The 106476-nt window shown below is 71.1% G+C and carries 90 protein-coding genes and 3 pseudogenes (1 of these 93 only partly in view); 44 read left to right on the top strand and 49 right to left on the bottom strand.

Annotation, left to right across the window (positions count from 1 at the left end; all coding sequences use genetic code 11):
• Positions 1-229 precede the first annotated feature (229 nt).
• A pseudogene (locus AZE13_RS05805) lies at positions 230-1806 on the bottom strand (AMP-binding protein).
• A 414-nt stretch (positions 1807-2220) separates the two neighbouring features.
• Between AZE13_RS05805 and AZE13_RS05800 the strand changes: the two are divergent.
• Positions 2221-3720, top strand: a complete 1500-nt coding sequence (locus AZE13_RS05800; protein ID WP_220127561.1) for a peptide MFS transporter — start codon at positions 2221-2223, stop codon at positions 3718-3720.
• Between the two features lie 170 nt (positions 3721-3890).
• Here the strand turns inward: AZE13_RS05800 and AZE13_RS05795 are convergent, their stop codons facing one another.
• A complete protein-coding gene (locus AZE13_RS05795) occupies positions 3891-5420 on the bottom strand; it encodes a sensor histidine kinase (RefSeq protein WP_079123737.1) in 1530 nt (509 codons plus the stop codon).
• Positions 5410-6087, bottom strand: coding sequence for a response regulator transcription factor (locus tag AZE13_RS05790; protein ID WP_066927640.1), 678 nt, complete (start codon positions 6085-6087; stop codon positions 5410-5412). Before AZE13_RS05790 ends, AZE13_RS05795 begins: the two co-directional genes overlap by 11 nt.
• A 118-nt stretch (positions 6088-6205) precedes the next feature.
• On the opposite strand from AZE13_RS05790, the gene AZE13_RS05785 reads away from it, so the two are divergent.
• The 3 genes from AZE13_RS05785 to denD all read left to right on the top strand — a co-directional run bounded on the left by AZE13_RS05785 (position 6206) and on the right by denD (position 9664).
• Entirely contained in the window at positions 6206-7630 is a 1425-nt protein-coding gene (locus AZE13_RS05785; RefSeq protein ID WP_066927638.1) for a DUF2079 domain-containing protein, read from the top strand.
• Between the two features lie 144 nt (positions 7631-7774).
• On the top strand, positions 7775-8419 hold the full coding sequence (locus AZE13_RS05780; RefSeq protein ID WP_066927636.1) for a LysE family translocator: 645 nt from the start codon (positions 7775-7777) through the stop codon (positions 8417-8419).
• Positions 8420-8614: 195 nt separating this feature from the next.
• Positions 8615-9664 (top strand): D-erythronate dehydrogenase, encoded by a 1050-nt coding sequence (denD, locus tag AZE13_RS05775; RefSeq protein ID WP_066927634.1) that lies wholly within the window; start codon positions 8615-8617, stop codon positions 9662-9664.
• Between the two features lie 91 nt (positions 9665-9755).
• On the opposite strand, the gene AZE13_RS05770 is transcribed toward denD, so the two are convergent.
• Positions 9756-10223, bottom strand: a complete 468-nt coding sequence (locus tag AZE13_RS05770; protein ID WP_258527607.1) for a hypothetical protein — start codon at positions 10221-10223, stop codon at positions 9756-9758.
• Positions 10224-10333: 110 nt separating this feature from the next.
• On the opposite strand from AZE13_RS05770, the gene AZE13_RS05765 reads away from it, so the two are divergent.
• Positions 10334-11167, top strand: a complete 834-nt coding sequence (locus tag AZE13_RS05765; protein WP_066927632.1) for a helix-turn-helix domain-containing protein — start codon at positions 10334-10336, stop codon at positions 11165-11167.
• A 99-nt stretch (positions 11168-11266) separates the two neighbouring features.
• Here AZE13_RS05765 and AZE13_RS05760 read toward each other — a convergent pair whose 3' ends face one another.
• The gene (locus AZE13_RS05760) at positions 11267-12022 is read right to left on the bottom strand and encodes a helix-turn-helix transcriptional regulator (protein WP_066927631.1); all 756 of its coding nucleotides are present in this window, start codon (positions 12020-12022) and stop codon (positions 11267-11269) included.
• Positions 12023-12076: 54 nt separating this feature from the next.
• Here AZE13_RS05760 and AZE13_RS05755 point away from each other — a divergent pair, with 54 nt between their 5' ends.
• Positions 12077-13294 carry an MFS transporter gene (locus AZE13_RS05755; protein WP_066927629.1) on the top strand — a complete coding sequence of 406 codons (1218 nt, stop codon included), beginning with the start codon at positions 12077-12079 and terminating at the stop codon, positions 13292-13294.
• A 76-nt stretch (positions 13295-13370) separates the two neighbouring features.
• On the opposite strand, the gene gap is transcribed toward AZE13_RS05755, so the two are convergent.
• Positions 13371-14369 carry a type I glyceraldehyde-3-phosphate dehydrogenase gene (gene gap, locus AZE13_RS05750; protein ID WP_066927627.1) on the bottom strand — a complete coding sequence of 333 codons (999 nt, stop codon included), beginning with the start codon at positions 14367-14369 and terminating at the stop codon, positions 13371-13373.
• A 115-nt stretch (positions 14370-14484) separates the two neighbouring features.
• Complete coding sequence (locus AZE13_RS05745; RefSeq protein ID WP_066927625.1) at positions 14485-15441, bottom strand: GlxA family transcriptional regulator; 957 nt, start codon at positions 15439-15441, stop codon at positions 14485-14487.
• A gap of 203 nt (positions 15442-15644) precedes the next feature.
• Here AZE13_RS05745 and AZE13_RS05740 point away from each other — a divergent pair, with 203 nt between their 5' ends.
• Both AZE13_RS05740 and AZE13_RS05735 read left to right on the top strand, forming a co-directional pair.
• Positions 15645-15998 carry a beta/gamma crystallin domain-containing protein gene (locus AZE13_RS05740; protein ID WP_066927623.1) on the top strand — a complete coding sequence of 118 codons (354 nt, stop codon included), beginning with the start codon at positions 15645-15647 and terminating at the stop codon, positions 15996-15998.
• A gap of 137 nt (positions 15999-16135) precedes the next feature.
• A complete protein-coding gene (locus tag AZE13_RS05735; RefSeq protein WP_258527606.1) occupies positions 16136-17302 on the top strand; it encodes a hypothetical protein in 1167 nt (388 codons plus the stop codon).
• Here the strand turns inward: AZE13_RS05735 and AZE13_RS37835 are convergent.
• A complete protein-coding gene (locus AZE13_RS37835) occupies positions 17209-18255 on the bottom strand; it encodes a hypothetical protein (protein WP_258527605.1) in 1047 nt (348 codons plus the stop codon). The two genes, AZE13_RS05735 and AZE13_RS37835, sit on opposite strands and share 94 nt — an antisense overlap.
• On the opposite strand from AZE13_RS37835, the gene AZE13_RS37830 reads away from it, so the two are divergent.
• From AZE13_RS37830 to AZE13_RS05720, 3 genes are read left to right on the top strand one after another with little or no spacing between them, the layout of a single operon-like run.
• Positions 18248-18988, top strand: a complete 741-nt coding sequence (locus tag AZE13_RS37830) for a tetratricopeptide repeat protein (protein WP_258527604.1) — start codon at positions 18248-18250, stop codon at positions 18986-18988. The genes AZE13_RS37835 and AZE13_RS37830 overlap by 8 nt on opposite strands.
• A gap of 6 nt (positions 18989-18994) precedes the next feature.
• Positions 18995-19360 carry an effector-associated constant component EACC1 gene (locus AZE13_RS05725; protein ID WP_258527603.1) on the top strand — a complete coding sequence of 122 codons (366 nt, stop codon included), beginning with the start codon at positions 18995-18997 and terminating at the stop codon, positions 19358-19360.
• Positions 19361-20470: a caspase, EACC1-associated type gene (locus tag AZE13_RS05720; RefSeq protein ID WP_066927617.1), complete on the top strand. Its 1110-nt coding sequence runs from the start codon at positions 19361-19363 to the stop codon at positions 20468-20470.
• Between the two features lie 30 nt (positions 20471-20500).
• Here AZE13_RS05720 and AZE13_RS05715 read toward each other — a convergent pair whose 3' ends face one another.
• The 3 genes from AZE13_RS05715 to AZE13_RS05705 form a co-directional block, all read right to left on the bottom strand.
• The gene (locus AZE13_RS05715; protein WP_147264608.1) at positions 20501-21715 is read right to left on the bottom strand and encodes a hypothetical protein; all 1215 of its coding nucleotides are present in this window, start codon (positions 21713-21715) and stop codon (positions 20501-20503) included.
• Between the two features lie 68 nt (positions 21716-21783).
• Positions 21784-22569, bottom strand: coding sequence for a hypothetical protein (locus AZE13_RS05710; RefSeq protein WP_066927613.1), 786 nt, complete (start codon positions 22567-22569; stop codon positions 21784-21786).
• Between the two features lie 92 nt (positions 22570-22661).
• On the bottom strand, positions 22662-23105 hold the full coding sequence (locus tag AZE13_RS05705) for a hypothetical protein (protein WP_066927611.1): 444 nt from the start codon (positions 23103-23105) through the stop codon (positions 22662-22664).
• Between AZE13_RS05705 and AZE13_RS05700 the strand changes: the two genes are divergently transcribed.
• From AZE13_RS05700 to AZE13_RS38970, 4 genes and pseudogenes are all read left to right on the top strand, one after another.
• On the top strand, positions 23088-23798 hold the full coding sequence (locus tag AZE13_RS05700; RefSeq protein WP_066927609.1) for a hypothetical protein: 711 nt from the start codon (positions 23088-23090) through the stop codon (positions 23796-23798). The two genes, AZE13_RS05705 and AZE13_RS05700, sit on opposite strands and share 18 nt — an antisense overlap.
• Before the next feature lie 358 nt (positions 23799-24156).
• Complete coding sequence (locus AZE13_RS05695) at positions 24157-24864, top strand: hypothetical protein (RefSeq protein WP_066927607.1); 708 nt, start codon at positions 24157-24159, stop codon at positions 24862-24864.
• A gap of 147 nt (positions 24865-25011) precedes the next feature.
• Positions 25012-26478 (top strand): MFS transporter, encoded by a 1467-nt coding sequence (locus AZE13_RS05690; protein WP_079123734.1) that lies wholly within the window; start codon positions 25012-25014, stop codon positions 26476-26478.
• Positions 26479-26649: 171 nt separating this feature from the next.
• Positions 26650-27804, top strand: a pseudogene (locus AZE13_RS38970) (PP2C family protein-serine/threonine phosphatase).
• Positions 27805-27883: 79 nt separating this feature from the next.
• Here the strand turns inward: AZE13_RS38970 and AZE13_RS05680 are convergent.
• On the bottom strand, positions 27884-28531 hold the full coding sequence (locus AZE13_RS05680; RefSeq protein WP_066927605.1) for an MFS transporter: 648 nt from the start codon (positions 28529-28531) through the stop codon (positions 27884-27886).
• 244 nt (positions 28532-28775) lie between these two features.
• On the opposite strand from AZE13_RS05680, the gene AZE13_RS05675 reads away from it, so the two are divergent.
• Positions 28776-29129, top strand: coding sequence for a TfoX/Sxy family protein (locus tag AZE13_RS05675; RefSeq protein WP_066927603.1), 354 nt, complete (start codon positions 28776-28778; stop codon positions 29127-29129).
• A gap of 46 nt (positions 29130-29175) precedes the next feature.
• Here the strand turns inward: AZE13_RS05675 and AZE13_RS05670 are convergent, their stop codons facing one another.
• A complete protein-coding gene (locus tag AZE13_RS05670) occupies positions 29176-30225 on the bottom strand; it encodes a helix-turn-helix transcriptional regulator (protein ID WP_066927601.1) in 1050 nt (349 codons plus the stop codon).
• 182 nt (positions 30226-30407) lie between these two features.
• Between AZE13_RS05670 and AZE13_RS05665 the strand changes: the two genes are divergently transcribed.
• The 4 genes from AZE13_RS05665 to AZE13_RS05650 all read left to right on the top strand — a co-directional run bounded on the left by AZE13_RS05665 (position 30408) and on the right by AZE13_RS05650 (position 33859).
• Positions 30408-31208 (top strand): VOC family protein, encoded by an 801-nt coding sequence (locus tag AZE13_RS05665; RefSeq protein ID WP_066927599.1) that lies wholly within the window; start codon positions 30408-30410, stop codon positions 31206-31208.
• Between the two features lie 272 nt (positions 31209-31480).
• Positions 31481-32194 (top strand): NADPH-dependent F420 reductase, encoded by a 714-nt coding sequence (locus AZE13_RS05660; protein WP_066927597.1) that lies wholly within the window; start codon positions 31481-31483, stop codon positions 32192-32194.
• 51 nt (positions 32195-32245) lie between these two features.
• Positions 32246-32641 carry a VOC family protein gene (locus AZE13_RS05655; RefSeq protein WP_066927595.1) on the top strand — a complete coding sequence of 132 codons (396 nt, stop codon included), beginning with the start codon at positions 32246-32248 and terminating at the stop codon, positions 32639-32641.
• Positions 32642-32656: 15 nt separating this feature from the next.
• Positions 32657-33859 (top strand): winged helix DNA-binding domain-containing protein, encoded by a 1203-nt coding sequence (locus AZE13_RS05650; RefSeq protein WP_066927593.1) that lies wholly within the window; start codon positions 32657-32659, stop codon positions 33857-33859.
• A gap of 113 nt (positions 33860-33972) precedes the next feature.
• Here the strand turns inward: AZE13_RS05650 and AZE13_RS05645 are convergent, their stop codons facing one another.
• A complete protein-coding gene (locus tag AZE13_RS05645) occupies positions 33973-35340 on the bottom strand; it encodes an FAD-dependent monooxygenase (RefSeq protein ID WP_066927591.1) in 1368 nt (455 codons plus the stop codon).
• Positions 35341-35651: 311 nt separating this feature from the next.
• Positions 35652-36347 (bottom strand): hypothetical protein, encoded by a 696-nt coding sequence (locus AZE13_RS05640; protein WP_066927589.1) that lies wholly within the window; start codon positions 36345-36347, stop codon positions 35652-35654.
• Positions 36348-36700: 353 nt separating this feature from the next.
• Here AZE13_RS05640 and AZE13_RS05635 point away from each other — a divergent pair, with 353 nt between their 5' ends.
• A complete protein-coding gene (locus tag AZE13_RS05635) occupies positions 36701-38305 on the top strand; it encodes an ABC-F family ATP-binding cassette domain-containing protein (RefSeq protein WP_181690259.1) in 1605 nt (534 codons plus the stop codon).
• Between the two features lie 225 nt (positions 38306-38530).
• On the top strand, positions 38531-38818 hold the full coding sequence (locus AZE13_RS05630; protein ID WP_258527602.1) for a hypothetical protein: 288 nt from the start codon (positions 38531-38533) through the stop codon (positions 38816-38818).
• Between the two features lie 65 nt (positions 38819-38883).
• Here the strand turns inward: AZE13_RS05630 and AZE13_RS05625 are convergent, their stop codons facing one another.
• From AZE13_RS05625 to AZE13_RS05615, 3 genes are read right to left on the bottom strand one after another with little or no spacing between them, the layout of a single operon-like run.
• Complete coding sequence (locus tag AZE13_RS05625) at positions 38884-40068, bottom strand: HBL/NHE enterotoxin family protein (protein ID WP_066927586.1); 1185 nt, start codon at positions 40066-40068, stop codon at positions 38884-38886.
• Positions 40065-40973, bottom strand: a complete 909-nt coding sequence (locus AZE13_RS05620; protein ID WP_066927584.1) for an HBL/NHE enterotoxin family protein — start codon at positions 40971-40973, stop codon at positions 40065-40067. The genes AZE13_RS05625 and AZE13_RS05620 overlap by 4 nt, the downstream gene beginning before the upstream one ends.
• Before the next feature lie 3 nt (positions 40974-40976).
• Positions 40977-42065 (bottom strand): HBL/NHE enterotoxin family protein, encoded by a 1089-nt coding sequence (locus AZE13_RS05615; protein WP_066927582.1) that lies wholly within the window; start codon positions 42063-42065, stop codon positions 40977-40979.
• Between the two features lie 329 nt (positions 42066-42394).
• Between AZE13_RS05615 and AZE13_RS05610 the strand changes: the two genes are divergently transcribed.
• From AZE13_RS05610 to AZE13_RS05600, 3 genes are all read left to right on the top strand, one after another.
• Positions 42395-43294: a DUF4436 family protein gene (locus tag AZE13_RS05610; RefSeq protein ID WP_079123730.1), complete on the top strand. Its 900-nt coding sequence runs from the start codon at positions 42395-42397 to the stop codon at positions 43292-43294.
• A gap of 100 nt (positions 43295-43394) precedes the next feature.
• Positions 43395-43952: a DUF4232 domain-containing protein gene (locus AZE13_RS05605; RefSeq protein WP_066927578.1), complete on the top strand. Its 558-nt coding sequence runs from the start codon at positions 43395-43397 to the stop codon at positions 43950-43952.
• A gap of 175 nt (positions 43953-44127) precedes the next feature.
• Complete coding sequence (locus tag AZE13_RS05600; protein ID WP_066927576.1) at positions 44128-44628, top strand: SRPBCC family protein; 501 nt, start codon at positions 44128-44130, stop codon at positions 44626-44628.
• A gap of 59 nt (positions 44629-44687) precedes the next feature.
• Here the strand turns inward: AZE13_RS05600 and AZE13_RS05595 are convergent, their stop codons facing one another.
• Both AZE13_RS05595 and AZE13_RS05590 read right to left on the bottom strand, forming a co-directional pair.
• Entirely contained in the window at positions 44688-46568 is a 1881-nt protein-coding gene (locus AZE13_RS05595) for an SMI1/KNR4 family protein (protein ID WP_066927574.1), read from the bottom strand.
• A gap of 46 nt (positions 46569-46614) precedes the next feature.
• Positions 46615-47520: a class I SAM-dependent methyltransferase gene (locus AZE13_RS05590; protein ID WP_258527601.1), complete on the bottom strand. Its 906-nt coding sequence runs from the start codon at positions 47518-47520 to the stop codon at positions 46615-46617.
• A 259-nt stretch (positions 47521-47779) separates the two neighbouring features.
• Between AZE13_RS05590 and AZE13_RS05585 the strand changes: the two genes are divergently transcribed.
• On the top strand, positions 47780-48454 hold the full coding sequence (locus tag AZE13_RS05585) for an HdeD family acid-resistance protein (protein WP_066928474.1): 675 nt from the start codon (positions 47780-47782) through the stop codon (positions 48452-48454).
• A 24-nt stretch (positions 48455-48478) separates the two neighbouring features.
• Here AZE13_RS05585 and AZE13_RS05580 read toward each other — a convergent pair whose 3' ends face one another.
• The 6 genes from AZE13_RS05580 to AZE13_RS05555 form a co-directional block, all read right to left on the bottom strand.
• Positions 48479-51478: a M48 family metalloprotease gene (locus tag AZE13_RS05580; protein ID WP_066927572.1), complete on the bottom strand. Its 3000-nt coding sequence runs from the start codon at positions 51476-51478 to the stop codon at positions 48479-48481.
• Positions 51475-52038, bottom strand: a complete 564-nt coding sequence (locus AZE13_RS05575; protein ID WP_258527600.1) for a hypothetical protein — start codon at positions 52036-52038, stop codon at positions 51475-51477. The genes AZE13_RS05580 and AZE13_RS05575 overlap by 4 nt, the downstream gene beginning before the upstream one ends.
• 184 nt (positions 52039-52222) lie before the next feature.
• Positions 52223-54352, bottom strand: coding sequence for an MMPL family transporter (locus AZE13_RS38965; RefSeq protein WP_066927570.1), 2130 nt, complete (start codon positions 54350-54352; stop codon positions 52223-52225).
• On the bottom strand, positions 54343-55311 hold the full coding sequence (locus AZE13_RS05565; protein WP_066927568.1) for a phytoene/squalene synthase family protein: 969 nt from the start codon (positions 55309-55311) through the stop codon (positions 54343-54345). Before AZE13_RS05565 ends, AZE13_RS38965 begins: the two co-directional genes overlap by 10 nt.
• Entirely contained in the window at positions 55287-56087 is an 801-nt protein-coding gene (uppS, locus tag AZE13_RS05560; protein ID WP_258527599.1) for a polyprenyl diphosphate synthase, read from the bottom strand. Before uppS ends, AZE13_RS05565 begins: the two co-directional genes overlap by 25 nt.
• 212 nt (positions 56088-56299) lie before the next feature.
• Entirely contained in the window at positions 56300-57019 is a 720-nt protein-coding gene (locus AZE13_RS05555; protein ID WP_147264606.1) for a hypothetical protein, read from the bottom strand.
• A 359-nt stretch (positions 57020-57378) separates the two neighbouring features.
• Between AZE13_RS05555 and AZE13_RS05550 the strand changes: the two are divergent.
• Positions 57379-58590, top strand: a pseudogene (locus AZE13_RS05550) (GNAT family N-acetyltransferase); the annotation flags it as partial.
• Between the two features lie 57 nt (positions 58591-58647).
• On the opposite strand, the gene AZE13_RS05545 reads toward AZE13_RS05550, so the two are convergent.
• A complete protein-coding gene (locus AZE13_RS05545) occupies positions 58648-61449 on the bottom strand; it encodes a discoidin domain-containing protein (RefSeq protein WP_066927562.1) in 2802 nt (933 codons plus the stop codon).
• Positions 61450-61681: 232 nt separating this feature from the next.
• Positions 61682-64438, bottom strand: coding sequence for an AAA family ATPase (locus tag AZE13_RS05540; protein ID WP_066927560.1), 2757 nt, complete (start codon positions 64436-64438; stop codon positions 61682-61684).
• 234 nt (positions 64439-64672) lie between these two features.
• Between AZE13_RS05540 and AZE13_RS05535 the strand changes: the two genes are divergently transcribed.
• Entirely contained in the window at positions 64673-65398 is a 726-nt protein-coding gene (locus AZE13_RS05535; protein WP_079123727.1) for a response regulator transcription factor, read from the top strand.
• Positions 65399-65575: 177 nt separating this feature from the next.
• Here AZE13_RS05535 and AZE13_RS05530 read toward each other — a convergent pair whose 3' ends face one another.
• From AZE13_RS05530 to AZE13_RS05515, 4 genes are all read right to left on the bottom strand, one after another.
• Positions 65576-66559 (bottom strand): LPXTG cell wall anchor domain-containing protein, encoded by a 984-nt coding sequence (locus tag AZE13_RS05530; RefSeq protein ID WP_147264605.1) that lies wholly within the window; start codon positions 66557-66559, stop codon positions 65576-65578.
• A gap of 27 nt (positions 66560-66586) precedes the next feature.
• Positions 66587-67432: a papain-like cysteine protease family protein gene (locus AZE13_RS05525; protein ID WP_258527598.1), complete on the bottom strand. Its 846-nt coding sequence runs from the start codon at positions 67430-67432 to the stop codon at positions 66587-66589.
• Between the two features lie 500 nt (positions 67433-67932).
• Positions 67933-68700, bottom strand: coding sequence for an SDR family oxidoreductase (locus tag AZE13_RS05520; RefSeq protein WP_066927554.1), 768 nt, complete (start codon positions 68698-68700; stop codon positions 67933-67935).
• 88 nt (positions 68701-68788) lie between these two features.
• Positions 68789-69571 (bottom strand): SDR family NAD(P)-dependent oxidoreductase, encoded by a 783-nt coding sequence (locus AZE13_RS05515; RefSeq protein WP_066927552.1) that lies wholly within the window; start codon positions 69569-69571, stop codon positions 68789-68791.
• A 196-nt stretch (positions 69572-69767) separates the two neighbouring features.
• On the opposite strand from AZE13_RS05515, the gene AZE13_RS05510 reads away from it, so the two are divergent.
• On the top strand, positions 69768-70202 hold the full coding sequence (locus AZE13_RS05510) for a nuclear transport factor 2 family protein (protein WP_066927550.1): 435 nt from the start codon (positions 69768-69770) through the stop codon (positions 70200-70202).
• A gap of 58 nt (positions 70203-70260) precedes the next feature.
• On the opposite strand, the gene AZE13_RS05505 is transcribed toward AZE13_RS05510, so the two are convergent.
• Together AZE13_RS05505 and AZE13_RS05500 are read right to left on the bottom strand one after the other, a co-directional pair.
• Positions 70261-71220, bottom strand: a complete 960-nt coding sequence (locus AZE13_RS05505) for an aromatase/cyclase (RefSeq protein WP_066927548.1) — start codon at positions 71218-71220, stop codon at positions 70261-70263.
• 171 nt (positions 71221-71391) lie between these two features.
• Positions 71392-72894, bottom strand: coding sequence for an FAD-dependent oxidoreductase (locus AZE13_RS05500; RefSeq protein ID WP_066927546.1), 1503 nt, complete (start codon positions 72892-72894; stop codon positions 71392-71394).
• Between the two features lie 348 nt (positions 72895-73242).
• On the opposite strand from AZE13_RS05500, the gene AZE13_RS05495 reads away from it, so the two are divergent.
• A complete protein-coding gene (locus AZE13_RS05495) occupies positions 73243-73989 on the top strand; it encodes a cyclase family protein (RefSeq protein WP_066927545.1) in 747 nt (248 codons plus the stop codon).
• 27 nt (positions 73990-74016) lie between these two features.
• On the opposite strand, the gene AZE13_RS05490 is transcribed toward AZE13_RS05495, so the two are convergent.
• The gene (locus AZE13_RS05490; RefSeq protein WP_258527597.1) at positions 74017-74709 is read right to left on the bottom strand and encodes an AfsR/SARP family transcriptional regulator; all 693 of its coding nucleotides are present in this window, start codon (positions 74707-74709) and stop codon (positions 74017-74019) included.
• 561 nt (positions 74710-75270) lie between these two features.
• On the opposite strand from AZE13_RS05490, the gene AZE13_RS05485 reads away from it, so the two are divergent.
• Positions 75271-75849, top strand: a complete 579-nt coding sequence (locus tag AZE13_RS05485) for a flavodoxin family protein (protein ID WP_066927540.1) — start codon at positions 75271-75273, stop codon at positions 75847-75849.
• Positions 75850-75992: 143 nt separating this feature from the next.
• On the opposite strand, the gene AZE13_RS05480 is transcribed toward AZE13_RS05485, so the two are convergent.
• The 4 genes from AZE13_RS05480 to AZE13_RS05465 all read right to left on the bottom strand — a co-directional run bounded on the left by AZE13_RS05480 (position 75993) and on the right by AZE13_RS05465 (position 79618).
• Positions 75993-76919, bottom strand: coding sequence for an alpha/beta hydrolase (locus tag AZE13_RS05480; protein ID WP_066927538.1), 927 nt, complete (start codon positions 76917-76919; stop codon positions 75993-75995).
• Positions 76916-77359 (bottom strand): lipocalin-like domain-containing protein, encoded by a 444-nt coding sequence (locus tag AZE13_RS05475; protein WP_066927536.1) that lies wholly within the window; start codon positions 77357-77359, stop codon positions 76916-76918. Before AZE13_RS05475 ends, AZE13_RS05480 begins: the two co-directional genes overlap by 4 nt.
• A 4-nt stretch (positions 77360-77363) precedes the next feature.
• Positions 77364-78383 carry a DUF6081 family protein gene (locus AZE13_RS05470; protein ID WP_066927533.1) on the bottom strand — a complete coding sequence of 340 codons (1020 nt, stop codon included), beginning with the start codon at positions 78381-78383 and terminating at the stop codon, positions 77364-77366.
• Positions 78384-78469: 86 nt separating this feature from the next.
• A complete protein-coding gene (locus AZE13_RS05465) occupies positions 78470-79618 on the bottom strand; it encodes an acyl-CoA dehydrogenase family protein (RefSeq protein ID WP_066927531.1) in 1149 nt (382 codons plus the stop codon).
• A 349-nt stretch (positions 79619-79967) separates the two neighbouring features.
• On the opposite strand from AZE13_RS05465, the gene AZE13_RS05460 reads away from it, so the two are divergent.
• The 9 genes from AZE13_RS05460 to AZE13_RS05420 all read left to right on the top strand — a co-directional run bounded on the left by AZE13_RS05460 (position 79968) and on the right by AZE13_RS05420 (position 88930).
• The gene (locus AZE13_RS05460) at positions 79968-81236 is read left to right on the top strand and encodes a beta-ketoacyl-[acyl-carrier-protein] synthase family protein (protein WP_066927529.1); all 1269 of its coding nucleotides are present in this window, start codon (positions 79968-79970) and stop codon (positions 81234-81236) included.
• Positions 81233-82468 carry a ketosynthase chain-length factor gene (locus AZE13_RS05455; RefSeq protein ID WP_066927527.1) on the top strand — a complete coding sequence of 412 codons (1236 nt, stop codon included), beginning with the start codon at positions 81233-81235 and terminating at the stop codon, positions 82466-82468. Before AZE13_RS05460 ends, AZE13_RS05455 begins: the two co-directional genes overlap by 4 nt.
• A 102-nt stretch (positions 82469-82570) precedes the next feature.
• Positions 82571-82828, top strand: a complete 258-nt coding sequence (locus AZE13_RS05450) for an acyl carrier protein (protein ID WP_066927525.1) — start codon at positions 82571-82573, stop codon at positions 82826-82828.
• Between the two features lie 8 nt (positions 82829-82836).
• Positions 82837-83313: a flavin reductase family protein gene (locus AZE13_RS05445; RefSeq protein ID WP_066928473.1), complete on the top strand. Its 477-nt coding sequence runs from the start codon at positions 82837-82839 to the stop codon at positions 83311-83313.
• A gap of 25 nt (positions 83314-83338) precedes the next feature.
• The gene (locus AZE13_RS05440; protein WP_066927523.1) at positions 83339-85309 is read left to right on the top strand and encodes a flavin-containing monooxygenase; all 1971 of its coding nucleotides are present in this window, start codon (positions 83339-83341) and stop codon (positions 85307-85309) included.
• A gap of 18 nt (positions 85310-85327) precedes the next feature.
• Positions 85328-86491 carry an acyl-CoA dehydrogenase family protein gene (locus AZE13_RS05435; protein ID WP_079123726.1) on the top strand — a complete coding sequence of 388 codons (1164 nt, stop codon included), beginning with the start codon at positions 85328-85330 and terminating at the stop codon, positions 86489-86491.
• Entirely contained in the window at positions 86488-87513 is a 1026-nt protein-coding gene (locus AZE13_RS05430; RefSeq protein ID WP_066927521.1) for a methyltransferase, read from the top strand. The genes AZE13_RS05435 and AZE13_RS05430 overlap by 4 nt, the downstream gene beginning before the upstream one ends.
• Before the next feature lie 74 nt (positions 87514-87587).
• Positions 87588-87986 carry a nuclear transport factor 2 family protein gene (locus tag AZE13_RS05425; protein WP_066927518.1) on the top strand — a complete coding sequence of 133 codons (399 nt, stop codon included), beginning with the start codon at positions 87588-87590 and terminating at the stop codon, positions 87984-87986.
• Between the two features lie 11 nt (positions 87987-87997).
• Positions 87998-88930, top strand: coding sequence for an NADP-dependent oxidoreductase (locus tag AZE13_RS05420; RefSeq protein ID WP_066927516.1), 933 nt, complete (start codon positions 87998-88000; stop codon positions 88928-88930).
• 17 nt (positions 88931-88947) lie between these two features.
• Here AZE13_RS05420 and AZE13_RS05415 read toward each other — a convergent pair whose 3' ends face one another.
• Positions 88948-90246 carry a helix-turn-helix transcriptional regulator gene (locus tag AZE13_RS05415; protein ID WP_066927514.1) on the bottom strand — a complete coding sequence of 433 codons (1299 nt, stop codon included), beginning with the start codon at positions 90244-90246 and terminating at the stop codon, positions 88948-88950.
• A 39-nt stretch (positions 90247-90285) separates the two neighbouring features.
• Entirely contained in the window at positions 90286-91170 is an 885-nt protein-coding gene (locus AZE13_RS05410) for a helix-turn-helix transcriptional regulator (protein ID WP_066927512.1), read from the bottom strand.
• A 103-nt stretch (positions 91171-91273) separates the two neighbouring features.
• Here AZE13_RS05410 and AZE13_RS05405 point away from each other — a divergent pair, with 103 nt between their 5' ends.
• On the top strand, positions 91274-92788 hold the full coding sequence (locus AZE13_RS05405) for an MFS transporter (protein WP_258527596.1): 1515 nt from the start codon (positions 91274-91276) through the stop codon (positions 92786-92788).
• Here AZE13_RS05405 and AZE13_RS05400 read toward each other — a convergent pair.
• From AZE13_RS05400 to mdlC, 6 genes are all read right to left on the bottom strand, one after another.
• Positions 92754-93011, bottom strand: coding sequence for a hypothetical protein (locus AZE13_RS05400; protein WP_066927509.1), 258 nt, complete (start codon positions 93009-93011; stop codon positions 92754-92756). The two genes, AZE13_RS05405 and AZE13_RS05400, sit on opposite strands and share 35 nt — an antisense overlap.
• A complete protein-coding gene (locus AZE13_RS05395; protein WP_258527595.1) occupies positions 93008-94933 on the bottom strand; it encodes a peroxidase family protein in 1926 nt (641 codons plus the stop codon). The genes AZE13_RS05400 and AZE13_RS05395 overlap by 4 nt, the downstream gene beginning before the upstream one ends.
• 134 nt (positions 94934-95067) lie before the next feature.
• Entirely contained in the window at positions 95068-96429 is a 1362-nt protein-coding gene (locus AZE13_RS05390) for a hypothetical protein (RefSeq protein ID WP_066927507.1), read from the bottom strand.
• 38 nt (positions 96430-96467) lie between these two features.
• Positions 96468-97895: a cytochrome P450 gene (locus AZE13_RS05385; RefSeq protein ID WP_066927505.1), complete on the bottom strand. Its 1428-nt coding sequence runs from the start codon at positions 97893-97895 to the stop codon at positions 96468-96470.
• Positions 97892-99295 carry an FAD-binding oxidoreductase gene (locus AZE13_RS05380; RefSeq protein WP_066927502.1) on the bottom strand — a complete coding sequence of 468 codons (1404 nt, stop codon included), beginning with the start codon at positions 99293-99295 and terminating at the stop codon, positions 97892-97894. The genes AZE13_RS05385 and AZE13_RS05380 overlap by 4 nt, the downstream gene beginning before the upstream one ends.
• A 140-nt stretch (positions 99296-99435) precedes the next feature.
• Positions 99436-101040, bottom strand: coding sequence for a benzoylformate decarboxylase (gene mdlC / locus AZE13_RS05375; RefSeq protein ID WP_066927500.1), 1605 nt, complete (start codon positions 101038-101040; stop codon positions 99436-99438).
• Between the two features lie 533 nt (positions 101041-101573).
• Between mdlC and AZE13_RS05370 the strand changes: the two genes are divergently transcribed.
• The gene (locus AZE13_RS05370; RefSeq protein WP_066927498.1) at positions 101574-102185 is read left to right on the top strand and encodes a lytic polysaccharide monooxygenase auxiliary activity family 9 protein; all 612 of its coding nucleotides are present in this window, start codon (positions 101574-101576) and stop codon (positions 102183-102185) included.
• Positions 102186-102508: 323 nt separating this feature from the next.
• The gene (locus tag AZE13_RS05365) at positions 102509-103396 is read left to right on the top strand and encodes an alpha/beta fold hydrolase (protein ID WP_066927495.1); all 888 of its coding nucleotides are present in this window, start codon (positions 102509-102511) and stop codon (positions 103394-103396) included.
• A gap of 18 nt (positions 103397-103414) precedes the next feature.
• Here AZE13_RS05365 and AZE13_RS05360 read toward each other — a convergent pair whose 3' ends face one another.
• Together AZE13_RS05360 and AZE13_RS05355 are read right to left on the bottom strand one after the other, a co-directional pair.
• Entirely contained in the window at positions 103415-104218 is an 804-nt protein-coding gene (locus AZE13_RS05360) for an ABC transporter permease (protein WP_066927493.1), read from the bottom strand.
• A complete protein-coding gene (locus AZE13_RS05355; protein ID WP_066927491.1) occupies positions 104215-105282 on the bottom strand; it encodes an ATP-binding cassette domain-containing protein in 1068 nt (355 codons plus the stop codon). The genes AZE13_RS05360 and AZE13_RS05355 overlap by 4 nt, the downstream gene beginning before the upstream one ends.
• Before the next feature lie 342 nt (positions 105283-105624).
• Between AZE13_RS05355 and cynR the strand changes: the two genes are divergently transcribed.
• On the top strand, positions 105625-106476 hold the 5' portion of the coding sequence (gene cynR / locus AZE13_RS05350) for a transcriptional regulator CynR (protein WP_066927489.1). It continues 54 nt past the right edge of the window; the window shows 852 of its 906 coding nt (coding positions 1-852); its start codon is at positions 105625-105627; its stop codon lies beyond the right edge, outside the window.

The raw sequence follows: 106476 nt of genomic DNA, 5'->3' as shown, positions 1-106476 counted from the left end.
GAAGAAGACCGTCACCGAGCTGCTGAACTCTTACGGCTGGACCGACATCCTCGACCTCGGCGACCTCGTCGCCGCCCGCGGCATGGAGATGTACGCCCACATGCACGCCGCCATCGGCCTCACCCTCGGCCTCGGCAACCACTTCGGCGTGAAGGTCGTCCGCTGACCCCACTGGCCCGTGCCCGGTACCAGGCATGAGCCAGTGGAGTCAGCGGACGGGATTCTGGCCCTAGCGGCCGAGCACGGCCCGCAGCCGCTTCTTGTCGGGCTTGCCGACGGGGTGAGCGGGATGTCCGGGACGATGTGCACAGCGGCCGGGGCGCTCAGCGCACCCTTCCGCTCGGTGACGAAGTTCCCGAGTGTGCCGGGCTCGGGGTGGTGCCCGGCTGCCGGGACGACCGCGATGTGCACTTCCTCGGTGGCGTCCGCGCCCCGTACGCCGAAGACCGCGCAGTGGGCGATCGCCGGGTGGGTGAGCAGCAGGTCCTCCAGCTCGTGGGTGTAGACGTGTCCGCCGACCACGACGATCATGTCCTTGAGGCGGTCGACGATGTAGAGGTAGCCGTCCTCGTCGAGGTAGCCCAGGTCACCGGTGTGAACCCAGCCGTCGCGCAGGACCTGCGCCGTGAGGTCGGGGCGCCGCCAGTATCCGGTCATGGCTTGTCCGGAGCGTACTCGTACCTCTCCGACCTGGCCGGTGGGCAGGGGGCTGCCGTCCTGGGCGTCGTGGATGGCGATGTCGACGCCGGGGATCGCCCGTCCGACCGTGGCCTGCCCGTCCTCGGGCAGGTCCTGGTGTTCCTCCGGCTCTATGACGGTGACGGCGCCCGCTTCGGACTGCCCATATCCGCCGTACAGGACCGCCCCGAACACCTCATGGGCCCGGCGCAGTCGGGACGCGGAGGCGGCGCAGCCGCCGTAGCTGATGCGGCTGATGCTGCTCAGGTCGGTGGCGGCCAGGGCGGGGTGGTCGAGGAGCCGGTAGATCAGCGGTGGCAGCAGCCACAGGTGAGTGATCCGCTCCCGCTCCACGGCCGTGAGGACGTCGCGCGGGTCGAATTCGCTGTGCAGCACGACCGTTCCGCCTGCCAGCAGGGTGGCGTCAGCGATGTTGCCCGCGACGTGGGCGAGCGGAGTGCAGGCCAGGAAGCGGGGCGGCGCGCCGGCGCCGACGGAGCCGAAGGCGAGCATGTCCTGGTACGGACCGTGCGGCATCCGTACGCCCTTGGGGACGCCGGTGGTCCCTCCGGTATGGCGGATGCACCAGTCGTCCTCGGGGCGGGCGGCGGCGGGCACGGGGTCGGCCGGGTGCCGCGCGGCGCGCGCGAGCAGGTCCTCGCCCAGCGGGCTCGGCCCGAAGGCGTACACCCGCGGCGGGCGGGCCAGGTGCACAAGCCGCTCGGCGGCCTCCTGCCGGCCCGGCTCGACGACCAGCAGATCGGTGTCGACGCTGCGGGCGATCTTGGCCAGGGCGTCGGGAGCCATGCCCTGGTAGAGGGAGACCACCCTGGCACCCAGGAGGTTGGCGGCGTAGCGGGTGGCCAGCACCTCGGGGCGGTTACCGGAGAACAGCGCGACGGTGCTGCCGCGCCCGATGCCCCGGGTGGCCAGCTCCCGGGCGAAGCGGTATACGGCGTCGCGGAGTTCGGCCGAGGTCACCTTCCGGCCGTCGGCGGCGGTGATCACTGGTTGGGAGGGGTGGCTGGACAGGGCGTCGGCAATGGCCTCGACGTAGCAGCGGAAGGTGGTGCCTGAAGTGGTCCCTGAAGGGGAAGTCGCCGGAGACGCAGGGAAATTGGGGTGCATGGAGTATCTCTCCCTACTGTGTAGGCGATTACTACTGAACGGGAACGCTACCTTCCGGTAGGTCCGGGCAGGCGAAGCGTTGATGAACAGCGGGTGAGGACTGGGGGCGGCGGCGTGCTGCCGCAGTTCGGGCGTGCTATCGCGGTTCACTTGGTGCACCCGTCCGCTGTGTATGGATGTGAATGCGAAGCGTAATGGGTGCGGCGTGGACGGGCCGCCGGGGAGCCGGGCCGGCGTGCGACGTCCGACACCGGCCAGTCGAGGGGGAGTTGAGGGGGAGTCGAGGGGAGTTGAGGGTGGCAAACCCCACTTCCGAGTGGGTGTACAGGACCAGCCTCGGTGCGCGAAGCTGGCCCCTTTCACGCAGCCTGAAAGGTAGGCCTCATGTCGTTGAGACCCCCCGTAGAGTCCACCGTGACCGCTACACCCACCGGAAAGTCATTCTTCGGGCACCCGTGGGGACTGTCCACCCTCTTCCTCACAGAGATGTGGGAACGCTTTTCCTACTACGGAATGAAAGCGATCCTGCTGTACTACATGTACTACCAGGTATCCCGCGGCGGGCTGGGTATCGATAAAGGGACAGCTACCAGCCTGGTGTCGATATATGGCGCCGCACTCTACATGTCCGGAATCGCCGGCGGCTGGGTGGCGGACCGGCTCATCGGTGCCCGCCGGTCCATCACCTGGGGATGCGTGCTCATTATGTGTGCGCATGTGGCACTTGCCATCCCCAATGGCGGGCAATCCTCCCTGTACATCTCCATGATTCTGCTCGTACTGGGTACAGGATTACTCAAGCCGAACATTACCAAGAACGTCGGCGACCTGTATAAGGAAGGTGACGACCGCCGCGATGCGGGCTTCACTCTTTTCGTCATGGGTGTGCAAATCGGTTCGTTCCTCGCCCCGGTCATCATCGGCGACCTCCTCACGAGCCCCGATCAGTCGAACCCGCAGGGTAATCACTTCCACTGGGGATTCGGTGCCGCGGCAGTCGGCATGGCTATCGGTCTCGCGCAATATCTGGTGCGCGGCCGCCACACCCTGGGTGCTTCCGGAAAGCGGGTTCCCAACCCCCTCGAACCGCATCACCGTAAGCGGGTTTTCTCATCGCTCCTCGGAGGCGCCGTAGCGCTGGCCGCCCTGATCGGTGTGCTCATCGCGACCGGCCACTTCAGTGCCGATGGAGTGGTGAACTGCGTGAGTGTGCTCGCGATAGCCGTACCCGTCGTGTACTTCATCATCATGCTGCGGAGCCGGAAGGTCACCGTGAAGGAACGCAGTCGCGTGCTGGCCTTCATACCCCTCTTCATCGCCATGGTGATCTTCTGGTTCGTCGAGGAACAGCAGTTCAGCGTCATGGCCCGCTATGCGGATCAGCAGACCGATCTGGGCGCCTGGGGATTCCACATCGACCCCACCCTCATCCAGACGGTCAACCCCGTGGTCATGCTGGCACTGGCGCCTGTGCTGGCGGCGCTGTGGACGAAAGCGCGTCGACAGCCGACCACCCCCCAGAAATTCGCCATCGGTCTTGTTCTCACCGGCATAGGATTTGCCGTGCTCTTCCTCCCGTGGATGATGGGCGGGGCGAGCCAACTGGTCAATCCGGCCTGGCCGCTGGTCAGTCTGGCCCTCATCGCGATCGGTGAACTGTTCGTCAACCCGGTCAGCCTGTCCGTCACGACACAACTCGCCCCCGCGGCCTATGCATCCCAGGTAGTCGGCCTGAACTACGCCTCCGACTCGGCCGCGCAGGGTCTCATCGCCCAGGTATCGAAGTTCTACAGCTCGGACAGCTCCGGTCTGTACTTCGGGGTCACCGGCGCCCTGGTGGCGCTCGTCGGCGTGGGTCTGTGGTTCTATGCACCCAGAGTTCAGCGCAACATGGGCCACGCCGCTCATGAGTGAGCTCCGTTTCCCGGCCGGAAGTCAGCGCCGGGGCCATCGATAAACGGCACATGGCGAAGGTCGCCCCTGGTAGAAGGGGGCGACCTTCGCCATGAGGGTACCGAGATGGCCGCGCCTCGCTCTGTGTCCTGCCGATGACGGAGATGAGGTGCATGGTCATGGCGGAGGTCTCACGCCATGTCACAGTCCGAGTCGGCGGTAGCGGATGAGGGCTGCGGTGATGCCGACGCCGACGAAGGCGAGGTGCTGCGTGGGAGGGGGAGGGGAAGTTCGGCGACGAAGTGGGCTCCGGTAGTGGGTGCGGGCGTGGCGTCGCCGAGGTTGAGGGTGCCGCGGTGGTAGTGGGCGATCTCCCGGGCGATGGCCAGGCCGAGGCCGGTACCGCCGCTGCTGCGGTTACGGGAGACATCGAGGCGGGTGAACCGCTCAAAGATCTTTTCGCGGTGCTCGGCCGGAATGCCGGTGCCGTCATCACACACTTCGATCAGGGCGGTGGCATCGTGCGCGGAGACGGTGACCACGACCCGGCTGCGAGCATGGCGCACGGCGTTGTCGAGAAGGTTGCGGAGAAGCCGTTCCAGCTGTCGGGCATCGCCATGGACAGTGATGTTGACGTTGAGGTTGTCGTCGGCGGGGCAGTCGATCCGGACCGCGGCGGGGGCGTGCCGACGTGCCTGTGCGGCGGCTTTCCGGGTCAGGGCGCCCAGTTCGACGGGGCGGGCGGCCGACGGTGTGCCGTTGTCGAGGTCGGCGAGCAGGAGCAGGTCTTCGGTGAGTCGCTCCAGGCGTTCGGCGTCGCCGAGGGTGCCGCGGATGACGTCCGGCCAGTTGGTGTGGTCGGGGTAGTGCAGGGCCACTTCCAGGTCTGCGCGCAGCGCGGCGAGAGGGGTGCGCAGTTCGTGGGAGGCATCGGCGGTGAAACGCCGCTGCTGCTCGGCGGCTTGTTCCAGCCGGTCGAGGGTGTCGTTGGTGGTGGCGGCCAGGCGGGCGATCTCGTCGTGGCGGGGTGGGACGGGGACGCGCTGACTCAGGTCCCGGCTGGTGATGGTGCGCAGGCGCTGTTGGATGTCCTCCACGGGGCGCAGGGCCCGTGAGGTGGTGGTCCACACGATCAGGGCGACCAGGAGGACTGCTGCGGGCAGGCCGGCGTACAGCACGTGGTCGACGGCGGCGACGGCCTCTTCGGCGTCCCGGGGGGTGACCAGGATGTGCAGGGTGAGGTTCTCGACGGGCGCGCTCGCCCTGCCGTCGAGCAGGCCCCGGCCTTGGAAGGCCGAGGACACCACCCTGATGTCGCGGCCCGCGAGGTGCTTGCTGCCGGGCTGAGCGTCGCCGGCGACGGTGCCCAGCCGGAGGTCCCGCTCGATGGAGACGGTCGGTCCTGGCAGATCAGGGTGCACGCCCAGTGGATCGGGTACAAAAGGCTCCAGGTCGGGATCGCCCTCGACGAACCGGCCCGCAGGATCGACGATCACCCATGTTTCGGGGCTCTGGATGAGTGAGTGGCTGCTCTCGGCGCCGCGGTTGTAGCGCTGCTCGATGACGCCCAGGCTGGCCCTGGCCCGGTTGAGCGTGTCGTCCATTGCCGAGGTATAGACCTCATGGCGGAGCCACCACGCACCGGCGGTGAAGGCCACGGCAGCGGCGAGGGCTGCGGCCAGGGCGGCGCGGAGGCGGATCGGCAAGCGCTTACCGGTCATCGTCGACCAGCCGGTAGCCGACGCCGCGCACGGTGTGAATGGTGGAGCGGCCGAAGGGAATGTCGATCTTCCGGCGCAGGGCCCTGATGTGGACGTCGATGATGTTGCTGGCGGCCTGGTGATGGGCGTCCCAGACCTGTTCCAGCAGGTCGGCGCGGCTCACTACGTCACCGGCCCGGAGCCCGAGGTAGGCGAGGACGGCGAATTCCTTGGCCGTGAGTTCGATCTCGGTCCCGCCGCGATGGCATCGGCGGGTGGCCGGGTCGAGGTGCAGGTCGCCGATCTGCACGGCCGGCCGGCGCAGCGGGCCGCCGCGGCGGATCAGGGCCCGTAGCCGGGCCAGGAGCACCACGTAGGAGAACGGTTTGGTCAGGTAGTCGTCGGCGCCGGTGTCCAGGGCTTCCGCCTCGTCGTACTCACCGTTCTTGGCGGTGAGCATCAGGATCGGGGTGCGGATGTCCTCGCGCCGCAGCTGGTCGCAGACCCGGTAGCCGTCCAGGCCGGGGAGCATGATGTCCAGGACGATCGCCTGGTAGGGCTGCCGGCGCGCCATCCAGAGGCCGTGCCGGCCGTCATGGCACACGTCGACCGCGTAGCCCTCGGACTCCAGGCCGCGACGGAGCACGGAAGCGAGCCGCTCCTCGTCCTCCACCACCAGTACACGCATCCGGCAATCCTGCCACGCGCCCGCACCGCCACATGAAGATCGCTTCATCTGGCTTCATCGCTGCTTCATACCGGCTGACCGACGGTGGACCCCCTGTCCGCGTCTGCCAGGAGTGCCGGTGTCCTCCCTCGCCCCGTCCCGCTCTCGCCCCCGCCCCCGCCCGTTCGCGGTGCTGATGCCGCCCCGCGGCGGTGACGTCCAGCAGCGACGCGCAAGCCGCCCACGCCTGCTGGCCGTACTGTTCTTCGCGGTCTACGCCGCCCTGTCGGTCACCAAGCACCTCCAGCTCCGTTCCACCGGCTACGACCTGGGCATCTTCGAGCAGGCCATACGCGCCTACGCACAGCTGCGCGCCCCCGTCTCCGAGCTCAAGGGCGCCGGCTACCACCTCCTCGGTGACCACTTCCACCCGATCCTGGCCACCCTCGCTCCGCTCTACCGGCTCTTCCCGACCCCGCTGACCCTGCTCACCGCCCAGGCCGCGTTGATCGCGCTGTCCGTGATCCCGGTCACCCGCCTGGCGATCCGCACCACCACCCCACGGCTCGGCACCGCGATCGGCATCGCCTACGGCCTGTCCTGGGGCCTGCAGAAAGCCATCGCCTTCGACTTCCACGAGATAGCCTTCGCGGTCCCGCTGCTCGCCTTCTGCCTGGAACGCCTGGCCGTGCGCCACAGGCGCGCCGCCGCACTCTGGGCACTGCCACTGGTCCTGGTCAAGGAAGACCTACCGCTGACAGTCACCGCGATCGGCCTGTACATCCTGCTGTGCGGCCGGCGCCGAGTGGGCACGGCCGTGGTGGCGTACGGCGTGCTGTCCGGCCTGCTGATCGTGCTGGTCGTCATCCCGGCCTTCAACCCCGACGGCCAGTACGCCTACCTCCACACCGCCACCGAGGCCGCCGGCAATCCGCTCACCCGGCTGCTCCTGCCACCGCAGAAACTCGGCACGCTGATCGTGCTGCTCGCCCCGACCGTGTTCCTGGCGCTGCGCTCACCGCTGGTCCTCCTCGCGCTGCCCACCGTCGCCTGGCGCTTCTGGTCGACGAATCCGGCGTACTGGGGGTTGGACTACCACTACAGCGCCGTCCTGATGCCCATCGTCTTCCTCGCCTTCGCCGACGCCCTGGGCAGGCTGAACCGCCGGCCCAGGCTGGTCACCCGGGCTGTGGCCGCCAGCGTCGCGGGGAGCGTGCTGGCGCTTCCGTTCCTGCCGCTGCGGGATCTGGCCGGCCCCGCGTGGCGGCCCAGCCCCTGGTCCGGCGCTGCCCGCGAGGTCATGGCTGCCGTACCCGACGGTGCCGAGATCGGAGCCGTCAACTACCTCGCCCCGCAGCTCACCTCCCGGGCCCGCGTCTACCGCTTCCCGCAGGTCCTGGACAGCGGTACCGCACCGGAGTGGCTGCTGATCAGCGACCCCGCCCGTGGCGGCATGCCCGGCTTCGCGGAGGAGCTGCCCCGACTGCCGGAGATCCCCTCACGTGGCTACCGACTGGTCATCGAGCGATCCGGCATCCAGCTCTACCGGCTCGCCGACCGCTGACGGCACATCACACGAGAAGCACGCACGAGGAGCACGCACGAGAAGCACACACGAGAATCGGTGACGACGCTCACACTAGAGCGGACGGTCCGCCGCCTGTTTGCATACCCCTTGGAAGGCAACTCAGGAGGTGACGGACGCATCATGGTGTCCACAGAGAGCATTCTCGCGTTCGCGGCGATGTCGCTACTGGTGATCGTGATTCCGGGACCGAGCGTGCTGTTCGTGATCGGCAGAGCGCTCGCACACGGACGTCGCACGGCGCTCTCGACGGTCCTGGGCAACCTGGTCGGTTCGTACCTCCTGGTGCTCGCTGTGGCGTGGGGCCTCGGCGGGCTGGTGGAGAGATCGGCGACGGTGTTCATGGCCGTGAAGCTGGCCGGGGCGGCGTACCTCGTCCACCTCGGCGTGCAGGCGTTCCGGCACCGCAAGGAGTTGCGCGCGGCGAGCATGGAGGCCCCGGCGGGTGAGCGGCGGGGCGATCTGCGCACGATCCTGGACGGCATTCTCGTGGGAGTCACCAACCCCAAGGGCATCGTCTTCTTCGCGGCGGTGCTACCGCAGTTCGTGGATCACTCGGCGGGCCATGTCCCCGTCCAGATGATGGTGTTGGGCCTGGTCCCGGTCGCCATCGGCATGATGACGGACACCCTCTGGGGCCTGGGAGCCTCGGCGGCCCGTTCCTGGTTCGCCCGGTCGGACCGCCGCCTGTCGATGGTCGGCGGTGCGGGCGGCTTCGCCATGATCGGCCTGGGCGTGACGGTGGCGGCGACGGGCCGTGCCGACTAGGGCCGGTCCGGCGGAAGCGCCCCCGAAGACTGAAGACTGAGGCGGGTTGGCCGGGAGTGGGTGTTTGGCGGGTGTGCGGGCGCGGGTAGTTCGTGGCCGCTGTCGGGCTGCGGGCCGCTGGTGGAGGGCGGGATCGTGTGCGGGTGACGGCGGACCGCGCCGGGCTTTGAGGAGCCGGGCTTTGAGGAGAAGACCATGAGGATCGCCATCACGGGTGCGTTCGGCTTCCTGGGGTGCCGGCTCACCGAGGCATTGCTTCGGCTGCGGACGTTCCGTGGCGCGCCGATCGAACGGTTGGTACTCGCCGATCGTGCCGTGCCGCCCGGGGCGACGGCGGCAACGGACCCGCTCGTGGATGTCGTGCACGGCGATCTGATCGACCGCGCCGACGAGGTGTTCGCGAAGCCGGTCGACGTACTGTTCCATCTCGCCGCCGCGGTGTCGGCCGAGTGCGAGGCCGACTTCGGCCTGGGCATGCGCGAGAACGTGGACACGACCCGCGCTCTGCTCGACGCCGCCCGAGCACAGCCGGCCACCGGAGGGCCGGTGCCGCGGGTGGTGTTCTCCAGCAGCCTGGCCGTCTACGGTTCCGACCCGGCGCTGCCCCTGCCGCCGGTGGTCAGCGAGTCGACTCCGCCCATGCCGCAGTCGAGTTACGGGATGCAGAAGCTCCTCTGCGAGCACCTGATCGCGGACTGCACGCGCCGCGGCTTCATCGACGGACGCGTCGCCCGGCTGATGACCGTGTCGGTGCGGCCGGGCAAGCCGAACGCGGCCGCTTCCGGTTTCCTCTCCGGCATCCTGCGCGAACCGCTCGCGGGACTCCCGGCGACCTGCCCGGTCCGTACCGACTTGCACGTGGCCCTGACATCGCCGCGACGTACGATCCAGGGAATCCTCCGCGTCGCGGAGGCCGAGCGTGGCGCCGGACCCGGGCGGCTCCAGGGCCAGTTGCCGGTCAACCTTCCCGCGCTCACGGTCTCGGTGGCCGAGATGCTCGCCACGCTACGACAGGTGGCCGGCGACAGCGCCGCCGACCTCGTGACCCTGGCACCCGATCCTGCCGTCGAGGCCATCGTCGGCTCGTGGCCCGCCGTCTTCGACAATACGCGTGCCGCCGCACTCGGGCTGGAACCCGACCCGGACTTCCTGTCAGTCGTACGGGAGTACCTCGCGGATCGGACCGCCGGGGAGACCGCCGGGGCCTCGACCGGCTCGCCGAGGACGCCACCCGGCGTCCGGTGAGCGGTCACGTGGCGGCGATCTCGCTGTCGCGGTGCCCGGCACCTCCGACGGCGCGTCAAGCCGCCGCGGTTCCAGCGCCTCCGACGGGGCGTCAAGCCGCCGCGGTGATCCGCCGCAGAGCGGCGTACTCGAGTGCCGCGTACACCGTCACGACCAACGCACCGATCAGCAGGAAGGCGACGCCGAATCCGGTCAGCGGCATCACGTCGCCGAAGGCCACCACGACACAGGCGACGGCGGAGGCCGCGTTCAGCGCGATCACGGCCCGGGCCAGAGCCGGCGGGATCACCGGATAGCCCGCGATCAGGGCGAGCGCGGCCGCCCCGCCGAGCTGGTAGATCCCGGATCCGACCGCGAACGCCACCGGCATCCCGGTGGCGGACCCGAGCGGTCCGGCGGCTGCGATCAGCACCACGGCCATCACGGCAGTACTCACACTGTCGACGCGCAGCACCAGGCGCAGCAGTCGGGCCGGGTCCCGCGGGGGAGCGGCCAGGTCGGTCGCGTCGGTCGTGCCGGTTGTGCCGGTCGTGCCGGTCGTGGGCAGGACGTCAGCCATCAAGGTCTCCTTCGCCTCGGTCGGTGATCCCACCGTGACACGCCCTGGTTCGCGGACTCCATGACCTCTCAGGTCATGGCCTGCGTACCGGTGAGGACTACGGTGGAGCCATGGAGACGGACGACCTGCCCGGCGTGGGCGTGCTACTGCGTGACTGGCGGCAGCGCAGAAAGCTCAGCCAGCTCGATCTCGCGCTGAAGGCGGACACCTCGACCCGGCATCTCTCCTGCGTGGAGACGGGCCGCGCCCGGCCCAGCCGGGCGATGGTACTCCGGCTCGCCGAACACCTCGACGTCCCGCTGCGTGACCGCAACGGCCTGCTGCTGGCGGCCGGTTACGCACCCGCCTACCGGGAGAGCCCCCTGGGCAGCGACCGGATGGCGATGGCCGGCGCGGCGCTGAAGTCCATGCTGGCCGGCCACGCCCCCTATCCCGCCGCTGTGATCGACCGGCTCTGGGACATCGTCGATTACAACAGCGCTATGTCCGTCCTGCTCAACACCGTGCCGCCGCATCTGACGGACCCGGGCGCGAACGTGATGCGGCTGATCCTCCATCCGGACGGCCTGGCGTCCCGGTGCCTGAACTTCGCCGAGGTCCGCTCGCATGCCCTCGGCCGCCTCCTCCACCAGGTGAACACCACGGGCCATCGCGAGCTTCGGGAGTTGTACGAGGAGGTATCCGCCTACCCGCCCCCGCCCGGCCTCGACCCTGAGCCGGGTCCCGTGGACCCCACGGGCATCGTCGTACCTTTGCGGATCCGCACCCCCTACGGGGACATGTCCCTCTTCAGCGTGATCGCAACCTTCGGTGCCCCGGCGGATGTGACCCTCTCCGAGCTCGCGGTGGAGATGTTCTTCCCGATGGACGAGCAGACGGAGGCTCTCTTGCGGAAGCAGCCCGAATCCGAGCAGCCCGAATCCGAGCACTCCGGATCCGAGTAGCCGGACCACGGTCCGACCGATGTCCCGCCGTCGAGGGCGGCGACTCAACCCGACGGCCCACCACCCCAGTTGGAGCCGCCCGGTCGATCCGCGCGTCGGTCACCCCGCCGGTCGGCCTGCGGGGTGGGAACCGGGTGTGTGGCCGAAGGTGCGCCGGAAGACGTCGATGAACGCGCTGGCCGACGACCACCCGCACCGGTGCGCCACCGCGGTCACCGATTCCTCCTCGGCCAGCAGGACCAGTGCGTACTGGAGCCGCAGTTGGGTGCGCCACTGGGGGAAGGTCATGCCGAGGTCGCTGCGGAACAGCCGGGACAGGGTGCGGTCGCTCGCACCGACCTGGCGGCCCAGCTCGGCGAGGGTGCGACCGTCGGCCGGATCGGCTTGCAGGATTTCGCACAGCGCGCGCAACGGGGACGAAGCCGGCATGGGCAGGTGCAGCGGCTGCTGGGGGGAGACCCGCAACTGGTCGAGCAGCACCGCGCGCAACCGTGAGCGTTCCGGGCTGTCGTCGCCGGGGGCGCGGGTGTAGGCGACGATCAGTTCGCGCAGCAGCGGGCCGACGGCGAGCACGGTCGGGGCCTCCAGGCCGAGCGGGTTGTCGGTCGCGGGCAGCCCCACCAGATGCAGGTCGAGTTCCCCGTGGGCCTGGTGGGCATGGACGGTGCCGGCCGGCACCCAGATGGCGCGGGCGCCCGGGGCGATCCAGGAACCCGCGCTGGTCGTGACGGTCAGTACGCCCCGGCCGGCGTAGACGATCTGGTGGTCGTCGTGCCGGTGGGCGTCGACCGCGCCGCCGGACGCCAGCCGCTGGGTGCGTGTCGGGGCGACCGCCGTATGGCGGATCTTCGTCATTGTTCGGCAGCTTATCGGAAGCACGACGCGGCGGCGGGCCCGGACCATGACGGGATGCGAAGGAAAACCTCGATCTCCCTCTTGTCCGTCGGGCACGCCTGCGTCGACGTCTACCAGGGCGCGGTGGCGTCCCTGATCCCGTTCTTCGTCGCCGAGCGCGCCTACAGCTACGCCACGGTCTCCGGCATGGTGCTGGCCGCCTCCTTGCTGTCGTCGGTGGTGCAGCCGGTGTTCGGTGCCCTGACCGACCGCTGGGCGATGCCGTGGCTGTTACCGGTCAGCACACTGCTCGGCGGTGCGGGCATCGCCCTGAGCGGGGTGAGCGGCTCCTATGGGCTCACCGTGCTGTTCGTCGCGGTCTCCGGGATCGGTGTGGCCGCCTATCACCCCGAGTCCGCACGGGTCGCCCGGATCGCCAGTGCGGGCAGCCACAGCGCCATGGGCTGGTTCTCCACAGGTGGCAGCCTCGGCTTCGCGCTGGCCCCGCTCATGGTCGGCGCGGTGGTGGCGACCGGCGGGCTGCGGCTGACGCCGCTGCTGGTGCTGCCGGCGCTCGCGGGCAGTGTGCTGTGCCTGCCGGTGCTGCACGCGCTGGGGCGGCGGCACGCCTCCGGGACCGCCGCGGCGGCGCCCGCCGGAAGGGACGACAAGGCGTCGTTCGTGAAGCTGTCGCTGGCCGTGGCGTGCCGGTCGATCGTCTTCGTGGGACTGAGTACGTTCCTCTCGCTCTACGCCCAGCAGAACATGGGCGGCGGCACCGCGGCGGGCACCGTGGCGCTCTTCGTGCTCTATCTCGGCGGCGCGGTGGGCTCCGTGCTGGGCGGCGCGCTGGCGGGCCGCTGGGGCCGGGTCACGGTCGCCCGCTGCTCGTACCTGTTCACGATCGGCGCGGTCGCGGGCGTGGTGTTCGTGCCGGGCCCGGCCCTGTACGTGTTCGTGGCACTGACCTCGGCCGGACTGTACGTCCCCTTCTCGTTGCAGGTCACGCTCGGCCAGGACTACCTGCCCTCGCGGGTCGGCACCGCCGGCGGGATCACCCTCGGCCTGGCCGTCAGCATCGGCGGCCTGGCCAGCCCCGCCATCGGTAGCCTCGCCGACGCCACCTCCCTGCGGACCGCCCTCGCGCCTCTCGTCCTGATGCCGGCCCTGTGCTGGCTGCTGTTCCGCACGCTCCCCGAACCCACCGCACCGCACCTCGCGGCCGAGCCGCATCCGAACGCAGACGACACGGACGCCACAGCCGCCCCCGCCCAGCAGCCCGGCCACCGCTGACCGAATTGCCGCTGTCGGTGAGACCGGCTGCCCCAGCACTCGGCCGCCGGAGGCGGGGTGCCGCCCCGGTGTCCGGTCAGTGGGCGGCGAGGAGTTCGAGGGTGTCGATCACGCGGTGCGAGAAGCCGCACTCGTTGTCGTACCACGCGACCACCTTGACGTGGCGGCCGTCGACGCGGGTGAGGGCCGAGTCGAAGACGGCAGAGGCGGGGTTGCCCGTGATGTCGGAGGACACGAGCGGGTCGTCCGAGTACTCGAGGACGCCGGCGAGCGGTCCCTCCGCTGCGGCGCGGTACGCCGCCAGCACGTCGTCGCGCGTTACGTCGCGGGCGACGGTGGTGTTGAGTTCGACGATCGAGCCCACCGGCACCGGTACCCGGATCGAGTCCCCCGACAGTTTGCCGTCGAGGTTCGGCAGCACCAGGCCGATTGCCTTGGCGGCGCCGGTCGTGGTCGGCACGATGTTGACGCCGGCGGCGCGGGCGCGACGGGCATCGCGATGCGGACCGTCCTGCAGGTTCTGCTCCTGTGTGTAGGCGTGCACCGTCGTCATGAACCCGTGGTCGATACCGGCGAGTTCGTCGAGGACCGCGGCCAGCGGCGCGAGCGCGTTGGTGGTGCAGGAGGCGTTCGAGACGATCGTGTGCACGGCCGGGTCGTAGGCGTCGGTGTTGACCCCGAACGCGAGCGTGACGTCGGCGCCGTCCGACGGCGCGCTGACGAGTACCTTCTTCGCGCCCGCGTCGAGGTGGGCGCGGGCGGCCTTCGCCGAGGTGAAGCGGCCGGTGGCCTCCAGGACGATGTCGACGCCGAGTGCGGCCCACGGCAGCCGCGCCGGTTCGCGCTCGGCCAGCACCGTGATCCGGCGGCCGTCGACGACGAGGGCGTCCCCGTCGACGGTCACCGGGCGCCCCAGCCGGCCGGCCGTGCTGTCGTAGGCGAGCAGCCGGGCGAGCGTGGCGGGCTCCGTCAGGTCGTTGACGGCGACGATCTCAAGGGCGCCGTCGCGCTCCAGCAGTGCGCGCAGCACATTGCGTCCGATGCGGCCGAATCCGTTGATGGCGATGCGAGTCATGAGTGTGTCCCTTCCCTTCGCCACCAGGTTCGCCCGCGGCCGGCGCCGCTGACAGTGGCGCTATCGCCACGGTTCACAAGGATCCCGCCACGCGGTGCCGGGCAGGGCTACCGGGTCACTCGCCCCGGGTGAAGGTGCGCCGGTAGTCGCTCGGTGTGGTGCCGAGGATGCGCTGGAAGTGCAGGCGCAGGTTCGCGCCGGTGCCGAGACCGACGTCGGCGGCGATCTGTTCGACGCTGCGCTGTGAGCGCTCGAGCAGTTCACGGGCCAGGTCGATGCGGGCGCGCATCACCCACTGCATCGGTGTGCAGCCGGTCTCCTCGACGAAGCGCCGGGAGAACGTGCGTGGCGAGACCCCCGCCTGCCCCGCCAGCAGGTCGAGGGTGAGCGGCTCGCCGAGCCGGTGCAGGGCCCATTCGCGGGTGGCGGCGAACCGCTCGCCGAGCGGCTCGGGGACACTGCGCGGCACGTACTGGGCCTGGCCGCCGCTGCGGTAGGGGGCCGCAACCAGACGCCGGGCCGCGTGGTTGGACGCGGCCACTCCGAGGTCGCCGCGCAGGATGTGGAGGCACAGGTCGATCCCGGAGGCGGCGCCGGCCGAGGTGAGTACGCTGCCCTCGTCGACGAACAGCACGTTCTCGTCGACCTGGACGAGCGGGTGCCTGGCGACGAGTGCCCGCGTGTAGTGCCAGTGCGTGGTGGCGCGTCGGCCGTCGAGCAGGCCCGTGGCGGCGAGCGCGAAGGCGCCCGTCGAGATGGCGGCGAGCCGCGCGCCCCGGTCGTGGGCTGCGATCAGTGCGTCGACGACGGCCTGCGGCGGGTCGTCGCGGTCCGGGAACCGGTAGCCGGGGACGAAGACGATGTCGGCCCACCCGAGCGCGTCGAGGCCGTGGCCGACGTAGTACGCGAGGCCGTCGCCGCCGCTGACGGGACCGGGTGTCGCCCCGCACACCCGCACCTCGTACGGCATGCTCGCGCGGGTCGTGAAAACCTGCGCGGGTATTCCGACATCGAGCGGCTTCGCACCCTCGAGTACGAGGACGGCGACGCGATGCGGGCGGGAGGCTGACACAGGAAGAGGGTACGCGCCGGCGTGACGTCGACAGGCTCACCGTGGGGATGCATGAGGAACGCGTAGGTCTCGTGTGATTCCAGGCAAGGTGGCCGAACTCGTTTGAATTCCCCGTTTATCAGACGTTTACCCGTTCAGGGTTAGCTACTCATGACCGCTTGGCCGCGAGTCGAGAGGTTCAACGTGCGAATCGAGGGGGACTTGTGATCTCGAAAACGAACAAAGCCGCGCGTTCCGTGGCTGTGGCGTTCGCCGCAGCCGCCACGCTCACCCTGACCGTGCCGACCGGCAACGCCTTCGCCATCGACCACGTCGAATGCCGCGGCGGGGAGAACTTCCTGAAGATCTGGTCGCACAGCGGCGGAACGCAGAGCGTGGACTGCTATGCGAACGCCGGGAGGACCGACTTCGGCGGATGGTGGGTCGACAAGATCTCCACCGGGAACAACGACCTCATCTACTACGACGCCAACGGCGATTCGGTGAAGATCGAGCGGTGGCACGAAATCACGTTCCCGAACCGCCCTCCGAAGGTCAACGCCATCGAAATCCTCTGACGAGGTAACGGGCCGGTGTCCGGGGTGGCCATGCCTTCCAGGTGTGGCCTCCAGCCGGCAGGTGCTCACCCCCTCGGGGGAGGTGGGTCGGTCTCTGGGGCGATGGCATCGCCCCGGGCAGCGAAGACGCTGAGTTCATGACAGCGCTCAACGGGCGACGCCCGGCCATGGCTTCTGCCCCGACAGCCCGGTGGACCCGGTGGACCCGGTGGTTCCGTCGGTGGCCGGAGTGGGCGCCTGCCGCCGCCATGGCCTGGTGCGCGGTGTATGCCGCCGTCGAGGCCTCCCGGGAAGGGAAGGGAACCTCCCTTCCCTTCCCCCTGCCCGCCCCGTATGCGGCCCCTGCCCAACTGATCCTGGCCTCTCTGGCCGTCGTCGCTGCGGCTGCCTGCTGGGCGACCCGCCGACGGCTCGGCCGGTCCGGCCGCATGGCAGTGGGGACCGCGCTCATCCTGACCACCCCGGTCTTCGCACTGGGGATGACCGTACTGCCCATCCACGTCGTCCCCTTGGCGTCCGGTTCGGGGCTGGAGAGCGCCACCGGCCTGGCGCATGCTCTGCTGAGCACGGTCCTCACCTCCTGTCTTGTCCTCGTCGGGCTGTCGTACCGCCGACGGCTGACCGGCGCCTGCCCCCGCTGCGGCTTCCGGCACACCGGTGGCCACGATGCCCCGCTCGTCCATCCCGGCGCCTCGACCGCCTCCCGCCGCACCAGGAGGATGGCCTACCTTCTGGTGTGCGGGGTACTCCCGTGGGCCGGCGTCAAGACCATCTGGACGCTCGGCGGTGACGCGCTCGGCATCACAGCCGAGAAATGGCAGAAGTCGAACTCCGGCGGCTCCGAGCTGTCCAAGGCGCTCGCCTCAGTGGGCATCGACGTGACCGTGCTGGCTGCGGGGCTCGGATTCTTCCTCCTGGCGGGGCTGATGTACCCGTGGGGGCAGGTGTTCCCCCGCTGGACCCTGTTCCTCTCGGGGCGCCGGGTGCCACGGTTGCTGCCCCTCGTCCCGGCCTGGCTGACCAGCATCGGCCTCTCGGCGTACGGAGTCTTCCTCCTGGTCTACGCCTCGCTCGCCGCCCTCGGCGTCGTGCCGGCCCCGGAACCCGACCCGGAACTGGGCGGTACTCGTTCGGGCACACTCTGGCTTGCCGCCTTCGGCGGAATGGCGTTCGGCGGCCTGGGCATCGGCCTCATCACCGCAGCCCGCTCCTACTCGGCGCGGACCCGCGCCATCTGCGCCACCGCGGGCGCGTGGCCGAAAGTCGTCGGGGGGCTTTCCGGCCTCTTGCGGTCGTACTCGTGACGTGCTGTCGTCAAGACCATTGCAGTCGCCTGGGCCGCAGGGGGAGCCGTGGCCGGACGCCGTACGGAACGGTCAGGACTCGTCGGTGCGCGGCGGGCCGAGCAGTGGGTAGCCGTCAATGCGGGTGAAGCCGGGCGCATCGGCATGGTTCTGCGAAGGAGCGCATGCTGCACGACCTCGACGAGGGACGTCTCCGCGGCGTCGTCACGAACCGGGGACGGATGAACGGGGGACGGATGGACGAGCACAGGGACGAGCAGTCGGAGCAGCAGGCGGAACGGCAGTACCGTGCAGCTGCCGAGGGCGGCGATCTGGACGCGATGATCCAGCTGGGGTGGCTGTTCCAGCAGCGGGAGGAGCGCTCCGAGGCCGAGCGGTGGTATCGGCGGGCTGCCGAGGCCGGGCATGCCGAGGGGATGTTCCGCTTCGGAGCGGTGCTGCAGGAGCGCGGGGAGTCCGCCGAGGCCGAGCGTTGGAGCCGGCAGGCCGCCGATGCGGGGTACGCGCACGCGATGGGCGTGGTGGGGTACGTCCTGGAGGAGCGTGGCGATCTCGCGGGCGCCCACGAGTGGTACCGCAAGGGGGCGGATCACGGTAACGCCTTCTCGATGCGGCGCGGCGGGCTCCTGCTGGAGCAGGGCGGACGCCTGGACGAAGCGCGGGAGTGGCTGCGCAGAGCGGCGGACTGTACGGTCGCGGGCCAGGTTCTGGTGCGGTGCGAGGCGATGAGGGATCTCGCGCGCCTCGCGGACCAGTACGGTGACTCGGCCGAGGCGGAGCGGCAGCTGCGGAAGGCCGCCAGGCTGCTGACGGAGACGGACGACAACGTGCCCGAGAAGCAGGGGTGCGCGCTGATGGTCGGTCTGCTGACCATGCTCGCCTCCCTGCTGCGGGAGCGTGGCGAGCCGGCCGAGGCCGAGGAGCTGTTCCGATGGGCTGCCGACAATGGGCACGTCCCCGCGATGCAGGAACTCGGGGGGGCTGTGCGAGGAGCAGGGACGGCTCGCCGAAGCCGAGGAGTGGCACCGGCGAGGGGCCGAGGCCGGCCATCTGCGCTCGGCACTGCTCCTGGCGCTGCTGCTCGCGGAGCAGCGGCGTCCGGCCGAGGCGGAGCCGTGGTTCCGGCAGGCGGCCGAGGCCGGGGTACCGACGGCGATGGACTTCCTGGGCTCCCTCCTGGAGCAGCGCGGGGAGTTGGCGGAGGCGGAGGAGTGGTACCGGGAGGCCGCCGAGGCGAGGATCGACAACTCGATGCTCCGGCTCGCGTACCTCCTGGAGAAGCGCGGTGCCCGGACCGATGCGCTGGACTGGTACCGCAAGGCCGCCGCTGCCGGAAGCGACGTGGCCATGTTCCGAGCAGGGGTGCTGTCGGAGCAGCAGGGCGATCTGGACGAAGCCGATCGGTGGTACGAGCAGGCGGCCCAGGCGGGGAACGAGTTCGCCATGTACCAGGTGGCTCACCTGCGGATGAACCGTGGCCGGGCGGAGGACGCCGAGATGTGGTTCCGCAGAGGTTCTGCGGCAGGCAACGGCAGCTGCATGGCGGTGCTCGGGATCATCCTGGCCATGCGGGGGGATGTGGCCGCTGGGGAACAGTGGTGCCGGCGGGCGGTCGACGCCGGAGTGCCCAACGCTCTGACCGACATGAAGGCGATACTGGAAGCGGAGTTTGGGCCGAGGTTCTGAACTCCCATGTCCGCAGCGGGGGGAACGATGCAGGCGTACATCCGGCTGACCGGCGAGACGGCCCCGGCGGAGCTGACGGGGCTGACCGAATGGCTCTCGCGTGAGGGCGAGTTCCGCGGGCGGACGGCCGTCGGCCGGCCAGAGGTGCGCCCGGACCAGATGGGCGGGATCACCGAGGTCGTGATCGTGGCCCTCGGCGCGCAGGGAGCCGGCACCATGCTGGCCGCCTCGCTGTCCGTGTGGATCAGGCATCGCCGTCCGTCGGCGGACATCGAGGTGACCGGCCCCGACGGCCGGAGCGTCAAGGTTTCCTTGCGCAATGCCCCGGAGGAGGACGTGGAAGCCGTACTCCGACGCGTCCTGGAGCGGTGAATGCGCCTGCCCGACCCGCTGCGGTCGCGGGCGGTGCTGCTGGGTTTCGACACGTTCACCGATCCCGGCCTGCCCGACCTGCCCGCCGTGACGCACAACGTCGACGACCTGGCCGAGGTGCTCACCAGCCCGTGGGGGACAGCCCTCCCGGACGCGCACTGCACAAGACGGCGCGCGGCGGCGCCCACCGCCGGCCTCGCCGACCTGACGTCCATCGGGGCCCGCCTGGTCGCCGCCGCCGAGGAGGCCGAGGACCTCTTGCTCGTCTACTTCGCCGGTCACGGCCTCATCGGCCCGGACGGTGAGCTGTATCTGTCCCTGCCCGGAACCTCCAGCGAACCGGAGCTGGTGGCGTGGACGGGAATACCGTTCGCTCTGGTGCGCCGTACGCTGGCGAACGCCCGGGCGGACAGCCGGGTTCTCATTCTGGACTGCTGCTTCTCCGGACTGGCCATCGGCGCGATGTCCACCACCGCCTCGGTGGTGGCCGGCCAACTGGACGTGGCCGGCACCTGCACGCTGGCGTCCTCGCCGGCGAATCGCCCGTCCAGTGCGCCAGTTGGCGCACGCCACACGGCCTACACCGGCGAACTGCTCGATCTCCTGCGGCACGGCAGCGGCGATGCCGCGACGTTCCTCACCCTGCAGACCATCCATGAACACCTCGCCAGGGTTCTGCCCAGCAAGGGGCATCCGCGCCCCGAACTGCGCAACACCCACACGGTCGGCCGTCTCGCACTGGCCAGGAACCGGGCGCACGAGGGCATCTCCGATCCGGCCGCGATGGTCAGGGAGGCCACGCGGCTGGAGCGGCTCGGTGACAGCGCGGGCGCGCTGCGCTGGTACCAGGAGGCGGCCGGCGCCGGGCGGTCCGACGCCATGAGGGAGCTGGGCCGCCTGCTGGAACGGGACGGAAAACATGTACCGGCAGGAATGTGGCGTCGTAGGGCCGCCCTGTCCGGGGACCCCGTCGCCATGCATGAGCTGGGGGTCGGCTCATGGCGCACCGCGGACCTTGCCGAGGCCGAGAACTGGCTCAGGAAGGCCGCAGCTGTCGGGGTGCCGGAGGCGGCGGAGGACCTGGAGAGGCTGCTGCGGAGGCGGAAGTGAGAGCCGGCCGGTGGTGCTTCCGCGCAGCCGTCAGGTGATGTGGACCGTCCAGTAGGACCGGCCGTTGTTCGTCCCGCCGTCATGCACTTCGGCTTCATCGCCCTTGCCGTTGTGTGCCCACAGGTATCCCCCGGTGAGGTAGCCGTTCTCCAGGTGGATCGACGTCCCGTCATACACGAAGTTCTTGCCGTTGACGGAGATGTCCGGTGTTCTGATGCCCGTCAGGCCGGACGTCGTGAACTTGGTCGTGCCACCGTAGGAGACGGTGATGTCGCGGTTCGCCTGGAGGAACCCCTCGACGGTGAGCCGCTGCTTCGCGTCGAGGTCCTTGTCCACGGTGAGCTCTTGGAGGCTGGTGGCGCCGGCCACCGTCAGCGCCCGCGTGACGGCGAGGCCGCCGCCCACCGTCAGCGCCTGCTCCGCCGTGAGGTCCCCACCCACCGTCAGCCCCTGGACTGCGGTGGTACCGGTGACCATGACCTCACCGTCCACCTCCAGCCCCGTCAGCTTCGGGTTCGTCACCGTGACCGTGGTCGTCAGGTAGTGCGTGGTCCCGCCGGTGACGTACGAGAGCTGGAAGGTCGTGTCGCGGTCGACTGTCGTGCGGTAGTCGTGCTGCTTGCCGACCGGGTGCGCGCTGCCGCCGTACGAGACCGTGTAGTCGAGCGTCGACGGGCCGTTCCACGTGAGGCGGACCGCGCTGCCGGCCGTCACCTCCATTTCGTCCGCCGTGAAGTCGGAGACAGCCATGGCCGGGATCTTCGGTGCCGGGAACTTCGTGAGCGCCAGTCCGGTGAAGGCGGGGCTGTCGGGCCACCGGTCCGGGTTCGTGGTGGCGACCTCGTGGATCTCGATGCGGGCCGTGCCGGGAAGGGGACTGATCTTCAGGTTCTCCAGGGTGATGACGATGCCGGAGACGTCGACGGGCGAGTCGGCCTGGTTCGGCTTGGCCAGGAAGTGGGCGTAGTCACCCGGCGGCAGGATGGTCTGGGTGCCCGGCTGGATGCGCGCCACCGTCCAGTCCGGGGCCTGACCGTCACCCGCGTCGGCCGCGACCAGGCTCTGGGCGAGATCGCCCTCGGGCAGGGAGAAGACGATCTCCCGGCAGTACACGGTCTCGCCGCCGCCGTTCGAGACCACGAGGTGCAGGGCCGTGGCAGGGTCGTCGGTACCGGTCGTCGCGTACAGCGGGAACGGTTCGCTGATGAGGGCGTAGTCCAGCAGAGGGGCGTCCGGCTCGCTCATGGAGTCGGCTTCTTTCAGGTTCGGGTGCGGGTGCTGCGCGGTCACTATCGGGTGCGGGTACTGCGCGGTCACTTGGTGGTGAAGCCGCCGGACAGGCGCAGGAAACCGGTGCGTACGGTCGGGCCGTTCTCGTCCAGCCGGGCCGTCTGGTCGATCTGCACGACCGCCTCGTGGTGCCACCGCGGTGCGGGGTCGGCGCCGGCGGGTGCGTCCGGGACGACCAGCTCGGCCCAGTCCCAGGTGCCCTGCGGGGACGTGGGGTGTGGCATGGCGAGGGCGTCGACGAAGCCGGACGGCGCGCCGCCCGGGCCCACGTCCTTGGCCGGGACCTTCCGTGTCGTGGTCAGCACCGGGCTGAGCCGCAGCGCCACCCGCATCGCGGCCATGGCGGTCCGGGTGAAGCGCGACGGGAGCTGAAGCTCCGTCACGGGAAGGATCTCCGTCGTCGCGTGGACGGTGGCCAGCGGGTCGAGCAGCAGTGTGAGGTGCGTCCGGCCCGTCGAGTCCGCCCGGAGCCTGGGCCAGTTGGCGTCGGAGATCTTGGCCACGTAGTCCGTGCGCAGGTGCTCGCGCGGCGTGTCCACTGCGTGGAACGTCCCGTAGTCGGCCTCGGAGAAGTAGCCGATCAGGCCGTCGCCCTGCTGCCCGGCGTTGCCGAGCCGGACGGGCCACCGGTAGTCGAGGTGGGCCATCTCGGCCGGCGCCGTCCCGCCCTGACGCGTGGCCCACGCCTGCTGCGTCTGCCAGTCCAGCGCGTACTGCCAGCCCCCGTCGGCGACCGGAAGGCCGTCCAGCTCGAAGCCGAGCCGGGCGCGGACCAGTGCGAGCGGGCGGCCGAGCAGTGCGCCGAGCACCTCGTCGCCGTACGGGTTGCCCCGGTCGATGCCGGCGAGCGTGGTGTCGACGGTGGCCAGGAGGTCGGCGAAGGCGTCCGGTCCCTTGGCGGTCAGCTCGCGGGCGAGACCACCAGCGAGCCGCCGCCCTTCTCCCTCGCGGCGAGCACGATGGACTTGCGGGCGGACGCGTACCCGACCGTGAGGCCGGAGACGGCCGGACCGGCCAGGAACGCCGGCGGATCCGTCACGCCCAGCAGCCCGGCGAGGTCCGCGAACGACACGCCCTTGGAGTCCTCGCAGACCGCGCTGAACTCGGCGTGCTGGACGTCCTTGATGTCGAACGTCAGGGTACGGACGGTGTCGTCCCCGCCCCCCTGCCGGGGAACACCGAGGACCAGACGTGCCTCGTACTCCTGGTCGTACGTCTGGCTCTCCCCGGACTTGGACAGGGACACCTTGACGTCGAGGCCGGCGTCGAGGCCGCCCAACGGGAAGTCGACGTCCGCCTCGACGCGGAATCCGGTGGCGCCCTGGCCGTGGTCGTAGGCGAGCACGAGGCGCTTGAGGGCGATGTCCTTCAGGACGGGCGGCGGGGCCACACCGAAGAGCCCGAAGAGCGCCTCGGCGACCTGCCATTCCGTTCCGTCCTCGGGCTCCAGGACGAACTCGTAGCCGGTCTGTCCGGCTTCGAAGTCGAGGGCGCAGGTGATGACGAGCGGATCTCCGCCGTCGATGGCGAGCTTCGCCTGCGCGGAGAGTTCGCGGACGGCGGCGCCGTCCAGGAGGTGAATCGCGTAGCCGAGGATGAGGTCCTGCAGCCGAGGGCGCTGAAGGCGGACATCACGGGGTGGCTCTTCAGCGACAGACCGAACTGGACGCCGGTGACGGTGGCGTCGTCCGGGTCGCCTTCTTCGTCGCTGAAGAAGCAGAGGGAGAGGTTCGGAGTTTCCGTGGCGATGATTCCGGTGACGCAGAGGTGGTCCGGGTCCGGAACCATTCCGGTGAGGGTGGTCCCCATGGTGAACCAGTCGGAAAGGGCGGCGGGGTTCACCGCGTTCTTGAGGGTGCCCTCGTCACCGAGGCTGTCGGGGAGACCGTCGGGTAACTGCAATTCCGGAGTCGGAGGTGAAAGGGTTTTCAACCAGTCCTTGAGTTCGCCGACGGTTATCGCGGTCACCGCCACCACGCATTCCCTCCTGGCCGATGGGCCGCGCCGGGCACGGGCCGGCGTGAGTATGTGGACGTGAGATTCCGGCGCACGCTAACAGCGGTGGGACGGGCGACGACGGTGATCAGGCCAGGTGGTGGGGGAGGGGACGCGGCGCTTTCGTTGGTTTCCGGGGCAGAATCCAGCTGTTGGCTGTTTTGTCAGCGCGTAGGGTGTTACACCGTGCTTGTTCCCGAAGAATCCCTCATGATTCGGGGGGAGTTCGGCTCGGGAGGGCCGAAAGCGGGCCGGATGACGGCTTCGGCGGGGGGACAGCCTCACGACGGGGTGTCACCGGACGGCGTCCAATTCTGGTTGCTGCGCCCTGGGGTGGACCGGCGGCAGCGCCACCACGTGCTAATTTCCCCGCTCCATGGAGCGTTGACGGAAGGCCGAGCATGCCGAAGAGCACACCCCGCAAGCCGGATACAGAGGTCAATCTTCGGCATGGCGGCCGCGCCACGGACACCTGCCCGAGGTGTGGCTACGTCAGGAACAAGAAGAACCAGGGGAAGCTGCTCCACGGCATTCCGGAAGTGACCGACAGCGCGAACCTGCGCGGTGTCGTGGGCCGGATCAAAGACAACCTGATGCAGGACCGGAGCCTGGTCGGTGATCCGGCGGCCGTCTTCATGATGGGCGTACTCGAAGCGAGGATCGGCGGGCACGAGTACTACCTCTACGCCTCCAGCGGACGCACCGCGGAGCCATGGATCAAGCCCAGGCACCTCGACGGGATCACCTATCACCCGGGGCGGTGGACGCAGGCGAACCCGACCGTTCCGGCGAACAACAGGGGATGGCTGACCGTCCGCGGCGAGAAGACGGACCTGAGGGAGGGCATAGCGGGCGTCCACCGGCCGTGCTCCGCCGTCAAACTCCTGCTCGGCCTCGGCGGAATGCACCTGGACTGGAAGTCCGTCGACTATGTGCGCATGAGCGAGATGGTCTACGTCGGCCCCGAGGCGGAGGACGCCGCACACATGCGGGTGTGGCACGGACGCGCCGCCACGAACTCCTGGACCGCCCACTCCTGCGACGCGTGCGAAGCCCGCATCCCGTACTTGATCTGTGACGTCCCTCCCCACTGGTTCGAGAGCCCCTGACCGGCACACCGGCCGGAGCCTCCTGCGTGTTTCCCGGGAACGGCAACAAACGTTGCCGCCGCTGGGTGGTGGTCGCAGTGTGTGGGCGCAGGTGATCGCCATGAGCGACCCGACGCACACCACAAGGAACCACGGAGACCACCCACCATGCCCACTCCCTCCGCAGACAGCGTCACCGAGCAGATATCCCGGCCCCACGACAGCAGCGCGGGCGCGCGGGCGGACCGCGGCGCGCGGCCCCGTGCCGGCCTGGCGTTCGCGGTGCTCGCCGTCGTCCAGGCGACGCTGATCTTCACCATCACCCTGATCTCGATCCCGCTGCCGGACATCGCCCACGAGCTCGGCCTCGGCCCGTCGGACCTGGTGCTCGTCCAGGCCGCGTACGGGCTGCCCTACAGCGGACTGCTGCTGTTCGGCGGACGGCTCGCGGACCGCTACGGCGGACGGCGGCTGCTCGCGGCCGGGCTCGCGCTCTTCGGGCTCGCCTCCGCGGCCGCCGCGTTCGCGCCCACCTTCGAGGCACTGGTGGCACTGCGTTTCACCCAGGGCATCGGAGCGGCACTGACCGCCCCGGCGGCCATGGCGGTGCTGCGCGTGCTCTTCCCCGCGCCGGCCGCCTACGGCCGGGCGATGGCCACCTGGGGCGGGGTATCCGTGCTCGGCTCGGCGGTGGGCACCCTCACCTCGGGCGTCGTGACCTGGGTCTCGTGGCGGTGGATGTTCGCCGTGCCCGTCCTCGTCTCGGTCCTGGCCCTGGCTGTGGCCCGGCGGCTGCTGCCGGCGGGAACCGCGGATGCGTCCCGGGCCCGTCCCGGTCTCGATCCGGCCGGCGCCGTACTCGCCACGCTCGGCATCTCCCTCGGCAGCTACGGCCTGATCGTCAGCGAGGACCACCCCTGGACCTCGCCCACCGTGCTCGTTCCGCTGGCCGCCGGTGCCGTGCTTCTCGCCGCGTTCCTCGTCGTCGAGCGCCGCGTCCGCCACCCCCTGCTGCCGCCCGGCTTCACCCGCATACCGCACCGCATCGTGGGACTGACGGGGGTCCTGCTCGCGGCGGCCGGTATCGCTGTGGTGAACCTGCTGCTCTCGCTCTACCTCCAGCGGATGCAGGACTGGTCACCGCTCGCGACAGCGGGCGCGTTCCTTCCGTTCACCCTCGTGCTGATCGTGACGAACCGCGCGGCGGCACCGCTGGTCGGCCGGTTCGGGGCGGGCCGGGTCACCGCCGTGGGCCTGGCCGCCGGCGCCGCCGGACTCGCCCTGCTCGCCGGCATCGGCCCCGATACGTCCTACGCGCTGGGCCTGCTGCCCGGTCTGATCCTGCTGCCGGCCGGCACCTCCCTGGTCTTCTCCGGATCGGCCGTCCTGACCACCACGCACGTGCCCGCGCACCAGGCCGGACTGGCAGGCGGCGTCATGAACACCGCGATGGAACTCGGCCCCACCGTCGGCCTCGCCGCGCTGATGGCCGTCGCGGCCACGAAGTCCGACGTACTGGCCGGGTACGGGTGGGCCTTCGGCACCGCCGGTGCCGTCTACCTCGCCGCCGCCCTCACCGCGGCCGCAATGGTCCGCCGTGCCCCCGCCGGCGCCGGCAACCCACCGCAGAACTGAGGATGTTGAGCCGGGGTGTCCGGTCTCCGCCGAGCGCCAGTCCGCCGACGGTGGCGTGGTAGTCGGTGCCGGCGCGGGCGTTGCGCAGCGGAATCTCGCCGGCGGGTGACGGGCGTCCGCCCGCCGCGAGACCGATGAGCGCACCGCGCGCCGCCGGTGTAAGAAGGAATCATGCTCCGCCAGTGGCACGCGAAGGGCTCCAACGGATCGCCGAGTCGTCCCAGACCCGCCCTGGTCACGGTGCCACTCCTGCTCATCGCGGCGATCGCGGTCGTCGACATACTGCTCGCCCCGGCCCTCCACGTGGCTCCGCTGCTGGTCGTCGCCCCGGCGGTCACGGTGGCCTTCGGCGGCCCCCTCCTCATCGCCGCCATCGGAGCACTCGCCGTCGTCGTGCTGATCCTCCACGCCCTCTACCAGGAGGGCACGCCCACGGCCAACGACGAAACGCAGGTCATCGGCCTCCTCGCGATCACCGTCTTCCTCGTCCTCTTCCGCCGCGTCCACGAGCGGCACCAGGAAGACCTCCGCAAGGCCCAGATGGTCACCGAAGCCACCCGGAACATCCTGGTCGCCCCCCTCCCGCCACGGCTCGGCCCGCTGCGCATCGCCACCTTGTACGTCGCCGCCGAGGCCGCCGCCCGCATCGGCGGCGACCTCTACGCGGTCGTCCGTACCCCGCACGGCACCCGCGTCATGATCGGCGACGTCCGTGGCAAGGGCCTCCCGGCCGTCCGGGCCGCCTCCCTCTGCCTCGGTGCCTTCCGCGCCGCCGCTCACCGCGGCCTCCCCCTGCCGACGCTGGTGGAGCAGCTGGACGAGGCGATGCGCTGGGAGGCGACGCAGCTGCTGCCCCCCGAAGAAGCCGGCGAGGGCTTCATCACGGCCGCGATCCTGGACGTCCTCGACGACGAGCCCCTCCTGCAACTGGTCACCTGCGGCCATCCGCCCCCGCTCCTGCTCCACCGGGGCAACGTCACCCCGTTGTCCGCCCGCGACCCCGCCCTCCCCCTGGGCATGGGCGAAGGCCTCCTCCGCAGCGAGTACGAGACCGAGACGTTCCCGTAGGAACCCGGTGCGCTGCTGCTCCTCTACACCGACGGTGTCATCGAGACCCGGGACGCCCACGGCACCTTCTACCCCCTCGCGGACCGTCTCGCCGCATGGAACGAGGCCGACCCGGAACGGCTCGTCGGGCGCATTCACGACGATCTGCTGACGCACGCGGGCGGCGCACTGGACGACGACGTGGCACTGGTGGCCATGGAGCGCTGCGGCGCCCCACCGGCCCACCGAACACAGCAGCACACGGACTGCCCTCCCTGAACCGCGGATGCCGGTCAACGAGGGGTGTCGGTGGCGGCCCGGGTCAGGCTGAGCACGAGGAAGGCAAGGACGGCGGAGTTCACTCCCAGGCCGGTACGCAGCAGCGCCTTGGGGTGAAACGGCCGACGAGCCGGGTGATGACCAGGCCGGATACGACACTGACGGCGCCCACGGAGGCGAAGGCGGCGGAGGTCTGGCCGACGCTCAGGCCGAGCAGGTTCTGGAAGAGGAAGGACGCGCCGCCCAGGTAGCAGAAGAGCACGGCCAGAGCCATCCCGAAGCAGAGCGTGTAGCCCAGGTAGGGGCGGTTGGCCAGGACGTCGCGCACCGACCGGATCGTCACCCCGGCGCCTCCCGTCGGGCGCCGGTCGCGCGGCAGGGTCTCGGGCACTGCGAAGAGCGCGCCGATGAGGGCGAGCAGTGTGGTGGCGACCAGGACCCAGAACACCGCGCGCCAGTCGGCGGCCTCGTTCACTGCGCCGCCCAGGACCGGCGCGACGGCCGGGGCGACGCCGAGCAACGACATCATCCCGCCCAGCAGCTTGGCCGCCTTCTCGCCCGTGGCGACGTCCGAGATCACGGCGCGGCCGATGACGACACCGGCGGCGCCGGTGAAGCCCTGGAGGAAGCGCAGGACGACCAGCAGGCCGAGTGAGGGGGCGAGCGCGCACAGGACCCACGACCTACCGCCCCGTCCCCTGGCCGTAGGGCCGGCGGACGGGGGCATTCCGGGCTCTGGACCGACGCGGGGCGGCATCTGCGCTTCATACGGTCGTCACCAGGCGATGCACGAGGATCGACCGCGCCAAGGACAGCGCAGCCCAGGCCGTTGACGTGCGTCGCTCCGACGCATCGGATCCGCACCGCCTCTCTCAGGTCTCGGGAGAAACGCCGCTGGAGCCAGTGGTGGCCGGTGCAGGGGAGGCAGTGACTGGTGCGCGGATGTCGGTGGGGGTGGTTAGCGTGGGGTCATGGCTTACGACGAGGTGCTGGCGGAGCGGATCGGGGAGCGGCTGGAGCCGGAGGGGGTGACCGCGAAGAAGATGTTCGGTGGGATCACCTTCCTCCTGCAGGGCAATGCGCTGGCCAATCTGTACGAGGAGGGCCTGATGGTGCGCGTCGGGCCGGACGGGATGGACGAGGCCCTGGCCCGCCCCGGCGCCAAGCCGCTCGTCTTCCGCGGCAAGGAGCAGCAGGGGTGGGTGGTTCTTGCGGAGGAGACCCTCGACGATGACGTGCTGGACGACTGGCTGACGTGGGCCATGGAGGTCACCGCGGAGCTTCCGCCCAAGGAACCCAAGAAGCCCAGGAAGCCCAAGAAGTAGTCCGGCCCCTGCCTGGCCGCTCGTGGCGCCGGGGGCCTGTGCTCACTCACTGGTCCCCGGCGCCGTTGTCATCGGTGGCGTCGTCTGGTGTGTCCTTGCCGCTTCCGTGCTCGTCGGGGCGGGTGAGGGCGCGGGCGGCGCGCAGCAGGCGCTGCCCCAACTCCTCCAGGTGCGGGGCGAGTTCGGGGGTGCCCGCGATCGTTTCGTCGGGGCCGAGGTCGATGCCGAGGAGTTGTTCGGCGATACGGCGGGGGTTGTCGCCGGCCAGGTCGAGGGTGCTGGTGCGGTCGTCGACCGGGTGGACGCGGCCGGGGAGGGAGTAGGTGCGGGCGCGTGCGGTCGCGGCGTCGGCGGGGACGGTGGCGTGGAGGGCGTAGCGGGCGGGGGCGGCGGCCAGGCGGGCTGCGACGTAGGCGGCCGCGTCCGGGGCGGGCAGTGCGCGTGGGGTGGTGCGGTGGCCGGTGGGGGCGGGGTCGGTGAGGCGGTCCACGCGGAACAGCCGCCATTGTTCCTGCTCGGTGTCGTAGGCGACGAGGTACCAGACCGGGTCGGCGGCGACCAGGGCGTGCGGTTCCACGCGGCGGTGTCCGGTCTCGCCGCTGCCGCGGCGGTAGGTGAAGGTGACGATCTCGTGGTCGCGGCAGGCCGCGGCCAGCATGGCCAGGGTGGAGGGGTCGGCCTCGGGCCCGGTACTCCAGGGCACCGGGAGCGGTGCGGCGGCGGCCTGGATCGTGGCGACCTGGTGGCGCAGCCGGACGGGCAGCACCTGTTCCAGCTTGGCCAGGGCGCGCAGAGCGGTCTCCTCGATGCCGGCGACGCCGGCGGCGGCAGTGCGGAGCGCGACGGCGATGGCGACCGCTTCGTCGTCGTCCAGCAGGAGCGGGGGAAGGGCCGCGCCGGGGGCCAGGCGGTAGCCGCCGGCCTGGCCGGTGGTGCCCTCGACCGGGTAGCCCAGGGAGCGCAGCCGGTCGATGTCGCGGCGGATGGTGCGCAGGGTGACGGAGAGGCGGTCGGCGAGCTCGGCGCCGGTCCAGGCCCGGCGGGTCTGGAGCAGGGAGAGCAGGCGCAGCATCCGGGCGGGCAGGTCCTGGGTCATGGCGTGTCCTCGGTGTCCTCACTCATGCCTTCCAGGCTGCCAGGGGATGGTGACGCGAGGTGTCCTAAAAGGGCCCTACGGTCGATGTCATGAGCGGTCACGGGCCGCATGGCGAGCCCGCTCCTCCAGCGGGCGGCCGACCCCAATCCCTTCCCTCTCAGCCTTCCTGAAAGGACAGTGTCATGGGCTACATGGATCCCGGCAGTGTCGTCTGGTTCGAGATCGACACCGCCGATGCGCAGGCCGTCAAGGACTTCTACGGTTCGCTGCTGGGCTGGACCTTCCAGCCCGTCCCCGCACCCGACGGCCGCACCTACACCCTGATCAGCGCCTCGGGGGCCGCCCTTCCCATGGGTGGCTTCCGGGAAGGCGCCCCCGACGGCCAGGAGGGCTTCGTCCTCGCCGTCCGATCCGCCGACGTGGACGCCGATGTGGCCCGCCTCAAGGACCTGGGCGCGACGGTGGTCCTCCCGCCCGGTCCGTCCGCCGACGGCGGCCGCAGTGCCCGCCTGAAGGACCCGCGCGGCAACGCCATCTCCGTCTGGAAGGCCCCCGAGCAGCCCGCCGGAGCCGACGCGCTCCTGGACGCGGGTGACGGTGCGCCGCTGCCCGGCTCCCTGGGCTGGTTCGAGATCGGCACTGCCGACCTTGAGGCGTCGAAGACGTTCTACGCGGACGCCTTCGGCTGGAACTACGTCCACGACACGGGTGTCACCAGCCGACCGTACTTCGCCGCCGTCGTCCCCGGCGACCAGCGAGGCAGCGGCGGACTGGCGGACAACAGCCAGGCCGAGGGAACCAAGGACTACGCCGCGCCGCAGTTCATGACTCCGGACGTGCCCGCCGCCGTCGCCAAGGCCACCGAGCTCGGTGCCACGGTCGAGACCGCGCCCGAGACCACCGCCTACGGCCTGACCTACGCCCGGCTGACGGATCCCCACGGCAACCGCTTCCTGCTCTTCTCCTTCCCTCCGCAGGGCTGAGCCCCCACGGTACGGGCCCGGCCGGCGCCACGGCTGGGCCCGTACGGCGTACACGGCGCGATCCGGTCCGGCCATCAAAGGACACAGGCTGTCCTGAAATCCCTCTATGGTGGAGCTGTTCGCACGGAGCAAATAGGGATATTTCCCCCGGAAATCCCTGGCCTCGGTACCGGCACACGGCGGCTACATCCTCGGCATCTTCGGCCCGAACCACATCGACCAGTTCTTCGCCCAGTTCGAAGGATGACCCCCACACAGCACGGAGTTACCTCATGAAGATCGCAGTCCTGGGTACCGGTGGCGGTGCCCGTGCCCATATCGCCAAGCTCGCCGAACTCGGCCACGAGGTCCACGTCGGCACCCGTGACCCGCAGGCCACCCTGGCCCGCACCGAGCCCGACATGATGGGCACCGGTCCGTTCAAGGAGTTCCTCGCCGCGCACCCCGGCGTCGCACTGCACACCTTCGGCGACGCCGCGGCCGCCTCCGACGGCCTGGTCATCAACGGCATCGACGGCCACAACGCGGTGGCCGCCCTGTCCGCCATCGCCGACCAGCTCGCCGGCAAGACGCTCATCGACTACGCCGTCCCGTACATCTACAACCCCGACATCGAGCGCCCCTGGCCCACCCCGTGGGGCGTCAACCCGATCCTCGACCCCTGTGACAGCGACAGCCTCGGCGAGCAGATCCAGCGCGCCCTGCCCCGCACCAAGGTCGTCAAAGCCTTCGTCACCCAGGAACAGGCCACCGTCGTCAACCCGCAGGCCATCGGGGGCGGCGAGCACACCATGTTCGTCGCCGGCGAGGACGCCGACGCCAAGCAGCAGACCACCGAACTGCTCAAGGCATACGGCTGGACGGACATCCTCGACCTCGGCCCCCTGGTCGCCGCCCGCGGTATGGAGATGTACGCCCATATGCACGGCGCCATCGGCTTCGCCCTCGGCTTCGGCACCCACTTCAGCATCAAGGTCATCCGCTGACCTGCACGTCCCACCACGGCCAACCCCTGCACGGCAAACCAAGGAACAATCATGAGCAACGAGAACGCCGGCCCCCTGTCCGGCAAGATCATGTGCCACGCCATGTGGGCCCAGGACGGCCGCAAGCTGGCCGACTTCTACGCCACCGCCCTGGGCACCAAGGTCTCCCAGACCTACCCCGACAAGGACGGCAACGACGTCGCCTGCGCCTTCTACGTCAACGGGGCGATGTACCTCTTCTACACCTCCGCCTCCTACCAGGCCCCCAACTGGCCCGAGGAAGAACTCCCCTTCCACATGGACTTCTCCTTCCCCGACGTCCAGGCGGCCGAGAAGCGACTGCTTGAGATGGGTGCCACCAAGCCCGACCACCAGCCCGGCGGCAAGCACTGGACGGTCCTGCTCGACCCCTCCGGCCAGCCCTTCTGCATCCACGGCACCTACTGACGACCCCGAGCGAGCATGACTGTTCTGCCCCGCATCACCGCAGCCCAGCGCCGCGCCCGCCTCGTCCGCCGTCACCTCCTCGCACCCTCCGTGCGGGAGAAGACGGCCGAGGCGGTCGCCGGGGCGCTGGTCGGCCTGCACGCCACCGACCCGGCGACCGTCTTCCTCGCCATGGCCGCCCGCATGCACCGGCCCACCATCCCCGCCATCGAACGACCGCTCTACGACACCACCGCCACCGCCGGCACCCCGGCACTGGAACGCATCCGGTGCATGCGCCGCACCATGTTCGTCCTCCCCGCCCGCCTGGCCCCGGCCGTCCGGTCCGCGACCGTCCGCGACACCCACCGCCACCGCACCGACGCCATGGCGAAACTCCGCGACAGCCTCGGCTGGGACGAGCGCCGCTACACGGCCGCCGAGCAGGCCACGCTCGCCGCCCTCACGGCCCGCGGCGAGGCCACCGCCGCCCAACTGGCCGCCGATATACCCGTCTTGCGCGAGCAGCTCGTCACCTTCCCCGGTAAGCCGTACGAGTCCCGGCAGCGCGTCAGCGCCTCCATCCTGGGCGTACTCGCCGCCGAGGGCCGTATTCGCCGGGCCCGGCCCGCCGGCTCATGGACCTCCGCACAGTTCCGCTGGACCCCGGCCCGCCCTCTGCCGCAGATACCCGTGGCCGAGGCGAAGACCACCCTGGCCCGCCACTACCTCACGGCATTCGGGCCGGTCACCGCCGACGACCTGAAGTGGTGGACCGGCTGGAACGGCACCGACACCCGCAAGGCGCTGGCGGCCACCGGCGCCCACGCCGTCGAACTCGACGAAGGCACCGGCTACCTCCTCCCCGAAGACCTCGAATCCGCCCCCGGCTTCCCCGAACCCGCAGCCGCCTTGCTGCCCGGCCTCGACCCCACGGCCATGGGCTGGCGCCACCGCGACTGGTACCTCGACCCCGACCACACCAAGGCCCTCTTCGACCGCAACGGCAACATCGGCCCCACCATCTGGTGGAACGGCCGCATCATCGGCGCCTGGGCCCAGCAACCCGACGGCCACCTCAACCACCACCTCCTCACCGACCCCGGCCGCGAAGCCCGCACCGCCATCCGCACGGAGATCACCCGCCTGACCACCTTCCTCGCCGGCACCCGCGTCACCCCCTGCTACCGCACCCCCCTCGAACGCCACCTCGCCACGACCGTTCGCGCCGAGCGGTGAAAGGCGCGCCGGCGGCTACCACCAGCAGCTCTACGCCTGTCCGGCGTCGCCGGAGCATCCGCACACCGCGCTGTTGCAGTAGCGGCGGCACAGCAGTGGCTGCGCCAACTGGCTTATCGCACCCAGTGGTTCAGTGTGCGGGTCCGTTCGATGTAGAGCGTGCGGGGGTCGGTGGTCTCCGTGGCCCAGGCGATGTGCCCGTCTGGGCGGATGAGGACCTCGGTGAGGGCGGTGAGGCCACTGTCCTGAGCGGGAGTGGTCCGGGCGTGCACCGTCGTGACCGGATCGGGGGCGATCGGACCGGGGGCGATGAGGTCGGGGGTGGAGGTGGGAGTGGGAGTGGGAGTGGCCAGATTGAGCAGGACGAAGTGGCCGTCGTGCAGCAGCTCGTAGGTGCGGGTCCGGTGTCCTCCTGGCAGGGTGAGCCGGAGGTCTGGTATGCGCCGGCCCGTCAGTGGGTGTGCGGCAGGTGTGGGGGGTGGATAGGCAGTGGTGAGTGCGGAGAGGTGTCCGGCGAGGTACCGGTTGGTTTCCGGCAGGCCGAGGACGGTGTCCAGCAGTTCGCACAGCAGTGTCGCGGCACGCCGGTAGCGCTTGACCAGGGGCAGTTCGACCAACAGGGTCTGGGCCTCGGTCCCCTCGGTGACGGCTCGGCCGACCGGGTGCCGTTCGGTGTGGTAGGTGTCGAGGAGGCCGGGTGCGGCCCATCCTCGGATGTGCGCGGCCAGCTTCCAGCCGAGGTTCATCGCGTCCTGGAGGCCGAGGTTGAGTCCTTGGGCGCCGACGGGAAAGTGGGTGTGCGCGGCGTCCCCGGCCAGGAGGAGGCGGCCGGAGCGGTAGTGCTCGGCGAGCCGGGTGGCGTTCCGGGCGGCGAGGATGCCGTGCTGCCTGGCCCGGTCGAGATGGGTGTGGTCGGCGGTGGCGAAGTCGCCGACCATGGCGGTGAACGACTCCTCGCTGCCGGGGAATGCGATGCCGGCGGCGCGTCGGACGATGCTGTGGGCGCCGTCGCAGCCGGCCACGTAGGCGGCTCGGACCGAGACCGGTCCGTTCGGTCCGCGTAGCTCGACCTCGACGCGGTCGTCGTTCTCTTCGAGGGTCGTGACCTCGTGGCCGCGGTGGATCCGGACGCCGAGCTCCCGCGCCCGGCCCTCCAGCAGCGCCTCGGTGCGGGACTGGGCCAGGAGCAGGGCATGGGGCTGTGAGGAGTCCAGCGCGGAGAAGTCGAGCGGTGTCCTCAGCGGGGCGGCGAACTGCCAGCCGGGCACGGTGCGGCCGGCGGCCAGGAACCTGGTGGCCAGGCCGCGTTGGTCCAGCAACTCCAGGCTGCGCGGGTGCAGGTTCAGCGCTCGTGAGTTCCGCTGCGGGTGGGTGCGGCGCTCGACGACCACTGTCCGTACGCCGGCGAGTGCGAGTTCGGCGGCGAGCAGCAGGCCGGTGGGTCCGGCGCCGACCACGAGCACCTCGGCTTCCGTCTCCATGCGCGTCCGTCTCCTCGTCTTGTGGTGTGACGTGCCGGGCGGTGGGGGAGCGTTGGTCTGGCGAGGTGCGGGGGGCGGGCGGCCGGCGGCCACCGCCCGGCAGGTGGGCTTCCCGGTGCTGGCGCAACAGGCCGTGCAGGGCGGGGAATTCGCCGTCCTGGCGGCGCTGGAGGTGCCGGTACCCAATGGCACGATGCTGCCGCCCGCTCATGCCCCGGCCGCCCGTGAGTGGCTGTGCGCGCCGGCCCCCGGCACGCTTTTGGTACCCGTGCACACCGCCATCGACCGGCTGGAACACGGACGGGCCAGGCTCAGTGCGGAGCATGCAGCGCACGCGAGTGTGGCTGTGGCGCCTCCGGCCGCGTCCCCGGTCCGGCGCACAGATCGGTGATCAGTTTGCGGGCCCGTCCCGCGATCACCGGGGTGACGCCGTGGATCAGCTGCGCCCCGTACACCAGCGTGGTCCCGGCCGGCGGCCGGCAGATCCAGCGGGTGGCGGCGATGGCGTCGAGGGCGACCGGGCCGGACCGGGCGGTGATCTCGTGCACGAACCGGGTGCCGGGTGCGAATACGCCGTCGGCCTCGGCCACCCGGCCGGTCCACAGCTCGTCGCAGGCACTGGTATCGAGGTAGAACTCGCCGCCACTCCCGGCGTCCTGAAGGTTGAACACCACACGGGCCAGGCGCACGGGACGCTCGTCCGGGTCCCCCATGCCGTGTACGTGCGAGCGGATCTCGTCGCCGGGCTTGAGGTCGTGGTACAGCCATGGGGCGACGAATGCGGCGGACGGGAAGGCCCGGCGGATGACGGGCATCGCGCGGCCGATCGCGCCGGACAGGATCTCCTGGGCGGCGTCGGGCGGAGTCAGCCCTTCGCTGGGGCGGGCGGGCACCCAGCCGGTGGCGGCGAGCTGGTCATCGACGATCTTGGTGACCTGCGCGGTCTCGTCGGCGGTGAGGAAGTTCTCGATCGTCTGCACGGCCAGGGTCTCGGACGTGTTGATCACTTCTCGGCTCCTCTCGCAGTGCCGTCGCCCGACCATTGCAGGGCCGCCGAACACCGAAGCCAAGGGCGCCACAACGGGCGCGTGGGCGCATGAACCATCCGCCGTCGTACACGGCGGATGGCGCCGAGCGCGCCCGTGCCCGCCTGCGCGCCCCGCGCGCCACCTACCCGGGCCCGCCTCGGCGCCGGGGCCGTGCTCCCGTCCGTGGCCACGGACGGGCACGGACGGGCACACAGCGGCTTGCCCGCAGGGCGTCGGTTATGGTGGGCGCATGTCTACGCCCCGAGTTTCCTAGCCGAGGACCCGCTTCCCCGCCAGAAGTGTGTCCTTTCGCTTTCTCGGAGCGTCATTCCATGATTACCGTTCGCGGTGTCGAGCTGCGCGCGGGCGCCCGCCTGCTGCTCTCCGACATCTCCTTCACCGTCTCCCCTCGCGACCGCATCGGCCTGGTCGGCCGCAACGGCGCGGGCAAGACCACCTTGATGACCGCCCTCGCGGGCCGGGCCACGCCCGCCGCCGGGACGATCACCCACACCGGCACGGTCGGCTTCCTCGCGCAGGACTCCCGCGCCGCCGACCCGACCGTCACGGTCACCGACCGCATCCTCTCCGCCCGCGGCCTGGACCGCTCCCTGCACCGACTGCGTGCGGCCGAGACCGCCCTGGCCGAGGCCGACGGATCCGCCGTGCTGGAGCGGGCGATGCATGCCTACGCCCGTGCGGAGGCCGCCTTCCAGGCCGGCGGCGGATACGCGGCCGAGGCCGAGGCCGCCCGGGTCGCGGCCGGGCTCGGCCTGCCCGAGCGCGTGCTGGGCGAGCCGGTGGGCGCGCTGTCCGGCGGGCAGCGCCGCCGGGTCGAGCTGGCGCGCATCCTGTTCGCCGGGCAGGGCGGCACCCTGCTGCTGGACGAGCCGACCAACCACCTGGACGCCGACTCCGTCACCTGGCTGCGCACCTTCCTCCAAGGCCACCAGGGCGGTCTGGTGGTGATCAGCCACGACACCGGTCTGCTCGCCGAGGTCGCCAACCGGGTCTTCCACCTCGATCCGCAGCGCGCGACCATCGATGTCCACAACACCGGCTGGGCCGCGTACCTGGCCCAGCGGGAGGCGGACGAGCGGCGCCGCGCCCGCGAGCGGGCGAACGCCGAGCGCAAGGCCGCGGCCCTGCACGCGCAGGCGGACAAGATGAAGGCCCGCTCGGCCACCGCCGTGATGGCCAAGAGCATGGCGCGGCGCGCCGACCGCAAGCTCGCCGGGCTGGAGCCGGCCCGGCGGGCGGAGAAGGTCGCCAGGATCCGGCTGCCCGAGCCCGCCCCGTGCGGCCGGATGCCGCTGGGCGCCGTCAGCCTGGCCAAGTCCTACGGCGGCCGCCAGGTCCTCGCCGGCGTGGACCTGGCCGTGGACCGGGGCAGCCGCCTGGTGATCCTCGGTCTCAACGGGGCGGGCAAGACCACGCTGCTGCGCCTCCTGGCCGGCCAGGAGCGGCCGGATGACGGGCGGGTGGTCCACGGGCACGGGCTGCGGCTGGGTTACTTCGCCCAGGAGCACGACACCCTGGACCCCGCCCGCACCGTCCGGCAGCACCTCGCCGACGCCGCCCCGCACCTCACCGACGGTGAAGTGCGGCGCGTCATGGGCGCGTTCCTCTTCTCCGGCGACGACGCCGACAAGCAGGCCGGGGTGCTCTCCGGCGGGGAGAAGACCCGCCTGGCCCTGGCCGGGCTGGTCCACTCCGGCGCGAACGTGCTGCTGCTGGACGAGCCGACCAACAACCTCGACCCCGCCTCCCGTACCGAGGTCCTGGCCGCGGTCGGCTCCTACCCCGGGGCGGTGGTGATGGTCACTCACGACGAGGGCGCCCTCGACGCCCTGCGCCCGGACCGCGTCCTGCTGCTGCCGGACGCGGACGAGGACCTGTGGAGCGAGGACTACCGCGACCTGGTCGCCCTCGCCTGACCCACCGCTCCCTTGGTCCGCCGGCCCCGGAAGGTGGTCCGCCGGCCCCGGAAGCGGAAGGGGCACCCACGACTTGTACCGGCACCCTGGTGCCCCTCGTGGGGACGGACTACTTTCGGAGCGAGGTGGCCCATACCGGGGCATCGAAACATAGGGGGAAAATTGCGCAAGTTTGCTGTATCCGCCGCAGGTCTGTCTCTCGCCCTGGGGGCTCTCGGGGTCACCATGGCCCCCAGCGCCGCTGCGGCGACGCCCTGTCCGTCCGGAGCGGTCTGCATCCGCGAGACGAACGGCAGCATCCTGAGCAAGAACATCTTCTACAGCTACGGCGCCCACAACCTGTCGAACGTCACCGGCGACCGGGTGATCGTCAACAACCAGACGGGCGGCGCCGGGTTCCGGTTCTGCTACGGGTACAACGGCGGTGGCGGCTGCTCCGTCGTGATGCGGGGGGTGGGCGAATCCGCGCCGTACAACATGACGCCGATCAACTCCGTCGTGCTCGTACCGTAGGCGCCCTCGGAAGCGCACAGGGGGCACCCCCTTCCCGGGGTGCCCCTCTTCGGTGCCCGGTTGCCCTACGAGCGCGGCAGGTCGGTCAGCGAACGCTGGTACCGGCGCACGGCCTCCGCGTCCAGGAGCCAGCGCGCCGCCGCGCCGCTCAGCTCGTCCGCCAGCTGCCCGGCCGACGAGCCCTGAACCAGGGCGTCCCAGTACGCGATGCGGTCGCCCTCCTGCCGCCACATCCGCGCCGTCGAGTCCAGGGCGGTGAGGGCCTGGTCGACGTGTCCGGCCAGCCGCTCGACATGGCCCTTGAGCGTCGCGAACACCCCCACCTGCAGACGGTCGGCGGTGAGTTTCGTCAGCTCGTTCCGGTACCGCGCGATGCCGGTGGCCGAACGGTCCATGGCCGCGTGGGCGTCGGCGACGGCCTGGGTGACGCTCTCGAAGAGGACCGGTGACTCGACGGACTTCTTCACGCCGTCGTAGATGCCGGGCACCTTCTTCGCCTCGCCGTAGAACTTCATGGCGCTGTCCGCGATGGCCTCGGTGTCCCAGGCCGCGGTGGAGCGGGCGAGGGTGATGCCCGTCTGGATGACGGCCTTGCCCGTGCCGACGATGTCCTCCGCGGCCAGCGCCAGCTGGATTCCCAGCACGAGGGCTCCGGGGATGGCCTTCGCCGCACCCAGGGCGATGGCCCGGTTCGTCTCGCGGAGCTCGCTGTCCAGTGCGGCGAGGTTCTTCTCGATCTCGGCGATTTCCCCGTCAGGGCCCGTATACCGCTTCTCCAGGGCCTTCCCGTCGCTGCCGAAACGGACGCGATCGTCGTCGACCAGCTGTTTGAACTGCTCGATCTCCCCCTTGGCCGCGGTCACACCGGCCTCGTTCTGCGACACCAGGCGGCGCAGGATCGTCAGACCCTGGCGGAATTCGGCCTGCGCGGTGGCATCACCGTCACCCGCCCGCCGCGCGAGGTCGTCCATGTGCGGGGTGAACGAGATGAACGTCCCGGTGTATCCCTGGACGTCGGTCAGCGGCTGGAGCAGCGCCGTCTGATAGGCGTGGCCCCACGTGACGGCGTGGCTTCTCGCCAGGTCCTGGGTCTGGGCCAGGGTCGGCACCAGCTCCAGGGCGAGGGAGGGCTGTTCGGTCACCGCGATCGCTGCCGCCGTGGTCAGCTGGTAGGCGGTGAAGAGCGCCTCGGTGGCAGCCGAACCCAGGCCGTCCGTGGGCGAAGGCGCGACAGGGGCTGAGGCCGTCATGCGGCGTTCCTCTCGTTCGAGGCACCCAGCAGCATGTCGAGCTGGCTGCCAAGGTCCCGGAAGTTGGCGGCGACCGTGTCGAGCAACGCGGTGACGAACCCCTTGTACGACGGGGAGGTTCCGTTCACGGACGTGATGACGCCGGCCAGGTGGCCGGAGGTCACGTTCAGGGAGTTGTCGAGCGTCGTCATCGCGTTCACCGCCAGGGAGACCGAGTGCGACAGCGCGGTCAGCCGGCCGGTCAGCGCGGATACGCCGGCCGCCTGGCGGTCCTTGTCTCCGCTCTCCCCCTCCAGTTCGGAGATGCGTCGCTCGAGGCCGTCGATGTCGGCGATGTTGTCGCCCCAGATGCGGGCGATGCCGTAGCCGAGGGGGCCGAGGATCCAGCCGACGTTCTCCCATCGACGGGCGTCGGCGATCTTGTCGCGCAGTGCCTGGGCCTGGTGGCGGAGTTCTTCGGCCATCCGCTGATCGGTGGCGATCACCGCCGAGATGGTGTTCAGGTCCTCGGCGAAGCGGGAGGCGTCGGTGGTGAAGGCCCGGTTGAGTTCGTTGACCTCGGCAGTGTTCGCCGTCACGCGCTGCTGGAAGGTGTCCAGGTCGCTCTTGACGCGCTGCAGACGGGTGACGAACTCGTCCCTGGCCGCCTGGTCGCCCGCTTCGGCCCGGGGAGTCAGTTCCGCCAGGCGTCTTGCGTCGGTGCCCAGGTAGGAGGAGACGAGCGACCGGGTCAGGGACAGTGGCTCGCCGACGCTGGTCCGCGTCTTGTTCAGCCACGACCCCGCGTGCGACTTGGCCGCGTCCACGTGCTCCTGGAGGCCCGGGACCGCCGAGGCGTCGCCCACCTGGCTGTCGCGTACGTTCCGGGCTGCCTGGTCGACAGCCGAGAGAACCGTCGCAGTCATGGGTCAGGCCGCCTTCGTGACGAGGCCGCTCTTGTCGACGGGGAGCGTGCTCAGCTGGTTGTTGACCAGCTGGGCGGTGTCGTGCACCGACTCCCAGTCCTTCTTCGCGGAGTCGAGCTCGTAGGCGAGGAAGGGCCCGTCGTCGGGGTTCACTTCGTCGTGCAGCTTCGTGATGACGCCGTTGAACTGGGTGTGGAGAAGAGTCCATGTGTCGGCCATCGACTTGAGGCTCTGTTCCGCCTTCTCATTGGCCACCGCGAGGTTGTTGAACTGCAGCTCGACACCGGACAGAAGGCCGATCTCCGACTTGATGTCGGCCAGATCGGTGATGTTCTTCGCCAGCTCGGACTTCTTCGAGGTGAAGTCCGCACCGGCCACACCCATCGCCACCGTGCCGCCGGCCACCGCGGCGAGACCGCCGACCACGATGGCGGTCGACGCGCCGCCACTCGGTATCTCCGCGAGCAGGCCCACGGCGATGGCGAGTCCGCCGACGACGGTCAGGGCCGCTCCGCCGGCGATGATCGTCAGGTCCGTGGACATGGCCTGCCGGATCGCGTCCTGGCGGTTCTCGAGCTGGCTGATGACCCCCTTGTCGCCCTCGTAGAGCGACTTGGCCTTGGCCGCGAGCTCCAGGAAGTGCCCGTGGTCGTCGGCCACATCGTTGCGGAAGGACTTGAGCGCATCGAGCGCGCCGTCCGCCTTCGTCCGCTTGTCCTCGATCTGCGAGACCAGGATCTGAAGGCCCTTGACGAACTGCGCCCGGTTGTCGCCGGCCGTGATGTTCTGGGCCATGCTCATCAGCGGGTTGTAGAAGCTGGTGAAGGAGTTGCTGAAGCTCATCAGGTCGGTGTTGGCGCCGATGAGCAGCCCCGACACCGAGTCACGCCAGGACGTGGCGTGTGCCTTGGCCGACGTTTGGTACTTCTCGACGTCCGTGAGCTTGTCGAGCTTCACCGCGGGCTGTTCCAGCACGTTGGTGGCGTAGGTGTCGACAAGTGCCCGGTGGGCCCCGGTGTGCTGAGCGTGCTGCTGCAGCAGCCCGTTGGTGCCGAATGCCTGCTGCTTGCTGTCGGCGAGGAAAAATAACATGACGGGTCTCTCCATTCCGCGCGGAATTTCCGCGAGAAAGTGACGTGAAGGCGTGAATGGGCAAGGCGGCATCCGGAAGCGGTACGGCCCTGCCGGAGAGGGGGGTGCCGGCTCATGGCGCGGACGCCCCCCAATACTGAGCGTGCCGGGTTGATCACCGGCGCGCGGCATCAATATCGCAGAAGAATCGGACCTTGATCCAATCGAGGTGATGTGACGTGCGCCACGGAGGTTCCGCTGATGCGGCTCTGCCGCGCAATTCCTGACGCGGGGTCATCTGTCGTGCGTGGCTTTTTGATCAGGCCTCGTGACGGCCCTAGGGTGCGGCTATGGTGCGTGGCCGTGGAGGTCGAGCCCTGCGGATGGCCGACGGGCGGATCCGGGTACTCGGGCGTCTTGTGGCGCTGCTGGTGGTCGGCGGGATGCTCGCCGGCGGTGTGCTGCTGGACATCTACGGCCGGGGAGAGACGGAGAAGAGCAGCACGGTGGGTGACACCCGGCTGCCCGACCGCGTCGACCTCGACGTCTCCTTGCGCAGAGTCGATCCCTCGTCCGGCGAACTCACCCTCACCGTGCTGCCGGCCCCGGTGGGAGCGCCGGCGGAGGATGAGGGGGAGCTGACGCCGAAAGACGATCTCGACATCTACACCTCGTCACGCCACACCGGCGTGCTGCATTACCAGGCGGGGGCGCCCATTTCCCTCCGGGAGATCTCATTCGACCTGACCGGTGGCACCGTCACCGATTACCCGCTCGATCACTACAGCCCCTACATCGAATTCAGCGCGGAGACCGGCGGTCACCAGGTACCGGTCACCATGGAGTTCACCAACCATGACCAGGACTTCCGGAGCACGCTGCGGCCCGCGAAGATCCAGAGCGGCATCACGGGAGCACTGGTGCGGCTGAGCCGCTCGCCGGGGACGCTGATTCTCGCCGCGCTGATGATGGCCAGTGCGTGGGGTCTCGCGCTGGCGGTTCTCGGTGCGGCGACGCTCGTGGTCGGCCAGCGCCGCGGGCTGGTGTGGGGAGCGCTGGGCTGGATGGCGGCCACCCTCTTCGCTCTGGTCGGCTTCCGTAACACCGCGCCGGGGGCGCCGCCGATCGGAGTGTTCATGGACTATGCCGCGTTCTTCTGGTCAGAGCTGATCATCGCGGTGTCGGTGGTGTACGTGGCCTGGTGCGGGGTCCGTGTGGAGCGCCGGGGCCCGGGGGCCGGCCGCACGTGACCGTGCGCCGGGGATGCGACATCGCGGGGATCGCGGGAGCCTGGTGGGAGGCCCCGTTCTCGCATATCCGTTGTCGCGCATCGGTCATCGGAGGTGAGCCATGCCAGGTCAACCCCGTTACGTCGGTCAACCCCGTCACCTCGGTGCCGTCACCCTCGCGGTGGCGCTCGCCCTGCCCGCGGTCGGCGCCGCCGGCACCGGAGCACCGGCCGCAGCACCACCCAAGTGCTCCGCTCAGCAACTCACCCTGTCCTGGGCCGGGACCGGCACTGCCAAGCGCGGCGGTACCGGCAATCAGGACACCGCCGTTGTCCGCGTGCACAACGACGACCGCATGTCGTGCACGCTCATGGGCTACCCGGGTGTCACCCTCAAGGCCAAGGCGGGACGCGACACCGAGACCCTGCGGGAAACCCCCCGGGCAAAGCCTCGGACGGTCACGCTCGGCCCGGGCAAGGACACCACGTTCACCATCGTCTTCCTCAGCGAGAAGGAAGAACCGCGGCAGGCCATCGAACCCAACAAGGTCGACATCACCCTGCCCGGTATCAGCAAGCCGGTCAGCCTTGAATGGACATGGGGACCGGTCACCCGACAAGAAGCCGCGACGCATCCCGGCAACTACGTCGGCGCCGTCGGCAGCCCCCTCGAACCGTGAAGCCGGCCACGCCCCTTCACGGCCCCTGACCTGTGAACGGGGGGACCCATCGCCCGCACCGGGCCGCATCGAACTGGTCAAGTCCCCTGCGTCCGCCCCCGGCTGACGCGGGAGTCTTGACGGGCGTCCGCTCCGCTGATGTCATCACCGATTACCTCAGCGGAGGAGAGACCCGATGCACATACCCCGATTTCCCGAGCCCGCCGCCACCGGCACCGTCGCGATCCGCGCCACCCCGGCCCAGGCGTACGCGGTCATCAGCGATCCGACCGCCATGGTGCGCTTCGCCGAGGAGGCGTACCGCGCCCGCTGGCTGGACGGTGCCACCCGCGCCGCGGTGGGCGCGCGCTTCCAGGGCTGGAACCGCAACGGCCGGCGCCGGTGGGCCACCCGCTGCCGCATCACCGACGCCGACCCCGCACGGCGCTTCGCCTACGAGGTGACGGCGACACCGCTCGCCGTCCCCATCTCGCGCTGGCAGTACGACATCACGCCCACCGAAGAGGGCTGCACCGTCACCGAGACCAACTGGATGCGGGTGCCGCTGTGGTTCATCCCCGTCGCCGTCCTCATCACCGGTGTGCGCGATCGCATGGGGGCCAACGGCACCTACATCAGCACCACGCTGGACCGCCTCAAGGCTCACCTGGAGGCGGCGCCGGCTTCCCGCCCGTGACCCGCCCGTCCACTGCTCGACGGCGGCTCCTGGCGGGCTGATGCGCTCCGGGCCCGGCGTCACCGGGGCGTGATCGTGATCGTCGCATACGTCTCCCCGGGACCCGGTGGCCTGATCCATGGTTGTGTCGGGAGTATCGGCAATCTGCCGTGGTCGAGGGCGAATTGTGGAAGTGAGACGCGGAACGCCGCCGCTATCGCGTCCAGGGCGCGGCCTGCTTCCGAGAGGTCGGCGGCGGGCCCGGCAGGGTCCGGAAACAGGTGGTCGGGGGAGAGCGCGGCGGGGAGTGGGCCCGTCTGGTGCCGCTCGGCCTCGTGGACGGTGAAGGCGTACCGCTGCGCACCGTCCTCGGCGCAGGCGAAGTGGAACAGGCCCGGCTCCCACCAGACCGTGACGGCACGGGTGCCGCGCGACAGCTGAGTGCCCGGGTGCGTCAGGCGGGCGGGGTCGAAGCCCAGCCATCGGGCCGACTCGAAGGCGAAGCTCCAGCCGTCCCGGGTGCCGATCCGGGCCATGGGGCCGCGGTGCTCGCGCTGCCATGCGTAGCGGAGGTCCCAGAAGTCGGTCTCGCTCGCCGCCGGCTCCAGCGGGCCGGTGCCGAACCGCTCCGCCAGCTCTTCGGGGTGTACGCCCTCCACCAGGACGAACCGGCATGCGTCCCTGCGCAGTTCACGCCTGGGGTCCCGATGGGCCAGCCACCCGAGTCCGTCGGGCACCGTCCCCACCCGCGCGGCAGGCAGGGGCCCGGCCTCCGGCTGCCCGGCCCGCGGCGTGGTCAGCAGCTGTCGGCCCCGCTCCGGTGTGATGACGGGCCCGAGCAGGGGGTCCCCGAGCAGGCCGAACGGTGCCACATGGTCCTCCCGGTACGGCACCCACTGCGGGACGGCCGCTATGAGCACCCGCCAGGCGCCGTCCGTATCGCCCCACCGCGCCAGCTCCCTGGCCTCCTCGACCGCGCGCCCGAAGGGGCCCGGCGAGGCGTACTCGTACGTGCGCTGCCTGATCTGCTCCAGGACGGCCCTGGCCCGCTCCCTGTCCGTCGCCCAGTCCTCGGTCGCAGGGCCGAGCAGGAGGGTGTCGTCCGTGCGGCGCTCGCGCAGATGGCCGCGCGCCTTCAGAGGCAGCACCTCGCCCGCGTACAGCGGATCGTCCATGCGCGGGTCGACCGGGACCCAGCCGCGGCCCTCGAGCAGCACCCGGAGCTGCGCGGCCAGCAGGCCGGCCCGCGGTCTGCCCAGCTCGCCCGCCTCGCCGAAGACGGCGAGCGCCGCATCCAGCTCTCCTCTCAGGCAGGCCAGCCGGGCCTCCTCCACCTTGGCATCGAGGTCCCGCGTCACGGCATTCCCGAAGCCGGCGCGATCACCGCCCAGTTGGTAGAACTCTTTGTACATGTCCGCCATGAACGCCCGGAACGAGTCGTAGCGGCCCGGCCGTTCACCGCTCCAGCCGTGGTACACGTACACCGCCCACTCCCCGTCGGCGCCCACATCGCCCGGGTCGAGCAGGACATCCGTCATATCCGAGTCGAGCGAGAGCTGCAGCGCCCGGCCCCACATGCCGGCCAGGAGCACCTCCTCGTCGTCCGGCTCCTCGTCCAGGTCCTCCTCGTACAGGGGCTGGAGGTCGTACGGATCCCCGTATGGCGCGATGCTCTCCGCCCCCGCCAGCAGATAGACGAACTCACCCGCATAGCGCCAGCCGTCCGTCGTCTCGAGAAAGGAGCGCAAGGACGGCGGCAGAGGCACTGCTATCCCGAGTCCTCGGACCCGCTCCTCCAGAGCCGCCATCCGCACCGGATCAGCCGGAGCGAAGCCCAGCCATCGGTTCCGTACGATGTCCTCGTCCGGCTCCTGGAACTCCTCCGGACCCTGCGCAGTCCGCGCTTCCAGCCACTCCGCGCTCCACCGCGTCAGCAGCGGACCCCACTCGTCGATCTCCATGCGGGCCATCGTGACACCCGCCACTGACAGTGGATCACGGCCGTTCTCACCGCAACGGTTCTCCCGACCCCGACCCCGACCCCGGAGCCGCGTCGGCTTTCCCGGCGTCGGCGTTCTGTCCGGGCCGGCCTGCCGTGACGAGGTAGTAGTCGAGGATCCGTTGCTCGTAGGCGCGCAGAAAGTTCCGCGGCCAGGTCCCCGGGGCCCACCACCGGCTGAGCCAGAGGTCCCACCCCGGCCAGACATGCGCCCCGATCGACTCGACGCGTACGCCCGTGAAACCGGCCTCCCCGAACGCATCGGCGAGTGCCTTCACCGGCCGTGCGATGTCCAGGCCGCTGGCGTACGTATCCAGCAGCCGCGCGAGTTCCTCGGGCCGACCGGGCGCGTCGTCCACGGTGAAGAAGCTGGCGACGGCCACCCGGCCACCCGGTCGCAGCACTCGCCACGTCTCCGCTGCGAAGGCGCCGAGATCCGGGAAGTGCTGAGCGGCCTCCACACTGATGACAGCGTCGAATTCACCGTCTTCCCCGGGCATGCTCTCCGCGGCCCCCTGGACGAACCGCAGCCGTGCCGGTTCCTCCCGCAGCAGGTCGGTATGCGCGCTGCGCGCCCGCCGCAACTGCTCCGGATGAATGTCCATGCCGGTGACCGCGGCGGAGCCGTATTCCCGCAGGGCCACCGCGCATCCCATGCCGAGCCCGCAGCCCACTTCCAGAACCTTCGGCTCTCGCGGTAGCTCAGCGGCATCCAGGACATGACGGTAGAGATCCTCCTGGCTGCGGATCCGCTCCACCTCGCTGAGCGGCAAGTCCAGGTCCACGGCTCGCCAGTACCCGAAGTTGATGAATCCCCCGGCGAAGATGCGATTGCCGCTCAGATCAGCCGCACCATATGTCTCCTGCACCACGGACCGCATGGCGGGGAAGACCCGCTGAGCACCGTCTGACACTGTGCCGCCCTCCTGAAAGCGCCCCAGCGCGGCGTACGCGTCTTCGCCGAACCGCGCTCACCGCCCACCGGCCCCGGGCTCGTCGCCGGCTGGCTACACCCCGGAACGGCAGGCCTCCGGAGGCCACATTAACCCCTTCCCCGAGCGGGACAGCGCCGCATGGGTGACCATGGAAGTCGGAAGTTCTTCAAGTGTCTTCAGCCAACCCTGCTGTTTCCATGAGACCGACCCTGCTGTTTCCATGAGAGAGGTGGGCGGCATGACATCCCCCTCCGCATCCCCGGGCGACAGCCCGCTGCATCCCCCGGGCACCTCCCCGGGAGCCGAAGCCCTGGGCGCCATGGTCAACCTCGGCTGGCAGGCTCTGATCACCATCGGTCTGGCATCGATCGCTCTGGGTGTGGTCGTTCTGTCGTGGCCGGGCGGGACACTGCGCGTCGTCGGAGTGGTCTTCGGCATCTACTTGCTGGTCACCGGTGTCTTCCAGCTGGCCGCGGCCTTTGGCGCGCATGTTCCCGGACATCTGAGAGCACTGCACTTCATCGCGGGAGCGCTCGGTCTACTCCTCGGGCTCATCTGCTTCCGGGGCACCCTGCAATCCATCCTGTTGCTCGCCCTCTGGATCGGGTTCGGATGGTTGCTGCGCGGCATCATGATGACCGCGACCGCGGGTTCGTCTCCGGACATCCCCGCACGTGGTTGGCAGCTTTTCCTGGGGATCCTCACGGTGTTCGCGGGCGTCGTGCTGATCGTCTCGCCGTTCGGCTCGATCGCCGCGCTCACTCTGGTGGTGGGCATCATGGCCATCGTCCTGGGGGCTGTGGAGGTGTTCCACGCCATCCGGCTGCGGGTGGCCGTCGGCCGCCTCACCCGGGGGACCGCCGACAAGCAGCGGTGGTCCCTGTTCCACAGGCACCCGCACCCGCAGCACTGACCGTGCGCAGCCTGCGCAGCCGCGCTACTTGGTCGGTGAGGTGGCGGCCTTCCTGATGTCCAGGACCGTGGTGCTGAAGGTGCGCATTCCGCTGACGATCTCGTTGAGGGAGGCGGTGAAGAGGCGCCCGCGCTCGGCGTCGGTCCGGTGCGGGGTGCCCTTGGGCGGCACGGTCGCCTCCTGGCAGTGCTGGGCCCCGTGGTGCACCTGGCCCAGCGCGGCGGACCAGTTCTTCTGGAGGTCCCGGTCCGGGACGGGGAAGTAGTCACGGGCCTCCTCGACCCGTCGGCCCAGCGCGCCGCAGAGGCGGTGGAACGCCTTCTCGTCCAGCGTGACCTTCCCGTCCGCGTTGCGCTTCCCCGCGGCGGCCTTGAGGAGTTCGGAGTTCAGGGCGATCGAGGCGGCGTTGATCTGCTGTGCCCGCCGGGTCCCGCCGTTGTTCAGCCAGGACGCCGCCTGCCAGGCGCGGGTCTGCGGTGCCTGCGCCGGCGGGGCGGGCCCGCGTTGCTTCCTGGCCGTATCGGCCGCGTCCTGCCAGAGGCGGGAGTCGTCGGGGGCGGATGCCCGGGGGAAGGTCACGGCGGCCAGCGCCACCGCCGGTACGGCGAGCGCGAGGAGCGTGCCCGACTTCAGGAGCGTCGAAGGCGGGCGGACGGCCGTGTTCGAGGCCGGTTCCGCGGCGTCGGCCGCGGTCGGCCGGCCGCGGAACCGGCGTACCGCCCACACCAGCCCCGCCCCCACCAACGCCGCGCAGGCCGACCCGAGGACGGCGTTGACGAGCGTGAGGGAGGTGACCGGGCCGTCGATGATCAGGCCGTTGCGGGGGCGCCACCGGCACACGTCGAAGGCGGTGTTCAGCGGCCCCAGGCAGCCGTCGGCGGAGAAGAGCAGGAACACCTCGGCGTAGGCGAGCAGTTGGACCACCTGCGCGGCGAGCAGCGCCCGCAGCAGCCAGTGCCGGTGTGCGCGGGCGGCCACCACGGCGGCCGTCAGCAGACAGGACGCCAGAACCGTCACGGTCACCCACCACACATGGACGACGACGGAGGGGCCGGCCGGTCCCTTAGTCGTCGCCGGCCGCGACTGGTCCATCATGAGCTGGGCCAGGACCAGACCGGCCCCGCACACCAGCGCCCCGGCGAGGCCGGCACCGAGCGTCCGGCGCAGCCGCAGCGCTGTGCCCGTCGCGCCCATAGTGCCCGCTGTGCCTGGAGTGTCCTTCACGTCCTCAGCGCCCGTCCTGCCCGTCCTGCCCGTCGTGCCCGTCCTGCCCGTCGTGCCCGTCGGGCCCGTCCTGCCCGTCAGGCCCGTGCGGCGGAACAGGGCGAGGGCCAGCGGCAGCAGCCACATCAGCAGCGCGGCGGCCCCGACCAGGATCTCGTCGCTCAGCGGGGTGAGGAGGACGAGGCCGGTGGCGAAGGCCGCGAGGTCGGGGCCGTAGCCGTGCCAGTCGCCCGGGATCGTCCGGGCGTAGTACGCGGCCAGCTCCGCGCCCTGGTCGCCGGCGCCCAGCGAGAGCGCCTCGCCCCCGGTCTGCCACCACCGCAGCCCGGCCCACAGCACCGTCGCGGTCACCAGCGCGCAGCACACCGCGGCCGCCCAGCGCTGCCCCTGCCGGGGCAGGGCGAGCACCAGGCGCAGGGACTGGGACCACCACACCGCGGGCACGGCCGCGATGAGCAGGAACGCGAGCAGGTACTGGGGGCGCGGCAGCATCCAGTCGATCCGGTACTGGCCGCTGGAGACGAACTGGCCCAGCAGCAGACCGAAGCCGAGCCACAGGCCCGCCACCGGGGCGGACCGCCCGTCTCCGTCGGCCGTGCCCGAGGCCCGTACGAGCGGCAGTCCCAAGGTGAAGCAGACCACCGGGGTCACCGCGCCGACTGTGATCCAGAAGGAGCCCGGGCCGTCGGACAGGACCGGAAGCGTCACCAGGGACTGGTACAGGAGCGCCGCCGAGATACCGGTGAGGTACATCGCCAGCGGGCTCACCCGGTCGAGGCGGCCGGCGTCGGCGAGCGCGCGCCGACGCTCCGCCCACCGCGGGTGGGTCCCGAGCAGCGCGGTCAGCCGGCGCAGCCACGGTGCCACGGAGCCGACGGGGTCGGGGCGCTGCCAACTGGCGGCATTCGCGCCCCAGGCGACCGCCCGGCGGTCGGCGAACAGTTCGCGCCGCCGCAGCAGGTCGGCCCGGGCGAGGTGTACCAGCCCGGCCAGCAGCAGTCCGACCAGCACGGGGGCCAGCAGCATGGCCGCGGCGCCGGGCCACCACGGGGACGTGGTGCCGGACAGCGCCAGGACGAGGATCCAGCCGGTCACGGCGAAGGTCGGGGCCAGGGCGAGCAGGACGTAGGCCCGCCACAGCGCGGTACTGGCGCAGGCGTAGTCCACGTCGCGATGGCGCACATGGGCGAGTTCGTGCAGCACGACGGCGCGGAAGCCCTCGGGGTCGGTGCCGAGCCGGGGGAGCAGACCGGAGTGCAGGGAGACGGTGTAGCTCCCGGCCCGGCCGTGGACGCTGGCGCCGGAGGTCGTCCGCGCCGGTTCGACGCGGAAGCGCAGCCGCGCGCGGACGCCGGTGCGGGCGCACAGCGCGGCGAGCTCGGCCCGCAGCGTGCCGTCGGCGTCGACGGTTTCCAGCGGCACCATCCGGTGCCACCGCTCGCGGGCCGCCGGCAGCCACCAGTACAGAGCGGCCGCGAGAGCGAGCAGCACCAGGGTGGCGAGGGCGCCGCGGTACGGGACGAGCGCATGGTCGCCGAGGCACTTCTGCAGGGTGCCCGGCCGGCTCAGGGCCGTCAGGAGGTTCTCCAGATCGCTGCTGCCGGGGTCGAATCCGGCGGCGTACAGGCACCCCGACGGGCCGTGCAGGCCCTCTCGGCCGTCGCGCAGGCCGAGGAGTACCGGGACGTCCTGGAGCAGTGTGTCGAGGGTGGGGATGCTCGACGTCACGACGAGGACCACCAGCAGCGCGAAGCGGGGGCCGGTCCCGGTCGCGCTCCGGAGCGCGGCGAGGGCCTTCACGAGGCGGCGCCAGGGGTTTCGCGGGCCTCGCGGGTCTCGGGGGCCTCGCGGGTCTCGGGGGGCTCGCGGGTCTCGTGGGTTTCGGGGGCCTCGGGGGGCGCGGGGCGTTCCTCGTCGGCCGCGGTCGACGTCGCGATCCGCGCCACGACGCTGTCGGCCAGCGCCTCCGCCTCCTGGCGGCCGATGCCCCGCTCGGTTGCCCGTGCCACGATGTGCGTTCTCACCAGCGCCAGTTCGCCGGGATCCAGCGCGGTCAGCGTGCGGTGCGCGGTGTCCGGCGCCCGGCGCAGCAGCCTGCGCACGCCGGCCCGGCCGCGCGCCAGCAGACCCTCCGTGGCGTGGTCGACCGTGCGCCGGGCCGCCTGATCGAGGACGAGCCAGACGACCGGAGCGATCAGCGCGGACACCTCGGCATAGCCGAACCCGAGCGGTTCCCGCTTCGGCCCGCCCCCGGTGAGGGTCCGGACGACCCGGTCGTCGTCCAACGCCCGCAGGCTGTCGACGAGCGGCAGCTCGTGCGCCGCGTGCTCCGCCACCACTTCGCGCACCAGATCGCGCACATACCGCACCACGGTGCAACCCCCGTACGTAGCCGTCCAGTTCAGTGCATGCCAGTTCAGTGCCCGGCAACCACCATAGGGGGAACGGAGGCTCCTCCGAGGGGACAACGGTCACAGCTCCGCGGCGAAGGCGTGCGCCGGAGCGGACGAGCCGTCACCCGCCGACGCCCGGCGCCGGAGCCGGTCAGGACAGGCTCTGCCCGCTCTTCGTACTGCGCCCGGGGAGCCACCAGTTGGCCCGGCCCAGCAGCCGCATGGCGGCCGGCACGAGCAGCGCCCGGACGAGGGTGGCATCCAGAGCGACAGCGATGAACATCCCCACACACAGCTCCTTGACCATGGCCACGCCGCTGCCGGCGAAGACCGCACACACCACCAGAACCACCGTCGCCGCGGCGGTGATGACCGGAGCCGACCGCTGCATGCCGGTCGCGACCGCGGCGGCGTTGTCTCCCGTGGCGTCGTACTGCTCGCGGATGCGCGACAGCAGGAAGAACTCGTAGTCCATCGAGAGGCCGATCAGGAGAATCAGCATGATCACGGGCTGGGCGACATCGATGTACCCGGTGCGGCTCGCGCCGACCAGCCAGGTCAGATGCCCGTCCTGGAAGATCCAGACGAGAGCGCCGAAGGAGGCGCCGAGGGACAGCGCGTTGACCAGCAACGCTTTCACCGGCAGGACGACCGACCGCAACGCCGCCAGCAGCAGCACATACGTGAAGCCCGCGATGGAAAGCAGGGCCCATGGCAGCCGGCGGCCCAGCAGTTCGAGGGTGTCCTGGGACATCGCCGAGAGTCCGCCCACCAGCACCTGGCCGCCATCCGGCGGCGGCAGCGCGCGGATGCGCCGCACCAGTGCCCGGGTGGCCGGATCCTCGGCGGCGCTGTCGTGGGTCAGGTGGACCACCGCGCTGTGCCGGGACGTCGCGGCGATGAGCCCGCCACCGGCACCGGGCAGGCGCACGAGTCCACCGGTCCAGGCCGTCAGCGTCTGCCGCCCGTCACGGGTGTCCAGCCGCTGCGGCACGGTGACCACCACCTGCACGGCGTCCAGTCCGCCGAGCGCGAAGTCGCGCCCCAGCGCGTCGGAGGCCTGGCGGGCCGGTGCGTCGACGGGCAGGGTCCGCTGGTCGGGGAACCCGAGGGTGACGTGGGCGAACGGTGCCGTCAGGGCCAGCAGGGCCAGTGACGTACAGATCAGGTAGTGCCCCGGCCGGGCCATCACCGCCCGGGCCAGCCGGGCCCAGGGCCCCTCTGCCGGGACCGCGCGCTCCCGTTCCCGCTCCCGCCATGGGCGGCGGAGCCGTCCCGCGTTCACCCGCGGGCCCAGGAGGGCCAGCGCGGCGGGCAGCGCGGTGACGCTGAGAACGGCGCTGACCAGGATGACGACAGCCGCCCCGACACCGAACGCCCGCAGGACGCCGACGGGGAAGAGCAGGAACCCCAGAGCGATGCCGCTCATGGCGGTCCCGGACAGGAAGACCGTACGGCCGGCGGTGGCGCAGGTGGCGGCGACCGCGTCCGGCACACTGTCACGACGGGCGAGCTCTTCGCGGAACCGGCCGACGACGAAGAGGGCGGCATCCACTCCCAGAGCCAGCCCCAGCGCGGTCACCAGGCTGACGGTGATGAACGAGGTCTCCACCGCGCCGTTCAGCAGCGCCAGGACGCCCAGCGTGATGCCGATACTGAGGCCGCCGATGACGACCGGCAGCAGGGCTGCCACCAGACTGCGGAAGATGAGCAGGAGCAGGGCCAGCACCAGCGGGAACGCGATCAGCTCGGCACGGCGCACATCGGCCAGGGTCCGCTCGGCGACACCGTCGACCACCGCGACCGGCCCCGCGTACTGGATGCGGAATCCCGCCGCCCGCAGCACCGGCCGCAGCCGGTGGTAACTGGCCACGCGCCCCGTGTCGTCCGCTCCGGCGAGCATGATCACGACGGCCGTCGCATGACGGTCCTTCGAAGCCAGCGGCGGCAGATCGCGCGACCAGTACGTCATGGCCGAGACGATGGTCCCGCTCGGCGCGGACGCCAGCGAATCCTCCACCGCACGGCGGAACATGGGCTCCTCCACCGTGTGGTGGGGATTGCGGTAGAGGGCGATCAGATCCGCGCCGCCGCGCCCGATGCGCTCCCGGACGGCCACGGCGGCCCGGTTGGACTCGGCGTCGCGCGCGATGAATCCCCCGTAGCTCAGCCGGTCGTGGAGGCCTGACGCCGCGACCATGGCCAGCGCGGCCAGCACCAGGGGCACAGCGAGAAAGGCCCATCTGCGGCGGGCGGCGGCCTGGCCGAGCCTCACGAACACGCGGCTTCCTCCCAGCGCCGCGCGGAGTCCGTGCCCCTACGGGAGCGGCGCGCACGGGACATCAGCAGGGGACCGCCCAGGCGCAGCGCCATCCGGGCCTTCCGCGCAGGACCGACGCGGGGCTTGATGGTCAGTACGTCGTAGTCGCGCCGCTCGATCTCGGTGAGGTACGACCGGTAGAACGTCAGTGAGGCCCGGAACGGTTCCCGGCATCGGGGGTGCACGAGGTCGGGCAGCCCGGCGCCGTCCTCGTAGAAGGCGTGGGCCCGGTCCACCTCGAACTTCACGAGTTCCCTGACGGCCGGGGTCATCCGTCCACGGGCCAGGTCCTGACGTGTGACGCCGAACCGGTCGAGGTCCTCCAGCGGCAGATAGGTCCGGCCGTGACGCTGGTCCTCCGCGAGATCGCGGATCAGGTTGGTCAGCTGGAGGGCCAGTGCCATCGCCTCCGCCTCTGCTCCGTAGGGGCCGCTCGTGGGCCCCATGACGGGCACGAGCATCCGACACGGCTCGACGGCCAGGAGCCGCAGATAGCGCAGCAGATCGCCGAAGGTGGGGTATGCCGTGACGCTCAGGTCCATCAGATAGGCGTCGAGGAGCCCCTGGGCCGGTGCGGGAGCGAGGTCGAAAGTGCGGAGTGTGTGGATCAGCGCGCGCAGGCTCGGTTCACACGAGTGCCCGGATTCCAAGTCCCTTTTGGCGGTGGCGCGCCAGTCGGCAAACCGTGCTCGCCCGGTCCCGCTGCCGGCGGCAGCTTCGGACAATTCGTCGTAGTGGCGAGCGAACCCGTACATCGCCCACACGTGCGGTCGTCGTTCCGGCGGCAGCAGCAGGCTGCCGCGCCAGATGTCCTTCCCGTCCCCGAGGGCGACCAGGAGCCGGCGGCAGTACTCGTAGGACTCACGCAGGACGGGGTCGTGGATGCCGGCGCGGGTCAGGGCTCGTTGGTCGGGGTACACGGCTTCCTCCTGGGTGCGGACCGCGGGGCGTCGCGGCTCGGATCCTCGACGGTTCCGAAGGTGCGGTTGCGGGTCGCGTAGATCTCGATCGCCTGCCGCAGATGACGGCCGTCGAAGTCGGGCCAGGGAGCGTCGACGAAGACGAGTTCGGCGTAGGCGGACTGCCAGAGCAGGAAGTTGCTGATGCGCTGCTCACCGGACGTGCGGAGGAACAGGTCGACGTCCGGCAGGTCCGGCGCGTAGAGGTGGCGGGCGAACGTCCGGGCATCGAGCGTGGCCGGGTCGAGCGTGCCCATGGCGGCGGCCTCGGCGATACGGCGCGCGGCATCGACCAGTTCTGTCCGGCCTCCGTAGTCGAGGCACAGGGACAACGTGAGCCGGTCGTTGTCGGCGGTGAGCCGCTCGGCCGCCTCGATCTCGCCGAGGAGAGCGGGCGGCAGCCTGGTACGTCGCCCCAGGTGGCGAATACGCACGGAGTGGGCGTGCAGCCGCCGGCGGTGCTTGCGCAAGGCACGCCCCATCAGCGTCATCAGGAAACCGACTTCGGCGGTGGGACGGCACCAGTTCTCGGTGGAGAACCCGAATACCGTCAGATGACGGACGCCGATCTCGACGGCACCCTCGACCACCCGCACGAGCGCCTCTTCACCGACTGCATGGCCTTGGGTCCGCGTGAGGCCCCGCCGGGTGGCCCAACGGCCGTTACCGTCCATGACGATGGCGATATGGCCTGGAACGGGTGGTACTGATCGGGTGGCGGTCGTCGACGACGGCACGGCCCGCGGGCTCCCCGCCACGGAGCGCAGACCGCTGACGGCGGCGCCCGGTGACGTCGCCCCGGCTCGATAGGACTGGTCCAGTCGCACAGTGCACCCCGCATCGTGAAGGAGAAGTACCTTTGTCGTCCCCTGCGGTTGTTGAGGGCCTGAGATATCCGGGGCCCGTGCCGGACGTCACGTCGCGCCCGGCACAAGCCCGTTGAAGACCGTCAGCTGCCGGTGACTTTCCCGTTGCCGGAGCCGGTGGCCCCGTCGAAGGTTCCATTGGTTTCACAGTCGACGCGGACCTGTTCGGGCGCGGCGGCCGTACCGGCCACCACGGCGCCCGCGTAGGCGCCACCTGTGATCGAGCCGGTGGTGATGCTGGCCGAGATTCCCTGGCCGGCGGTGGCGGTCCATACCAGGGTGATGGCGAAGTCGCTGGTCTTTCCCGAAGGCCACGTGACGCGCCCCGTGACATTCGTCGTCGCGTTTGCGCAGTTGTTCCGGTCGATGGAGAACGATGCGGTGCCGTTGGCGGCGCCGCTCTCCGTGGGACCCGTGACCGAACAGGTAGCCGATGCCCGGTACTTGACCGGTTTGCCCGGCTCACCGGGGTCCTGGGTCTTCGCCACGGATCCGGTGCCGTTCGAGCAGATGATGGAGACGGCCTGGGCGCGAGCCGCCCGCGACGGCGCCGGCGGTGCGGCGGCGGATGCCATCGACGTTCCGGCCAGGCCCGCCAGCGTTCCGTAGACGCCGAGCCAGGCGAGACGGCGACGCCACTTCGGCGTTTGACCCGAAACCTCGCCGACGCCTTTCTGCTGGTTTTCTTGATTTCCCTGAGTTGACACGCCTCCTCCTTCCAAGAGGAATCCGAGAGGGATCCGAGAGGAATCCGAGAGGGATCTGAGGGGAATTTGAAGGGAATTCACTTGCGTCGTCGGCACGGGCTCACCCCATGCCGCGGTGTGCGGAAAATGCGGAAGATGCGGGAGAGTGGGCCGCTGTCGGCCTGATGGGTGCGCCTCGGTCGCCGCCCTCCGAACCCGAAGAAGGGAATCGAGGTTGAGCGACGGTAGGGTAACTACCGGGGAAATTGACGCTTTATGAGCACCATACAGCTGAACGCGCAGGAGCGGAAGGTGTCAATCTGTATTCCTCTGTCATTTCCGCCGCCGCGCCGCGGGGACGCATTTTCGTCGCACGTCGCTTCGATGGGCGCAGTGGCGAAATGCGGGCGTTCGATTGAACGGCCGGGCTCTGGTGTGACCGGTCGCGCGTCCGGCCGTAATTCGGTTGACCTGGCCATGCCGCGTTCGGGCGCTTCCCGGAAACCCCGGCCGAGGGCGGCGGGGTCTGGTGGTCGGCGTTCGAAATGGACCGTAACCTGCTCGCCACGACGGCGGATGGGCGGCCCGTCGGTACCACCGGGGCGTACTCCTTCGAGCTCACCCTGCCCGGGGGGAGCCACGTCCCGGCCGCCGGGGTGTCCGCCGTCGGCGTCCTGCCCTCGCACCGACGCCAGGGCGTGCTCAGCGCGATGATGCGGCATCAGCTCGCCGAGCTGCGGGCGCGAGGGGAGTTCCTCTCCGTACTGCTGGCCTCCGAGGCCCTGATCTACGGCAGGTTCGGGTACGGACCGGCGACCTACACGCAGCGCCTGACGGTGCCGTGCCGCCAGGCCGCCTTCGCCCTTCCCCGGTCGCGTGGCACGGCCGGCGCCCCGGCGACCGGCACGGATACTGGATTGGACACGTGGACGGAGAACGGCACGGAATCCGGCTCGGTCGAGCTGCTGCGGCGTGCCGAGTGCGGCGCGATCCTGGAAGAGGTCTATGACCGTTACCGCCGCGCACAGCCCGGCGCGCTGTCCCGGCCGCACCGCTGGTTGGCCCTGGGCGCGGGGCAGCCCCCGGTCTCTCCGGCGCCGCGCTATGTCGCTGTCCACCGGAACGCCGAGGGCATACCGGACGGGTACGCCGGCTACTCGGTCGTGTCCGGCACGCTGACGGTCGACGAGACCATCACCACCGACGACGCCGTCTTCACGGCCCTGGCCCGGTTCCTGCTCGGACACGACCTGGTCACCGAGGTGGTGTTCAAGCACTTCCCGCCCGGACACCCGCTGCGCTGGCAGCTTGCGGACTTCCGGGCCGGCCAGGTGAGCGACGACACCGACTGGCTCTGGGTACGGCTGCTGGACATCCCGCGTGCGCTGACCGCGCGCGGCTGGTTCACCGATGGTGAGCTCGTCCTCGACGTCGACGACCCGTTCCTCGGTGAGCGCGGCCGCTACCTGCTGACTGTCCGGGACGGCAAGGCCGGCTGCGTCCCGACGGACCGGGAGCCCGACCTGTCCCTGGACGTGAGGGACCTGGGCTCGGTCTACCTCGGCGGTACCGCTCCGAGCACGCTCGTACGCGCCGGACACATCCGGGCCCACCGCCCGGGCGCGGCCACCCTCGCCGACGCCCTCTTCCGCGCCGAGCGCTCCCCGCACTGCCTGCACTGGTTCTGACCGCGCGCTCGTCGCTGAGGCCTCTCCGGCCTGGAGGGGCCTCAGCGACGGCGCGGCTCACGGTTGTTTCGTCACCGTCAGCTCGGTGATGCCCGGGTGCTCCTTGGCCCGGGTGTCGCCGCGTACGGTCACGCGCACGTACCGTGCGAGCTGCGGCGTGCCGTGGATGTCGCGGGCCGGAGCGCGCTGCCAGTGGTGCCCGTCGAGGGACAGCTGGATGTCGTACGACTTCGGCTGGACGCTGGTCCACTTGGGGGTGACCGCGCTGACGCGGAGCGGTTCGCCGAGGTCCGCCGTCAGGGTGCCGGTGGGCCCGTCCGGGACCCAGGCCGTGGCGGTGGCGCCGTCGACCGCGGCTGCCGCGTACATGCCGGGTTGCTCCGACGACGCCGTGGCGGGGGTGCAGCGGGCGGCGTTGCCGGTGGGGGTGCGGTCGGGACGGCGGGTCTTGAGGACGACCGGCGCGCCCTGGCTGAGGACCTGTTCGCCCTGCGGTGTGTCGAGCGTCATCGGCGCGCCGGAGGTGAGCCGCACCGTGGTCTGCTCGGCGCCGAGGGCGATGTCGTACCGGCGGCCCTGCCAGGTCAGTCCGCGCAGCGTGACGCCCTCGGCGAGCTGCGGGGGCAGCATCGGGTCGAGGTGCACCCGGTCTTCGCGCGGGCGGAGGCCGGTCAGGCCGTGGGTGAAGGTCTGCAGGAAACCGCCCTTGCCGGTGAGGAAGTCGTGCGCGGGCGAGCCGGCCAGGGGGTCCTTGGCGCCCGCCTTGTCGCCCCGCGCCTCCGAGAACTGAGCGAACGGGCCGCGTACGAACGGCCTGATGGAGCGCTCCAGATACGTGTACGTGGCGCAGCCCGGTTCCCCGGTCCCGGCGGCGTCGATGGCGTGCACCGAGTCCGTCATGGCCGGGCCGTCGGGGTCGGTGCGCTGCGCGTAGTAGTCGAGCGTGGCGGCCGCGGCGCCCTTGGGCATGGGCCACTGGAGCGGGTACATCAGCAGCACCGTGTCGGCTTGCTTGATCTTGCTGCCGTCGTAGCCGTCGTACTGCTCGAAGACCTTGCGCCGGGAGTCGTACGGGATGCGGATCCTGGCGGCGATCTCCGACCACTCGGCCGGGGCCCGCTCGCCGAGGAGTGCGGCGGCGCGGGCGGCGTTGCGCAGGGCGGTGGCCGCGCCCGCGTTGGTGAACACCGCGTCGTCGACGCCGTTGCTGTACTCGTCGGGCCCGGCGGTGTCCTTGATGGAGTAGCTGCCGTCGGCGTTGCGGCTGACGCGGCCCGCCCAGAACTCGGCGATGCCCTTCAGCACCGGCCAGCCGCGTGCACGCAGCCAGGTGGTGTCCTTGGTGGCCAGGTAGTACTGCCAGGTGGCCAGCGATATGTCGGACTGGAGGTGGATCTGGGTGCGGCAGTGCGGCGGATCGACGCTGTGGCACTCCTTGGCGAGGTTGCCGGAACTGCCGCTGTTCCAGGGGTAGAAGAGCCCCGGGTAGCCGAGCGCGCGGGCGTTGGCCCGGGCCGCGGCGCGGGTGCGGTAGCGGTAGTCGACCACGGACTTGGCGAGGTCGGGGCGGGTGGACAGGAGCGCCGGGTACATCCAGGTCTCGGCGTCCCAGAAGACCAGACCCGCATAGTTGTCGCTGGTCAGCCCGGCCGGGGCGAGGCTGTTGGCGGCGCCCGCGCGGGTGCTGGAGAGCAGGCCGTACTGCGCGGAGCGCACCCACTTCTGGAGGTCGCGCCGCCCTGTCACCTCGATGTCGCTGCGCCACAGCCGTGCCCAGGCCGCGGTGTGGGAGGACAGCAGGGCGTCCCAGCCGCGGTCGGCGGCGCGCCGGGCGGCGGCGGTGGCGTCCGTGCGCGGGTCGCGTGAGGTGAGGGCGGTGTCGACGCCGACGTACTTGGTGAGTTCGTAGGACTGCCCGCTGCGCACGGGTAGAGTGAACGCCTGACGGTTGGTCAGTTTGCTTGCCCGGCCAGCGCGTTGCGCGGTGGTGCCGGGCATGCCGGGGCCGGTGCGCAGGGTGGAGGCGACGGCGCCGTCGACCTTGGTGCCGTCGGTGCGGAAGGTGACGTCCATCGCCGGTGCGGGGCGGCCGGGCCGCTCGCCGTGGGTGCGGTCGCCGCCGCCGGTCTGCCGGACGCGCCGGGCGCCGCGGCCGTCCAGCAGGTCGGTGACGGTGGCCTCGCCGCTCCAGTGCGGGCGCAGGGTCAGGCGGACGGCGCCGACGTGCGGGTTGGTGCGGTCGGCGAGGACGTCGTATACCAGGTCGGTGCGGCGGCCGTCGGACGCGGTCCAGGTGAGGTTGGTGCGTACGAGACCGCAGTGCAGCATGAGGCTCTGGCGGTAAGCCGATATTCGGCCGTGCGGTGTCGAAGAGTTGAAGGTGTCGGCGCCGGGCCCGTCCGTCGTGACGGTCAGCGGGGTCCAGGTGGGCAGCGCGGCGACGGTCTGCCGGTCCTCGGCGGTCTGCTTGTTGTGCGCGTACAGGCCGGAGACGAACGAGCCGTCGTAGCGCGGGGTGAACAGCGGCCAGCCGGTCTTGGCGGCACTGTCGGTGTATCCGGCGCCGTTGGGCGGCACGCGCTGCCCCAGGTAGCCGTTGCCGACGAAGGCGTGGTGGGTGTCCTCGGGGTCGATGCGGCTGCTGTCGAGCGTCCAGCCGTCGCCCTTGCGGCAGGCGGCGCCGGCGGCCGGGGCGGGGTCGGCGGCCGGGGCGGCGTCGGCCCGCACGGGGGCCGACGGCGGCACCGTGGCCACGAGCGCCCCGGCGAGCAGCGCCGCGGACAGCCGGACGGCACGCGGGCGCGAAAGTCGGGAGCCGGGGAGGCCCAGGGATCTCCGGTAGCCAAAGGAGTACGTCATTGTTCTCCGTCAGGGTGATCTGGGGGGTCCACGGACCCTAAATTTTGTGAACGCAATACGTCAATGGTTCGGACGTAAGCAATCAAGTTCCGAAGGCAAGGTGGGGAGGCGAGGGGAGATTCCGCCATCCGGCCGTGGTGGTCCTGAGACCATCGTGCGGCAACGGCCTCGGACGGCAAGCGGCTGATCGTCACTGTGCGTACCCGGTCGGCGCTGTTCGACGCCGCGGCCGTTACCGGTCTTCCAGGAGGGCCTCGCGGAGCTCGCCCCGACTCCGTATGCCCAGCTTGCGATAGGTGCTGGTCAGATGGGTCTCCACGGTGCGGCGGGCGAGGTGGAGGAGGGCGGCGATCTCGGAGTTGGTGTGGCCGGTGGCGGCGAGTTCGGCGATGCGGCGTTCACCGTCGGTGAGGGAGGAGGGGCCGGTGCGCGGAGTGTGGCGGTGGCGGGCGCCGAGGTCGCGCAGGGCCTGTTCGGCGAGGGTGCGGTGGCGGACGGCGCCGCGGCGTTCGGCGCGCTCGGCGGCCTCCTGGAGGCAGTCGCGGGCCCGGGCCCGGTCGCCTGCGGCGCTGAGCGCGCGCCCCTCCGTGATCAGGGCGGGGAGCAGCTCGGATTCGGCCGAGGGGACGGTCCGGAGGGTGTCCACGGCCTCCGAGGCCAGCTTCAGGCCGTGGCGGCCGCCGGTTGCCATGGCCAGGACCCGCAGGGCGCGGCCCACCGTGCGGGGGGTGTCCCACACCTGCGCGAGGCGCAGCTCCTCCTCGGCCAGCGCGACGGCCTCCCGTGGGTTGTGGAGGGCAAGGCAGCACTCGGCGGCCGCGGTTCGCCACGGAGTGACGACCGGGCTGATCACCTCGCGGGCCGACTGGCGCCGGCCGCACTCCAGGAAGTCGTGGAGCGCGCCCGGCGGGTCGGCAGCGGCGGCCCGCAGCACACCGCGTGCGTACAGGAAGCGGTTCAGCTCCCAGGAATCCGGCGCTTCGGCGAGGTCGAAGGCCGCCACGAGCCGTTCGGCCTGCGCCATCCGGCCCGTCTCGACCAGCGCGATCAGGACGTGCCCGTGCCGGTTGCACGGACCGGCGTGCCCCGCCTCGGTGTCCAGGGCGTCCGGGGCGCCGAGCAGGCGGGCGTAGTCGCCGCGGGCCGCGGCGATGTCGATCCCGGTGTTGAGAATCGCCTCGTGCATCGGGTGCAGCAGGGCGGCGTGCTGCCCGGCCAGGCCTCGCTCGACCAGGCGCTCGGCCTCGTCGAGTTCGTCGGCCCACTGGGCCACGGCGGCGGCCGTGCCCAGCAGGAAGGGTTCGGTCAGCGGGTCGGCGGGCTCGGCGAGCAGGTCCCGCACCCGCTTCATGGCCTTCTCCGCCGAGGTCAGCCCGGCCGTCGACGCGTACCGCACCATCAGCATCTGCCCGGCGGCGCCGAGCAGTTCGGGGGAGCGCTCGGCGGTCTCCGTCAGCCACCGGTACACCTCCCGCCGCACCCCCTGGTCGTGGTCGGAGAGCAGCGCCGAGGCCGTCTGCACCGTACGCACCAGATCGGGGCGGTCGGTCAGCTCCCCGTCCAGCTCGCGCAGTTGGTCGACCGCGTCCCGTACCTTGCCGCGGCCCACCAGGGCGGTGCCCAGCGCCACCGCGGCGTGCACCCGGCCCTGCGGGGTGCCCTCCAGGCGCAGCGCCTCCGCGAAGCGCGACAGCCCTGCCGAGGCGTCGCGCGCGGCGTGCTCCAGCGAGCCCAGCCTGGTCAGCAGCCGCTGCCGGTCGGCATCGGGCATCGGCTCCTCCAGGGCACGGCGCAGGAACGCGACCGGGTCGCCGGGCCGCCGCGCGTCCCGTGCGGCCAGTGCCGCGGCGTCCACCAGTACGGTCAGCGCCCACGGCTCCCCGACGGGCCCGGTCCGCATCAACTGCCGTGCCACGGTCTCGGCGCGCGCGCCGCGGCGCAGCATCTCCTCGGCCGCGGCCCGGTGAGCCGCCTGCCGCCGGGCCACCGGCACGTCGGCGAGCACCGCGTCGCGCAGCAACGCATGGGCATAGCGGGGACGCCCGTCCGGCGCGGGGCGCAGCACGCCGAGCCGGGTCATGGCCGTCAGCCAGCCCGCCACCCGGGCCGGGTCGGCTCCGGTCGGCCCGGCGAGGAGTTCCGCGAGAGCGGCGGTGGCGCTCGGGCCGGGGTACGGGGCCGGATGCCCGGCCGGGGCGTGTTCCGCCCACCCCTCGTCCAGCGCCGCCAGCATCCGCGCCACCTCGGCGGTCAGCAGCCCCGTACTGTCCAGCCACCACGCAACGGCAGCCGGGTACGCGCCCGGATACAGCGCGGCGCAGGACTCCGGCACGGGGCCGGCGGCCGGTACCTCGCCGAGGTCCTCCAGCAGGGCGAGCAGCAGCAGCGGGCTGCCCGCGCCGGCCCGTACGCAGTCCTCGGCCCAGGCTTCCGGCGCGTCGGGGCAGGCCGAACGCACCAGCTCGGCGGCGGAGCCGGTGCCCAGGGGCGCGAGCGTGCAGCTCCGGACGAGCGCGGGCGGCAGCGTGTGCGCGATACCGGGCAGCGGCGGGTCCACGTCGTACTGGCTGCGCTCGGTCACCGCCAGCAGTACGGGTAATCGGTCGAGGCGCCGGGTGGCCTCCGTCAGCCACTGCCGGGAGGACCGGTCGGCCAGGTGTACGTCGTCCACCGCGAGCAGCAGCGGGCCCTCGTCGGCGTACGAGGCCAGCAGCCGCCACAGCCTCGCGGAGGTGCTGCGCTCGTCGACGCCCGGAGGCAGGCCGGTGAACTCCGTCGACAGCCCCAGCAGTTGCAGCACGGCGGAGAAGGCGTGTGCGGTGTCGCCGGGGGAGCAGCGGGCTCGCAGGACCCGCATGCCCGCCGCGGTCGCATCGTCGGCCGCGGCCTCCAGGACGGAGGTGCGCCCGGTGCCCGTCGCCCCGCGCACCAGGACCATACGGCCGGTGCCGGCCCTGGCACGCGCCGCCTCGGCGGCCAACAGTGCCACCGCCTCCCGGTGTTCATCCGGCGGGACCGGCGGACCCGGCGAACCGCCCGGCGGCCCCGGTGGACCTGCCGCTTCCGGTGGTCCCGGCGGTCCTGACATCCTGCCTCCTGTAGTGGTGCGGCGCCCGCGGTGCCCCTCGGGGCACCACTCGTGGAGGCCGTACGGCGACTTCGTGGTCGGTCTCGTGGTCCTCCACGATTGCCCGTGCCGCGGTCCCCACAGGAGTGTGAGCACATGACACCGGCCATCAATTCCGCCCGGTCGGCGGGGAATCGGGCATGGGGGGAACGCTTGGACAGCTCATGGGGAATCACGGACCGCACGGTGGCCCCCACCGGCGGGCGGATACCCGTGACGGTGTACGCGGCCGACCCGATCTCGCTCGCGGGCGTCCGCAGCCAGCTGGGCAGGCACCCGGAGATCGAGCTCTGCGAGGAGCCGCGGAGCGGCCCCGGCGCCGTCGGCCTGCTGGTCGGCGAGGCGCTGGACGAGGCCTCGCTGACCCGGCTGCGCCGCATCGCACGCAGCGAAGGAGCCCGTGCCGTGCTCGTGGTGGGGGCGCTGCGGGAAGCCGAGCTGCTCGACATCATCGAGTGCGGGATCGGCGTCATCGTCTGGCGCCACGAGGCCACCGCGCACCGGCTGGTGCAGGCCGTACGCGCGGCGGCGCGCGGGGACGGCGACCTCCCCGCCGACCTGCTCGGCCGGCTCATCAACCAGGTGGGAGCGCTGCACCGCACCACCGCGGGCCGCCCCGGGGCATCGTCCTCGGGCCTGACACCACGTGAGGTCGACGTGCTGCGGCTGGTGGCCGAGGGGCTCGACACCGGGGAGATCGCAAGCAAACTGTCCTTCTCCGAACGCACGGTCAAAAACGTGGTGCACGGGCTCACCACCCGGCTGCACCTGCGCAACCGGGCGCACGCCGTGGCCTATGCCCTTCGGGAAGGTTACCTGTGACCTAACGGGCACATGAGATGCACTCTCGGTCATTGCGGCCTGGGCCGAGCAGCCGCAGGACGCACACCGGCTGCCGTCCGCCGCCGTGGCCCGCCGGACCGTGCTCGGCAACGGCCCCGTTCCCCGCCTGCCGGGCAGTCGGGAACGGGGCCGAAACATGTGGTGAGCAGGGCGAGATCAGTGCTCGGTGGCTACCCGCCGCCGGCGCCGGTGCAGCGCGCCGCCGAGCGCCGTCAGGCCGGCGGCCCCGGCCACGGCGGCCGGATACCAGGACGCGCCGGTGGACGGCGTGGGAGCGGCCGCCCTGGACTGCGAACCCTTGGGCGCCTCGTCGGGCGGTGCGGGCGCAGCCGTCTTCGGCTGCACGGTCCGGCCCGCGTCGGTGAGGCCCGCGTATCCGCCGGCCATGCCCTTGCGGTCGTACTCCGAGCCCGGCAGCTTGTCGCCGTACCGCTTGTGGACCAGTCTCTGATACTCGGCGAGCGGAAGGTTGCCCTTGCCCTGGAGGCCGCTGCGGGCCTCGTTGTTGAGCGGCTCGACCAGGCCCTTGTCGGTGAGCCGGTACCAGGCGTGGATCTGCGGCTCGGCGAAGGTGCGGGCCTGCGGGGTGCCGCCTTCGGCGTGGGCGAGTTCTTCGTCGCCGTCCCGGATACCGGACAGCTGCCAGCCCTCGGTGCCGGCGCTCGTGCCACCGGCGCCCTTGGCCCCGCCCTTCGGCGTGAGCAGCACGGAGGCCGTGTGGCCGTCCGAGGCGTTGACCCGGGACGCGAGGAAGGTGAGCTGGAGCGCTTCCTGAGGGGTCCCCCCGGCCTTCCCCGCGACGAACTCGGGGCTGATCTCGTATATCGGCACCGGGTCCTTGAGGTCGAACCGGGGCGCGGCGTCGGCGGCGGCCGGCTGCTCCTCGGGCCCGCCGCCCATCCCGCCGTCCTCGGTGCCGGCGTCCCCGCCCGGCTTCGCCGCGGCCAGGAAGCGCGAGACGGTGTTCTTGACCTTGTCGGTCTTGAGGACCTGCCGGGCCGACTGGTAGCCGGCGATACCGGCACCGGCACCGGCACCGTCACCGGCATCGGCGGCGTGCGCCGGGGCGATGGCCAGCGCGGTGAGGGCGGCTGCGGCGAGGACGCCGGCCCGGGCGGCCGCGCGCGTGGAGCGTCGCATGGTCTGCATGGTCGGTCGTCGTCCTCCCTAGTTGTGGATGTTGATACGCGAGTGGGTCCACTCGAACCGGCTGTTGTTCGCGTAGTTGTCGTAGTCCCACCAGGTGTACGTCTGGGTGGTGGGCCACGGGTCGCCAACGGCGATCATGTTGCTGCCGCCGTCGTAGCCGTAGATGACGTTCATGTGGCCGCCGCCGCTGTGCCACCCGAACCGGACGCCGAACGGGCGGCCGGCGTCGATCTGCTGGGCGACCTGGGAGAAGGAGGGGCGACGGACGCTGTCGCCGCTGCTGGCGATGCCCATCTTGGCCAGGCCGTTGGCCATGTCCTCGAGCGTGGCGGGCTGGTTGTTGCAGTCCAGCCAGCGGCCGGAGGCGGCGAGTCGGCAGAAGTCGTTCTGGTCGTAGCCGGTGAAGCCCCAGAACTTGGCGATGGTCAGGCCGGAGGCATCCCAGCACCACTGGTTCTGGACCTGCTTCACCATGTCGATGCCGACGGTCTTCTGGCCGGCGGTGGGGGTGGCCGGGGCAGTGGGGGTGGTGCCCGGGCCGGTGGTGCCGCCGCAGGACGGGAGTTTGTCGGTGTTCTCGGTGACGAAGGCGTCGGCGATGTAGTACGACCCGGAGTAGATCCACCGGGAGTTGTTCTCGACGGGGGTGCCGGTGGTCCGGCAGGTCATCGAAATATCGTCGCCGACGTGCGCGTATCCGGCGGCATCGGACGAGGTCGAAGGCTGGGAACGCTGATTGATATAGGTGTAATTGCCCTTCCCGCCGTAGAGGGTGCCGGTGGTCGCGGCCTGGGCCGGGGCGACGACGGTCAAACCGATGACCACACCGAGCGCAGCGGTAAGGGCGGCTATGAGCGCTTTCATGCGCCTGGATATGCGAAGCCTGTGCATCGTGCTCCTTGATTTCACAGATCCGGTGACCCGCTGACGGTGGCTGCGCCGATGAAGGCCGCAGTTGTGCGCTGAGGCAGGACGCAGCGCACCGCATTCCTGAGCGGGTTGCGTGCGGGCAATCCTGTCAGAGGAAGAGCGCAGCTTCGGACGTCAAAGTCCGCCATAGGGCGAGTTGTTGCGCATTCAATCTCTCGGATATGTACTGACGCTACGTCAAAGCCCCGTGGTTTTCCGCTAACTGGTGGAGCGTCAGCTCCGAATCTGTGTGCATCGCATGGCGCCAATTCGGCTACATGTGATCTCTCCTACACATGGAGAAAGGTGATTTGGGTACCTCTGACCCCCCGGTGAAATGGTTACTGACGAGTTATCCACTTCGCCGGGGGGCGATTAATGAGTTACCGCGATGTGGTGTCATCCCAAAGTGATGACGCGGGGTGAAACTACCGGCACGTAAAAGAAGTCGAGGATTACCAGGGCATCGACTCCTCCACTGAACCTTCCATGCTGCCGCGGAAGTTTCCGGTCGGTCCGTCCGGGCCCATGAGCGCGAGACGTACCGGGACTTCGGCCCCTTCCTCGGGGCTTCGGGTGCCGCGGCTGAAGGGGGAGCGGTCGTTGAGGTCGGTGGCCACCAGCCCCGGGTTCGCCGCGTTCACGCGGATGCCCTCGTCGCGCAGCGCGTTGGCGTACACCAACGTGAGGGCGTTGAGCGCCGCCTTGGAGGAGCTGTACGGAAGCAGCCCCCGGGTGGCGATGGGGTTGTCCGGGTCGCTGAGGAAGGTCAGGGAGCCCAGTGGGCTGGACATGTTCACCACGCGGCCGGCGGGCGAGCGGCGCAGCAGGGGCACGCATGCCTGGGTCACCGCGACGGTGCCGAAGACATTGACATCGAAGGCCGCGCGCATCCGCTCGGCGGTGACCTCGGTCACCGCAACCCCCCACTCCACGACCACGCCCGCGTTGTTGACCAGTACGTCCAGCCGGCTGCGCTCCGCCTCGATCCGCTGGACGGCGGCGTCGATCTGCGCCTGTACGGTCACGTCCAGCTGGACGAAGCGGACGTCGAGCCCCTCGCCGGCCAGCGCCCGTTCGGCCTCACGGCCGCGGTCCTCGTCCCGGGCGCCCAGGTAGACGGTCATCCCCTCGGCAGCCAGCCGTCGGGCGATCTGCCGGCCGATTCCCTTGTTGGCTCCGGTCACCAGCGCCGTTTCGCCGTGGTGCTGTCCGTTGGTCATTGCTGTGCCTTCCGCACTCGGTGGCCTGCTTCGGTGGCCGTCTTCGGTTGTCTGTTTCGGTGGTCTGCTTCGATGGTCTTCTTCGGTACTAGTAATTGCCCAGGCCGCCACAGACGTTGAGCGCCTGTGCCGTCACGGCCCCGGCCCGGTCGCTGATCAGGTACTCCACCATGGCCGCGACCTCGTCCGTCGCCACATAACGACGCATCGGCACGCGGGTGGTGATGCGGTCGAACGCTTCACTGGTCGTCACTCCCCAGATTCCGGCGTAGTGTTCCCGTACCCGCTCCGCCATGGGGGTCTCCACGAATCCGGGGCACACCGCGTTCACGGTGATGCCCGTCGGTGCCAGCTCCAGGCCCAGTGCCTTGCTGAAGCCCACCACGCCGTGCTTCGAAGCCGAGTAGGGCGCGGCGTGGACCACCCCCTGCTTGCCGCCGGTCGAAGCGATGCTGATGATCCGGCCCCAGTTCCGGTCCTGCATTCCGCCGGTGGTGAGCACCGCCTTCGTCATGCGGAACACGCTGTTGAGGTTGGTGTTGATGACGTCGGACCACAGCTCGTCCGCGATCTCCGCGGTTGCCCCGCCTCCGCTGCGCCCGGCGTTGTTGACCAGGACGTCCACCGGGCCGTACCGGTCGACGGCCGCTTGGACGAATCCCCGGATCTGCTCCGGGGCCGCCACGTCGCAGGGGCTGCCGTCCACCTCCAGGCCCTTGCCCCGCAGGGACGCGACGAGGTCGGCGAGGACCTCCTCGCGCCGCGCGCAGACGTAGACGCGGTGGCCCAGCTGCGCCAGCCGCTCGGTGATGGCAAGGCCGATACCGCTGGTGGCACCGGTGACGACGACGTGCCGGTCGCTACGAGTCATGGTCCCTTCCTCCCACTCGGGTCGCTCGGGCGGTGTCCCGGACGACGAGCACCACACTGGCCGGGCCCGCTCGAAGACCGGTGGGGCGCGACTGGTTCACGGGTCCCAGGGGCGTCCGGCCGATCCCCGAGTGATCTGCGAGCCACCCCGGTCACGTTGGCGGCCGTCCCCCTTGCCGTGTCCCGGAGGAGAACCGATGACAGCGACGCAAGCCCCCACCGGCCTCTACGCGGAGGTCCAGCACTTCTACGCCCGCCAGATGCAGTTGATGGACCGGCGCGACTTCGAGGCGTTCGCGGCCACCTTCACCGAGGACGGCGAGTTCAGTCACACGCCGGGCCAGCTGGCCCGGACGCGGACCGGGATCGTGACCGAGCTGCGGGAGTTCCACAAGCGCTTCGACCAGGACCCCGTCGTCCGCCGGCACTGGTTCAACATGATCGTTGTCGAGCCGCAGCAGGACGGATCCCTCCGCACGACGTTCTACGCCCATGTGGTCAACACCCGGCCCGGCACCGGCACTCAGCTGGGGCCCAGCTGCACGGTGACCGATGTGCTGGTGCGGGTCGACGGCGCACTGCTGAACGCGTCCCGGCAGGTCAGGCAGGACCGGCTCCTCCTGGAGCCCTGACCGCCGCTGACCGGGCGGGAGTGGGACGACACGCCTGGTACGCCCGTATCCCCGGTACTCACCGGCGGGTGCGGGCCGCGTGCCGCTCCGCGTGCTGCGCCGCGTGCGCCATGGTGGTGGCGCTGTTGCGGCCGAGCGCGTCGCGTACGAAGTCCCGGGCGTCGGCCAGGCCGCGGTCCGGGCCGAGCACCTCGGCGACCGCGCCGGGGTGCAGCAGCACGGTGTGCCGGGAGGACAGCACCGCGCCGTCGGGGCCGTCGGTGAAGGTCCACAGGCCGCTGTGGCCGAGCAGCAGCTTCGGGGGGACCAGCTGTTTGTAGGCGATCCACTCCGGGGCGCGGCACACCCGTACCGAACGCGTCGTGTGGCCCGCCCCGTCCGCCGTCAGCGTGTCCATCTCCAGCTCCTGGACGCCCTCGGACGGCTCGGCGAGGCGCACCCGGGCGACATGCGGCAGCCGGTCGGCCCACAGGTCCGCCCGGGCCACGAACGCGTAGGCGTCGGCGGCCGCACCGGACAGGCCGACGCTGTCGCTGAAGGAGAAGGCGATGTCCTCGACCGGGTGGCCCAGCTCGGCGATCCGGGCGAGGGCCGCCAGCTCCTCGGAACTGTTGTGGTCCAGGGCGGCGACCGCCCGTTTCACCGTCTCCGGGCGGCGGTCCACGGGGGAGAAGGAGTGCCGCAGCACCACCTCACTGTGCCCGCCGGGCAGTTCGCGGAAGAGCCATTCCCCGCCCATCGACGCGAACGGTGCGCGGCTCACCTCCTGGGCGAAGGTCACCCTCAGCCCTTCCGGGGCCAGGGTCCTGTGGGACACCCAGCTGGTGACCGATCCGTTCACGCTCGCCCACAGTTCGAAGCGCTCCTCGCGCTCCGACCGCTCCAGATGCCGGACGTGGACGCTCGGGCCGAAGAGGGCCGGCCACAGGGTGACGTCGGCCACCAGGCCGTAGAGCACCCGCGCGGGGGCGGCGACGACCCGGGTGTGCTCGGTGTGCTGCTCATATGTGGCTTCCATGCGGCCAACCTGGCCCGGGGGGCTCGAAGACCGCTTGAGGCCCTGTCGGGCACGCCGGCCGCTGCCGGTGCGGGCCCGGCGGCGCGGCCGCCCCGGGGCGAAAGCCGTGAGCCGGTGGGCACGGCGCCCGTGATGCGCCGTACCCACCGGCTCAGGGGTGGTGTCCGGGTGTCAGGCTGCCTTGACCGACAGCGAGTGCCGGAAGACGTCGGAGGGATCCCAGCGGGCCTTCGTGCGCTGGAGGCGGGGGTAGTTCTCGCCGAAGTAGAAGGCGTGCCAGGGAACTCCCGAGGCGTTGAGTGCGGGGCTGAGGATGTCGAGGTCGGGCGCGTTGATGTTGCAGCCCTGGTAGCGGTCGCCGGGCACGGGGTAGCCGCCGGTCGACGCGAAGACCTGGCCGTAGAGCTCGCGCAGCCAGCCGAGGTGCTTGTCGTCCTCGGCCGCCTCCAGCCAGAAGTCCTCGAACAGCGCCACATATGCCGAACTCCGCTGGCAGAGTGCGGTGTCGGTGGGCGCGGGCGCGTTCATCCGGCCGCCGGCCATCGCGCCGAGCTGGATGAGCGCCGACCCGGGGCTGGCGTTGGCGTAGTCCCGGCGGGTCAGCTGCCGGTACATGGCCGCGCACTGGTCCTCGGTGAACGCCTGGCGCATGAAGGCGTGCTTGACGGCGGCCCGCAGGGTCGCGTTGGTCTCCACTGTGGGGTTGCTGGTGTCGAGCGTGACCGTGGAGGCCAGCCAGGGCAGGCGGCGGAACGGGAACGGCCCGGTCAGGCCGGTGTTGGCGGTCACCGCGCCGAGGTACTCCTCCAGCAGTTTCTCCGCGTTCGGTGCCGCGGCGTCGACCTGGGTGAGCAGGCCGATCCCGCCGCTCGACACATGCTGGAGGAACATCAGGCCGCACAGCGCCTCGCCCGGTGACCCGGGCTCGCTGTTCTCCATGTACCACTGGCACTGATTGCGGACCAGGCGGGTGAAGGCGGCCTGGTCGAGCTGGTCCCAGGTGGCGAAGACGGTGCTGATCAGCACCTCGCGCGGCGGGCGGGGGAGTTGCAGCTCCGGCCGGTGCCCGCACGCGTCGCGGGAGCGGAACCAGAACTTGGTGATGACGCCGAAGTTGCCGCCACCGCCCCCGGAGCAGGCCCACCACAGGTCGTGGAGGTCGCCCGAGTCCTGCCGTGAGGCGATCACGGTACGGGCCCTGCGGTGGCGGTCGACGACCACGATCTCCACCGCCTCGATGAGGTCGCAGACATAGCCGTACTGGCGTGAGAGCAGTCCGTGGCCGCCTCCGGTCGCATGCCCGCCGATGCCGACCGAGGGGCACACCCCGCCGGGCAGGGTCACGCCCCAGCCGCGGAAGAGGCGCTCGTACACCTGGCCCAGCTGGGCCCCGCTCTCGATGGCGAAGGCCCTGCGGTGCGGGTCGTAGGAGATACTGTTCATCATCGACAGATCGACGATGATGTCGACGTCCTTGTGGTAGGTGAAGTCGCCGTAGGAGTGTCCGCCGCTGCGGATGGAGAGGCGCTTTCCGGCGCTGACCGCCTCCTGGACTGCGCGCACGACGTGCTTCGTCGACCCGGCCAGACGTACGGAGTCGGGCGCGGCCTGCCAGCGCCGGTTGAATCCGGATACAAGGTCCAGATAGCGGCGGTCGTTCGGCCTGACGGTCACGGGTCCGAATTCCCGTGGTTTTGCGAATGCGTCTTCCTGGTCGGCGTGCATGCCGATTCCCCCTCCAGATTCCGCTTTCTGTTTTTTTGATCTTTCGCTCCGGGTGCGGATGCCCGGCACGTCGTGTGCGCGTGGAGGGCATCTTTGCATAGCCGACTGAGCCTCACCAAGCGATTCCTTCTGATGGTTCTTTATGGAGTGTGCAGTTCCGTTACGGCGGGTCCAGAGCGTATTCGAGCGATATTCGATCCCCGCGGCGGACGCTGGCCGCATTCACCGTCCGGAGGAGAGGGGACAGCCCATGCGCAACACCGAGGAAACGCCGTCCGTCGGTGAGGGGCGAGCGACATGACCCGTTTCATCGACCTCAGCGTGGCGACCCGGGACACCGTCAGCGAGGCCACACCGGTGACGGTGGAGCTGCTCGGTCACGCGACGGCCGCCACCGTTCTCGGCCTCACTCCGGAGGACTTTCCGGACGGCATGGCGATCTCGAACGAGACCGTCACGCTCACCACGCACACCGGCACCCACATGGACGCTCCACTGCACTACGGCCCGCTCAGCGGCGGGCGCCCCGCGAAGAGCATCGACCAAGTGCCGCTGGAGTGGTGCTTCGGGCCCGGGGTCCGGCTCGACCTGCGCCATGTGCCCGCCGGGGAGGGCATCACGGTCGACGAGCTGGGCCGGGCGCTGTCCGCCGCCCGGCACGAACTGCGGCCCGGCGACATCGTGCTGCTGTGGACCGGGGCCGATGCCCTGTGGGGGTCGGAGCAATACCTCACCGACTACGCGGGCCTCACCGGCGAGGGGACGCGGTTCCTGGTGGAGAGCGGAGTGCGGGTCATCGGCATCGACGCCTGGGGGCTGGACCGGCCGATGCGGTCGATGATCGAGGACTACCGGCGCACCGGCGACCGCGGCCACCTGTGGCCCGCGCACCTCTACGGCCGCACCCGGGAGTACCTCCAGCTCGAAAAGCTCGCGAACCTGGCCGGCCTGCCCGCCGCGACGGGCTTCACGGTCGCGTGCTTTCCCGTTTCCGTCGCCGGTGCGGGTGCCGGGTGGACGAGGGCCGTCGCCCTCCTCGGCTGAGCCGAGCCCACCCGGCGCCGCCGCCGGTCAGCGCGGGCCCGGAACGGGACTGGCCCGGCTCAGCATCTCGTGCTGGAGCAGTTGCAGTTCGGGCGCGGGCTCGACGCCCAGTTCCATGTCGAGCGTCCGCCACAGGCTCCGGTACGCCTGGAGGGCCTCGGCCCGCCGCCCGCACTTGTGCAGTGAGGTGATCAGTTGCGCGTGCAGTCGCTCGTTGAGCGGGTTCTCGGCGACCAGCAGCCGGAGCTGCGGAATGATCTCCTGGTGCCGTCCGAGGCGCTGGCTGGCCTCGATGCGGAGTTCGGTGGCCGCGAAGCGGAGTTCGTTGATGTAGGTGATGTGGGCGTTGAGCACGCTGCCGAGCATCATGCCGACGAGCACCGGCCCCCGCCACAGCCTGAGCGCCTCGTCGAGGCGCTTCAGTGCCGCCTCCGGGCGCCCGTCGTCGAGCAGCCTCCTGGCCTGCTGGACGAGCCGCTCGAAGACGACGGCGTCGATCGCTTCGCCCGGTACCTGGATCACGTACCCGGCCGGCCTGGTGACCAGGACCGCTTGCCCGTCGGGCAGGGCCGCGAAGATCTTTCGTGCGTGGTAGATGTAGGTCTGGAGCGTGGTCAGCGAGCTGCGCGGGACGTTCTCGCCCCACAGTTCCTCGATCAGCGTGTCCACGCCGACCGTCTCCCCGTTCTGGACCAGCAGCAGCCCGAGGAGCTGGCTCACCTTCGACCTGCTCAAGAGCAATGACCTGCCGTTGCTCGACACAATCTCGAATTGGCCGAGCAGATTGAACTTCACTGATTTCCCCCTTTGTTGATCAGCGAAATCCGGTGGAGGCGCAGATTCCATGGGTTCGGACACGTGGTGCCGAATGTGGATCAGTGGCTTCGTCGGATCGGCTGATCCTTGCAACCCCCGTCGCCGGTACCGGGTGAATTTCCGTGCGGGTAGCGGCGAAACGCTTTCCTCGCAAGGTAACTGACGGAAAGCCGCAGAACCACCACGGCCGACGTGACCCGCGTCACGTTGTGCGAATTTCCTGGTGGCTGGTTCGTCGACCTGCTCTCTGCCGGGTGATGCGGAAGTAAAAGGCTGTATACGGCGGGAACCGCCGGACGGGCAGTCCTTTCGGGCGGGTGGAACAGCCCACTTGGCCAGTGCGCCTGTCCGGGAGGAGCTGCGAGGCTGACCGCGGGGCGCCCCGCTCATGCCGAACGGGGCGTCGGGGAGGCACGTGTGCCCGCGAGGCGGGCACCGTTGACGTGAAAATGAAGGGGAATCCACATGTCCGACAGTTCGGTGTCCGTTGCCATCGCCTATCACAGCGGGTACGGGCACACGGCCCGGATGGCCGAGGCCGCCCGGGACGGCGCGGCGTCGGTGGCGGGGACGGCCGTCGAGATGATCTCGGTCGACGCGCTCACCGAGGAGCACTGGGCGACGCTGGACGCCGCACACGCCATCATCTTCGGTTCGCCCACCTACATGGGCTCGGCGAGCCCCGCGTTCCACACGTTCGCGCACGACACCAGCGGGCGGTGGTACGCGCAGGCATGGAAGAACAAGGTAGCCGCGGGTTTCACCAGTTCGGGGGCGATGAGCGGGGACAAGCTCCACACCCTGCAGTACTTCACCATCCTGGCCGCCCAGCACGGCATGCACTGGGTCAACCTCGACCTGCTGCCCGGTGCGAACGAGGGCGAACTCAACCGGCTCGGCGGCTGGCTGGGCGCGATGGCCCAGTCGCCCGGCGATGACGGGCCGCAGGCGATGCAGAAGACCGACCTGCTCACCGCGGCTCACCTCGGGCAGCGCGTCGCCGAGCACACCCTCCTGCTGCACCGGGCCAGGTCGCTGGGCTGACACCGCCGGCCCCCTCCCGGCAGGAACGGGCCGGGGGCACGGCCCGTCAGCGGGCGTACTTCGGGCAGGTGCCCCGGGCTCACACGAGTCCGGGGCACCTGCCCGAGGTGGGTGGCCGCCGGGCGGTGCCCCGGCCGATCGGCTCAGGCCGCCAGGCCCCGGCGGAGCGCGTCGATCTGGTCGGCCACCATGCGCCGGGAGACCGCGGCGTGTGCGACACCGAGGGAACCGTGGAAGGTGCCCGGATAGTGCACCAGCTCGGTCTGCACCCCCGCCTGGATCAGCCGGTGGGCGAAGGTGATGCCCTCGTCCCGGAGAGGGTCGTACTCGCACACCCCCACGAAGGCCGGCGGCAGCCCGCGCAGCTCCTCGGCCCGGGCGGGCGCCGCGTACGGCGAGGGCCGCCCGCCGCCGAGGTAGTGCTTCCAGCTCAGCACGAGGTTGCCGCGGTCGAGCATCGGAGTGTCCACGAAGGACCGGGCGGACACGGTCTCCAGCCGGTCGTCCAGCTGCGGGAACAGCAACGACAGGCAGCGCACCGGCGGCCCCTGCCGGTCGCGGGAGCGCAGGGCCAGCGCGGCCGCCAGCCCCCCGCCCGCGCTGAAGCCGCCCACCCCGATCCGCTCGCGGTCCACCCCCAGCCGGTCGGCGTCGGCGGCCGTCCACTCCAGGGCGGCGTAACAGTCCTGGAGGCCGGCGGGGAACGGGTGCTCGGGCGCGAGGCGGTAGTCGGGCGACACCACCACCGCGCCGACCTGGTCGGCGATCCGGGTGGCCGCCGTCCGCGAGGTCTCCAGGTCACCGGTGAGGAATCCGCCCCAGTGCGGGAAGACCAGAGCGGGCCGTGGACCGGACCGGTCCACCGGCCGGTACAGCCGCACCGTCACCCCGGGCCCGCCCGGCACCGGCACCCGCCGGTCCTCCACCAGCACCCGGGACACCGGTTCATAGGCGGGCTGACGCGCCATCACCTCCCGGAGCCCGGCCCGCGCCCCGTCCGGGTCGGCGTAGTCGAGCGGGCGCATCCGCGGTGCGAAGGGCGCCAGTTCGGGGTCGAAGTGGTAGGTCACGGCCGTCCTCCCGCCGCTCGCCGCCAGGTCAGGACGCGGTGCTGCGACGGGCCGCCGGCGGCGCGCGCCGAGCCGGAGAGGGTCAGCAGACCACCGTCGAGCACCAGCTCCCGCGTCTGCCGGGTGCCGGCCATATAGCCGTGCGAACTCACGGCGACGTCATGGACGACCTGCCGTCCGGCCAGCCGCCAGGTCCCGGCATACCCCATGAACCGCTGAGCCGGACCCGCACGCCCGGGCGGCTGCTCGTCCCCCCGCATCATGCTCACCGACATATGGCCGTCGGATGCGTAGATCAGCAGCCCACGGGGGCGGGGGCCCAAGGGGCCTTCACCGGCGGCGCCGTCCTCGTCGACGCTGACGTAGGACACCAGCTCCCACGCTCCGGCCAGCTCTTCCGGGGAGGGTGGGGGCACCGGGGACGCGGAGGTGTGCGACATGGCCTCAGCTCGTTCCGGTGCGCTTGCTCGACACCGTGAACCTGCCCATCCGCAGCTCGGCGCCCTGCCCGAACAGGCGGTGGGACGCCAGGCTCGCATCGTCCAGGAAGGCCAGCGGGTCGGGCTCGCCGGTCACCGGGTCGAAGTAGAAGTCCGGCGCGCCGCTCAGCCGGACGAGTCCCGAACCGGGGCGGCCGGGGAGCGTACCGTCCAGGAAGTTGAACATCCCCATGCCGCAGGCGAGCTGGCGGGGCTCGACGCGCCCCTCCGTGCCGCCGTGGTCGGTCACCAGATAGCGGCGCGACGGAAGACGGCAGCCGACCCGGTCGACACGGAAGACCTCCCGGCCGTCCAGGAACCACCGGGCCAGGCCGGCCGAGCGGTCGTAGGAGATCCTGACGTGGTGCTCCTCGCACGGGGTGCGCGAGGCCACCGGGACGGCGTGGAGGAAGGACGCGTAGTTTCCCAGCTGGGCACGGGCGTTGGGCAGCCGCTCGTAGAGGACGTGGACCGACTCGTTGGTGAGCGCGAACTCGAAGGCCACATCGGTCTCCGGGTCCTGGAGAGCCAGGGCCACCATGGCCAGCCGGGGGTCGTCATCGGGGTTGACCACGGCGTCCTCGAAGGGGTGGTCCCGTGTGCCGTACACGGCACCCGAGATCCGGGTCTCGCAGGACAGTTCGTGCCCGGGTGCGGTGTCGAAGCCGAGAATTCCGCCGGAGGAGTGCTGGTTGGCGTAGACGAGCCATTTGACGTGGTCGAGCGTGCCCGGCAGCTTGCCGGGGTCGTGCTGGCCCACGGTGTGCGTGAACGCGGGCTCCCCGGTGCGGGGGTTGGTCCCGCCGGCGACGACGCGCAGCCGGCCCTGGGAGGTGCTGGGCATACCGTCGTGGCCGACGCCGGGGCCGAGGGGCAGATACGCCCACTTCGCTCCGGGGCCCTCGGTGTCGAAGCCGTCGGAGAAGTCGTCCGCCCAGATGACGCGAGAGCGGCCGCTCGGGCTGGTCGTGGTGGTCGCGGTCATGGAACCCCTTCCGGAACGTGGTGATATGAAGCGCGGACGGTGCGCGGGACCGGCGCGGCCGGACCCTCCCGGCGGTGGGCCGGCGGTCAGACGTCGAGGACGGTCCGCGCGTAGGCGATCGCGGCGGACTCCAGCTGGAGTGCCTGGTGTCCGGCCACGGAGTTGACGTCGCGCCAGAATCGCTGCACGGGGTTGGCCGAGGACTGCCCGGCGGTGCCGACCCCGCGGAAGAGCCGGTTCACGACACCGACGAGGATCTCGGTGGCCATCGCGCAGTCGCGCCAGCTCTCCATGGTCGCCCGCCCGCTGATGCCGGGGCCCGAGTCCGCCGTCGCCGCGGACCGTTCGAGCAGCATCCCGGCGGCGTCGATCTCGGTCGCGCTGCGGGTGAGGGTCACGTCGTAGGAGGTCCGGTTGAAGGTCGGCATACCGGCCAGGGCGGGCCCGGTCCGGCCGGCCGCGGCACGGATCTTCGGTGTGACATGGTCGGTCCAGGCCCCCAGCGCCCCCCTGGCGGCCCCGAGCGCGGGCGAGGCGAACATCATGGTCGTGGACTGCATCGGGACCGCGTGACAGGACGCGTCCGACGCGGCGGCGCGGCCCGCGAACAGATCCTCCCGGCTGACCGTACGGGCCGCCGGGACCAGGACGTCCTCGACGGTCACGGTGTTGCTGCCGGTGGCGGCCATGCCCACGTTCTGCCAGGTGTCGGTGGTCCGCCAGGCGCTGCGCGGCACGGCGAAGAGCCTCGGCTCGGGCTCGTCCCCGGTGAGTGCCATGGCGGCCAGCAGACCCCAGTCCGCGTAGTCGATGGCGCTGACGAACGGCCAGGTCCCCGAGAGCCGGTAGCCGCCGGGCACCGGTTCGGCCGTGCCGATCGGGGACAGGGCGGCCACCAGCAGGGCGTCCGGGCCGTCGGCCCAGATCTCGCGGCAGCCCTCGCGGGGAAGGTGCGCGGCCATCCGGGAGACGTGCGCGGCCAGTGACGCGCACCATGCGGTGGCGGTGCAGCCCTCGCCGACGGCGGCCACCGCGCGGTGCAGCTCCAGGAAGGTGCCCTCGCTCCCGCCGCAGCCGGCCGGGACGAAGTGGCGTGGAAAGCCCGCCGCCACCAGCGCCTTGACCACGTCGGGGTCGAGCCGGCGGTCGGCTTCCGCGGCGGCCGCGCAGCGGGCCGCCGCCGCGGCGACGTCCCGGGCCGCCGGCAGCAGTGCGGTTGACGTCAGGTCGTCCATCCTGATGCGCTCCTTGGCTCGGGTGAATCGGCCGGCGAACCGGTCGCCGGTCAGGGCCTGTTGTCCGGCGGATCAGCGCCGGACCGGCCCGGACCAGCGGGCCCACGCCCGGGAACGCTGGCGGCACCGGTTCGGAGATCGCTCGATACTCGCTCGAAGCCCGCCGCCCCTTCCCGGCGGGATCCGCGTACCACCGGCCTTCGAGCAAGGTCCGAGCAGCCCCCCGGAACCTGCTGATCGTCCTCGTTGCGCCGCGCCGCGGCGGATGGTGCGCCGGTGCTGTGCGCTTCTGACGAAAGGGAATAGCGATGAACGACTCAGCTGCTGCGAAGGTGACGGGCGGTAGGCGATGACGCGCCGTGTGGTGATCACCGGTATCGGGGTGCGGACGCCGGGAGGAAACGGAGTCAAGGCGTTCTGGAAGCTGCTGACCTCCGGGCAGACCGCCACCCGCCGCATCAGCTTCTTCGACCCGTCCCCGTACCGCTCCCAGGTCGCCGGCGAGGCCGACTTCGACCCGGTGCACGAGGGGCTCTCCCCGCTGGAGATCCGCCGTATGGACCGCGCGTCGCAGTTCGCCGTGGTCTGCGCGCGGGACGCGATCTCCGACAGCGGCCTGCAGTTCGAGGAATTCGACCCTGGCCGGGTCGGGGTCAGCCTGGGCAGCGCCGTGGCCGCGGCGACCAGCCTGGAACAGGAGTACCTCGTCCTGTCCGACAGCGGACGGAACTGGCTGGTCGACCACGGCAGCCTGTCACCGCATATGTTCGACTACCTCGTGCCGAGCGCGATGCCCGCCGAGGTGGCGTGGACCGTCGCCGCGGAAGGCCCGGTGACCATGGTCTCCAACGGCTGCACCTCGGGGATCGACTCCGTGGGGCACGCCTGCCAGCTGATCCGGGAGGGCAGCGCGGACGTCATGCTCGCCGGCGCCTCCGACACCCCGGTCACGCCGATCGTCGTGGCCTGCTTCGACGCCATCAAGGCGACCACCGCCCGCAACGACGACCCGGAACACGCCTCGCGGCCGTTCGACCGGACCCGCAGCGGATTCGTCCTCGCCGAGGGCGCCGCCATGTTCGTCCTGGAGGAGCGCGAGCACGCCAGGAGGCGCGGTGCGCACGTCTACGCCGAGATCACCGGCTACGCCACGCGCTGCAACGCCTACCACATGACCGGACTGAAGCCCGACGGCCGCGAGATGGCGGAGGCCATCCGGGTCGCCCTGGACGAGTCCCGGATCGGCGCCACCGACATCGACTACATCAACGCCCACGGTTCCGGCACCAAGCAGAACGACCGCCACGAGACGGCCGCCTACAAGCGCAGCCTGGGCGACCACGCCTACCGGGCGCCGGTCAGCTCGATCAAGTCGATGATCGGGCACTCCCTCGGCGCCATCGGATCGATCGAGATCGCCGCGTGCGCGCTGGCGATCGAGAACGGGGTGATCCCGCCGACGGCGAATCTGCACGAGGCCGACCCCGAATGCGACCTCGACTATGTGCCGCGGACCGCCCGGGAGAAGAACCTCCGCAGCGTGCTCACCGTGGGCAGCGGATTCGGCGGCTTCCAGAGTGCGATGGTGCTGCGCGCGGCCGGGGGTGCGGCGGCATGACGCAGCGGCGGGAAGCCGTCCAGGTCACCGGCATCGGCCTGCTCGCGCCGAACGGCCTCGGCCTGGAACAGTACTGGGAGGCGGTCCTTGAGGGCCGCACCGGCATCGGCACGCTGTCCCGGTTCGACGTATCGCGCTACCCGGTGCGGCTGGCCGGGCAGATCGACGGCTTCGACGCGGCGGCGCACCTGCCGAACAGGCTGCTGCCGCAGACCGACGTCTCGACCCGGTACGCCCTGGTCGCCGCGGACTGGGCGCTGGCCGACGCCAAGATCGAGGAGGGCGCCTTCCGCGACTACGAGATGGGCGTGGTCACCTCCAACGCCTCCGGCGGCTTCGAGTTCACCCACCGGGAGTTCCACAAGCTCTGGTCGCGGGGCCCCGGCTCGGTCAGCGTCTACGAGTCCTACGCCTGGTTCTACGCGGTGAACACCGGGCAGATCTCCATCCGCAACCGGCTCCGCGGGCCCAGCAGCGCACTCGTCGCCGAACAGGCCGGCGGACTGGATGCCATCGGCCACGCCCGCCGGACCATCCTGCGCGGCACGCCGATGGTGGTCACCGGCGGCGTGGACTCCGCGCTGGACCCCTGGGGCTGGGTGTCGCAGATCTCCGGCGGGCGCCTGAGCACCGCGACCGACCCGCACCGCGCGTATCTGCCCTTCGACGCCCACGCCCGCGGATATGTCCCCGGCGAGGGCGGCGCGATCCTCGTCCTGGAGACCGCCCGGGCGGCCACCGCCCGCAGCGCCCCGCACGTCTACGGGGAGATCGCCGGATACGCCACCACCTTCGATCCGCCGCCGGGCTCACCACGCCCGCCCGGGCTGCGCCGTGCCGCGGAACTGGCGCTCGCCGACGCCGGGCTGGCACCGGGGGAGATCGACGTGGTGTTCGCCGACGCCGCCGGGGTGCCGGAGTCCGACCGGGTGGAAGCGGAGGCCATCAGCGGACTGTTCGGGCCGGGGGCGGTGCCCGTCACCGCGCCCAAGGCGCTGACCGGACGGCTCTACTCCGGAGGCGGGCCGGTGGATGTCTGCGGCGCGCTGCTGTCCCTCCGCGACGCCGTGATCCCGCCGACCGCCGGCACGGTCGAGGTGCCCGCGGAGTACCGGATCGACCTGGTGCGGGGAGCGCCCCGGCCGGGTCCGGTGGCGGCGGCCCTCGTCCTCGCCCGCGGCAGGTGGGGGTTCAACAGCGCGGTCGTCGTCCGCGCCGTGCCCACGCCCTGACCGGCGCCGCCGGGAACCGGCGCATGTCCGGACCGCCCCTTTTCCGAACGACCTGCTTCCGAACGACCCGCTTCCGAACCGACGCCCCTCAAGGAGCTGACCATGAGCGAGATGACCCTCGACGACCTCCGCCGCCTGCTGATCGAATGCGCGGGTGAGACGGACGACGACAGTCTTTCCGGCGACATCCTGGACAAGGAATTCGACAGCCTCGGCTACGACTCGCTGGCGTTGATGGAGACCGCCACACGTATCACCTCCGAATACGGAGTGCAGATTCCCGACGAGCGGATAGCCGAGCTGAAGACCCCGCGCGCGGTGCTCGAACTCGTCAACGGCGCGTCGAATCCTTCGAGTTGATGTTCCCGATGACTGACGAATTCAAGGACGTGATGGCCCGGTTCCCCACGGGGGTCGCCATCGTCACGACCTGCGACGAGGCGGGCGAACCCCATGGCCTGACGGTCAGTTCCTTCTGCTCGGTGTCCCTGGACCCGCCGCTGGTGCTGATCTGCGTGGCCAAGTCGGCGCGGTGTTTTCCCGCCTTCGAACGCGGCGGGGAGTTCGCGGTGAGCATTCTCCGCCGGCACCACACCGAACTGGCCCGGCGCTTCGCGACCAGTACGGCCGGGAAATTCGCCGGCGGGGGTTTCACCCGGACCCAGCGCGGCGGCGTGATCGTCGAGGACGCGCTGGCCGCCCTCGAATGCCTGGTCGACGCACGGCACGACGCGGGGGACCACGTCATCCTCGTCGGCAAGGTCGTCGACCAGACGCTCGCCGACCGCGGAACCCCCGCCGTCTATGTCGACCGGACGTTCGCCACGATCAGCTCCGCGCGATGACCTCTCCTGAAGGTGGTTGTTCCCCATGGCGCTCAGCAGGACCGTTCCACCGATCACCGGTGACGAGGAGACCCTGCGCCGGCACCTGGCCGACGCGGAGATCCCCGCGCTGCTGATGACGATCGCGCACCTCACGGGGGATACCTCGGTGCTGCGCGAGGACCTCCGGGCCCCCGGCTGGCTGTTCGCGCCGCAGGGCGGACTGCCCCGGGCCCAGCAGGACGAGGCCCGCGAGCGGGCCCTGGAGGTCCTGCTGCGGCTGCGCGACCGTGGTCCCGGCGCACCGCCCGGGCCGCCGGACCGGAACCTGCTGCGCACGATCACGACCTGGGCCATGGGGCCCGGCATCGACGACCTCCTGCCGCTGATCGCGGAGGAGATCGTGCTCCCCGGCCGGGACCCCCGGGCCCCCGGCTGGACCAAGCCGGAGCTGAGCCCCGGCCGCGACTTCCACGTCGCCGTCATCGGCGCCGGATTCAGCGGACTGCTGGCCGGCCACCGCCTGGCCCAGGCGGGCATACCGTACGTGATCTACGACAAGAACCCGGACGTCGGAGGCACCTGGCTGGAGAACACCTACCCCGGGTGCCGGACCGATGTGGCCAGCCACCTCTACAACTACTCCTTCGCCCCGAAGTCCGACTGGCCCGACCACTTCTGCACACAGGACGTCGTCCTGGACTACCTCCGCGCCTTCGCGAAGGACGCCGGGCTCACCGACCACATCCGGTTCGGCACCGAGGTCACCGCCCTGCGCTGGGACGACGAGAAGTGCCTGTGGCACCTCGACCTGCGCGGGCCGGACGGCGAGCGCACGGTCAGCCACCACGCCGTCATCAGCGCCGTGGGACAGCTGAACCGTCCGCGGCTGCCCGACCTGCCCGGCCGCGACACCTTCGCCGGCCACGCCTTCCACTCGGCCGCCTGGGACCACTCGGCCGATCTCACCGGGCGGCGCGTCGCCGTCGTCGGCACCGGCGCGAGCGCGTACCAGATCATCCCCGAGATCGCCGGCACGGCCTCCGAGGTCGTCGTCTTCATGCGCACCCCGCCATGGCTGCGGCCCACTCCGCACTACCGCCACCCGGTGCCGGCCGGCGCGCAATGGCTGTTCGCGCACCTGCCCTACTACGCCCAGTGGCACCGGCTCTGGCTCTTCGCACCGGGCCTGCGGGGGATCCTGGAGGGCTGGATCGTCGATCCCGGCTACCCGCCCACCGAGCGCGCGGTCTCCGCGCTGAACGAGGAACTGCGCACCGCGCTGCTCCGGTCGATGGAAGCGCAGCTGGCCGACGCCCCCGGGCTGCGGGATGCCCTGATACCGGCCTACCCGGTCGGCGCCAAGCGCGTACTGCGGGACGACGGGCGCTGGTTCGCCGCTCTCCGACGACGCGATGTCCGCCTGGTGACCGCGCCGATCGACCGGGTGACGCCGACCGGACTCACCGCCGGCGGTGAGGAGTTCGACGCCGACGTCATCGTCTACGCCACCGGATTCCGGGCCTCCCGCTTTCTCGCCCCGATGACGGTGACCGGCCGGGACGGCGCCGATCTGCACACGGCCTGGAACGGCGCCCCGCGGGCCTATCTGGGCATCACGGTGCCGGGATTCCCCAACTTCTTCTGCCTCTACGGCCCGAACACCAACCTCGTCGGCCAGGGCGGGAGCATCGTCTACTTCTCCGAGTGCGCGGTCACCCATGTGCTCGGCGCCCTCCGGCTGCTGCTGGCCGGCGGGCACCGGGCCCTGGAGGTCCGCGGGGAGGTCCATGACGCCTACAACCGCTGGGTCGACTCGGGTAACGCACGCCGCGCATGGGGCTGGTCGTCGGCGGGCGGCTGGTACCAGGACAACGGCCGCTCGGCCACCAACTGGCCCTACTCCGCGCAGGAGTACTGGCGGCTCACCCGGACCGTCGACCCCGCCGACTACCGGCTCCGCCGACCGTGGCGACCGCCGCACCAGCCGCATGAGCCGTCCACGGCTCTGCCGTAGCAACCGAGGATGATGAGAATGGACACAGCGCGCGAGTCGCTGCCGGCGGCCGCCCGGAGCATCGCCGAGCTGGCCTCCGGGCTGACCGCCCAGATGGAACGCGAGCGCCGGCTCGGCTCCGATGTCGTCAAGGCACTGAGCGACGCCGGATTCATGCGGCACTTCGTCCCCGCGGAGTTCGGCGGACGGGACGGCACGTTCAGGGACCTCATGAGCGCCGTCGCCACGCTGGGCGAGACGTGCACGGCGACGGCCTGGTGCGCTTCGCTGTTCGCGAGCTCGCCCCGGTTCGTCTCGTTCTTCCCGCCGGAGGGCCGGCGGGAGATCTGGGCGGAGGGGCCCGACCCCGTCGTGGTGTGTTCGGTCATACCGTTCGGCGAGGCGGTCGGCGTGCCGGGCGGCCTGCGGGTCTCCGGCCGCTGGCCGTACATGAGCGGTATCGACTGCGCCGACTGGGTGATCGTCTGCGCGAAGGTGCTGCTCGCCACGGGTGGCCCGCGGCTGACCCTGGTGGCCGTGCCGCGTTCCCGGTGCCGGGCCGAGGACACCTGGTTCAGTGTGGGCATGCAGGCGACCGGCAGCAACACCGTCGTGCTGGAGGACGTCTTCGTCCCGGAGCAGCGGATCGGCGACCGGGCGGCGCTCTTCGCCGGCCGGCCGGCGGTGCCCGCCGCCGACCCGCCGGTGGCCGCCATGGCGCCGCTGCCCGCCGTCAACGGCCTGACGTTCGTCGTCCCGGCCCTCGGCGCGGCCCGCGGCTCCCTGGCCCTGCTGGCCGACCACCTCGGGAAGAAGCTCCGCGACATACCCGTACTGCCCGGAGTGCCGGGAGCCCTGGACAACCAGACGACCTACGAGACCGTGCTGGCGCGGAGCGCCGCCGAGATCGACGCGGTGCAGCTCCTGCTGGAGCGCATCGCGGATCTCGCCGACAGCGGCGCCGGGATCACACCGGCGGAGGTCGCCCGCAACGCCCGGGACAGCGCCTTCGCCATCGATACGCTGGCCACCGCGGTGAACCGGATCTTCCGCACCGCCGGAACGAGCGGTCAGGCGGCCGACGGTCCCCTCCAGCGCTTCTGGCGCGACGTCAATTCCATCGCCACGCACCAGGCCCTCCAGATCGAGCCGACGGCGCGCACCTACGCCCGTTCCCTGTTCACCCCGAGGAGCACACCATGAGCCGACCCCAACCGTCCCCCGACCGTATCCTCCAGATCGGCATGGGATTCCAGGCATCCAAGACGCTGCTGAGCGCGATCGAACTCGGTGTGTTCACCGAACTCGCCAAGAGCCCGGCGGACGGCCCGGCACTGCGGGACCGGCTGGGCCTGCACCCCCGCGCGGCGCAGGACTTCTTCGACACGCTGGTGGCACTGGGCCTGCTCCGGCGGGTGGACGGCGTCTACCACAACGCCGAGGACACCGAGGCCTTCCTGGACCGGGCGAAGCCGGCCTACGCGCACCTCGGCGGCCTGCTGGAGATGGCGAACGGCCGTCTGTACGGCATCTTCCGCCACCTCACCGACACCCTGCGCACCGGACTGCCGCACGACGAGTCGCAAGGCGGCGAGCTGGACACCTATGGCGCCCTCTACGCCGACCCCGCGCGGCTGAAGCAGTTCCTCGCGTCCATGACCGGCGTCAGCCACCTCGCCAACCGCACGATCGCCCAGCAGGTGTCGTGGCAGGACTACCGGACCGTGGCCGACATGGGCACCGCCCAGGGCGATCTGGCGGTGCAGATCCTGCTGGCGCATCCGCACCTCACCGGTGTCGGCTTCGACCTGCCGGCGGCCGGGCCGGTGTTCGAGGAGTACGTCGAGGCCCATGGCCTGAAAGAGCGGCTGAGGTTCGCCGGGGGCGACTTCTTCACCGATGATTTCCCCCGGGCCGATGCCTTCACCTTCGGCCACATCCTGCACAACTGGGACCTGAAGAAGAAGAAATTGCTGCTGGAGAAGGCGTGGCAGGCCCTGCCCGAGGGCGGTGCGGTCATCGTCTACGACTCCCTCGTCGACGACGACCGGTCCGAGAACGCCTCCGCCCTGCTGATGAGCCTGACCATGCACACGGTCACCGACGGAGGCTTCGGCTACACCGCCCGGGAGTGTATGAGCTGGATGACCGAGGCGGGTTTCGGCCGCACGTGGAGCGAGCACCTTGTGGGCCCGGACTCGATCGTGGTCGGCATCAAGGAATGACACCGAGCACGAAGCCACCGAGCACGAAGCCACCGAGCAGGACCACACAGAAACCGACAGAAGGGGAGCCGCCGATGCAGCCCGACTCGCTGAAGGCGAACAAGGAACTCGTCTCCGAGTTCATCCGGGTGTTCTACAACGAGAAGGACTTCGACCGGGCGCGATCGATGCTCACCGATGACTTCGCCAACCACCACCCCGGGGCCGGGGCCGGACCGGTCCGGACGATCGACAGCTTCCGGGAGCACGCCGCCACCCCCTTCCCCGACTTCTCCCTGACGGTCCACCGCATGATCGCCGAGGAGGACCAGGTGTGGACCCACGGCGTCGTCCGGGTCGCCCCCGACGCACCGGGCGTGATCGTGGTGGACCTCTGGCGGATCGAGGACGGCAGGCTGGCCGAGCACTGGGACGTCGGACAGGCCGTCCCCGAAGGCAGCACCCTCGACGAGATGATCGCGGACGCCCGGTGACGGCAGCCGGGATGCGCGCCGTCGTCCAGCGGTCCTTCGGCGGGCCGGAGGTGCTGGAGCTGACCGAGGCCGACCGCCCGCGGCCGCTGCTCAACGAGGTCCTCGTCCGGGTACACGCGGCCGGTGTGAACCCCATCGACGCACACGTCCGCTCCGGTGCGATCCCGCTCCTCGGCGAGCCCCCGTTCGTCGTCGGCTGGGACATCTCCGGAGTCGTCGAGGAGGTGGCGCCGGGCGTCAGCCGGTTCGCCGTCGGTGACGAGGTCTTCGGTATGCCGCTCATCCCGCGTGCCGCGGGCGGATACGCCGAATACGTCGCGGCACCGTCCCGGCAGCTGGCCCGCAAACCGGCGGCGCTGGACCACCCGCACGCGGCCGCACTGCCGCTCGCCGGGCTGACCGCCTGGCAGGCACTGGTGGACGCGGCCGGGGTCGGCCGCGGCCGGCGGGTCCTGGTCCACGGCGGCGGGGGCGGCGTCGGCCATCTGGCGATCCAGATAGCCAAGGCCCGCGGGGCCGAGGTGGTGACGACCGCCAGCGCGGCCAAGTCCGCCTTCGTACGGGCTCTGGGCGCCGATGAGGTGATCGACTACCGCACCGCGGACTTCGCGGACGCCGTGGCAGGCGTGGACGTCGTCCTCGACAGCGTGGGCGGTGACACCGCGCTGCGTTCGCTGAGCGTCCTGCGCCCGGGCGGCACCCTCGTCACCATCGTCGAGATGCGCAACCAGGTCCTCGCCAGGACGGCGGCCGACCGCGGACTGCGGTGCGTGGGCGTCACCGCCGAGCCGGACCACGTCGGTCTCACGGAGCTCGCCGCTCTGGCCGACTCCGGGCAGCTGCGGGTGCACCTCGCCCGCACCCTCCCGCTGTCCGCCGCCGCGCAGGCGCATCGGCTGATCGAGTCCGGCTCCACCATGGGAAAGGTCGTGCTCACCATGTGAACGCCCGGCGCCGCGCCCTAGTCCACGAGGGACGCCCCGGCCGGGAAGCCCGAGGCGCGGGCCAGGGCCGCGGCCTCGCCGCGGGAGGCCACGTCGAGCTTCTTGAGGATCCTCCCGACGTGGAACTTGACGGTGTGTTCGCTGATGTGCAGCGCTTCGGCGATCGCCCGGTTCCGGTGGCCGTGGACCAGGTGCCGGAGAACGTCGAGTTCACGAGGGTGCAGGCTGCTCAGCGGATCGCTGCGCGGGACGTCCGGCGCCGCCAGCGGCAGCCGCACGGTGACGATCGTCCCCCATGCCGGCACCGCGTCGACGGTCAGCGTGCCGCCCAGCGCGACGACCCGGTCGGTGAGCCGGTGGACGGCGAGGGCCTCCGCGGCGAGCGTCCCCGGGCCGTCGTCGCGGATGACCATACGCAGCTCGGTGTCCTCGATGTCCCAGCTCACACGGATGCGGTCGACGCCGCCCTGCTCCAGCATCGTCAGCACGGTGCCGCGCGCGGTGGTGCGCGCTGCCCGCGCGATGACCGACGGGATCAGGCGCTGCGGGCTTCCCGGAGCGGAGTACTCCAGCGTGACATCGCCGTAGCGTGAGAGGAGGCTGAGCATGTCCGACAGCCGCCCGAAGGCGTCCTGGACGCTCTCCTCGGGCGCCGGCTGTTCGTCCTCGCCGGTCGCCCGCAGCTCGACCAGCGCGGCGACCGCGACATCCGTGGCCGTCCGCCGGGCGGCGCCGTCCTCCAGCGTACGGCTGCGGAGCACACCGAGCAGGGCGGTGAGCGTGGCGGCGTGCGCGTCGGCCGCGTCGGCCACGGCCCGGTCCCGCTCGCTGTTGGCGATCCACGGGGCGGCCATGTCGACCGGCACCGCACCGGGCAGCAGGTCGATGACCCGCGCGGTCGCCAGATCCCACAACTGCTGTACCAGCGAGAGCACTTCCGGCTCCGGTTCCCCTTCCCCGGGCGGCACCACGGCCAGCAGCGCCCCGGCCGACCCGGGCGGTGCGGAGGCCACGGCCAGCACCGGCCGCACCGAGCCGGCGAGGCAGGCCCCGCCGAACCACGGCTTTCCGACGTCGACATGAGTGGCGAGCGTCGCCAGCTCGGCGGTGGTGACATCACCGGTCAGCACGGGGTCGCCATGCCCCCAGTTCGCGGACTTGGGGCAGTCCCCGGTGAGCATCACCAGGGCCTCGTGCCGGACGAGGCCGGCCATCGCGGCCGACAGTGTGGGCAGGATCTCCTTCAGGGGCGCCCGCATCAGTTCCTTCGCCACAGCCAGCGTGCGCTGCGGGTCCCCCCAGTCCGCATACACCATGGGGGCATGGTAGTGGCTGCCCGGCCGTCACCGGCGAGCTTACGGGTGCACCCCCGGCGAGTGGCGCAGCCCTGGTCCGGTGGGCCGGTGGCTTTGATGGGCGAGGACGCGCAACGCGTCGGCGGAGGCCGGGTCGTTCGGGGTGTAGATCTCGACGCGGTGGTCGGGGCTGTCGGGCTGGAGCCACACCTGGTAGTCCACACTCACCGCACCGATGGTGGGGTGCTGCAGGTGCATGGCCCCGACGGAGCAGTCGGAGACGTCACCGGTGGCCCACATCGCGGCGAAGTCGTCGCTGCGCATGGTGAGTTCCCCGATCAGACCCGCCAGCCGGGCGTCGGTGGGGTACCGGCCCGCGGTGAGCCGCAGGTAGGCGACGTGGACGCGGGCGAGCTGGTGCCAGTTGCGGTACATGTCGCGGGTGAGGGGATCGAGGAAGAACATCCGCGGGACCGACGGACGCCGTTGCGGGTCCTGCGGCGCTTCGTAGGAGAGGTGCTCGGCGACGAGTGCGTGTCCGGTGGGGTTCCAGGCGAGTACGTCGCCGCGCCGGCCGAGGACGATCGCGGGGGTGGCCGTACCGAGTGACTCCAGGAGCCTGAGGACTCGCGGGTGCGGCTCCTCGGGAGGCGGGTCGCTCAGGCCGGGCCTGGCGCACTGCCGCGCGAGGTTGTGCAGGTGGACGGTCTCCACCGGGTCGAGCCGGAGCACCCGGGCGAGCGCGTCGAGGACCTGCTCGGAAGCGGTCTCGGCCTGGCCCTGCTCCAAGCGCGTGTAGTACCCCGCACTCACCCCGGCCAGCTGGGCGAGCTCTTCACGCCGCAGGCCGGGGACCCGGCGGGAGGTGCCGTAGGTGCGCAGGCCGATCTCCGCCGGAGTCACCCGGTCACGGCGGCTCTTCAGGAACGTTCCGAGGCTCTCCATGAGTTCGAGCCTAGGATGCCGGCCCGGCCGGTGGGTGTACCTGTCGGGTGTACCCACGGCACGGGGCTGTCTGCCGGCCGTCTCGCGTCGGACCGTCGACGGCATGACCCACCTGACTCAACAGCGTGTGCGCACCTCACCCGGCCTGCGGGCCTGGCTCGGGCTCGCGGTGATTCTCGGACCGGTCCTCCTCGTCTCCATGGACGGATCGGTCCTGTTCCTGGCCATGCCGCGGATCAGCCGGGCCCTCTCACCGACCGCCGACCAGACGTTGTGGATCCTGGACATCTACGGCTTCGCCGTCGGCTCCTTGCTGATCGCCTTCGGCAGTATCGGCGACCGCTACGGCCGGCTGAAGCTGCTGACGATCGGTGCCGCCGTCTTCGGAGCCGGGTCCGCCGGGGCCGCGTTCGCGCCGAGCCCGGAGCTGCTCCTCGCCTGCCGGGCGCTCATGGGGGTGGCCGGCGCGACCCTCCTGCCCTCGGCACTGGCCGTGCTGAGCGAGCTGTTCCCCGACGCCCGGCGCCGGGCGCAGGCCATCGGCATCTTCGCCGCCGCGTTCGCCGCCGGGTTCGCCGTCGGCCCGATCGTCGGCGGTGCTCTGCTGGAGCGGTTCTGGTGGGGCTCGGTGTTCCTGGTCAACCTCCCCGTCATCACGGTGTTCCTGCTGCTCGCACCGGTCCTGCTCCGCGAGGTCCGGGCGACCCGGCCAGGTCGCGTCGACAGCCTCAGCGTTGTGACCTCCGCCGGCGGACTCCTGCTCACGATCTATGGTCTCCAGCACGCCGCCGCGGACGGGGTAGCGGCCCTGCCGGTCGTGACGGTGCTCCTCGGCGTCGCGTCGCTGACGTTCTTCGCGCGCCGCCAGCGGCACCTGGAGCACCCGCTGATCGACATCTCCCTCTTCCGCGACCGGGTCTTCACCATCGCGGTCGTCACCGGTCTGCTGCCGCTGGCAGCGTGGTCGGCGACGGCGTACCTGGCAGGCATCTACCTCCAGTCCGTCCTGGCCCTGAGCGTCCTGCACGCGGCGCTCCTGGCGCTCCCCGGCGCGGTGGTCCTCACCGTCTCCTGTGTCGTCACGCCGGTGGCCGTCGACCGCATCGGCAAGCGGGCCGCGCTCATCGTCTGTCACTTCTCCATCGCGGCCGGTCTGGTGCTGTTGCTGCCCACGACGATCACCGGCGGGGCCGGCTGGTACATCGCGGCGACGGCCGTCACCGGCGTGGGTTACGGCATCTCCTTCAGCGTCGTCGCCGACACCGCGGTCGGGGCGGTCCCCACCGAACGGGCGGGGTCGGCCGGCGCGATCGCCGAGACCAGCAACGAGATCGGCAGTGCCCTCGGTGTCGCCGTCCTCGGGTCGCTCGCCGCGCTGGTCTTCCGGCTCCAGGGCCCGGATCTCGCCCCCACCCTCGACGAGACCCTCCAGCTGCCCGCCCTCGCGCCCGCCGCGGTCCAGGAGGCGAAGTCCGCTTTCGTCACCGGCCTGCACGCCGCTGCCGTGGCGGCCGGCCTGGCGCACGTCGTGCTCGGGACCGTTGCCGTCCGCCGCCTGCCGAGGCAAGGCGTGATCGGTGTGATCACGAAGGGTCGAGGTGGGTTGCCGAGTGGGTGAGGGCGTGGGCGGCGACGGAGCAACGGTCGGCGAGTTGCTCGACCTGATGCTGGAAGGCGGTTGCCTCCGGGCCGGTCCAGTGGACGGCGGCGGCGCTCGCGCGCAGTCGTCGGGCGTGGGACCGGAGGGCCGCGGCGTGGGCGCGTAGCCGGGAGGCGGCGGCGCGTCGGCTGTCCGCGGCCGGGCGGGGGGCGGGGACGGTGGCGGAGGGCGAGGCCGTCACAGGTTCCTCCAGGGGGCGAAGGCGTTGGAGATGCCGTCCAGCGCCGGGGCGAGCTCGGGATGGTGGCGCAGGAGGACGCGGATCATGCCGTTCCGGTCGATCCACTCCAGTCCTTCGGGCGAGTAGATCTCGGGCCGGTAGTCGGTGGTGAAGAAGCGGTCGCTCTTGAGGCGCCGGCTGGCCATGAGAATGAAGATGCGGAAGAGGGAGTCACTGAAGCCGAAACCGGCGGGGCGCGGTTCGGCGAGGTTGCCGACGAGGACGTCGACGCGGTCGAGGCGGCCCTCGTACAGCTCTTCCAGCAGTTTGGTGTCGGTGGGGTGGCCGCCGGTGAGTTCTTCGAAGGAGGCGACGGGGCGCTTGCGGAGCATCTTCCGGTAGGCGTTGTACCGGGGGATGCCGCGTTCGCGGTCCCGGAGGATGTCGACGGTACCCAGGTCGATCTGTTCACCGGTCAGCCGGGCCAGGTTGCGCAGCGCGTCGGGGTGGTTGTGCAGGACCAGGGCGCCGGGATGGGCGGTGCCGAAGCTGTAGAACAGGTCGCTCATGCCGTATGCGTCGATGGCGGTGCGGGTGGTGGCGCCCTGCATGTCGTCGAAGCCGATCGTCTCGCCGCGGCGCCCCGAGCGGTGGTCGCGAAGGGGCAGTTCATCCGGGATGAGGGGATGCAGACGGTAGGCGGAGACGAACTCCTCCGTCATGGAGAACGGGGCGGCGTGGTGGTGGGTCGGAGAGCCCAGGATGCCGCTGAGCATCTCGCCGCTGCCGACCCGCCCGTACTTCCTGCGGACCCAGCGGGGCAGGACGCCGTACCAGTTGGCGTTCATCGCCCGGTGCAGGACGGGAGTGTCGAGGATGCCCGGTGTCCACTCCACCGTGTGGATCTTGGCCATCAGAGCGGTGTTGACGAGCCGGGCGGTGTGGAAGAGCCGTTCGTCGTCCCAGGTGGGGTAGTGGGAGCGCAGGTGATCGCAGATCGCGTTGTGTTCCTTGGCGAACAGGGTGTGCAGCAGCGACAGGCCGGCCCAGTAGTCGCTGTTCATTCCGGTGGCGTCGAGGCAGGACAGGCCCGGTGCGGGATCGGCCGGCAGCCGGCCGTCCCGGATGATGAGCCGGCCCGATTCGCCGGTGCGCAGCGACCGGCAGCGTTCCTCGGTCGAGCCGTAGATCTGCGAGCCGTCCCACCAGTGCGTGACGGTGTTCTCGTAGGTGGGCGGGGCGTCGGGGGTGGTGTGTGCGACCGGGTCGGGACGGGTGCGATTGATGCGCATGGGGCACTGCCCCGCCCAGTCGTCGTCCTCGGCCAGGGGAATGGTGAAGGGTTCGGCCTGGTGGTTGTCGCCGTGGTTGGCCCAGCCGTGATTCTCGAACTGGATCCACGCGGCGGCCAGCAGGTTGAGGGTGGGCGCCGGGGTGAAGCTGCGCCGGGCCAGGAGGTGGCGGCTGATCTCGCGCGGGCTGGGTGACATCAGCTCGGCTTCGGGTTCCGGGAAGGCGAGATGGAGGGGGGCGTTGCGGTCGAGGCGGGTGCCGACCCGGCCCATGTCCTCGTCGTGGGGGTCGTACGCCGATCCGTCGTAGGACCGGTAGGGCGGGAGGTCGGCCGGGGCGCGGCGGGTGCGCTCGCCGCCGGCGCCGTAGGTGTCGTGGAGGTTGTCGCGGCGCAGGTCGTCGCGGAGCACGCGGAGGTTCAACAGGCCGAGCGGGGCGGGCAGTTCATGCCATTCGCGGCGCTGGTTGAGACGGGCGAAAGCCGCGGAGCCGAGGCGTTCGAGGAGGCCGGATGCGGTGGCGGGGTCCGGTGGCGCGGAGCGCGCCGGGTGCGCCGCGGGTGGGGGCCCGGACGGTTCGGAGGTGCCCGGCCGGGCGGCGGAGGCGGGGCCGTCGGACGTGCCGGTGGTGTGGGGTGAGGTGTCGGTCATGAGGAACCTCCGGACGGACAGTCGGCAGCGGATCGGGCGTATCGGGCGTATCGGGCGGATCGAACGGGGCGAGAGGGGCGAGCGGGGAGCGGGTCGCGGGGCGATCGAGGGGGCACGGGCATGGGCACGCGCCCTCAGCGGTCGTAGAGCGCGAAGAGCCGGGTGGCGGTCACCCGGCCGCGGTACGGGGCGAGCGCCGCGTCGATGCGGGCGCTCGTCTCGGGGAGGTCGAACGCGAGGTTGTGCGCGTAGCGTTCGGCCGCGTGACACAGCGGGAAGGCGTGGGTGTCGTCGGTCCAGGTGTACTCGGTGAACTGCGCCGGGAGGGCGTACGGCGAGACCGCTGAGCGGCCGTCCAGGCTGGGGACCACGTCGTGTTGGTTGACCAGCGAGAACACCCGGGTGTCCGGGTCGGCGGGGCGCTTGCCGTCGACGGGTGAGCCGATCGCCACGCTGTGCGTGACGCGGTACAGCGCGCAGAAGTCGGGGTCGGCGGCAAGGTTCAGCGCGGTGATGCCGCCGAGGCTGTGCCCGATGAGGGCGATGTCGGTTCCGGAGGGCACCAGGGTGCGCAGGGCCCGCGCGACGGCGCGCGAGTACGGCGTCGAGGTCCGGGCGACCGCGTGGATGGCGCCGAGCACGTCCTGGGGGCTGTCCTTGGAGATCGCGTCGGTGGCCATCCCGGCGAGCTGGACGACGTACCGCGTCACCGAGTCGGGGCCGGCCACCCGTTGGACGAGCAGCATCCCGCCGGTGCCGAGGGTTCCGATGTTGCGCACGTAGCCGACGATGGTGCCGGAGCAGTCGAACTCTGCCGGCAGGGACGGGTCGGGGACGACGGGTTCGGCCCGGCCGGGGCCGCGGTCGAGGAGGGCCCAGACGCGGGCGCTGACGCCGAGGAGCGGCTCCGCGCTGGTGAGGGGGCGGCCGGTGGCGATATCCCAGGCGGCGGCGTCGTTGAAGGGGTTCTCGTCGGTGAGCGCGTTCCACGCGAGGATGTCGCCGAAGGACGGTGCGAGCAGGGCGAAGACGCGTTCGGCGCCACGGCTGCGGATGATGGACCGGAAGGCGTGCAGCGCTTCGCCCTGCCGGTCGTCCTCGATGGCCTGCAGCACCCGGCCGGTGTCGGGGTCGGTGAGCAGTTCGGGATGGGTGACGGCCGCCGCTCGGATACGGGCCTTGAGCCCCGCCACGGCCAGGCTCACCGCGAGGCTCTCCCGGCTGGTGAGGACCCCGGCCAGCCAGGCGACGCGGGCCGCGGGGCTACGGCCGTCGAGGGCCCAGCCCAGTCCCGCCGGGTCGGTGAGGGCACTGACCAGGCAGCGCAGTGCCGCGCGGGCCCGGCCGCTGCCGAGCGCTTGTGCCGGGAGGCGGGCGCCCAGGGCGAGTTCGCTGGTGTACTGAGCGGCCCGGCGTACGGCGTCCGCGGCCTCACCCAGCTCGCGGCTCAGGTCGTGCAGCTCGGCCACGTCCGGTTCGGTGTCGGTCTGGGGCATGGCTGATGTCCCTACGGATGGTCGGCGGTCGGGCGGGGTCAGGCGCGGGCCAGGGTGAGGTGGATGCCGGAGGATTCCAGGGTGCCCGGCAGCGGCCGGTGCGGATCGAGCCGGGGGCGGCCCGCGGTGACGCGGTGCTCGCGGAGCAGCTGTGCGCAGACCTCGGCGGCGGCCAGGAGCCCGAGCCGGTCGCCCGGGCAGCGTCCCTCCCCGTGGCCGAACGGCGCCATCCGCGGGTCGTGGTCGGCGTCCTCGGCCAGCCAGCGGCCGGGGATGAACAGGCCGCCGCCGGGGACCAGTTGGCTGTCCCGTTGCAGGAACCCGATGGGGACGAGGACGTGCGTCCCGGCCGGGCAGGGGATCCCGCGCCAGGTGGTGTCGGTGCGCAGGATCCGCAGCAGGTCGGGCACGATGGGGTGGAGCCGGAGGCTTTCCAGCACACAGGCCCGCAGCCTGGTGGTGTCGAGGGCGTGCGGCGCCTCGTGCAGCGCTGCCTGTTCGGCGGGGTGGAAGGCGAGCAGCAGCAGCGTACGGGCGACGATGGGGGCGACCGTGTCGAGCGCCAGGAGCCAGTGGTGGGCCTGGCCCACGCCGTCGACGTCCTCGTCGCCGGCCGCGGCCGCGGTCCTGAGGCGCCCGAGCAGAGTGGGCGCGGGAGCGTGCGGGGCGTAGACGCGCAGCCGGGTGGTGGCGGCTTCGTACAGCCGCCGGCCGGCCGGAGTGGGGCCCCGCCGCACCGCTCCCCAGTTGCCCTCCTGGCGCAGCGCGAGCAGCCAGCGGTGCAGTTCCTCGTCACCGGCGGCCTGGTCGCCCAGTGTGATACGGCGGGAGATGCGCTGAACGGTGCGCCGCAGCCGGGCGTACGGCAGGGCGGGGCCGGTGGTGAGCCGGGTGCACTCCTCGGCGATGACGGTGCGGAACGTGTCCCAGGAGGGGTGGGTCTCCTCGCGGTACGCCAGCACCTGGTCGTTGACGGCGCGCCGCCTTTCGCGCAGGTCGCCGTGGGAGCAGACGACACCGGTGGGTTCGAGGACCGAGAGCATCCTGGTCTTGTCCACCGCGTCCAGGGCCAGTTCGCGCACCGGGCGGGCGAAGAACTCCTGGACGTCGGCGGGGTCGAGCAGGACGAGCAGATCACCGGAGGGCCCGCCGACCAGCACGGGGGCGCCATCGTGGCGAGCGCGCAGGGACCGCAGGGTCGCCGCCGACCAGCGTGGCTGCCCTGCCGCGCCCAGCAGTCTGGTGACCGCGGGGCGCGGGGACGGGACGCCTCGTGCGAAGGCGGGCAGGGTGTGGGTGAGGGCGAGGCGGAGGGAGGCGCCCCGGCTCGCGCGGCGCGGCGACACGACGGTGCGCCCGGACGCCGAACCGCCGCCTGGGGCGCCGGGGTCCGTGGAGCCGCCTGCGGAGCCGTCCGCGGCGCCGTGGGTACCGGACGGGCCGGCGGAGGATACGGGCCGGGTCACGCTTCCACGACCTTTCCCGGGTTGAGGAGGTTGCGCGGGTCGAAGAGCCGCTTGATGCCCTGGTGCAACGCGTGGCTCACGGCGTCGAGTTCGCGGCCGAGCCACTCGCGCTTCAGGGTGCCGATGCCGTGTTCGCCGGTGGTGGTGCCGCCGAGTGCCAGTCCCGCAGCCATGATGTCGTCGTAGGCGGTACGGGCCCGGCGCACCTCGTCGGGATCGGACTCGTCGAAGACCACCGTGGGGTGCAGGTTGCCGTCCCCGGCATGGCCGAGCGTGAAGATCCGCAGCCGGTGGTGCCGCGCGATCTCCTCGATCGTGCCGACGAACTTGGGCAGTTCGGACGGTGGCACGGCCACGTCCTCGATGAACGCCGTGGGCTGCCCGCCGAGGGACGCGGCGAACGCACCCAGCGCGGGGGACACCAGCCGCCGCGCCTCGATGATCTTCAGCGACTCCTCCGCGGTGCCGGCGGCCACCACCTGGCCGGCGCCGGCCTTCTCGCACAGCGCCTTCATCGCCGCGAGGTCCGGTGCCGGGTCGGGGGCGTCGCTCTCCACGATGAGGGTGGCGGCGCTGTCCGCCCGCAGCAGCGGGTGCCCGAACTCGGCGACGGCCTGGGACGTCGCCCGGTCCAGCAGTTCCACGGCCGAGGGGACGTACCCGCCGCCGGTGATGGCCGCGACGGCGTGCCCGGCCGCGGTCAGGCTGGGGAACTGCGCGAGCAGCGCGAGTGCGGGGGACCGGGCGGGCCGCAGGGCGAGCGTGGCGCCGACGATGACTCCGAGGGTGCCCTCCGAGCCGACGAAGAGCCGCGTCAGATCGTACCCGGCCACGCCCTTGGCCGTGTCGTGGCCGGTGCGCATGCGCCGCCCGTCGGGGAGCACCACGTCCAGGCCCAGGACGTAGTCGGCCGTCACGCCGTACTTCACACAGCAGATACCTCCGGCCCCGGTGGCGATGTTGCCGCCGATCGTGCAGGTCTCCCAGGACGCGGGGTCGGGAGGGTACGTCAGTCCGTACGCGGCGACGGCGTCGTTGAGGTGCTTGGTGATGACGCCTGGCTCGCACCGGACCAGCCGGTTGACCGGGTCGATGGTGCCGATCCGGTCCATGCGGGTGGTGCAGAGTACGACGCAGCCGTCGACCGCGTTCGCGGCACCGGCGAGTCCGGTGCGCGCCCCCTGGGGGACGACGGGGACACCGCACCGGTACGCGGTCCGCATCACCTCCTCGACCTGCGCGGCGGTGCGCGGGAGGGCGACGACGGCGGGCACGCCGGCCGCGGAGAACGGGGCGGCGTCCCGGGTGTGCGCGGCCAGTGTCTCGGGATCGGTCAGCAGGGTGTCGGCGGGGAGCCGGTCCCGCAGTTCGCTCAACAGCTGTGCAGAGTCAGGGGACATAAGCCTTCCAAAGGTCGTGCGGCAAGGGGGCTGGTTGCGCGGCCGTGGGAGGACGAGGGGAGGACGAGCGGATGGCGGAAGCCCGCCGGTGGCACATACCGAGGGGAGTCCGGTGGCTCGCATCGGGGGAACCCGGTGGTTCACATCGAGGGGAGTTCCGTCGTGATGGGCACGTCGATCAGCATCGGGCCCTCGTGCTGGGCCGTGGCGTCCCGTACGAGCTTCGTGAGTTCCCCGGCGCTCTCGGCGCGTACGGACCGGACCCCGTACCCGGCGGCGATCGCCGGGATGTCGAGTCCGGGAATCTCCAGGCCGGGAGCCCCCTGCGCATGTTCGAGCTGCGCGAACCACTCCAGGATCGCGTAGCGCGCGTTGCTCAGCACCACGAAGGTGACGGGCACGCGGTAGGCCGCCGCGGTCCACAGGGCCTGTACGGCGTAGTGGACCGAGCCGTCGCCCAGGACGGCGACGACAGGCCGGTCGGGAGCGCCGAGTTGCGCGCCGACGGCCGCGGCGGCTCCGAAGCCGAGCCCGCCGCCCGCGGAGAAGAGATAGGAGCCGGGGGCGCTGATCCGTACCGCCTGATGGAACTGCGGGACGTTGGACGGCGACTCGTTCACCCACAGCGTGTTCGCCGGCGCTCCCTCCGCAACGGCCGCCAGCGCGGCGCCGGGCGGCAGCAGACCGTCCTCCGTCTGCGGGGTGCGCACCGGCCGGTGCGGTGCCGGAGCGGGCTCCCGGTCCGGGAAGTGTGCGGCGAGCGCCCGGGCCGTCAGCGCGGGATCGGCGACGATCGCGTCACCGACCGGCGCCTTGGCGGCCTCGTCCGCGTCGCGTGTGAGGAGGACGAGTTCGGCACCGTCGGGCAGGTACGGGCCGGGCACGTAGGGGTAGTAGCGGAAGACCTGCGCCCCGATGACCACGACCAGGTCGTGGCCCTCCAGCGCGCGGGCGAGCGGACCGATGGCGGGCGGCAGTTCACCGCGGTACAGCGGGTGGTCGTGGGGGAAGGAGACGCGGGCCGAGGCAGGCGCTCCCCATACCGGGACGCCGGCCCGCTCGGCGAGGCGGACGACGGCGTCCCAGGCACCGGCGGCGTCCACGTCGTCACCGACGACCAGGACCGCGGAACGGGCCGCTGCGATGCGCTCGGCGAGCGAACGGACGGTCTCCGGGCGCGGGGCCGTGGCGTGCTCGACTCGGCGGGACGCCGTGGTCAGTGCGGCCCGGTCCGCCGTCTCCGTGATCGCCGCGTCGAAGTCGTCCATGGGCAGGGAGAGGAACACCGGCCCGTGCGGCGGGGTTTCGGCGAGCTGTACGGCGCGGGCGAGTGCGGATGGGACATCCGCCGGACGCGGCGGCTCGTACGCCCACTTGACGGCCGGCTGCGGCAGCAGTGCGGGCTGGGGGTTGGTGAGCAGCGCCTCCGTGGTCAGCATCGCCCGCACCTGCTGACCGGCGGTGACCACCATGGGGGTGCGGTTGGCGCGGGCGTTGAGAATGGCGCCCATCGCGTTCCCGGTGCCCGGGCCGGTGTGCAGGTTGACGAGGGCGGTGGTCCCGGACGCGAGCGCGTACCCGTCCGCCATACCGACGACGACGGCCTCCTGGAGGCCGAGGAAGTAGCGGAAATCGTCAGGGAATTGCTTGAGGAAAGGCAGTTCGGTCGAACCGGGGTTTCCGAAGACCGTGGTCATGCCACGTGCCCTCAGGACGTCGAGGGCGGCTTCCCGGACGGTGCGCATGGTGGTCCCTTCCCGCGGAGCTGACGGTGACGGTGGTTTCACAGCGCGTGAAGGTCAATACAGCACGATAGATACGGTCTGACAAAATGTCTGGATCTCTTCGTTTAACCCTCGCGCGAGCCGCCGCACCAGGCCCTTCTCGACGGCAGCGGCGAACTTCCGTCAACCACGTGTGCGTCAAACCCCACGTGCTGACGTTTCTTCCCGCGCTTCCCGGAGCCGGCGGGCGGCGACGTCCAGCCGCTGCTCACCACCAGATGCGCGTCCCGTCGTGGTGTGGTAGGCGTCCGCGGCCTCCGGTTCCCGATCCGGCTGCTCACCCGTTCAACGCACATCGGGTGCCGACCGCCGGTGGCCATGTGAGCCTGAAGGCCGGTGGACCGAGCGAGGGGATCGCCATGGCCACGAAACAGGAGGGCCGGCACACGGCGCAGATCTGAGGAGAGCCGCGAGCAGCAGGAAGCGGCGGTGCCGACGGAATCCGGGAATTCCACCGGGGGGGGTGAACCTGCCATGGAGGAGGACGACGCACGATGGCAACGCAAGAGAACATACGCTCCGACGAGGGGGCCGCCCCGGCGCATGGGTGGGTGACCCAGCCGCCGTCCCGGGCGGCTCTCCTGTTCAACGACGGCTATCCGTCCCAAGCGCTGGAGGCGGGCAAGTTCTTCCCGGCGACCCAGGGGGGCCTGGCCGATCCCCTACAGCCTTCCGACGTTCCCAGCGATACGCCGCCGCCGGACGGGAAGATCGCCAGTGCGGGCTACGCCCATGGCGGTGCCCCCGAGCTGGATGAGGTGCGGGACTGGAAGAAGGTCGATCTCGTATCGGGCGCGGAACTCAAGGTCGTCTGGAATTTCGAGAAGCGGCACAAGACGCGCCGCTACCACTACTTCGTCACGAAGAACGATTGGGATCCGTCGCAGCCGCTGTCGCGTTCCCAGTTCGAGGCCGAACCGTTCGCGAAGCTGGAGCCGAACGGGGACAGGCCGTACTGGGAGCTGCCGGACCCCCCGCCGCAGGAGCCGGTGGAACACACGATCACGCTGCCACAACGCGCGGGCTATCACGTGGTTCTCGGCGTAGGGGAAGTGGCGGACACCGGTGCCGCCTTCTATCAGGTGATCGACGCGAACTTCGCCTAGTGCGAAGTCGGGCACAGTGGGCGTCTGACGTGCGCGTCCCCCCAGCGCTCCCGATACAGGAGTCCGGCCGGCTCCAGCTCCGGCAGCAACTCGGCGCCGGTCACCGGGAATCCGGCGCCGTCATCACACACGAGGCCAGCATCACCGATTCCGACCGGACGGCCGACCGCAGCCGCGCCGCCGCCCCGGCCAGGGGATGGCGATACCTGAAATCGGCCACCTGCCATCGGCAGGGAGGACGAGCTGTGGCAGCCGGGCCGTAAGAGAGGGAGAACATGCCCAGTCCGACCGCAACGATTACCGCCCCGGCGAGCGATGTGCCCATGGCAGTCACGGCTGCCCATGCGTGGCAGGGATACCACTGTGAGTCCCGGCTGGTGCGCACGGCCGCCCCTCGTATCGCGCCCGTCGTGCTGGTGGGAGGCGCGTTCCAGACCAAGGAGACCTGGGGCCGGATCGAGACCGGCTTCCTCGCCCATGCCGATGTGCTCGCCGTCGATCTGCCCGGCTCGGGCCGGGCGGACGTCCTCCCCGACCGGCACGGGGTCGACTTCCTCGCCGACGCGTTGTGTCACATCCTGGACGAGACCGGCATCCAGGAGGCCAACGTCGTCGGCGGCTCCTACGGCACCGCCGTCGCCTACACCCTCGCCCAGCGCCACCCCGACCGCGTCCAGAAGATGGTCCTGGCCGGCACCATGACCTTCATACCCGACCACGTCCGCGCCGCCACCGGCCGGGCCATCGAGCTGTTGTACGCCGGACGGATGGAAGACTTCGCCGACCAGGTCCTCGACCTGCTGCTCAACCCCCACCCCGCCGGGCCGGTGACCGCCGGAGCACGGATACGGCAGACCATGCGGCGCCGGCTGCTGGCGCTGCCCCCGCAGGAGGCCGAGCAGGCTGTCGCGAACACCACCCGGCTCCTCACCCGGCAGACGCTCGACATGACCGTCGCCCCGTCGATGCCGGTCCTGGTCACCACCGGTGAGCACGACCACTTCACCACCCCCGACCTGTGCCGCGCACTCGCGGCCACCTGCGCCGACAGCTGGTTCACCACGGTCACCGACGCCGACCACATGATGCCCTTCGAGCGCAGCACGGAGGTCGTCGATCTGTGCACCCGCTTCTTCACAGGTCAGTCCCTGACCGGCCTCGACTACGCCCGCGACGCCGAACGCGTCTCCCTGCCCGCCACACTGGCCTGAACGCCGTGGGCGGTGCGGCTACCGCTTGGCGTCGCGGTTGAAGGCGGCTCGGGCCCAGAGGTAGCCGGCCAGGGTGAGGCCGAGGCACCAGGCGAGGGCGAGCAGTCCGCTGTTGCCTATTCCGGTACCCATGAGCAGGCCGCGCAGCGTCTCGATGACGGGTGTGAAGGGCTGGTACTCGGCGAACCAGCGCAGTCCGGCGGGCATGGACTCGGGCGGGACGATGGCGCTGCCGAGGAAGGGCAGGAAGGTCAGGGGCATGGGCAGGTTACTGGCGGTCTCGACGTTCTTGGCGATCAGGCCCATCGCGGCGGCCAGCCAGGTGAGTGCCAGGATGAGCAGGGTCAGTACGCCTGCGGTCGCGAGCCACTCCACGGGGGTGGCAGTAGGGCGGAAGCCCATCAGCAGGGCGACGCCGACGACGAGCGCGATGCTGACCAGGGTCTGGAGGACGCTGCCGACGACGTGCCCGGTCAGGAAAGCGGCGCGGGAGATCGACATCGTACGGAACCGGTTGACGATGCCCTCGGTCATGTCCGAGCAGACGCTGATGGCGGTGGACAGGGCGCCGGACGTCGCGGCCATCAGGATGATGCCGGGCGCCACATAGTCGATATACGCACCCCCCTGCCCGCCGCCGTTGGTGGATGTGCCGCCGATGCCGTTGCCCAGGGCGCCGCCGAAGACGTAGTTGAACAGCAGCAGCATCACCAGTGGCATGGCGACGACCGAAACCGTCATGGACGGATAGCGCAGGGCGTGCTTGAGGTTGCGCCGCACCATCGTCGTCGAGTCGCGGACGGCGTAGGAGAGGGTGCTCATCGGGCCTGGCCCTTCTGGGAGTTCAGCGAGTTGTGGGAGGTGAGCGAGGAGGTCGGCGAGTTGTGAGAGGTGAGCCCGTGGCCGGGCTGGGACCGGTCGGTCAGGGCGAGGAAGACATCATCGAGATCCGGGGTGTGCACGGTGAGGGCCTCGGCCTTCAGCGACGCGTCGTCCAGGGCATCGAGGACGGCGCGCAGGGCCGGGATACCGCCGTCACTGGGAATCAGCAGGGTGAACTCTTCGCCGTCGGGCACTGCGGATCCGAAATCGTCTGCCGCGGAGCCGAAGAGCGCCGCCGCCGCAGCCAGGCCACTCGCGTCACCGAACCGCAGACGGATATGGCCACCGGGTATGAGGCGCTTGAGCTCCTCCGCGGTACCTTCCGCGACCAGCTTTCCGCGGTCCAGGACGGCGATGCGGTCGGCGAGTTGGTCGGCCTCCTCCAGGTATTGCGTGGTCAGGAAGATGGTGATGCCGTCATCGGCGACCAGGGCACGGATGATCTCCCACATCGTGCGACGGCTCCGCGGGTCCAGACCGGTCGTCGGCTCGTCGAGGAAGATGACGCGCGGCCTGCCGACCAGGGTCATCGCCAGGTCGAGCTTGCGCCGCATACCGCCCGAGTAGGTGGACACCGGCTTTCTGGCCGCCTCGGTCAATTCGAAGCGCCGCAACAGCTCGTTGGCGCGGCGTCGGCCTTCACGGCGGGGCAGGTGGAGCAGGTCCGCCATCAGCATCAGGTTCTCGTGGGCGGTCAGAAGGTTGTCCACCGCCGCGAACTGACCGGTCACGCCGATCGCCGCGCGGACGCCGGCCACCTCACGGCGCAGGTCATGGCCCGCGACCTGCGCCTGGCCGGAGTTCGCGGAGATGAGGGTGGAGAGGATCTGGACGGTGGTGGTCTTGCCCGCACCGTTGGGCCCGAGCAGCGCGAAGATCGTGCCTTCGGGGATACGCAGGTCGATGCCGTCGAGCACCACTTTGTCGCCGTAGGACTTGGAAAGTCCGGTGGCAGTGATCGCCAAGGCGCCGACGTCGGGGACCAGGGCAGGCGTGGCGGACATGGCAGGCGCGGCAGTGGGTGTGCTGCCGGTCGTCGCGGGGTGAGCGCGGGACGTAGAGGTGGAGACGGGCATGGCGGATACAGCCTCCGTGCTGAGTGGGGTGCGGTGCGGTGAACGGCGTCGTATCGCCGACACGGATGGAGCCGTCGGCGCTCTCGGCGTCGACCCCGACGCGAGACCGACAATGCCATCATGGCATCAGTGTGACGCCATGGCAAGGCTTGAGTGGTGTCGATATGGCGCTCTAGGTGTCATGGTGGCACCATCCGCCGATGACCTGCATATATAGCCAATAGGGCGGCTTAGCCGTGATCGTTATCGGTGTCACCTATAGTCGATCGCATGGCTCTGGAACTGCGTCACCTGCGCTACCTGCTCGCCGTGGCCGACCATGGCAACTTCACCCGTGCCGCCGAAGACCTGCACATCTCGCAGCCCACCCTGTCGCAGCAGGTCAAGCAGCTGGAACGCACCCTGGGTGAGCAGTTGCTCGACCGTACCGGCCGCGCCGTACGGCTCACCGACGCCGGCGAGACGTACGTCCACCACGCCCGGCGTGCGCTATGCGACCTGGCCGCCGCCGAACGCGCCCTTCACGACGTCAAGGACCTCTCCCGCGGCCACCTGCGGCTCGCGGTCACCCCCACCTTCACCGCCTACCTGGTAGGTCCGCTGATCGCCGACTTCCATGCCCGTCATCCCGGCATCACCCTGACCGTCCGGGAGATGCCCCAGGAACGCATCGAGCCGGCCCTCCTCGCCGACGACCTCGACCTCGGGATTGCCTTCGCCGGCACCCACCTCCCCGGTGTCCAGGCCACCGCCCTGTTCACCGAAACCCTCAGCCTCGTCACCGGCGCTCATCACTCCGGCGCCGCCCAGGGGCAACCGCTGCCCGTCCGTGACGCGGGGCTGCTCCAACTCGCCTTGCTCAGCCGCGATTTCGCCACCCGTACCCATATCGACGCCTACTTCGTCCAGCACCGCGTCAGCCCCCGCATCGCCGTGGAGGGCAACTCCATCCAAGCCCTTGTCGAAATCGTCCAGCGCACCCCGCTCGCCACCGTGCTGCCGGACGCTCTCACCCACGACCACCCCCACCTCACTCCCACCCCTCTCGACCCTGCGATCCCCGCCCGCACCGTCACCCTCCTCCGGCGCGCCGACGCCTACCAAAGCGCTGCCGCCCACGCC

It is taken from the genome of Streptomyces sp. NBRC 110611 (assembly GCF_001590865.1).
Classification (GTDB): Bacteria; Actinomycetota; Actinomycetes; order Streptomycetales; family Streptomycetaceae; genus Streptomyces.
The sequence above is the reverse complement of the archived record's forward strand: the minus strand, read 5'-3'. Positions and strand labels throughout refer to the sequence as shown.

What these genes read in the sequence shown, in the direction of transcription:
- AZE13_RS05755 (WP_066927629.1), top strand. Translation starts at nt 12,077, where the DNA reads ATGCGAAGGAAAACCTCGATCTCCCTCTTGTCCGTCGGGCACGCCTGC.
- AZE13_RS05630 (WP_258527602.1), top strand. Translation starts at nt 38,531, where the DNA reads ATGGCCCCCAGCGCCGCTGCGGCGACGCCCTGTCCGTCCGGAGCGGTC.
- AZE13_RS05430 (WP_066927521.1), top strand. Translation starts at nt 86,488, where the DNA reads ATGAGCCGACCCCAACCGTCCCCCGACCGTATCCTCCAGATCGGCATG.
- AZE13_RS05405 (WP_258527596.1), top strand. Translation starts at nt 91,274, where the DNA reads ATGACCCACCTGACTCAACAGCGTGTGCGCACCTCACCCGGCCTGCGG.
- AZE13_RS05790 (WP_066927640.1), bottom strand. Translation starts at nt 6,087, where the DNA reads ATGCGTGTACTGGTGGTGGAGGACGAGGAGCGGCTCGCTTCCGTGCTC.
- AZE13_RS05650 (WP_066927593.1), top strand. Translation starts at nt 32,657, where the DNA reads ATGACTGTTCTGCCCCGCATCACCGCAGCCCAGCGCCGCGCCCGCCTC.
- gap (WP_066927627.1), bottom strand. Translation starts at nt 14,369, where the DNA reads ATGACTCGCATCGCCATCAACGGATTCGGCCGCATCGGACGCAATGTG.
- AZE13_RS05635 (WP_181690259.1), top strand. Translation starts at nt 36,701, where the DNA reads ATGATTACCGTTCGCGGTGTCGAGCTGCGCGCGGGCGCCCGCCTGCTG.
- AZE13_RS05780 (WP_066927636.1), top strand. Translation starts at nt 7,775, where the DNA reads ATGGTGTCCACAGAGAGCATTCTCGCGTTCGCGGCGATGTCGCTACTG.
- AZE13_RS05535 (WP_079123727.1), top strand. Translation starts at nt 64,673, where the DNA reads ATGACACCGGCCATCAATTCCGCCCGGTCGGCGGGGAATCGGGCATGG.
- AZE13_RS05470 (WP_066927533.1), bottom strand. Translation starts at nt 78,383, where the DNA reads ATGACCGCGACCACCACGACCAGCCCGAGCGGCCGCTCTCGCGTCATC.
- denD (WP_066927634.1), top strand. Translation starts at nt 8,615, where the DNA reads ATGAGGATCGCCATCACGGGTGCGTTCGGCTTCCTGGGGTGCCGGCTC.
- AZE13_RS05770 (WP_258527607.1), bottom strand. Translation starts at nt 10,223, where the DNA reads ATGGCTGACGTCCTGCCCACGACCGGCACGACCGGCACAACCGGCACG.
- AZE13_RS05615 (WP_066927582.1), bottom strand. Translation starts at nt 42,065, where the DNA reads ATGTTATTTTTCCTCGCCGACAGCAAGCAGCAGGCATTCGGCACCAAC.
- AZE13_RS05625 (WP_066927586.1), bottom strand. Translation starts at nt 40,068, where the DNA reads ATGACGGCCTCAGCCCCTGTCGCGCCTTCGCCCACGGACGGCCTGGGT.
- AZE13_RS05445 (WP_066928473.1), top strand. Translation starts at nt 82,837, where the DNA reads ATGACTGACGAATTCAAGGACGTGATGGCCCGGTTCCCCACGGGGGTC.
- AZE13_RS05600 (WP_066927576.1), top strand. Translation starts at nt 44,128, where the DNA reads ATGCACATACCCCGATTTCCCGAGCCCGCCGCCACCGGCACCGTCGCG.
- AZE13_RS05680 (WP_066927605.1), bottom strand. Translation starts at nt 28,531, where the DNA reads ATGCCCCCGTCCGCCGGCCCTACGGCCAGGGGACGGGGCGGTAGGTCG.
- mdlC (WP_066927500.1), bottom strand. Translation starts at nt 101,040, where the DNA reads ATGCGCACCGTCCGGGAAGCCGCCCTCGACGTCCTGAGGGCACGTGGC.
- AZE13_RS05660 (WP_066927597.1), top strand. Translation starts at nt 31,481, where the DNA reads ATGAAGATCGCAGTCCTGGGTACCGGTGGCGGTGCCCGTGCCCATATC.
- AZE13_RS05655 (WP_066927595.1), top strand. Translation starts at nt 32,246, where the DNA reads ATGAGCAACGAGAACGCCGGCCCCCTGTCCGGCAAGATCATGTGCCAC.
- AZE13_RS05495 (WP_066927545.1), top strand. Translation starts at nt 73,243, where the DNA reads ATGACCCGTTTCATCGACCTCAGCGTGGCGACCCGGGACACCGTCAGC.
- AZE13_RS05450 (WP_066927525.1), top strand. Translation starts at nt 82,571, where the DNA reads ATGAGCGAGATGACCCTCGACGACCTCCGCCGCCTGCTGATCGAATGC.
- AZE13_RS05355 (WP_066927491.1), bottom strand. Translation starts at nt 105,282, where the DNA reads ATGTCCGCCACGCCTGCCCTGGTCCCCGACGTCGGCGCCTTGGCGATC.
- AZE13_RS05715 (WP_147264608.1), bottom strand. Translation starts at nt 21,715, where the DNA reads ATGAGCGAGCCGGACGCCCCTCTGCTGGACTACGCCCTCATCAGCGAA.
- AZE13_RS05520 (WP_066927554.1), bottom strand. Translation starts at nt 68,700, where the DNA reads ATGACCAACGGACAGCACCACGGCGAAACGGCGCTGGTGACCGGAGCC.
- AZE13_RS05605 (WP_066927578.1), top strand. Translation starts at nt 43,395, where the DNA reads ATGCCAGGTCAACCCCGTTACGTCGGTCAACCCCGTCACCTCGGTGCC.
- AZE13_RS05670 (WP_066927601.1), bottom strand. Translation starts at nt 30,225, where the DNA reads ATGACCCAGGACCTGCCCGCCCGGATGCTGCGCCTGCTCTCCCTGCTC.
- AZE13_RS05380 (WP_066927502.1), bottom strand. Translation starts at nt 99,295, where the DNA reads ATGTCCCCTGACTCTGCACAGCTGTTGAGCGAACTGCGGGACCGGCTC.
- AZE13_RS05675 (WP_066927603.1), top strand. Translation starts at nt 28,776, where the DNA reads ATGGCTTACGACGAGGTGCTGGCGGAGCGGATCGGGGAGCGGCTGGAG.
- AZE13_RS05690 (WP_079123734.1), top strand. Translation starts at nt 25,012, where the DNA reads ATGCCCACTCCCTCCGCAGACAGCGTCACCGAGCAGATATCCCGGCCC.
- AZE13_RS05695 (WP_066927607.1), top strand. Translation starts at nt 24,157, where the DNA reads ATGCCGAAGAGCACACCCCGCAAGCCGGATACAGAGGTCAATCTTCGG.
- AZE13_RS05735 (WP_258527606.1), top strand. Translation starts at nt 16,136, where the DNA reads ATGACAGCGCTCAACGGGCGACGCCCGGCCATGGCTTCTGCCCCGACA.
- AZE13_RS05455 (WP_066927527.1), top strand. Translation starts at nt 81,233, where the DNA reads ATGACGCAGCGGCGGGAAGCCGTCCAGGTCACCGGCATCGGCCTGCTC.
- AZE13_RS05545 (WP_066927562.1), bottom strand. Translation starts at nt 61,449, where the DNA reads ATGACGTACTCCTTTGGCTACCGGAGATCCCTGGGCCTCCCCGGCTCC.
- AZE13_RS05610 (WP_079123730.1), top strand. Translation starts at nt 42,395, where the DNA reads ATGGTGCGTGGCCGTGGAGGTCGAGCCCTGCGGATGGCCGACGGGCGG.
- AZE13_RS05720 (WP_066927617.1), top strand. Translation starts at nt 19,361, where the DNA reads ATGCGCCTGCCCGACCCGCTGCGGTCGCGGGCGGTGCTGCTGGGTTTC.
- AZE13_RS05595 (WP_066927574.1), bottom strand. Translation starts at nt 46,568, where the DNA reads ATGGAGATCGACGAGTGGGGTCCGCTGCTGACGCGGTGGAGCGCGGAG.
- AZE13_RS05525 (WP_258527598.1), bottom strand. Translation starts at nt 67,432, where the DNA reads ATGAAAGCGCTCATAGCCGCCCTTACCGCTGCGCTCGGTGTGGTCATC.
- AZE13_RS05415 (WP_066927514.1), bottom strand. Translation starts at nt 90,246, where the DNA reads ATGGTGTATGCGGACTGGGGGGACCCGCAGCGCACGCTGGCTGTGGCG.
- AZE13_RS05585 (WP_066928474.1), top strand. Translation starts at nt 47,780, where the DNA reads ATGACATCCCCCTCCGCATCCCCGGGCGACAGCCCGCTGCATCCCCCG.
- AZE13_RS05370 (WP_066927498.1), top strand. Translation starts at nt 101,574, where the DNA reads ATGGCAACGCAAGAGAACATACGCTCCGACGAGGGGGCCGCCCCGGCG.
- AZE13_RS05410 (WP_066927512.1), bottom strand. Translation starts at nt 91,170, where the DNA reads ATGGAGAGCCTCGGAACGTTCCTGAAGAGCCGCCGTGACCGGGTGACT.
- AZE13_RS05420 (WP_066927516.1), top strand. Translation starts at nt 87,998, where the DNA reads ATGCGCGCCGTCGTCCAGCGGTCCTTCGGCGGGCCGGAGGTGCTGGAG.
- AZE13_RS05440 (WP_066927523.1), top strand. Translation starts at nt 83,339, where the DNA reads ATGGCGCTCAGCAGGACCGTTCCACCGATCACCGGTGACGAGGAGACC.
- AZE13_RS05645 (WP_066927591.1), bottom strand. Translation starts at nt 35,340, where the DNA reads ATGGAGACGGAAGCCGAGGTGCTCGTGGTCGGCGCCGGACCCACCGGC.
- AZE13_RS05665 (WP_066927599.1), top strand. Translation starts at nt 30,408, where the DNA reads ATGGGCTACATGGATCCCGGCAGTGTCGTCTGGTTCGAGATCGACACC.
- AZE13_RS05365 (WP_066927495.1), top strand. Translation starts at nt 102,509, where the DNA reads ATGGCAGTCACGGCTGCCCATGCGTGGCAGGGATACCACTGTGAGTCC.
- AZE13_RS05510 (WP_066927550.1), top strand. Translation starts at nt 69,768, where the DNA reads ATGACAGCGACGCAAGCCCCCACCGGCCTCTACGCGGAGGTCCAGCAC.
- AZE13_RS05765 (WP_066927632.1), top strand. Translation starts at nt 10,334, where the DNA reads ATGGAGACGGACGACCTGCCCGGCGTGGGCGTGCTACTGCGTGACTGG.
- AZE13_RS05475 (WP_066927536.1), bottom strand. Translation starts at nt 77,359, where the DNA reads ATGTCGCACACCTCCGCGTCCCCGGTGCCCCCACCCTCCCCGGAAGAG.
- AZE13_RS05760 (WP_066927631.1), bottom strand. Translation starts at nt 12,022, where the DNA reads ATGACGAAGATCCGCCATACGGCGGTCGCCCCGACACGCACCCAGCGG.
- AZE13_RS05435 (WP_079123726.1), top strand. Translation starts at nt 85,328, where the DNA reads ATGGACACAGCGCGCGAGTCGCTGCCGGCGGCCGCCCGGAGCATCGCC.
- AZE13_RS05505 (WP_066927548.1), bottom strand. Translation starts at nt 71,220, where the DNA reads ATGGAAGCCACATATGAGCAGCACACCGAGCACACCCGGGTCGTCGCC.
- AZE13_RS05390 (WP_066927507.1), bottom strand. Translation starts at nt 96,429, where the DNA reads ATGCCCCAGACCGACACCGAACCGGACGTGGCCGAGCTGCACGACCTG.
- AZE13_RS05395 (WP_258527595.1), bottom strand. Translation starts at nt 94,933, where the DNA reads ATGACCGACACCTCACCCCACACCACCGGCACGTCCGACGGCCCCGCC.
- AZE13_RS05530 (WP_147264605.1), bottom strand. Translation starts at nt 66,559, where the DNA reads ATGCGACGCTCCACGCGCGCGGCCGCCCGGGCCGGCGTCCTCGCCGCA.
- AZE13_RS05360 (WP_066927493.1), bottom strand. Translation starts at nt 104,218, where the DNA reads ATGAGCACCCTCTCCTACGCCGTCCGCGACTCGACGACGATGGTGCGG.
- AZE13_RS05725 (WP_258527603.1), top strand. Translation starts at nt 18,995, where the DNA reads ATGTCCGCAGCGGGGGGAACGATGCAGGCGTACATCCGGCTGACCGGC.
- AZE13_RS05465 (WP_066927531.1), bottom strand. Translation starts at nt 79,618, where the DNA reads ATGGACGACCTGACGTCAACCGCACTGCTGCCGGCGGCCCGGGACGTC.
- AZE13_RS05460 (WP_066927529.1), top strand. Translation starts at nt 79,968, where the DNA reads ATGACGCGCCGTGTGGTGATCACCGGTATCGGGGTGCGGACGCCGGGA.
- AZE13_RS05795 (WP_079123737.1), bottom strand. Translation starts at nt 5,420, where the DNA reads ATGACCGGTAAGCGCTTGCCGATCCGCCTCCGCGCCGCCCTGGCCGCA.
- AZE13_RS05485 (WP_066927540.1), top strand. Translation starts at nt 75,271, where the DNA reads ATGTCCGACAGTTCGGTGTCCGTTGCCATCGCCTATCACAGCGGGTAC.
- AZE13_RS37830 (WP_258527604.1), top strand. Translation starts at nt 18,248, where the DNA reads ATGGGCACGTCCCCGCGATGCAGGAACTCGGGGGGGCTGTGCGAGGAG.
- AZE13_RS05425 (WP_066927518.1), top strand. Translation starts at nt 87,588, where the DNA reads ATGCAGCCCGACTCGCTGAAGGCGAACAAGGAACTCGTCTCCGAGTTC.
- AZE13_RS05620 (WP_066927584.1), bottom strand. Translation starts at nt 40,973, where the DNA reads ATGACTGCGACGGTTCTCTCGGCTGTCGACCAGGCAGCCCGGAACGTA.
- AZE13_RS05515 (WP_066927552.1), bottom strand. Translation starts at nt 69,571, where the DNA reads ATGACTCGTAGCGACCGGCACGTCGTCGTCACCGGTGCCACCAGCGGT.